Source organism: Burkholderia sp. Bp8991 (genome assembly GCF_003853795.1).
GTDB lineage: Bacteria > Pseudomonadota > Gammaproteobacteria > Burkholderiales > Burkholderiaceae > Burkholderia.
Window position 1 is genome coordinate 1 of record NZ_QTQJ01000024.1, and the last position, 109091, is coordinate 109091.

The following is a 109091-nucleotide window of genomic DNA, read 5'->3' on the forward strand; positions in this document are numbered from 1 at the left end:
GACAGGAATATGAATCACTTCATAAACCTGACTTACTTTAGTGTGAGACTCTTGATACTTTCGCTTTTCTGATCCGAAGATCAGCTCGCTGCCATCAAGCGCCCACACTTATCGGCTGTTAATTTTTAAAGAGCACTTCTGCGAGGACCCGGAGGCTTTCTCAGCAGCGCTGCGTTTTCAGCAGCAGAGAAGAGAGATTATGAACCGCTTTTTTCAGTTCGTCAACAACTTTTTAACTACTTCGTTGCGACGGCTGGGGTTCAACTTCCTGCACCGCCGAGGCCGCTACGACCCGCCCGACAGCACCGCTTCCCTTTTTCCCCCGCGCCGCGTTTCCGTTAGCGCGAAAGAGGCGTGATTCTAAGCACCTGCCGGCACTCGCGCAAGGGGTTCGATGGATTTTTCTTTCATCCCCGCCGATTCGGCCTTCCGGCCATGCCGGAGCACGAGACCGCTTATGGCGCAAAGAACGGACTAGAATGTGAGGTTCTTCGCCTCTTTCTATACGTATTTAATATGCGCCAGCGAATCGCCAAACGCCTCCCCCCCGACGCCGACAAACTGGTCGGCCTGTCGCTTGCGCTCTTCGCCTCGGGCAGTCGCATCGAGGATCGCTTCTGGGAAGCGAAGCTCGATGCGCTGCTTGCCAAGATTGTTCGCAACGGCAACCAGACCACGCTCGACGCAGCACTCGACCATCTGCAGCAGAACCACCCCGACGCCTATGGCGCGCTCGCCGACATGGCCGAGACGCATAGCGAATCGATGGTGATCGAACACGACGGCCAGCCGTACGATGCGCTGCTGGTCGCCGTTCCCGTTCTCGCCTGGACGCGCTACATGATTCCGTCGGGCCCGCTGAAAGGCGACGTCGCCGACGCACTGCGCACGCACCTGCAGGCGCACGTGCTCGCCACCGGCACGCTCGTCGGGCTGGCCCCGTTCCTGTACAGCATCGACCAGTTGCCGCGTCACCACGTCGAGACCTATCGGCTCGCCCAGCAGCTCGCACACGCGGCGCTCGGCCAGCACGCAGCCAAGCTCAGCTTCGGCGACCTGCCCGAAACCTCACCGATCCTGGCCGACCCACGCTTCCTGCTCGCCGTCGTCGCCGCGCCGGCCGGCGCACCGCTGTTTCGCTGGCAGGAGGAAGAACACGGCAACCGGATCGAACGCGGCCAGTGTCTCGAGCAATGGACTGCCCAGGGCGGCCCGAACCTGTCGGCTGCCCTGCCCGGCTGCGAGTTCGAATGCCTGCTTCCGGACGCGTACTACTCGGCCTGCCGCGATGCGGACGAGCGCATCCGTCCGCACACGGTCCGAACGGCCATCCGTTATCTTTTCGACACACTTGGTGCGGCACCGCAAGAGCTGCGCGCGGTGGTCGCGGGCTTCGGCGAGCGCCGGATCGACGAGTATCGCGTCGGCTTCACGCGACGTGCCAGCAACGACGTGATCTATGGCGTCGTGTGGCCGCTGTACGGTCGCGAGAACGGCGACGTGTCGATCGACAGCGCGACGCTGGAAGGCGAAGCCCCGATCGAAGGGCCGCTCGAGGAGATCGTGAGTCTGTTGAAGGAATGCGGCGTAACCGACGTCCGCCGGCACGCAGGCCGCTTCGAGCCCGAGTACTGCGACGACTGCGGCGTGCCGCTCTATGCGGATCCGCTCGGCGAGATCGTCCACGCGGAAATGCCGGAAGACGCATCGCCCGCCCAGCCGCACTTTCACTGATCGTGCAAGGCAGGCCCGCTGAGCCTGCCCAACGAAGCCGCTCCCGGTTCCTGCCGGAGCGGCTTTTTTTCGTCCGCATTTCCCTCACGCGAAATTTCAGACTTTTCCTAATCCTTTCAGCCAAGCAGACATCGTGTAAGGTTTTTGTCATTATCGGAGCCACCCCATGCCGACGGCAGCTCAATGACTCACCTTACGGAGGTTGAATATGCGGTTCCTGGTGCTTAACTCAGACGCCGAACGGCGTGACGGACTGAAAGCCCTGCTGCGGCAGATCGACCGTCACGCCCGCATCAACGATGCACCCGATGGTTTCCAGGCGCGCCGGCTGCTGCGCACCCAGCGTTTCGACCTCGTTGCCATCGACTGGCTGGACGTCGGGCGGCACAGCGAACTCCAGGCGCTCTGCAGCGCCTGCTCGCCGACGCCCGCCGCGGTGCTGATCGACGAATCCACGCCGGAGGCCATCCAGCGCTTCTACAACTACGGCGTCGCGGGCGTGATCCCGCACTCCACACGGCCGCACCTGATCGTGCGGGCGCTCGAAATGGTTCTGCTGGGCGGCCATTACATCCCGCCGATCGCGCTCAGCCTGCTGCCTTCCGCCGCCGCGGCGCGTCACGATGCCCATTTCCAGACGCTCGCCGGATCGCTGCCGCGCCGCCCGCCAAGCAGCCTCCTGTCGCCTAGACAGGCGCAGATCATGCGCTTCGTCCATATGGGCAGCACCAACAAGATGATCGCCCGCACGCTCGGCATCAGCGAAGGCACCGTGAAGATCCACCTCGCCAGCATCTTCCAGCAGCTGGGCGCGGCAAACCGCGCTGCCGCAGTCGCGATCTACAACGGCTGGCTGTCGCCCCATCTCGAGGTGCTGCTGGCGAACCGCGATCGTGCAAGCAAGCCCGTCATCGGCGAACGCGGCCCGGTCCCCCTGCGCAAGCAACGGAACGACCGTCCATACCCGCTGCCTGCCGCGGACACCAGCACTCGCGACCTGCCGCTCGCGGCCGAACCGCGGGCGCGGTTTCGGCGCGACCGCTGATCGGACAGTCTCGATATTGCGACGGTCGACATGTGCGGATTCCCACCTTTGATGCTCAACGAGTAATATGGACCCATGGGTTTTCTTTTCACACCGCTTCCGCTCTGGGTTGGCATCGGTGGCTGGATCGCCGCCGTGGCGCTGCTCGTGCTCGCGCTCTGGAATCGTCCCTTCGTCCGGCTGCAGGACGCAACGCTCCAGCACGTGTGGCTCGCGCTCGTCACTGCGATCACGGTGCTGTGGGCCTCGAATGCGTGGCTCGAAGATGGCATCGTCATGCACCTGCTCGGCGCGACGCTGCTCGTCACGCTGTTCGACTGGACGCTTGCGCTGATCGCGATGGGTGCCGTCACGGCCGTCGCCGCGATCGTCTTCGATGCGCCGTGGCAAGGCATCGGTCTCACCTATCTGATCTACGGCGCGCTACCGGTCGCCGTGTCCGCGTTGCTGCAACGCGCCGCGATCGCGTGGCTCCCGCACAACCTCGCATCGTTCATCATCGGCCAGGGGTTCCTGTCACCGGCCATCGCGATCGTCTCGGTCGCCGCGGCCGCGGCCGGTGTCCAGCTCGCGCTCGCGGACGGCGTGCCCGTCGTGATTCCCGCCGGCTATCTGCTGAACACCGCGCTGCTCGCGCTCGGCGAAGCGTGGTTCACCGGCATGGCCACCGCGCTCATCGCTGTCTATCGTCCGGCGTGGGTCACGACGTTCGACGTTCGGCGCTATCGCCTCGGCGGCCCGCGCGCCTGAACGCGCCGGCCCCGATGCGAGCGGTGCGCGCGGCGATCCGTTTGCGCAGCGCGGGAGAGTGCAACGCCTACTGCCGCACAACTTTTTTACGCTAAGATTGAACTCCTGATCTTCATCGGGCATCTATACGTGCCCGATGCCTCATTTGCTCCTCACCAATAACCAGATGGACAGCTCACCTGCCTCGCTCCGGATTTTCCGGGCGCTCGGCAAGCTGGCGGCCTGTGTCGCGGGCCTGTCGCTTGCGCTTCCGGCACCGGTATTCGCCGACCTCCTCGACCAGCGCTCCGAACTGATCAACAAATTCGTCAACGAGATGCACGCCGATCCGATCGTCGCCGATTGTGCGGCGCACGGCAGCTTCATCGCCAGCACGTCGTCGGCCTTCGATCGCGTCGACTTCGCGCCGAACGCGTTCGAAAACGGCAAGGCGACGATCACGCCGTGGAACGATTCGTTCGATCAGGGCAAGCAGCGCGTGAAGGTCGACAACATCGTTACCGTGGATGGCCTTGGCGTCCACAGCGACGGCAGCGACCCGACACCGCTGAAATTCCGCTGCGGCTACGTCGGTCAGCAAATGCTTGCGTTCAGCTGGAACGATCCCGTGCCGCCGCTGAAGCCGCGCGTCGAGCGTCCGTCGTCGTCGACGAAGAAGTTCAACGGCAAGTCACACCGCGGCAAGGTGAAGGCCAAGGCATCCGGCCGCACCGGCAAGAAAGCCGTCGCAACGAAAAAATCCAGCGGCCAGAAGAATGCCGTGAAGAAGAAAACCGCGAAGAAGTCCTGATACGGCGGAGCGGCAACGACAGAAGCCAAAAAGCCGGCACATCATGCGATGCGCCGGCTTTTTCATATCGACGACGATGCGCTTACGCGAACGTCTCGACGTGCACCAGGATTGCCGCCAGCATTGCAGCGCCAAGCGCCGCGCTCCGTTCGCCATTCCAGCCGACCCGCTCGTCGGGCAAGTTCGCGTTGTCCTTGAACGGCATCTCGAGCGTCAGCGACAGGCAGCCGAACTGATGGCCGATGTACTTCGACGCGAGCTTGAGCGCGTCTTCCTTGTACTTGCTCGCCGCATAGCCGTGCTCGGTCTGGAAATCCGGGCTTGCGACCTTGAACGCTTCGATGAACGCGGTCTGCTCCCTGCCCTGCTGCTCGGTAAAGCTCGGCAGCATCTCCGAACCCGCAACGAACACGTACGGCAGATCTTCGTCGCCGTGAATGTCGAAGAACATGTCGCAGCCGATCGCATGGATCGCATCGCGCACGGCCAGCACTTCGGGGCTGCGCTCGGCATCGGGCTCCATCCACTCGCGATTCAGGTTCGCACCCGCCGCGTTGGTGCGCAAGTTGCCGTGCACGCTGCCGTCCGGATTCATGTTCGGGACGATGTAGAACGTCGCGCGGTCGTACAGCTTGCGCGCCACCGGATCGCCCGCCCAGTCGCCCCATCCGGCCAGCCGCTTGACGAGCCCTTCGACGAACCACTCGGCCATCGTCTCGCCCGGGTGCTGGCGCGCGATGATCCATACCTTCTTCTTCGGTGCCCCGTCGACTTCCGGCGTACCCAGCGTCAGCAGCGACATCGGACGGCCTTCGACCGTGCGGCCGAGTTCGACGACGCTCGCCTGCGGCAATTGCTGAACCGCGCCGAGGAACGCCGCATGGCGCTCTTCCGAGTACGGCTCGAAATACGCGTAGTAGATGCTGTCGAACTCGGGCGCATGGTCGATGGTCATCGTCTTGCCGTCGAATGTCGTCGGCACGCGGAACCAGTCGACCCGGTCGTAGCTCGCGACTGCACTGTAGTTGCGCCATCCCGACGGATACGCGCATTCGGCTGCATTCTCGAACGACATCACGCACCGCTCGCCGCGCGCGCCCGTCAGGCGAAAGTAGAACCATTGCGCGAATTCCGAGCGGTTGTCGCCACGTATGCGCAGCCGGATCGCGTCCGGGCTATCGCACGACACGACGTCGACGGCGCCTGCGTCGAAATTGCTGGTGATCGAAAGGGTCATCTGTCTCTCCAATTGCGACCGGAGCGGGCGGTCTGCCACGTGTCCGGCCTCATGCATGCACCGGCCGTCTCGTGAACGGCCGGCTCGGTCACTCGCCGATTCGCCGGCGATATACGTAAGTCGAATCGTTCGACGCAGCGGCATCGAACGCGTAGTCTTCCACCGCGAAATCCTTCAGCGCGGCCGGCTCGGAGATGCGGTTCTCGACGATATAGCGCGCCATCAGGCCACGGGCGCGTTTCGCATGGAAGCTGATGATCTTGTAGCGGCCGCCCTTCCAGTCCTCGAACACCGGCGTGACGATCGGCGCGGCCAGCAGTTTCGGCTTGACCGACTTGAAGTACTCGGTCGACGCGCAGTTGACCAGCACACGTGCCGCGCCGCTGCGCGTCTCGAGCTGCTCGTTCAGTGCCCGCGTGATGCGGTCGCCCCAGAACGCATACAGATCCTTGCCGCGCGCGTTCGCGAAACGCGTGCCCATCTCGAGCCGGTACGGCTGCAGCAGGTCGAGCGGGCGCAGCAGCCCGTACAGGCCCGACAGCACGCGCACATGCTGCTGCGCATAGTCGAGATCGGCGGCCGACAGCGATTTGGCATCGAACCCTTCGTACACGTCGCCGTTGAACGCGAGCACCGCCTGCTTCGCATTGGCCGTCGTGAAGGTCGGCGACCAGTCCGCGTAGCGCTGGAAGTTCAGCCGCGCGAGCGGATCGGAGATGTCCATCAGCGTCGAGATATCCTGCGGCGACAGCTTGCGCAGGCCGGCGATCAGTTCCGACGCATCGTCGACGAATGCAGGCTTCGTGTAAGACGGGACGTGGGCGGGCGTATCGTAGTCGAGGGATTTGGCTGGGGAGAGAACGATTATCATAGAGGCTCGCTGGCACGCCGTGCCTTGCGGTCAGACGAAAACCACCGATTGTAACGAATGACCCGCTCCCTCGCCCCGCATGCCGCACATCGCGTCGTGCTCGACTCGAACGTCTGGATCGACATACTCGTATTCGACGACCCGGCCACCCGCCCGATCCGGGCTGCGCTCGAACGCGGCACGCTGGCCGCCGTGATCGACGGCCGCTGCCTGAACGAACTCGAGCTCGTGCTCGACTATCCGCAGTTCCAGGCGCGCGCGATCGACAAGGCCGAAGCGCTCGCGACCGTCGCCCGCCTGACGCGCCTCGTCGAGCCGCCGCCCGTCGACGCCGACGCGCCGCCGCTGCCGAAGTGCAAGGACCGCGACGATCAGAAGTTTCTCGAGCTCGCGCGCGCCGCGCAGGCCGACTGGCTCGTGTCGAAGGACCGTGCGCTGCTCAAGCTCGCGAAGCGCACCGCACGCGACTTCGGCTTCCGGATCGCGCAGCCCGCGCCATTTACCGAAGCCTGCGCGCTCGATGCCGCGTCGGCCCCCACCACCACGCCAGCCTGACGAGCCCGGCGCCACCCGCTTGCGACCGTATCGATGAACGCTCCTACCGACATGCCTACGACTCCCGTTTTCCCCTCGCGCCTGCCGAACGTCGGCACGACGATCTTCACGGTGATGAGCGCGCTCGCCGCCGAGAAAGGCGCCGTGAACCTCGGCCAGGGCTTCCCGGATTTCGACTGCGACCCGCGCATCGTCGACGCGGTCGCGGCCGCGATGCGCAACGGTCACAACCAGTATCCGCCGATGGCCGGCGTCGCGCCGTTGCGCGATGCGATCGCCGACAAGATCGCGCAGGTCTACGGCCGCCGCTACGATCCGGCCACCGAGATCACAGTCACGGCCGGCGCGACGCAGGCCCTGCTGACGGCGATCCTGTGCGCGGTGCATCCCGGCGACGAAGTGATCGTCGTCGAACCGACCTACGACAGCTATCTGCCTTCGATCGAACTGGCCGGCGGCAAACCCGTGTTCGTCACGCTGGAAGCGCCCGACTATGCGATCCCGTTCGATCGCCTGGCCGCCGCGATCACGCCGAAGACGCGGATGATCATGATCAACACGCCGCACAACCCGACCGGCACCGTGTGGCGCGAGGCCGACATGCGCAGGCTCGAGGAGATCGTGCGCGGCACCAACGTGCTGATCCTGTCGGACGAAGTGTACGAACACATGGTCTACGACGGCGCGCGGCACGAGAGCGTCGCGCGCTACCCGGACCTGGCCGCGCGCAGCTTCATCGTGTCGAGCTTCGGGAAGACCTACCACGTGACGGGCTGGAAGGTCGGCTACGTCGCGGCGCCTGCCGCGCTGACCGCGGAGTTCCGCAAGGTCCATCAGTTCAACGTGTTCACGGTGAACACGCCGATGCAGATCGGGCTCGCCGACTACCTGCGCGATCCGGCGCCGTACCTGACGCTGGCCGGCTTCTACCAGAAGAAGCGCGACTTCTTCCGCGCCGGCCTCGAGCGCACGCGCTTCAAGCTGCTACCGTGCACCGGCACGTACTTCCAGTGCGTCGACTATTCGGCGATCAGCGATCTGCCCGAAGCGGAATTCTCGAAGTGGCTCACATCGGAAATCGGCGTGGCGGCGATTCCGGTGTCGGCGTTCTACCACGAGCCGCACGAGTCGGGCGTCGTGCGCTTCTGCTTTGCGAAGCAGGAAGGCACGCTCGCATCCGCACTCGAACGGCTCGCGCGCCTGTAAGGCTTGCCTCGGCGGCCGGGCGCGGTACGACACCGCGCCCGCACCGCGCTTACGAACGCGCGGCGCTCGCCGCCTCGACGTAGGCCTTGCGATCGGCCGCCACGCGCTGCGCGGCCGGCCGCTCGCCGACCAGCTTAGCGTGCGCCTTCCAGTCGATGCCGGCGTCGAGCAGGAAATCGCGGCCGAAGACGGCCTTCGTCGCCATCCCGATCACCGGCAGGTGGATCGCTGCGGCAATGTCCGCAAGACTGAACGTGTCACCGAGCACGTACGGCGAGAACTGCGTCATCCGCTTGAACGCATCGATCGCGCGCGGCAGGCGCTTCTCGACGTGCGCCTTCATCCCGTCGCTGACCTTGCCGCCGAAAAACGCTTCCGTATAGACCTCGCGCGCGGTCCATTCGAGATACAGCTCGAGCGTCTCGACGAGTTCGCGCACCTTCGCGGCCGCGAACGGCCCGGCCGGGAAAATGGCCTTGTCGGGAAAACGCGCGGCCAGATACTCGATGATCACCTGCGACTCGAACAGCGCGCCCTCTTCCGTCTTCAGGAACGGAATCTTGCCGAGCGGCGAATCGGCAAGCAGTGCCGGATCGTTGATCGGCAGACCGCATGCCGATTCCTCGAACGGGATGCCATGCTCGAGCAGGACGAACTTCACCTTGTTGTAATAGTTGGACAACGGAATACCGCACAGCTGTAGCATCGGAGTCTCCTTCGTTGCTGAGGCGCGGCCGCAGTGATGCCGGCCGCATCGGGATGCGTCGCGCTGAAAAGCACGTTCGTGCTAGTCTAAAGCAGTTTCGCGTCCGTCAAGACAACGATACATCCGCTGCGGCATCACCCTCACGGGTAGGCGCGCAAGCCCGCGCAACATGCGGCGCCGCAACCCCGCCATTCGATGGAGACACACTCGCATGAGTGCTGAACTGCTGGCCTCGCGTCCGCCCGAAAGCGAATCGACGCTCGTCCTCACGCTGTCCAATCCCGGCGCGCGCAATGCGCTGCATCCCGACATGTATGCGGCCGGCGTCGAAGCGCTCGCCACCGCCGAGCGCGATCCCGCGATTCGCGCGGTCGTGCTCACGGGGGCCGATCGCTTCTTTTGCGCGGGTGGCAACCTGAACCGGCTGCTCGACAACCGCTCGAAGGATCCGTCCTACCAGGCGGACAGCATCGATCAGCTCGGCGCGTGGATCACGGCGCTGCGCGCAACGACGAAGCCCGTGATCGCGGCCGTCGAAGGCGCCGCGGCCGGCGCGGGCTTCTCGCTCGCGCTCGCGTGCGACCTGATCGTTGCCGCGCACGATGCGAAGTTCGTGATGTCGTACGCACGCGTCGGCCTCACGCCCGACGGCGGCGGCTCGTGGTTCCTCGCACGTGCGCTGCCGCGTGCGCTCGCCGCCGAAATCCTGTTCGAGGGCAAGCCTGTCGCGGCCGAACGCCTGCATGCGCTCGGCGTCGTCAACCGGCTCGCCGCGCCCGGTGCCGCGCTGTCCGACGCGCTCGCGTGGGCCGACTCGCTTGCCGGCATCTCGCCGAACGCGCTGACACGCATCAAGTCATTGCTCGACGATGCGACCGCGCAGCCGCTCGATGCGCACCTCGGCACCGAGCGCGATCACTTCGTCGCGTCACTGCATCACGCGGACGCGTTCGAAGGCATTACCGCATTTCTCGAGAAACGCCAGCCGCGCTACAAGCGCTGATCCGGCGCGCGGCCACCGCTCGAACGCCGGTTCCGCCGCCTCGGCGACACGCGCGCGCAGGCGCGTGGCCGCACGTTGCCGTCGCCTGCAGCCCGCATCGATCCATGCTCTAATGACCGCCTGTCGCGGCGCCCTGTCGGCGCCGTTTTCGCGCATGCAATAAAGGAGTTGACGATGATCGACGTCTACAGCTGGGCGACCCCGAACGGCCACAAGGTACACATCATGCTCGAGGAAACAGGCCTCGCGTATCGTGCGCATCCGGTCGATATCGGTGCGGGCGACCAGTTCGAGCCCGAATTCCTGAAGATCAGCCCGAACAACAAGATCCCCGCGATCGTCGACGCGGACGGCCCCGGCGGCAAGCCGATCTCGCTGTTCGAATCCGGCGCGATCCTCATTTACCTGGCGGAAAAGACCGGCAAGTTCCTGCCGACCGAGCCAGCCGCACGCTACGCGACGCTCGAATGGCTGATGTTCCAGATGGGCGGCGTCGGCCCGATGCTCGGCCAGGCGCATCACTTCCGGCTGTATGCGCCGGAGAAGATCGCGTACGCGGTCAATCGCTACACGAACGAAGCGAAGCGCCTGTACAACGTGATGGAAAAGCGCCTCGGCGAATCCGACTATCTCGCGGGCGACACGTACACGATCGCGGACATTGCGACGTTCCCGTGGACGCGTTCGTGGCAAAACCAGGGCATCGTGCTCGACGAACTGCCGAACGTGAAGCGCTGGCATGAAGCCATTGCCGCGCGTGCCGCCGTGCAGCGCGGCGTCGAAGTACTCGCGTCGCTGCGCAAGCCGCTGCAGGACGACAAGGCACGCGAGATGCTGTTCGGCGCGACGCAATACGCGAAGCACTGAAGCACCGCGCGCTGCGACGCAGCGGCATCCGTCGCTGCCGCCGCGCGCATCAGAAGTAGTGCAGCGTAATGAATTCCGCCGAACAAACGAGCAACGGCGCATCCGGACGCTCGACCTGCATCGACACCGACCACGTCACCTGCACGCCGCCCCGCGCGGCCTGCGCGGCCTCCTTCACCGCGAACAGCGCGCGCACGCGCGCGCCGACCGGCACCGGCTTCAGGAACCGCACGCGGTTCAGTCCGTAGTTCACGCCCATCTTCTGCTCGAAGCGCATCGCATCGGTCATCAGCGCGGGAATCAGCGACAGCGTCAGGAAGCCGTGCGCGATCGGGCCGCCGAACGGCGACTCGCGCCGCGCACGCTCGGGATCGACGTGAATCCACTGGTGATCGCCGGTCGCGTCGGCGAACCCGTCGACCCGGCGCTGGTCGATCTCGACCCAGCCGCTCGCGAGCGGTTCCGCGCCGACCCGCTCGAGCAGCGCTTGCGTCGACGCGATCAGCGGCAATGTCACGTCCGTCATGCACCCGCTCCTTGCGGATGGCGCAGCCCGAAGATCACCTTGGTATGCACGGTGATCACCGTGTCGCCGGCACCGTTGAGGCCGACCCACTCCGTCGACACGATGCCGCGATCGGGCTTGCTCGCCGACACGCGCTTGTCGTGGACCTTCTGGTACATCGTGATCGTGTCGCCGGCACGCACGGGCTTGAGCCAGCGGATCGAATCGATGCCGGGCGAGCCCATGCTGGTCGAATCCGGCCCGAGCTTCTTGATGAGCAGGCTCATGAACACCGAACACGTATGCCAGCCGCTCGCGACCAGTCCACCGAACGGCGAGGCCTTGCCGGCTTCCTCGTCGAGGTGGAACGGCTGCGGATCGTAGCGTTGCGCGAACGCCTTGATGTCGTCCGGTTCGAACGTATAGCGGCCGATTTCGGTCGTACTGCCGACTTCCAGATCTTCGTAACTGATACCCACTGTCTATCTCCTGTAGCGCGCTCGCGCGTCGCCGTCATGCCGCGTCGGTCTGCGCGAAATCCGGCAGGGCCGCGATGCGCGCAAGGTGATGATCGGTGTCGCCGAGGGTCGTCTCGATGATCGACAGCCGCTTGAACAGGTGTGCGGCGGCGACCTCGTTGGTCACGCCCATGCCGCCGTGCAGTTGCACGGCCTGCTGGCCGACGAAGCGCGCGGCCGCGCCGACCCGCGCCTTCGCGGCCGACACCGCCTTGCGCCGCGCGTCGGCGTCGCCACCCGCGTAACGCACGGCGGCCAGGTAAGTCAGCGAGCGCGCCTGCTCCGCGTGAATCAGCATGTCGACCATCCGGTGCTGCAGCGCCTGGAAGCGCGCGATCGGCACGCCGAACTGTTCGCGCGTCTTCGTGTATTCGACCGTCGCGCGGTTCAGTTCGTCGAGTGCGCCGACCGCTTCCGCGCAGAGCAGGAAGATCGCGTAATCGGCAATCTGCTCGAGTGCGGCCGCATCGCGTGCGCCGCCCGTCAACTGCCGCGCGGGCGTTTCCTTGAACTCGATCGTCGCGGCTCGCTGGCCGTCGATCGTCCGGTAGTCGACGAGCTGCACGCCCGCGGCATCGCGATCGACGACGAACAGGCCGATGCCGCCGCCGTCGACGCGCGCGGGCACGATCCACACATGTGCCTGTGCGCCGTGCTGAACGATCGACTTGATGCCGGTCAGCCGGTACGTGCCGCCCTGCTCGCGCGCATGCGTTTCGAGTTCGTACAGGTCGTAGCGCGCCCGCGGTTCGTGGAATGCAACGGCAACGCGCTTCTGCCCTTGTGCGACCGCTTCCAGCAGCGCGGCATCGTCGCCCGTGCCGGACCCGGCGATGCGCAGCGCCTCGATACCGACCGCGGTCGCCCAGTACGGCTCGACCACGAGTGCTCGGCCGAGCTCCTGCATCGCGACGAGCATGTCGACCGGGCCGCCGCCGAATCCGCCATGTGCGTCCGGCACGGGCAGCGCGGTCAGGCCCAGCTCCGCGAATGCGCTCCATTGTGCATCCGACACGCCCGCCTCGCTGCGCACGATGGCCTGGCGCACGTCGAAACCGTATTGCTCGCCGAGATAACGGCGCAGCGCGTCGGCGAACTGTTGCTGCTCGTCGGTAAAGCTGAAATCCATGGTTGTCTCCGTTCCCTGATCACAGCCCCAGGATCATCTGCGCGATGATGTTCTTCTGAATCTCGTTCGAACCACCGTAGATCGAAGTCTTCCGGTAATTGAAGTAGTACGCGGCGAGCGGCGCCGCATCGTCGTCGCCCGCGCTGCTGTGTTCGCGCTCGCCCTCGAGGAACGGGACATCGAATGGCGCGGCGAGCGGCCCGATCGCCTCGAACATCAGCTCGGTGAGCGCCTGCTGCACCTCGGTGCCCTTGATCTTCAGCATCGATGCCTCGGGGCCCGGCCCCTTGCCGCTCGTCTCGCGGCTCACGACGCGCAGCACCGTCACCTCGAGCGCCATCAGCTCGACCTCGAGCGCCGCGATCTTCGCGGCAAACACGGGATCGGCGAGCAACGGCTTGCCGTTCTTGCGCTGGTTCGACGCCACGCGCTTCAGGAATGCGAGCTCGCGCTTCGACGCGCCGACGCGTGCAATGCCGGTGCGCTCGTGGCCCAACAGGTATTTCGCGTAGGTCCAGCCGCGGTTTTCATCGCCGACGAGATTCTCGACGGGCACCTTCACGTCCTCGAAGAACACCTCGTTGACTTCGTGATCCTCGTCGAGCGTGATGATCGGACGCACGGTGATGCCGGGTGTCTTCATGTCGATCAGCAGGAACGAGATGCCCTCCTGCTTCTTCGCCGCCGGATCGGTGCGCACGAGACAGAACATCATGTCCGCGTACTGGCCGAGTGTCGTCCAGGTCTTCTGGCCGTTGACGACGTAGTGATCGCCGTGGCGTTCGGCGCGCGTGCGCAGCGATGCGAGATCCGATCCGGAGCCCGGCTCCGAGTAGCCCTGGCACCACCAGTCGGTGCCGTCGAGAATGCGCGGCAGATAATGGCGCTTCTGCGCTTCGCTGCCGTATTTCATCAGCACCGGCGCGACCATCGACACGCCGAACGGCAGCACGGTCGGCGCGCCGATGCGCGCGCACTCCTCATCCCAGATGTGCCGCTGCGTCGCGTTCCAGTCCGGGCCACCGTATTCGGCCGGCCACGCGGGCGCGGACCAGCCGCGCTGGCCGAGAATCCGGTGCCAGCTCGCGAAATCCTCGCGGTCGAGTCGTTTGTGATCGAGTACCTTGGCGCGCAGTGCGTGAGGCAGATTGGCCTCGAGCCAGGCGCGGACGTCGGCGCGGAACGCGTCGTCGGCGGGGGAATAATCCAGATCCATGCGCAGTGTCTCCTGACCGCGGCCGTCCCCGGCCAAGGACACACACTGCATACGTCATTGCAGCGGTTCTTTCAGCGCGGCAGGAATCGGCAGCGGCATCACGTCGATGCCTTCTTCGGCCAAGGATTGCGCATCCTCCGGCGTCGTGACGCCACGAATGCTGCGTGCCGGCGCCTCGTTGTAATGGATGCGCCGCGCTTCCTCGGCGAAGCGCTCGCCCACGTTCTCGGTCTTCTCCAGCACCTCGCGCAGCGCGCGCATCACCTGCGCCTGCAGCGCACGCGGATCGGCCGGCTGTGCCTGCGTCGCGCCCGACAGGTTCAGGCGAGGCGCCGACGGCATCCGGTTGATCTCGGTCGTCCCGCATACCGGACATTCGACCAGCTTGCGGGACAACTGCGCTTCGAACTCATCGGCGGAAGCGAACCAGCCTTCGAACCGATGGCCGTGCGGGCACTGTAAATCGAGGACCTTCATGCTGAATCAGGGCGTGTGACGAGTGTAGCGCAAAACGCGCTTTTGTGAACGATCGTGCTAAACCAGGATCGCGCGGCCGGCCAGCAACCGCGTCACCCAATTGTAACGCGGCGCCCCACCCGCCGCTGACGCGTCGTCAGGGCTGCTCGACCGGACCCAGCGGCCAGGCGCCGGACAGCACCTTGTCGAGCCACATCGTGCCGATGATCGTCTTCACGTCGGTGATCTGGCCCGTGCGCACCCACTCCTGCAGGTCGGGCAGCGTCGCCGTGAAGGTTTCGAGGAATTCGCCTTCGTCGAGCTTGCGCTCGCCGGCAGTCAGGCCGCGCGCGAGATACAGGTCGATGAATTCGGTCGAATAGGAAATGATCGGGTGAATACGGGCCAGGAACACGTATTCGCGTGCCGTGTAGCCGGTTTCCTCGCGCAGTTCGCGCACCGCGCAGGCGAGCGCGCCTTCGTTCGGATCCAGCTTGCCGGCCGGGAATTCGGCCATGACCTTGCCGATCGGATAGCGGTACTGGCTTTCCATCAGCACGCGGCCGTCGTCGAACAGCGGGATCACCATCACCGCGCCCGGGTGCTGGACGTATTCGCGCGTGGCCTGCTTGCCGTCCGGCAGACGGACGGTATCGCGCTTCAGCTTGAGGAACGAGCCTTCGAAAATCGCCTCGCTCTCGAGGCAGGTTTCGGTCAGTGCGGCGTCGTGATTGGGTAGTTCGGCCATCGGCGGCTCCAAGAATGAGCGCGACGGCCGAAGCCGTCAGCGTCGTTTGACGAGATACTGGAACGTGAAGCCGGGGAACGCGAACACGACAAAGAGACTGAACGTGATCGCGTAAAACTGCCAGCCCTGTTCGAAGCGGTTGCCGGCGCGCGACTCGAGCCAGAAGCCGAGCGCGCCGACGACGAAATACAGCACGATCAGCTCGCCGATCCGAACCCACGCGTTCTTCTTCGTCGCACCGATCGGCACGACGGCGAAGAGGCGTTGGTTCAGGAACGGCAGGTTGGCGCAGACGAGCGCCAACAGCACGATGAACCAGCCGGCTGCCGACATTACAGCGGCAGCGTGTGACGAATCGCCTGCAGGCAGGCCGTCAGCAGCGGGCTCGGGATCAGGCCGAGCACGACGACCGCGAGGCCGTTCAGCACGAGGATCGTGCGCTTGCAGAAATCGCCGGTGACCGGAGTCGTATCCTGCGGTGCATCGAAGTACATCAGCTTGACGATGCGCAGGTAGTAGAACGCGCCGAACAGCGACGTGATCACGGCCAGCACGGCCAGCCACGTGAGCCCCGCATTGACGGTCGCCTCGAGCACCGCGAGCTTCGCGTAGAAGCCGACGGTCGGCGGGATACCTGCCAGCGAGAACATCATGACCATCATCACGAACGCGAACACCGGGCTGCGCTTGTTGAGGCCCTTGAAGTCGTCGATCGTTTCCGCTTCGAAATCGCGGCGTGCGAGCAGCATCACCACGCCGAACGAGCCGAGCGTCGTGATCAGGTAGACGATCGCGTAGAACATCGCCGAGCTGTATGCGTTCGCCGGTGCGGCCGCGTCGCCCTTCACGATGCCGGCGAGCAGGCCGAGCAGCACGAAGCCCATGTTCGAGATCGCCGAATACGCGAGCATCCGCTTGATGTTGCGCTGGACGATACCGGTGATGTTACCGACGATCAGCGACAGCGCGGCGAGGATCACGAGCGCGGTCTGCCAGTTCTGTGCGAGCGGCAGCAGGCCCATCACCAGGAAACGCAGGCCCCACGCGAACGCGGCAACCTTCGGGCCGCCGCCGACGAACAGCGTCATCGCGGTCGGTGCGCCCTGGTAGACGTCCGGCACCCACATGTGGAACGGCACGGCGCCGAGCTTGAACGCGATACCGGCGACGATGAAGATCACGCCGAACATCAGCACGGCTGCGTCGGTGTTGCCGCCGACCGCCTTGTACACCTCGCCCAGCTCGAGCGAGCCGGTCGCGCCGTAGAGCATCGAGATGCCGTACAGCACGAAGCCCGACGCGAGCGCGCCCAGCACGTAGTACTTCATCGCGGCTTCGCTCGACTGCGCGGCATCGCGGCGCAGCGCGATGACCGCGTACAGCGACAGCGACATCAGTTCGAGGCCGAGGTACAGCGTCAGGAAGTTGTTGCCCGACACCATCACCAGCTGACCGAGCAGCGAGAACATGCCCAGCAGGAACACGTCGCCGCGGAACATGTCGCGGTCTTCGAGGTACTTGCGCGAATAGACGAGCGAGACCGCGAAGCCGATCGACACGACGGCCTTCATCATGCTCGCGAACGAGTCGACGACGACCATCCGCGAGAAGAAGTAGTACGGCTGCGGGTCGAGCGCCTGCACCGCGAACCACACGCCGGCGACGACCGACGAAACCACCGCGATCAGATAGGTCAGGCGGCGGCCAGCGGCACCGGTAAAGGTGTCGTTCAGCCATGCGACGACGATGGCGACCATCACCAGCGCGTCAGGCAACAGGACATTCATAGGAGCGTTCATGATCTTGAGTTCCTCCGCTCGCGATTACTGGGCCAGCGGCAGCTTCGACTGCGCGACTTGGGAGAGGAGGTTTTCCACGGAAACGTGCATCACGTCGGTGAAAGGCTTCGGATACAGGCCCATCAGCATCGTGAACGCGGCGAGCACCGCCAGCATCACGAATTCGCGACGGCCGATGTCCTTCAGCTTGGCAACGTGATCGTTCGCGACCGCGCCGAAGTACACGCGCTTGTACATCCACAGCGTGTAGGCCGCGCCGAGGATCAGCGTGAATGCCGCGCCGAATGCGATCCAGAAGTTGTACTGGACGGCCGCGAGAATCACCATGAACTCGCCGACGAAACCCGAGGTGCCCGGCAGGCCGCAGTTGGCCATCGAGAACAGCATCGCGAATGCCGCGAACTTCGGCATCACGTTCACGACGCCGCCGTAATCGGCGATCTGACGCGAGTGCACGCGGTCGTACAGCACGCCGATGCACAGGAACATCGCGCCCGACACGAAGCCGTGCGAGATCATCTGGACGATCGCGCCTTCGACGCCAAGCTGGTTGAAGATGAAGAAGCCGAGCGTGACGAAGCCCATGTGCGCGATCGACGAATACGCGACCAGCTTCTTCATGTCGGCCTGCACCATCGCGACGAGACCGATGTAGATCACCGCGATCAGCGACAGCGTGATCACGACCGGTGCCAGGAAGTGGCTTGCGTCAGGCGTGATCGGCAGCGAGAAGCGCAGGAAACCGTATGCGCCGAGCTTCAGCATGATCGCCGCCAGCACGACCGAGCCGCCCGTCGGCGCTTCCACGTGCGCGTCCGGCAGCCAGGTGTGCACCGGCCACATTGGCACCTTCACCGCGAACGCGAGGAAGAAGGCGATGAACAGCAGGATCTGCGGCGTCATCGCGATCTTGGCGCCCTGCCACGTCGCGAGGTCGAACGAATGCGTCTGCGTGTACAGGTAGATCAGCGCGACCAGCATCAGCAGCGAGCCGGCCAGCGTGTACAGGAAGAACTTGAACGCCGCGTACACGCGGTTCGGGCCGCCCCACACGCCGATGATGATGTACATCGGGATCAGGGTCGCCTCGAAGAACACGTAGAACAGCAGGCCGTCAGCCGCCGAGAACACGCCGATCATGATCCCGGACAGGATCAGGAAGGCCGCGAGGTACTGCGCGACGTTCTCGGTGATCACTTCCCACGCGGCGATCACGACGATCACCGTGATCAGCGCGGTCAGCACGACGAACCACATCGAGATGCCGTCGACGCCGAGGTGGTACGAGATCTTGAAGCGTTCGATCCAGGTCGACTGCTCGACGAACTGCAGCGCAGCCGTGCTCGAGTCGAAGCCCGTGATCAGCGGGACCGTGACCGCGAGACCGAGCAGCGAGCCGATCAGCGCGACCCAGCGGGCCGTCCCCGGATTTTTGTCGTTACCTACCGCGAGTACCAGGAGGCCGAAAACGATCGGCAACCAGATCGCGGTACTGAGAATCGGAAAAGCGTGCATTGTTCTTGTCCCCTCGCCTTATTTGCCGCCGAGCGTTACAAACAGGGTCAGGAGCCCCAGCATGCCGATGATCATGGCGAACGCGTAGTGATAGATGTAACCGGATTGGAGGAAGCGGATCACGCCGGCGAACCAGCCGATGAACTTGGCGCTGCCGTTGACGAGGCCGTCGATCACGACGACGTCGCCTTCCTTCCACAGGCCGCGGCCGATCGCCACCGAACCACGGGCGAACACCACTTCGTTGATCTTGTCCATGTAGTACTTGTTGTCGAGCAGCGTGTAGATCGGGCCGAACGCGCGGCGGATCACGGCAGGCAGCTCAGGACGCTTCAGGTACAGGAACCACGCGACCACGACGCCGGCAATCGCGAGCCACAACGGCAGCGTCGTCAGCGAGTGCAGGCCCATCGCGGCCCAGCCGTGGAATTCCTTGCCCAGCTCTTCGAGGCCCGGGTGGTTTTCGCCGATGAAGATCACCTTGTCGAATGCCACGCCATGTTCGAAGAAGCTGCCGTACAGCATCGGGCCGATCGCGATCGCACCGATGATGACCGACGGAATCGCGAGCAGCACGAGCGGCAGCCACACGACCCACGGGGTCTCGTGCGGTTCGTGCGCGTGGTCGTCGTGACCGTGGCCGTGGCCGTGATCGTCGTGGCCGTGCGCGGCCGCCATGCCCATCGGCGATTCAGGATGCTTCGGGTTGCGGAAGCGCTCTTCGCCGTGGAACACGAGGAAGTACATGCGGAACGAGTACAGCGCCGTCACGAACACGCTTGCGACCACTGCGAAGTACGCAAAGCCCGAACCCGCGAGATGCGATTCCTTCACGGCCTCGATGATCGAATCCTTCGAGTAGAAGCCGGAGAAGAACGGCGTGCCGATCAGTGCGAGCGAGCCGATCAACGACGTGATCCACGTGATCGGCATGTACTTGCGCAGGCCGCCCATGTTGCGGATGTCCTGGTCGTGGTGCATGCCGATGATCACCGAGCCCGCACCGAGGAACAGCAGCGCCTTGAAGAACGCGTGCGTCATCAGGTGGAACAGCGCGACCGGGTACGCGGATACGCCGAGCGCGACGGTCATGTAGCCGAGCTGCGACAGCGTCGAATACGCGACCACGCGCTTGATGTCGTTCTGGATGATGCCGAGGAAACCCATGAACAGCGCCGTGATCGCGCCGATCACCGTGATGAACGACAGCGCGGTATCCGACAGTTCGAACAGCGGCGACATGCGCGACACCATGAAGATGCCGGCGGTCACCATCGTCGCCGCGTGAATCAGCGCGGAGATCGGAGTCGGGCCTTCCATCGAGTCGGGCAGCCACACATGCAGCGGGAACTGTGCCGATTTACCCATCGCGCCGATGAACAGGCAGATACAGGCGACGGTCAGCAGGCCCCAGTCGGTGCCCGGGAAGTGCAGGCTGGCGAGCTCGGCACGCTTCGCGAACACTTCGCCGTAGTTCATCGAACCCGCGAACGCGAGCAGCAGGCCGATGCCGAGCAGGAAGCCGAAGTCGCCCACGCGGTTCACGAGGAACGCCTTCATGTTCGCGTAGATCGCGCTCTCACGCGTGAAGTAGAAGCCGATCAGCAGGTACGACACCAGACCCACCGCTTCCCAGCCGAAGAACAGCTGCAGGAAGTTGTTGCTCATCACGAGCATCAGCATCGAGAACGTGAACAGCGAGATGTACGAGAAGAAGCGCTGGTAGCCGTCCTCTTCCTGCATGTAGCCGATCGTGTAGACGTGCACCATCAGCGACACGAAGGTCACGACGACCATCATCATCGCCGTCATCGAATCGACGAGGAAGCCGACTTCGAGTTTCAGCGAGCCGACCCGCATCCATTCGTAGACGGTCGCGTTGAAGCTCGCGCCGCCCATCACGACGTCGGCGAAGACTTTCGCCGACAGGAGGAACGCGATCATCACGCCGAGGATCGTGATCCGGTGTGCGCCCTTGCGCCCGACTGCGTTCCCGAACAGCCCCGCAATCAGCGAGCCGGCCAGCGGAGCGAGCGGAATCGCCAGCAGCAGGTTTTCATTGAGTGTCGTTGACATAACAGCGTTGCCTGAAATTAACCTTTGAGCTGATCGAGATCCTCGACATTGATCGTGTCGAGCTTACGGAACAGGGTCACCAGAATCGCGAGACCGATCGCGGCTTCCGCTGCGGCGACGGTCAGCACGAAGAACACGAAGATCTGGCCGTGCACGTCGCCGAGGTAGTGCGAGAACGCGACGAAGTTGGTGTTCACCGCCAGCAGCATCAGCTCGATCGCCATCAGGATGATGATGATGTTGCGGCGGTTCAGGAAGATCCCGACGATCGCGATCGCAAAGAGGATCGCGCCGAGCACGAGGTAATGAGCAAGAGTCAGCATGGTTTTCCTTTCCTCCGCTTAGCCGTTGGTGCTCGTACCGGCTTCGCTCTGCGCCGTTTCCGGCTGCGGCTTGTCCGCTTCCATCTTCACGAGGCGCACGCGGTCGTCGCGGCGCACCTTGACCTGATCCGACACACGCTGGCGCTTGCTGTCCTTGCCCTTGCGCTCGGTCAGCCCGATCGCGGCAATGATCGCGACCAGCAGCACCAGGCCGGCGATTTCAAACGCGAAGATGTAGTCGGTGTAGATCACCTTGCCGATCAGACGCGTGTTCGACCAGTCGGCCATCGCGCCCGTCGCCATCGCGTGCACGGTGTGCGTGTCGCCGTAGCCGCGCCACAGGATCAGCGCGGTCTCGACCACGATGATCGCGCCGACGACGGTCGCCATCGGCACGAAGCGCTTGAAGTCGCGGCGCAGGTAATCGATGTTGATGTCCAGCATCATCACGACGAACAGGAACAGCACCATCACGGCGCCCACGTACACCAGCACCAGCAGGATCGCGAGGAACTCCGCTTCCAGCAGCATCCAGATCGCGGCGGCGTTGAAGAACGCCAGCACAAGGAAAAGCGCAGACGCCACCGGGTTGCGCGAAGTGATCACCTTCAGCCCTGATACCACCAGGAGCAGCGCGAAGATGTAGAACAGTACGGTCGTGAATTCCATGATTACCGGTTCATCGTTAGGCCATAGTCAGGCGCGGCTTGCGGGACGCTCTCGCGTGCCGCACCCGTCGCGGCGGCTCGGCCCGTTCATGCCGGGCCGGCACTGCAAACACAATCAACGATACGGCGCGTCGGCAGCCTTCGCCGCAGCGATGTCCTTCTCGTAGCGATCGCCCACCGCGAGCAGCATTTCCTTCGTGAAATACAGGTCGCCGCGCTTTTCGCCGTGGTATTCGAGAATCTGCGTCTCGACGATCGAATCGACCGGGCAGCTTTCTTCGCAGAAACCGCAGAAGATGCACTTCGTCAGGTCGATGTCGTAGCGCGTCGTGCGGCGCGTGTTGTCCGCGCGCGTTTCCGATTCGATCGTGATCGCCATCGCGGGGCACACGGCCTCGCAGAGCTTGCACGCGATGCAGCGCTCTTCGCCGTTTTCGTAGCGGCGCAGCGCATGCAGCCCGCGGAAACGCGGCGAAATCGGGGTCTTCTCTTCCGGGAACTGCACGGTGAACTTGCGCCGGAACGTGTAACGACCGGTCAGCGCGAGCCCCTTCAGCAGCTCCGTCAGGAAGAAGGTCTTAAAGAAGTGTTGGATTGCCGTCATGATTTCGTCCGATCTTTACTTCACCCAGATGTTGAGCGGCGACATCATCCAGAAGCCGACCACGACCACCCAGATCACCGTGACGGGCAGGAACACCTTCCAGCCCAGACGCATGATCTGGTCGTAACGGTACCGCGGGAACGTCGCGCGCACCCAGATGAACACCGACAGCAGCGCGAATACCTTCAGCACCAGCCAGAAGATGCCCGGAATGAACGACAGGAATTCGAACGGTGCGTCCCAGCCGCCGAGGAACAGCGTCGAGGCCAGTGCCGAGATCACGATCATGTTGATGTACTCGGCGAGGAAGAACAGCGCGAACGCCATGCCCGAGTAATCGATCATGTGACCCGCGACGATCTCCGACTCCCCTTCCACCACGTCGAACGGGTGACGGTTCGTTTCGGCGATGCCGGACACGAAGTAGACGACGAACGCCGGCAGCAGCGGCAGCCAGTTCCACGACAGGAAGTTCACGCCGTGGCCGGCGAAGAAGCCGTGCTGCTGCGAGCCGACGATTTCCGACAGGTTCAGGCTGCCGGCCGTCATCAGCACGAGCACCAGCGCGAAGCCCATCGAGATTTCGTACGAGACCATCTGCGCCGCGGCGCGCATCGCGCCGAGGAACGCGTACTTCGAGTTCGATGCCCAGCCGGCGAGAATCACCGCGTACACGCCGATCGACGAGATCGCCATCGCGTACAGCAGGCCCGCGTTCACGTTCGCGAGCACGGCTTCGGCCTGGAACGGGATCACCGCCCACACGGCGAACGCCGGCACGACGGTCATGACCGGTGCGATCAGGTACAGCCAGCGGCTGGCGGCGCTCGGCTGAATCACTTCCTTCAGCAGCAGCTTCAGCACGTCGGCGATCGGCTGCAACAGGCCGGCGGGGCCGACGCGGTTCGGGCCGAGACGCACGTGCATCCAGCCGATCAGCTTGCGTTCCCACAGAATCAGGTACGCGACGCACAGCAGGATGACGACGGAGACGACGAGGATGCGCACGATTGCCCACACCGTCGGCCACGCGACGCCGAGAACCTGGGCGCCGCCCGCGTTGATCGTATCGAACAAGCTCATTTACGCCTTCTCCACCACCAGTTCACCGGACAGGCTGCCGAGCGCTGCGCCGGCAGGCGTTGCCGCCGACACGCGAACGACCGTCTCCGCAAGATTCGCGTCGCGCACGGCCGGCAACTGCACCGCACGCTCGCCCTGGCGCACGCGCACCGCGTCGCCTTCCTTCAAGCCCAGCTTGTCGAACAGCGCGGCCGGCAGGGCTGCGGCGTTCGCTACCTTCGCGGCGGCCGTCAGGTGCAGCGCACCTGCGCGGCGCACGAGTGCGTCGGCATGATAGATCGGCACGTCGGCGAGGCGCTCGAAGCCGCCGTTCGCGGCAGTTGCCGCGACGCGGGCCGGTGCGGCCGACGCCTGATTCGACAGACGGTTCGCGACGCCTGCGTCGCCGAGCGCCGCGAGACGCACTTCTTCGGCCGTTTCGTATTCGAAGTTCGGCAGGCCGAGCAGGCTGCCGAGCACGCGCAGCACCTTCCACGCCGGACGCGTGTCGCCGAGCGGGCGTACGACGCCGTTGAAGCTCTGCACCGAGCCTTCCGCGTTCACGTACGTACCGGCCGTTTCCGTGAACGGCGCGATCGGCAGCAGCACGTCGGCGTAATCGAGGCCGTGCTTGAACGGCGACATCACGACGACCATCTCGGCCTGGTTCAGCGCGGCAAGCGCCTGCGCCGGATCGACCGTGTCGAATTCCGGTTCGACGTTCAGCAGCACGTAACCCTTGCGCGGCTGCGCGAACGCTTCGCGTGCGTTCAGGCCGCCTTCGCCCGGCAGTGCGCCGACGACGTGCGCGCCGACCGTGTTCGCCGCTTCCGTCAGGAAGCCGAACGTGGCGCCGGTGTTGTCGGCGATCCACTGTGCGACGGCGTGCAGCTTCGCGAATTGCGGATGACGCACGGCTGCGTTGCCGAGCAGCACCGCGCGGCGCTCGCCGTTCGCGAGCGACTGGGCGACCGCTTGCGCAGCCGGCGATGCGGCGACGCCCGCGAGCGCGTCCGGCAGCGCGATGCCGCGCAGTTGCGCGACGGCTGCGGCCACGCCGGCCAGTTCGTCGAGCCATGCCGACGGCGCGGCGACGATGCGCTTCGCGGTCGGGATCAGCGAGTCGTCGGCGGTCGCGTGCAGGAAGTGCAGCTTCGCGCCGTTCTTCGCGGCCTGGCGCAGGCGTGCGGCGAACAGCGGGTGGTCACGGCGCAGGAACGAACCGACGACGAACGCGGCATCCACGTTCGACAGGTCGGCGATCGGCATGCCGAGCCACGGTGCGCCCTCGACCGGCGCCGAGAAATCCTGCTGACGCAGACGGAAGTCGACGTTCGGCGTCTTCAGTTCGTTGGCGAGCTGCTTCACGAGGAACAGCTCTTCAGCGGTGCTGTGCGCGCTCGCGAGCATCGCCAGCGCAGTCGCGCCGTGATCCGCGGCGATGCCCTTCAGGCCCTTCGCGACGTATTCGAGCGCGGTCTGCCAGTCGGTTTCGATCCACTGGCCGCCCTGCTTCAGCATCGGCTTCGTCAGGCGCTCTTCGCTGTTCAGGCCTTCATACGAGAAACGATCCTTGTCCGAAATCCAGCATTCGTTGATCGCTTCGTTCTCGAACGGCAGCACGCGCATCACGCGGTTGTTCTTCACCTGCACGACGAGGTTTGCGCCGACGGAATCGTGCGGGCTCACCGACTTGCGGCGCGACAGTTCCCACGTACGGGCGCTGTAGCGGAACGGCTTGCTGGTCAGCGCGCCGACCGGGCACAGGTCGATCATGTTGCCCGACAGTTCGGAGTCGACCGTCTTGCCGACGAACGTCGTGATTTCCGAGTGCTCGCCGCGGCCCAGCATGCCGAGCTCCATCACGCCGGCGATTTCCTGGCCGAAGCGGACGCAGCGCGTGCAGTGGATGCAGCGCGACATTTCTTCCATCGAGATCAGCGGGCCCACGTTCTTGTGGAACACCACGCGCTTCTCTTCCGAGTAGCGCGACGACGACTTGCCGTAGCCGACCGCCAGATCCTGCAGCTGGCATTCGCCGCCCTGATCGCAGATCGGGCAGTCGAGCGGATGGTTGATGAGGAGGAATTCCATCACCGACTGCTGCGCCTTCACGGCCTTGTCGGACTGCGTGTGCACGATCATGCCGGCCGACACGGGCGTCGCGCAGGCAGGCACGGCCTTCGGCATCTTCTCGACTTCGACGAGACACATCCGGCAGTTGGCCGCGACCGACAGTTTCTTGTGATAGCAGAAGTGAGGAATGTACGTATCCGCCTTGTGCGCAGCCTGGATCACCATGCTGCCTTCGGGCACCTCGACCTTCTTGCCGTCTATTTCAAGTTCAACCATGATGGTGAATGGTCCTTAACCTATTTCCGCCCGTTCGCGCCTTCGCCCGACCGTGCGCTCAAATTCCGCAACCGGTGCTTCGCTTCAGGCTGCCGCCGCGTGCGCGTGGCCGCCGACCATGCAGTGCTTGTGCTCGACGTGGTACGCGAATTCGTCCCAGTAATGCTTGAGCATCCCGCGAACCGGCATCGCCGCCGCATCGCCGAGCGCGCAGATCGTGCGGCCCATGATGTTCTCGGCAACCGAGTTCAGCAGGTCCAGATCTTCCTGGCGGCCTTCGCCGTGCTCGATACGATTCACGACGCGATACAGCCAGCCGGTGCCTTCACGGCACGGCGTGCACTGGCCGCACGATTCCTCGTAGTAGAAGTACGACAGGCGCAGCAGCGAACGCACCATGCAGCGCGTCTCGTCCATCACGATCACCGCGCCGGAGCCGAGCATCGAGCCCGCCTTCGCGATCGAGTCGTAATCGAGATCGGTCTGCATCATGATGTCGCCCGGGATCACCGGCGCCGACGAGCCGCCCGGAATCACGGCCTTGATCTTGCGGCCGCCGCGCATCCCGCCGGCGAGTTCCATCAGCGTCGCGAACGGTGTGCCGAGCGGCACTTCATAGTTGCCCGGACGCTCGACGTCGCCCGACACCGAGAAAATCTTCGTGCCGCCGTTGTTCGGCTTGCCGATCTCGAGGTAATTCTGCGGCCCGATGGACAGCAGGAACGGCACCGCGGCGAACGTCTCGGTGTTGTTGATCGTGGTCGGCTTGCCGTACACGCCGAAGCTCGCCGGGAACGGCGGCTTGAAGCGCGGCTGGCCCTTCTTGCCTTCGAGCGACTCGAGCAGCGCCGTTTCCTCGCCGCAGATGTACGCGCCGTAACCGTGGTGCGCGTGCAGCTGGAACGAGAATTCCGAGCCCATGATGTTGTCGCCGAGGAAACCCGCGGCGCGCGCCTCATCGAGCGCGGCCTCGAAGCGTCGATACACTTCGAAGATTTCGCCGTGAATGTAGTTGTAGCCGACGGTGATGCCCATCGCGTACGCGCCGATGGCCATGCCTTCGATCAGCGCATGCGGGTTCCAGCGCAGGATGTCGCGATCCTTGAACGTGCCCGGCTCGCCTTCGTCCGAGTTGCAGACGAGGTACTTCTGCCCCGGGAACTGGCGCGGCATGAAGCTCCACTTCAGGCCGGTCGGGAAGCCCGCACCGCCACGGCCACGCAGGCCCGACGCCTTCACGTCGGCAATCACCTGCTCCGGCGGAATCTTTTCTTCGAGAATGCGGCGCAGCTGCTTGTAGCCGCCGCGCGCAACGTAGTCTTCGAGATGCCAGTTCTCGCCGTTCAGACCAGCGAGGATCAGCGGTTTGATGTGACGGTCGTGGAGGGACGTCATTTCGAGAGCTCCTCAAGCAGCTGGTCGATCTTCTCGCGGCTCATGAAGCTGCACATTCTGTGATTGTTCACCAGCAGCACCGGCGCATCGCCGCACGAGCCCATGCATTCGCCTTCCTTCAGCGTGAACTTGCCGTCGGGCGTGGTCTCGCCGAAGCCGATGCCCAGCTTCTGTTTCAGGTAGTCGGCCGTCGCTTCCGCGCCGCCGTGCGGGCCAAGCTGGCACGGCAGGTTCGTGCAGAGCGTGATCTTGTGCTTGCCGACCGGTTTGAGCTCGTACATCGTGTAGAACGTCGCGACTTCCTGCACGGCGACGGCCGGCATGCCGAGATAGTCCGCGACGAACTGCATCAGTTCGGGCGACAGCCAGCCGTGCTCTTCCTGAGCGACGGCCAACGCCGACATCACGGCGGACTGTTTCTGATCGGCGGGATACTTCGTCAACGCTCGATCGATTTCCTTCAGGCCTTCAGCTGAGATCATTTTCAGACACGACTCTTTCAATTCCTACCGAACGAACAACCTGCCGCACTGCTGTGCATGGACGGCAGACCTGGCGCTCACTGTTGACAGCTTGCGAAGCCGCGCCGGCTCGGCGCATACCGCATGTGACTTCGCGTGTGACTGACTGCTCGCCGCCCGCTCGCGCAGGCGGCGCAACCATTAGCGATCGATTTCGCCGAACACGATGTCCTGCGTACCGATGATCGTGACGGCGTCGGCAATCATGTGACCGCGCGCCATTTCGTCGAGCGACGCGAGGTGCGCGAAGCCCGGTGCGCGGATCTTGAGGCGATACGGCTTGTTGGCACCGTCCGACACGAGGTAGATGCCGAACTCGCCCTTCGGATGCTCGACTGCCGCGTACGCCTCGCCTTCCGGCACGTGAAAACCTTCGGTGAAGAGCTTGAAGTGGTGAATCAAGTCTTCCATGTTGGTCTTCATGCCGACGCGCGACGGCGGCGCAACCTTGTGATTGTCGGTCATCACCGGGCCCGGATTCTTGCGGAGCCACTCAATACACTGTTTCGCGATACGGACCGACTGGCGCATTTCTTCCACGCGCACCAGATAGCGGTCGTAGCAATCGCCGTTCACGCCGACCGGCACGTCGAAATCCATGCGGTCGTACACTTCGTACGGCTGCTTCTTGCGCAGGTCCCAGGCGATGCCCGAGCCGCGCAGCATCGGGCCCGTCAGGCCCATCTGCAGCGCACGCTCCGGGCTGACGACGCCGATCCCGACCAGACGCTGCTTCCAGATCCGGTTGTCGGTCAGCAGCGTTTCGTATTCGTCGACGCACTTTGGGAAGCGCGTGAAGAAGTCGTCGATGAAGTCGAGCACCGAGCCGCTGCGCGCTTCGTTCATCTTCGCGAGCGCCTTCTCGTTGCGAATCTTCGACGCCTTGTATTGCGGCATTGCGTCAGGCAGGTCGCGATAGACGCCGCCCGGACGGTAGTACGCCGCGTGCATCCGTGCACCGGACACCGCTTCGTACACGTCCATCAGGTCTTCGCGCTCGCGGAATGCGTACAGGAACACGGCCATCGCGCCGACGTCGAGTGCGTGCGCGCCGATCCACATCAGGTGGTTCAGCACGCGGGTGATCTCGTCGAACAGCACGCGGATGTACTGCGCGCGCTCCGGCACGTCGATGCCGAGCAGGCGCTCGATCGCGAGCACGTAGCCGTGCTCGTTGACCATCATCGACACGTAGTCGAGACGGTCCATGTACGGCACGGACTGGATGAAGGTCTTGCTTTCCGCGAGCTTTTCGGTCGCGCGGTGCAGCAGGCCGATGTGCGGATCGGCACGCTGGATGACTTCGCCGTCGAGCTCGAGCACCAGGCGCAGCACGCCGTGCGCTGCCGGGTGCTGCGGGCCGAAGTTGAGGGTGTAGTTCTTGATTTCTGCCATGACGCCCCCTTAATGTTTCAGACCGCCATAGCGATCCTCGCGGATCACGCGCGGCGTGATTTCGCGCGGCTCGATCGTCACCGGCTGGTAGACGACCCGCTTCTCTTCCGGGTCGTAACGCATTTCGACATAGCCCGACACCGGGAAGTCCTTGCGGAACGGATGGCCGATGAAGCCGTAGTCGGTGAGGATGCGGCGCAGGTCGGGGTGACCCTCGAACACGAGGCCGTACAGGTCGAACGCTTCGCGCTCGTACCAGTTTGCGGAGGTCCAGATGTCGACGAGCGACGCCACGATCGGCAGATCGTCGTCCGGCGCGAACACGCGCAGGCGCAGGCGCCAGTTGTTCGTGACCGACAGCAGCTGCGACACGGCCGCGAAACGCGGGCCGTCGTAGGCGCCGTCGCCGTACGTTTGATAGTCGATGCCGCACAGGTCGATCAGCTGCTCGAAACGGAGCTTCGGATCGTCGCGCAGCGTCTTTGCGACTTCGAGGTAATCGCTCGCCTTCACGACGAGCGTCAGTTCACCGATCGCTTCGGTGAGGCTCACCACGCGCGCGCCGAGCGCGGCTTCGAGGTTGGCCTTGAGGGTCTCGATTTTGCTTGCCATATTGAGGGGACGCTCGGGGCTTTATTGACGGGCGATGGTGTTGGTGCGGCGGATCTTCGCCTGAAGCTGGATCACGCCGTAGACCAGCGCCTCGGCCGTGGGCGGACAGCCCGGCACGTAGACGTCGACCGGCACGATCCGGTCGCAACCGCGGACCACCGAGTACGAGTAGTGGTAGTAGCCACCACCGTTCGCGCACGACCCCATCGAGATCACCCAGCGCGGCTCGGCCATCTGGTCGTACACGCGGCGCAGCGCGGGCGCCATCTTGTTGCACAGCGTGCCGGCGACGATCATCACGTCCGACTGACGCGGGCTCGGACGGAACACGACCCCGAACCGGTCCAGGTCGTAACGGGCCGCGCCCGCATGCATCATCTCGACGGCGCAACACGCGAGCCCGAACGTCATCGGCCACAGCGAGCCGGTACGCGTCCAGTTGATCAGCTTGTCAGCCGTCGTGGTGACAAACCCTTCCTTCAAGACCCCTTCGATACTCATTTGCTTTCCACTCCAGACGAGCGGCCCAGCGTGGCCGCCCATGCAAACCGGCGATTAACCCATCACTCCCAGTCGAGGCCGCCTTTCTTCCAGATATAGGCAAAGCCCAGCAGGAATTCGAGCAGAAAAATCATCATTGCGATGAAACCCGGCCAGCCGATGTCCCGGAGCGCGACGCCCCACGGAAACAGGAATGCGGTTTCGAGATCGAAGATGATGAACAGGATGGCGACGAGGTAGTACCGGACGTCGAATTTCATCCGGGCGTCTTCAAAGGCTTCGAAGCCGCACTCGTACGGTGCGTTCTTCTCGACGTCCGGCTTGTTGGGACCAAGGAGCTTGCCGATGCTGACCAGCGCTATACCTAAACCAGTGCCCACGAGGAGGAACAACAAGACGGGGTAATAGGCTGCGAGGTTCAAGGCAATCCTCTATCGGTTGGTTCTGAGCGTCCGGAGAATACCACTTCCGGCGGAAGGAATCATTTCGGAGTGCGTGCAATCACAAGACAATCGCAAGGCACACCCCACAAATGAAAAATGCCAGCCACTAGAAGCGGCTGGCATTGAGTAACTTTGGTGCCGACGGCGAGACTCGAACTCGCACAGCTTTCGCCACTACCCCCTCAAGATAGCGTGTCTACCAATTTCACCACGTCGGCACTGCATGCAACTCGGGTTGTACTGCTCGTTTCCCGCGAATCGCTTCAAGAATTAAATTCTAACCCGAGTTCCAGATTTGTTCAACGCACAACCGCAAAAAATTTAACTTTTTATTTCGGGACGTCCTGGCCCGGCGCGCTTGCGGCCGACCCCGCCACCGCGGCGGACGCCGCGACTGCCGGTGCCGATGCTGCAGGTGCCGATGCCGGCGCGGTCGCTGCCGTGCCGAGCACGCCGGCCGACGGCGTCGACTTGTACGAACCGAGATACGTCAGTGCGAGCGTCGCGACGAAAAAGATCGTCGCGAGAATGCCCGTCGTGCGCGACAGAAAGTTCGCGGAGCCCGTCGCACCGAACAGGCTGCCCGACGCGCCGCTGCCGAATGCAGCGCCCATGTCGGCACCCTTGCCGTGCTGCAGCAGCACCAGCCCGATCACACCCAGTGCAGACAGTACCTGCACGACAATAATCAGCGTCTTGAATAACAGCATCACACCCACCCGATTGGATCAGGCGACCGGACCGACCGGCCGCCATCATGGTTCAATTCGACCCCGGACCGCTCAACGCGCGGCCCGGCAGATCGCCAGGAAATCTTCCGCCTTCAGCGACGCGCCGCCGATCAGGCCGCCGTCGATGTCCGGCTGCGCGAACAGCTCTTCCGCGTTGTCCGGCTTCACGCTGCCGCCGTACAGCACCGATACGTCCGCCGCCCCCTTTGCCGCGAGACGCGCACGCAGGAATGCGTGTACGTCCTGCGCCTGCGCCGACGTCGCGCTCTTGCCCGTGCCGATCGCCCAGACCGGCTCGTACGCGACGACGATGCGCGCCGCCTCGTCGGCCGTCAGCACGGCCAGCACGGCGTCGAGCTGCGCACCGACCACCCGCTCGGTCGCACCCGCTTCGCGCTCGTCGAGCGTTTCACCGACGCACACGACGGGCGTGAGGCCTGCCGCGAGCGCGCGCTGCGTCTTCGCAGCGACGGTTTCGCTGCGCTCGCCGTGATACGCGCGGCGCTCCGAGTGACCGACGATCGCATACTGCGCGCCGAACTCCGCCACCATCGCGGCCGCCACTTCACCGGTGAACGCGCCCTGCTCGTGCGCGGACACGTCCTGCGCGCCGAACGCGACACGGCCGCCGGCGAGCTGCGCCTGAACCTGCGCGAGATACGGGAACGGCACGCACACGCCGATCGACGTCTCGGCCGCCACCGCGCCTGCGCCCTGCACCACTTCGTTCAGCAATGCCTGGTTGCCGGCCAGCCGGCCGTGCATCTTCCAGTTGCCGATCACTCGCTTCGTTCGTTGTTTCGACATCGTGTCTGTCTCGTCACTATCTTGTCATTAACGCACCGGAAACCGGCCGTCAGGTTGGATCTGGCGAAGCAAACCGGCGATTTTACTGCGCGCGGCTTGAACCGGTCAAACCGCACATGTCAAGTCCGGCCGCACGGCCGTCAGGTGGTCGTACCCCAATCGAGCACGATCTTGCCGATGTGCTCGCCGCTTTCCATCAGCGCATGCGCCTGCGCGGCCTCGCCGGCCGGCAGCACGCGGTAGATCACGGGCTTGATGCGGCCGTCCTCGAGCAGCGGCCAGACGCGCGCCTTCAGCTGTGCGGCGATGCGCGCCTTGAATTCGACCGGACGCGGACGCAGTGTCGAGCCCGTCACCGTCAGCCGGCGGCGCAGGATCTCGTTCAGGTTGACCTCGGCCTTCGCCCCGCCGAGCAGCGCGATCAGCACGAGGCGGCCGCCATCCGCGAGCGCGGACAGTTCGCGCGGCACGTACGAGCCTGCGACCATGTCGAGGATCACGTCGACGCCACGATCGTGCGTCAGCGACTTGACGACCTCGACGAAGTCCTCGGTCTTGTAGTTGATTGCACGTTCGGCGCCGAGCGCCTCGCATGCCCGGCATTTGTCGGCATTCCCGGCCGTCGCGAACACGCGATAGCCGAGCGCGTGCGCGATCTGGATCGCCGTCACGCCGATCCCGCTCGAGCCGCCCTGCACGAGCAGCGTTTCCTGCTCGCCGCCCTCGCCCGCGCCGAGCAGCGCGCGGTCGAACACGTTGCTCCACACCGTGAAGAACGTTTCAGGCAGCGATGCGGCTTCGATGTCGGTCAGCCCATCGGGAACCGGCAGGCATTGCGGCAGCGGCGCGACCGCGTACTCGGCGTAGCCGCCGCCCGCGAGCAGCGCGCAGACGCGATCGCCCAGCTTCAGGCCGAACGGGTTCAGCGCCGCATCAGACAGGTCGCCGCCGACGATCTCGCCCGCGACCTCGAGGCCCGGCAGATCCGATGCCCCCGGCGGCGGCGCATAGGCGCCCTTGCGCTGGAATACGTCGGGCCGGTTCACGCCGGAAGCCGCCACCTTGATCAGCACTTCGCCGCGCTTCGGTTCGGGGCGCGGACGCTCCGCGAGCTTCAGCACGTCGGGGGCGCCGAATTCGGTGATTTCGATGGCTTGCATGGTGGTCGCTCCAGGATCGGAATCGGGTGGCGCACCCGTGCGCGGCACGGGCGCCTCGCCGGCGCTGCTGCGCCGCACAACGATGCTACAGAAAAAACGGCCGGCACGCTTTCGCACTGCCGGCCGTTCTCACGCCTGTCCGCTTACTGCTGCGGCGGCGTATCCGAATGCGACGCCGCCGCTGCTTCGTTCAGCAGCGCCTTCGCCGACAGACGCACGCGACCCTTCTCGTCCGTCTGGATCACCTTGACCTTCACCTGCTGGCCTTCCTTCAGGTAGTCGTTGATGTCCTTCACGCGCTCGTTGACGATTTCCGAGATGTGCAGCAGGCCGTCCTTGCCCGGCAGCAGGTTCACGATCGCGCCGAAATCGAGCAGCTTGAGCACCGTGCCTTCGTACACCTGGCCGACTTCGATTTCAGCCGTGATCTGCTCGATGCGCTTCTTCGCTTCGGCCATGCCTTCGCTGTTCGTGCTCGCGATCGTCACGACGCCGTCATCGGAGATGTCGATGGTCGTGCCGGTTTCTTCGGTCAGCGCGCGGATCACCGAACCGCCCTTGCCGATCACGTCGCGGATCTTTTCCGGGTTGATCTTGATCGTGATCATGCGCGGCGCGAATTCCGACAGTTGCGTGTTCGCACCCGAGACCGCCGAGGTCATCTTGCCGAGGATGTGCATGCGGCCTTCCTTCGCCTGCGCGAGCGCGACCTGCATGATTTCCTTCGTGATGCCCTGGATCTTGATGTCCATCTGCAGTGCCGTCACGCCTTGCTCCGTGCCGGCCACCTTGAAGTCCATGTCGCCAAGGTGATCTTCGTCGCCGAGGATGTCGGTCAGCACCGCGAACTTGTTGCCCTCGAGGATCAGGCCCATCGCGATGCCCGCGACGTGCGCCTTCATCGGCACGCCGGCGTCCATCAGCGCGAGGCAGCCGCCGCACACCGACGCCATCGACGACGAACCGTTCGATTCGGTGATTTCCGACACGACGCGGATCGAGTAGCCGAATTCGTCGGCGCTCGGCAGGCACTTGACCAGCGCGCGCTTCGCGAGACGGCCGTGGCCGATTTCACGACGCTTCGGCGAGCCGACGCGGCCCGTTTCGCCGGTCGCGAACGGGGGCATGTTGTAGTGGAGCATGAAGCGCTCGCGGTATTCGCCTTCGAGCGCGTCGATGATCTGCTCGTCACCCTTCGTGCCGAGCGTCGCGACGACGAGCGCCTGCGTTTCGCCACGCGTGAACAGCGCCGAACCGTGGGTGCGCGGCAGCACGCCGGTGCGGATCTCGATCGGACGCACGGTGCGCGTGTCGCGACCGTCGATGCGCGGCTCGCCGTTCAGGATCTGCGAACGGACGATCTTCGCTTCGATGTCGAACAGGATGTTGCCGACGGTCGCCTTGTCGGCCGCGACCGTGCCGGCCGCCAGCGCGTCTTCCTCGAGCTTCGCCGAGGTTGCCGCGTAGACTTCCTTCAGCTTCGTCGAACGCGCTTGCTTGTCGCGCAACTGGTAAGCGGCGAGCAGGTCGCCGTGCGCCAGTTCCGTCACGCGCGCGATCAGCGCTTCATTCTTCGGTGCCGGCTGCCAGTCCCACTCGGGCTTGCCGCCTTCGCGCACGAGTTCGTGGATCGCGTCGATCGCCGTCTGCATCTGCTCGTGGCCGAACACGACCGCGCCCAGCATCACGTCTTCCGGCAGCTGGTCGGCTTCCGATTCGACCATCAGCACCGCACGCTCCGTACCGGCGACGACGAGGTCGAGGCTCGATGCCTTGATCTGGTCACGCGTCGGGTTCAGTACGTAGGCGTTGTCGATGTACGCGACGCGCGCGGCACCGACCGGACCGTTGAACGGCAGGCCCGACACGGCGAGCGCGGCCGATGCGCCGATCAGCGCGGGGATGTCCGCCGGGATTTCCGGGTTCACGGACAGCACGTGGATCACGACCTGGACTTCGTTGTAGAAGCCTTCCGGGAACAGCGGGCGCAGCGGACGGTCGATCAGGCGCGACGTCAGCGTCTCGTGTTCCGACGGACGGCCTTCGCGACGGAAGAAGCCGCCCGGGATCTTGCCGGCCGAGTAGGTCTTCTCGAGGTAGTCGACGGTCAGCGGGAAGAAGTCCTGACCCGGCTTCGCCGACTTCGCGCCGACAACGGTGGCCAGCACGACGGTGTCTTCCACGTCGACGATCACGGCACCGCTCGCCTGGCGGGCGACTTCACCGGTTTCGAGGCGCACCTTGTGCTGGCCCCACTGGAATTCCTTCACGACCTTGTTGAACATGGACATGGTTGCTCCTTTGAATTCATTCATTTCATTCGCCGTGCGGGCCATCCCGCGCGGCGGCGTCCCGACCGAATCACCCGGAGCAAGGTGTGTTTTTTATGCCATTCCAGCACGCCGCTCGACGAGCGGCGCGCTGGAATGACACAAATCCCGACCCCGGTATCAGCCGTTCCGGCAGCCCGGCACCCACGTGCCGGACGACCTGCGGTGCGCGTGACGCTACGCACCGCGCAAAAACAAAATGCCTGCATCAGCGGACTGACACAGGCATCTTGCTGGCGGCAATCGCCTCGATTACTTACGCAGACCCAGCTTCTCGATCAGCGCGCGGTAACGGTCGGCATCCTTGCCCTTGAGGTAGTCGAGCAGCTTGCGGCGGCGGCTCACCATGCGCAGCAGGCCGCGGCGGCTGTGGTGATCCTTCGCGTGGGTCTTGAAGTGACCCGTCAGTTCGACGATACGTGCGGTCAGCAGTGCGACCTGGACTTCGGGCGAACCCGTGTCGTTGGTACCGCGGGCGAACTGAGCAACGACTTCCGACTTCTTGATATCTGCAACAGACATGAGATTTCCTTTGTTTCCTACTGGCTAACTAACAGGCGGACACGGAAGAATGGCCGTGCCGTGACTTACAACCGGCGGGCATTGTAGCACAACTGCACGCCGTTCCATCGCCTCCTGTCACGGGCGCGTCATCGAGCAGGTCGACGGCATCTGCGTGCGCTGCGCGGGCACCGCGAGGACGGTCCGGAAACCGTATCCCGAGCCCTCGTTGTCGAAGCGCACGCCCGGCGTGCCGGCCTTGTCCATTTCCATCACATAAAGGGGCTGGATCAACTGGTGATCCTGCGCCCGCATCGACGACGCGTGGAAGCCGTCGTCGAGCGACAGCCCTTCGAGCGCGCGCGCCACTGCGACGGGGTCGGACGAGCCGGCGCGATTCATCGCCGCCGCGAGCATCTCGATCATCAGGCTCATGCGTCGCACCGGATAGTCGTCCGGGGCAGCGGGAAAACGGGTCCGGTACGCGCGGTAGAACCCGTCCGATTGCGCGCCGCCCGCGTTCGGATGCCAGTCCGCGACGGCGACCACCCGGCCGACGCCCGCATCGCCGAGCGCGGCCGGCGCGCCGAGGCTGTTGCCATAGAACGTATAGAACTTCGCGTTCAGCCCCTGCTCGCGCGCCGCCTTCACGAGCAGCGTGAGGTCGTTGCCCCAGTTGCCGGTCACGACGGCGTCCGCGCCGCTTGCGCGGATCTTCGCGATGTACGGCGAGAAATCCTTGATGCGGCCGATCGGGTGGAATTCGTCGCCGGCGATCGTCACGTCGGGGCGCCGCTCGGCCAGCGCCTGCCGCGCCAGCGCGCTGACGTCGTGGCCGAAGCTGTAGTCCTGGTTCAGCAGGTAGACCTTGCGCAGCGGGCGGTCGCGCGCCATCACGTCCGCCAGCGCGGCCATCCGCATCCCCGCGTGCGCGTCGAAGCGGAAATGCCAGAAGCTGCAGCGCGCACCGGTCAGCGCCGGATCGTCGGCCGAATAGTTGAGGAACAGCATCCGGCTGTCCGGATTGCGCGCGTTCAGCTTGTCGAGCGCCGCGACGAGCGCGGCCGCGACCGCCGAACTGTTGCCCTGCGCGACGAAACCGATGTGCCGGTCCGCCGCCGCGCGCAACTGCACCAGCGCCTCCTCCGGGCTGCCCTTGCTGTCGAGCACGACGAGTTCGAGCGGGTGCGCGCCGTCACGCAGCTTCACGCCGCCCGCCGCGTTGACCCGCTCGACGCCGAAGCGCAGGTTGCGCTCGACGGCCGCGCCCGCGTTCGCGAACGGGCCCGACATCCCTTCGATCAGCGCGATCCGCACCGGCTCGCCTGCCGCGAACGCGGACGACGCCAGCATCCACCCGGCGCTCCATGCGAGCGCGTACCGTTTCCACAGCTGCATCGGCTCCCTGCCCTTCAACCCGTCCGAGAAGCGCGGATCATAGGACGCGGACGGCGCCGGCCGCAAGCCCGGCGCGCAACGATAGCCCGACGACACCCGGCCGGCGATCCGCACCGATTTTTTCGGCACGATGCGCCGGCGCGCGCCGTCCGTGATACAACTGAACGGTTAGAGCGTTCTGGAGGATCCCATGCGCATTCGCATTCCCGCGCGCCTGCCGGTGCTGGTCGCCTGTGCGGCGGCGCTGCTCGCCGGCTGTGCGCAACCGTGGCAGCAATACCAGGCCGGCCAGGACGAGTCGGCGATCGTCGCGCGCATGGGCCCGCCGCGCGAGATCTACGACCTGCCCGGCGGCGGCAAGCGCCTGATGTGGCCGACCCAGCCGATGGGCGAGATCACCATCGCGGCCGACGTCGACGCGGCCCACCGGATCGTCAACGTGCGCCAGGTGCTGCAGCCGAGCGAGTTCTATCGCGCGGATATCGGCAAGTGGACCAAGACCGACGTGCTCGTCAATTTCGGCCGCCCGGTCGAGACGTCCTACTTCCCGCTGATGAAGCGCGAGGTATGGACCTACCGCTATCTCGAAGACAACGTCTGGTACATGATGTACAGCTTCTACTTCGACCCGCAGGGCATCCTGCGCACCACGCAGAAAACACCGGACCCGCTGCACGATCCCGACCGCCGCAATCTGTTCTGATCGGATCGATTGCGCATTTACGCGAAATTTTCACAATGGCCATTCACGAATTGCTGCGTGAATGGCCATTTCATTTTTTCCGTCATATTCGATTAATTTCGAATTGAAGCAGCAATCCTTTCCGATCGAATATGCGCCCAAAGCATCGCGATGAGCCCCGCGCCACGCGGCCGCCAGGAGGAAACAGGCATGTACGATACATGTCATGCGTTGCATTGGTGCATTCGGTGCACCTCGCCAGATCGAGTTGAAACAATTTGTATCATTGGCACCGGATGTTAGGGCATACCCCTAATATCGGATGAAATTGAACCTTTCAATTTAGAAAGCATCCTATTGCTCCACTTCGTCCGGTATTTGTTTGTCCTTATCAGAAAGGAGTCCTCATGAATCGCCCCAAGAGCATGCTGGTTGCCAACATCGCCTGGGCCCGCGAGACGCACGAGCACACGCCCGGTTTCTTCGACGCACTCGCGCGCGGCCAGAATCCGCGCGTGCTGTGGATCGGCTGCGCCGACAGCCGGGTGCCAGCCGAAACCATCACGCACTGCGTGCCCGGCGAGCTGTTCGTCCATCGCAACATCGCGAACCTGTTCCATCCCGACGACGACAATTCCGCGAGCGTGCTCGAGTACGCTGTGCGCGTGCTCGAAGTCGACCACGTGATCGTGTGCGGCCACTACGGATGCGGCGGGGTGCGCGCGTCGCTGCTGCCGCCGCCGGCCGACCTGCCGCACGTCGCGCGCCGCATCGCGCCGCTGTGCGCGCTTGCACGGCGCCATCGCGACACGCTCGACGGACTCGACGACACGGCCGCCGCCGACCGCCTCGCGGAACTCAACGTGCTCGAACAGGTGCGGCTGCTGCGCGCTTCGCCGATCGTGCATGGCCGGCAGCGGCCGCCGCTCGTGCACGGCTGGATCTTTTCGCTTGCCGACGGCCGCCTGAAGGAACTCGATTCCGGCTACACGACAGCGCCGGCCGAAGCCGAACCGGAGCATGCCGCCATGGCCGTCGCTCTCGGCTGATCCGCCCCTCCCTACGCCAATGAAATCACCCCAACCATGAAACTGAACGACCGCCTGTCCACCCTGCCGCGCGACATCGTCGCCGGCATCGTCGTGTTCCTCGTCGCGCTGCCGTTATGTCTCGGCATCGCCAATGCGTCCGGCGTCGAGCCGTTCGCCGGGCTCGTGTCCGGCATCGTCGGCGGGATCATCGTCGCGCTGTTGAGCGGCTCGTCACTGTCGGTCAGCGGGCCGGCCGCCGGCCTCGTCGTGATCGTCGTCGAAGGGATCGCGCAACTCGGCAGCTTTTCCGCGTTCCTGCTCGCTGTGCTGCTGTCCGGCGTGCTGCAGTTCGGCTTCGGCATGCTGCGCGCCGGCCGCTTCGCCGCGTACGTACCGTCGCCCGTCATCAAGGGCATGCTCGCGGCGATCGGCCTGCTGCTGGTCGTGAAGCAGATTCCGTTCGCATTCGGCATCGGCGGGCCGGCCGCGCAATCGTTTGCATCGTGGCCCGGCCTGCCGACCGCCTGGGCCGCAACGGCCATCGCGCTCATCTCGCTCGCGCTGCTGGTCGCGTGGGACACGCCCGCGCTCAAGCGCTTCGGCTGGGTACGCGCGGTGCCTGCGCCGCTCGCGGTCGTCGTGTTCGGCATCGGCGCGACGCTGGTGCTCGGCGTCGTTGCACCGTCGGTCGCGCCGGGCGCCGCGCATCGCGTCACGCTGCCGGAGCTCGAATCGTTCGCGGCGCTCGCGGCATCGCTGAAGCATGCCGAGCTCGGCCCGAACTTCGCGCAACTCGTCAATCCGGACGTGTGGCGCGTCGCGATCACGCTCGCGGTCGTCGCGAGCCTCGAGACGCTGCTGAGCCTGGAGGCGGTAGAACAGATCGATCCGAAGCGCCGGCCGACCCAGCCGGACCGCGAACTCAAGGCCCAGGGCGTCGGCAATCTCGTCGCGGGCGCGGTCGGCGGGCTGCCGATCACGTCGGTGATCGTGCGCAGTTCGGTCAACGTGAACGCGGGTGCCCAAAGCCGGATGTCGGCGATCGTGCACGGGATCCTGCTGCTCGCCAGCGTGTTCGCGCTCACCGGGCTGATCAACCTGATCCCGCTCGCGAGCCTCGCGGCGATACTGATCCACACCGGCCTCAAGCTCGCCAAACCGGCGCTGTTCCGCTCGGTGCTGAAGCAGGGCCCGGCCGCGTTCGTGCCGTTCGCCGCGACGATCGCGGGCGTGCTGGCGGTCGACCTGCTGTTCGGCATCGCGCTCGGCCTCGCCTGCAGCGTGCTGGCGGTCGCGGTAGCGAACCTGAAGAGCCCCGTCACGCTCGCGCAGCACGACGACCACTTCCTGCTGTCGTTCCGCAAGGACGTGTCGTTCCTCGGCAAGGTGCAGGTCAAGCATCACCTGCGGCACATTCCGGACCGCGCGGCCGTGATCATCGACGCGACGCGCGCCGACTACATCGACCACGACGTGCTCGAACTGCTCGACGCGTTCATCGCCGATGCGCCGCGGCGCGGGATCGCGGTCGAATTCCGCCGCCGCAGCCCGGCGCCCCGCCCGGCCGCGCGCCGCTGGTCGTTCCGCGCGCCGGCCGCCGAATGAGCGGCGCATGAAAAACGCCCCGCGCGGCGCGAGGCCGCTCGGGGCGTTTCGTGTGCTTCGGGCGCTCGACGCGCAGCGCTTACGCGCGCTGCGGGTTGACCTTGTCGTCCTTCGAATGCAGCTTGTTCAGCGCCGAGATGTACGCCTTCGCGGACGCGGCGACGATGTCCGGATCGGTGCCGACACCGTTGACGATCCGCCCGCTCTTCGACAGCCGGACCGTCACTTCGCCCTGCGCCTGCGTGCCGGTCGTGATCGCGTTCACCGAGTACAGCAGCAGTTCGGAACCGCTGCCGACTTCACCCTCGATCGCATTGAACGTCGCGTCGACCGGCCCGTTGCCGCGTGCCTCGCCGGTCACTTCCTTGCCTTCGACCGCGAACACGATCTTCGCCTGCGGCTGCTCGCCCGTCTCCGAACGCTGCGACAGCGACACGAACTTGAAGTGCTCCTGCTCGTGCGCGAGCGCCGATTCTTCCGAGACGATCGCGATGATGTCTTCGTCGAAGATCTCGGCCTTGCGGTCGGCGAGGTCCTTGAAGCGCATGAACGCGGCGTTCAGTTCGGCTTCGCTGTCGAGCGACACGCCGAGCTCCTGCAGGCGCTGCTTGAACGCGTTGCGGCCCGACAGCTTGCCGAGCACGATCTTGTTCGCGGTCCAGCCCACGTCTTCCGCGCGCATGATTTCGTAGGTGTCGCGCGCCTTCAGCACGCCGTCCTGGTGGATGCCCGACGCGTGCGCGAACGCGTTGGCGCCGACCACCGCCTTGTTCGGCTGCACGACGAAACCGGTGATCTGCGACACGAGCTTCGAGGTCGGCACGATCTGCGTCGTGTCGATGCCGACGTCGAGGCCGAAGTAGTCCTTGCGGGTCTTCACGGCCATCACGATTTCCTCGAGCGACGTGTTGCCCGCGCGCTCGCCGAGACCGTTGATCGTGCACTCGACCTGGCGCGCGCCGCCGATCTTCACGCCGGCGAGCGAGTTGGCCACCGCCATCCCGAGATCGTTGTGGCAATGCACGGAGAAGATCGCCTTGTCCGAGTTCGGAATGCGTTCGCGCAGCGTCTTCACGAGGTTGCCGTAGAGTTCCGGCACGCCGTAGCCGACCGTGTCGGCGATGTTGATCGTCGTCGCCCCTTCGGCGATCACCGCTTCCAGCACGCGGCACAGGAAGTCGAGATCCGAACGGCTGCCGTCTTCCGGCGAGAATTCGACGTTGTCGGTGAACTTGCGCGCGAAGCGCACCGCGAGGCGCGCCTGCTCGAACACCTGGTCCGGCGTCATGCGCAGCTTCTTTTCCATGTGCAGCGGCGACGTCGCGATGAACGTGTGGATCCGCGAACTGTTGGCCGGCTTCAGCGCGTCGGCCGCACGCTGGATGTCCTTGTCGTTGGCGCGCGCCAGCGAGCAGATCGTGCTGTCTTTCACGAGACCGGCGATCGTGTGGATCGCGTCGAAGTCGCCGTTCGAGCTGGCCGCGAAACCGGCCTCGATCACGTCGACCTTCATCCGCTCGAGATGCTTCGCGATGCGGATTTTCTCTTCCTTCGTCATCGACGCGCCGGGCGATTGTTCACCGTCACGCAACGTCGTATCGAAAATGATCAGCTTGTCTGTCATGGGGGGCTCCAGGGCTCTTTATACGGGAATCGAACGTAATGAGATCGCGCCACCGCTGGCGACGCTCAACAACAGACGAGGCTTGACGGAGGGCGAGAACGGTCAGCGCGGCAGGCGCGCCAAAGCTAGCGCGCGTAGCGGCGCACCGGCTAGAAGGAGGGAGAGGCGGGGAAATGCAGTCATGCCGAAGACTATAGCGACATTCCGCCGGGTGCGCAATCGGACGGCACCCGGGATACCGGGCTCCGACGCACGAAAAAGGGGCAAATGAAAACGGCGGCCCGGAATCACCTCCGAGGCCGCCGCTTCCGGACAGGTTGCGCGTCAGTGGTCGCGTTGCGACGAGCGCGCGGGATTCGCCCGCCCGCGCACGGCCATGTAGGCCCAGAACACGTAGCCGGACAGCCCGTACAGCACGAACAGGCAGAACAGCATCAGCGGCGGATCGGACGACACGAGCACGAACGCGACGACGACCAGCAGGATCGCCGCGAACGGCACGCGGTGCCGCACGTCGAGCGCCTTGCCGCTGTAGAACGGCGCGTTCGACACCATCGTCACGCCCGCATAGATCGTCAGTGCAAACGCGACCCAGGGCAGCCAGCCGAGCTTCATCGGCACGCGATTGTCGGTCGCGAGCCAGACGAAGCCGGCGATCAGCGCGGCGGCGGCCGGGCTCGGCAGCCCCTGGAAGAAGCGCTTGTCGACGCTGCCGATGTTCGTGTTGAAGCGCGCGAGACGCAGCGCGGCGCCCGAGCAATAGACGAACGCGGCGAGCCAGCCCCAGCGGCCGAGATCCTTCAGCACCCACTCGTACATCACGAGCGCGGGCGCGACGCCGAACGACACCATGTCCGACAGGCTGTCGAACTGTTCGCCGAACGCGCTTTGCGTATGCGTCATCCGCGCGACGCGCCCGTCCATCCCGTCGAGCACCATCGCGACGAAGATCGCGATCGCGGCGATCTCGAAGCGCACGTTCATCGCCTGCACGACCGCGAAGAAGCCGCAGAACAGCGCGGCGGTCGTGAATGCGTTCGGCAGCAGGTAGATGCCACGCGTCTTCAGGAACCGCTGGCGCGCGGCGCGGCGGCTCTCGAGCGGCGCGGGATCGGGCGCCATTCCCTTGTTGCGGCGGAACGGACGTGGCGTCTGGCCGGAGCCGTTACGCGGCCGACGCGGTTTGAATGCGGCCATCGTGCGCCCCGCCGCTTACTGTTCGAGCTCGGCGAGGATCGTCGACGACGCGTAGACCTTCTCGCCGATCGACACCTTCGCGCGGCTGCCGAGCGGCAGATACACGTCGACGCGCGAACCGAAGCGGATGAACCCGTAGCGCTGGCCGCGCGACAGCGGCTCGCCGGCGCGCACGTAGCAGAGGATCCGGCGGGCGACGAGGCCGGCGATCTGCACGGCGGTGACGGTCTTGCCGCTCGCCGTCTGGATCACGACCGCATTGCGCTCGTTCTCGGTCGACGCCTTGTCGATCGCCGCGTTCAGGAACGCGCCCGGGAAGTACTCGACCTTGGAGATCGCGCCGTCGACCGGCGAACGCTGCGAGTGAACGTTGAAGACATTCATGAACACGCTGATCTTCAGCGCTTCGCGGTTCGCGTACGGATCCTGCGTGGTCTCGACCGCGACGATGCGGCCGTCGGCCGGGCACAGCACCGCATTCGGCTGCGCCGGGATCGGGCGCTGCGGATCGCGGAAGAACTGGACGACGAAGACGAGCAGCAGCCAGAACGGCCATGCGAAGCCGAAGCCCCCGACGGCGTGGATCAACAACGCGATGACGGCTGCAATCGCGATGAACGGCCAGCCTTCGCGCGCGATGATCGGATGAGGATAGTTCATGGGTTCGTTCGGTGTTCGGTGAATTGCAAAGCCCGTAGGATAGCAAAAGCCGCCCGGGGCACTGCTGCCTTCGGACGGCTTTTTGAAACCGACCCTCCACTCGAAGGGCCGGAGCAGCACGCGGTGCTTAGTTCTTCGTCTGGTCGACGAGCTTGTTCTTCGCGATCCACGGCATCATCGCGCGCAGCTTCGCACCGACCTGCTCGATCTGGTGCTCGGCCGTCAGGCGGCGGCGCGACTGCAGCGTCGGGGCGCCTGCCTTGTTCTCGAGGATGAAGCTCTTGGCGTACTCGCCCGTCTGGATGTCGGTCAGGCACTGCTTCATCGCCTTCTTCGTCTCTTCCGTGACGACGCGCGGGCCCGTCACGTACTCGCCGTACTCGGCGTTGTTCGAGATCGAGTAGTTCATGTTCGCGATGCCGCCTTCGTAGATCAGGTCGACGATCAGCTTCAGTTCGTGCAGGCACTCGAAGTACGCCATTTCCGGCGCGTAGCCGGCTTCGACCAGCGTCTCGAAACCTGCCTTGATCAGCTCGACGGTACCGCCGCACAGCACGGCCTGCTCGCCGAACAGGTCGGTTTCGGTCTCTTCACGGAAGTTCGTCTCGATGATGCCGGCACGGCCGCCGCCGTTCGCTGCCGCGTACGACAGCGCGATGTCGCGTGCCGCGCCCGACTTGTTCTGCGCAACCGCGATCAGGTGCGGCACGCCGCCACCTTGCGAGTACGTGCCGCGCACGGTGTGGCCCGGGGCCTTCGGCGCGATCATGATCACGTCGAGGTCGGCGCGCGGGATCACCTGGCCGTAGTGGACGTTGAAGCCGTGCGCGAATGCCAGTGCGGCGCCCTGCTTGATGTTCGCGTGCACTTCCTTCGCGTACACGTCGGCGATCTGCTCGTCCGGCAGCAGCATCATGACGACGTCCGCGCCCTTCACCGCTTCCGCGACTTCCTTGACCGCGAGGCCTGCGTTTTCAGCCTTGCTCCACGACGCGCCGTCCTTGCGAAGGCCGACCGTCACGTTCACGCCGCTGTCCTTCAGGTTCAGTGCGTGTGCATGGCCTTGCGAGCCGTAGCCGATGATCGTGACTTGCTTGCCCTTGATGAGGGAGAGGTCAGCGTCTTTGTCGTAGAAAACGTTCATGATGGTTCCTTCGCTAATTCAAAAATTCAACAATTCGTTCAGATGGAGTACTGCGGGCCGGGACATGACGGCGCACCCGGCGTGCCTCTTTGGCAATTTCGGCATCACACCTTCAGGATGCGCTCGCCGCGTCCGATGCCGGAGCTGCCGGTACGCACGGTCTCTAGGATCGCGGTGGCGTCCAGCCCCTGGATGAATGCGTCGAGCTTGTCGCTCGCGCCCGTCAATTCGATCGTGTAGGTCTTTTCGGTCACGTCGATGATGCGGCCGCGGAAAATGTCCGACATCCGCTTCATTTCTTCGCGCTCCTTGCCCACTGCACGTACCTTGATCAGCATCAGCTCGCGTTCGATGTGTGCACCGTCGGTCAGGTCCACCACTTTCACCACCTCGATCAGGCGGTTCAGATGCTTCGTGATCTGTTCGATCACGTCGTCGGAGCCAATGGAAACGATGGTGAGCCGCGACAGCGATTGGTCTTCGGTCGGCGCCACCGTCAAGGTTTCGATGTTGTAGCCGCGTGCGGAAAACAGACCGACCACGCGCGACAGCGCGCCCGGTTCGTTTTCCAGCAGGACGGAAATGATGTGTCTCATGTTCGCTTCTTCCAGAATGTGTCCGTGTCGATTCACTCGCGCCGCGCGCCGCCCGGTGCCGCACCGCCCTTCGTGAAGGCGGCCGCTCCCGGCCTGGACGCGCGTCGCGCCGTTACAGATCTTCCGATCCGAGCAGCATCTCGGTGATGCCCTTGCCGGCCTGTACCATCGGCCAGACGTTTTCGGTCGGATCGGTCTGGAAGTCGAGAAACACGGTGCGGTCCTTCAGGCGCAGCGCTTCCTTCAGCGCCGGCTCCACATCCGAGGTCTTTTCGATCCGCATGCCGACATGGCCGTACGCTTCGGCGAGCTTCACGAAATCGGGCAGCGCATCCATGTACGAATGCGAATAGCGCTTGCTGTATTCGATCTGCTGCCACTGGCGGACCATGCCCAGATAGCGGTTGTTCAGCGAAATGATCTTCACGGGCGTGTCGTACTGCAGGCAGGTCGACAGTTCCTGGATGCACATCTGGATCGAGCCTTCGCCCGTGATGCACAGCACGTCGTCGTCCGGGTGCGCCATCTTGACGCCCATCGCTGCCGGCAGGCCGAAGCCCATCGTGCCGAGGCCGCCGGAGTTGATCCAGCGACGCGGCTTGTTGAAACGGTAGAACTGCGCGGCCCACATCTGGTGCTGGCCGACGTCCGAGCACACGAACGCGTTGCCGTCCGTCAGCTCCCACGCCTTCTCGACCACGTACTGCGGCTTGATGATCTCGCTGTCGCGGTCGAACTTCAGGCAGTCTTTCGCGCGCCAGCTTTCGATGTCCTTCCACCATTGCGCGAGCGCGTCGGTGTCGGGGCCGTGCTCGGCCGTCTGCAACTGCTCGATCAGTTCCTTCAGCACTTCCTTCACGTCGCCGACGATCGGGATGTCGACCTTCACGCGCTTCGAGATCGACGACGGGTCGATGTCGATGTGGATGATCTTGCGCGGACGCGACGCGAAGTGCGCCGGGTCGCCGATCACGCGGTCGTCGAAGCGCGCGCCGATCGCGATCAGCACGTCACAGTGCTGCATCGCCATGTTCGCTTCGTAGGTGCCGTGCATGCCGAGCATGCCGAGGAATTTCTTGTCCGACGCGCGATAGCCGCCGAGGCCCATCAGCGTGTTCGTGACCGGGTAGCCGAGCAGGTCGGCGAACTGGTTCAGTTCGCGTGCCGCATCGGCGAGGATGATGCCGCCGCCCGTGTAGATATAGGGACGCTTCGCCGACAGCAGCAGCGACACGGCCTTGCGGATCTGGCCCGAATGGCCCTTCGTGACGGGGTTGTACGAGCGCAGCGACACGCTCTTGACCGGCTCGTACTGGCACGGCGTCTTCGAGATGTCCTTCGGGATGTCGATCAGCACCGGGCCCGGACGGCCGGTGCGGGCGATGTAGAACGCCTTCTTGACGGTTTCCGCGAGGTCGCGCACGTCCTTCACGAGAAAGTTGTGCTTCACGCACGGACGCGTGATGCCGACCGTATCGCATTCCTGGAACGCGTCCTGGCCGATCGCGGCAGTCGGCACCTGGCCGCTGATCACGACCATCGGGATCGAATCCATGTAGGCCGTCGCGATGCCGGTCACCGCATTGGTGACACCAGGGCCGGACGTCACGAGACAGACGCCGACATTGCCGGTGGAACGCGCATACGCATCGGCTGCGTGCACGGCCGCCTGTTCGTGGCGCACCAGCACGTGCTGAATCTTGTCCTGCTTGTAAAGCTCGTCGTAGATGTAGAGTACCGAGCCGCCGGGGTAGCCCCAGATGAATTCGACGTTTTCGTCGGCCAGTGCCTTCATGAGCACGGTGGCGCCGATGGAGTCGCTATCGGGAGGGGAAAGGGGTTCCGACGTGGAGAATTCCGCGCTGGGCATGTTCATTTTGACCTTTCGAATTTTCGGCAAAAAATTGATCGGGTGCTCTCTGCCGGGCTTGTGGCTCGGGTTCAAGCGGCGCGTCCAGTTTGAAGGGCGGGCTTCTTGGGCCAGCCTCAAATGAGACCATCACTTCATGTTGCGAATCGCTGACGATAGCGGGTCATGATTGGGTCGTCAAGCAAAATATCCCGCAGCGCATCATGCGCCCCGCCCGGCGGGCCGCGGACGCGGCTCGCAAGCAACGGGGCGAACCGCAACCGGTGCCAAGTCGCGCGAAAATTTGTTAGCATCCGCGGGTTTTACGAAATTTTTCGACCTTTCACACGCCGCAGTCCGCAGCGCATACCTTTACGGAATGGCATCAGACAAGGAACTCGCCGACTTTCTGGCGGGCGTCGAAAGGCGCGCGTTCAAGCAGGCTGCGTACGCCGTGCGTGACGACGATGCGTCGCTCGACATCGTGCAGGACGCGATGATCAAGCTGGCGGAGAAATACGGCGACCGGCCGGCGGCCGAACTGCCGCTGCTGTTCCAGCGGATCCTGCAGAACGCGATCCACGACTGGTTCCGCCGGCAGAAGGTCCGCAATACCTGGGTCACGCTGTTCTCGTCGCTCAACAATACGGACGACGAGGACTTCGATCCACTGGAAACGCTCGAGTCAGCGGACGACAATGCAGGTGTCGAGAGCACCGAGCACCGCCTCGAGCGGGAGCAGGTTCTGGCCCTGATCGACGAAGAAATCCAGAAACTTCCGACGCGTCAACGGGAAGCGTTCCTGATGCGTTATTGGGAAGATATGGATGTCGCCGAGACTGCCGCCGCAATGGGGTGCTCCGAAGGCAGCGTCAAGACGCACTGCTCGCGAGCCACCCATGCCCTGGCGCAAGCGCTCAAGGCCAAAGGAATCACGCTATGAGCTCCGCTCCCGTAAATCGAGAACACGAATTCGCGCTGAAGGTCCGCCGCGCACTGGACGAACGTGCCGCGGCGCTGCCTGCCGCGACCACCGATCGTCTGGCCGTCGCGCGCCGGGCCGCGCTCGCGCGCAAGAAGCCGGAAGCCGCCACCGCGCCGGTGTTCGTGCCCGCCTTCGCCGGTGCCGCCGCCGCATACGGCACGCCGCCCGCGAGCCGTCCGCAGACGTCGTTCGCGCGCCGCCTGCTGCGCGCGTGGCCGCTCGCGCTGCTGCTCGCGGGGCTCGTCGGCATCGCGTACTGGGAAGACATGCAGCGCACCGCCGAACTCGCCGACATCGACGCGGCGATGCTCAGCGACGACCTGCCGCTCAACGCGTATCTCGATCACGGGTTCAACGCGTATCTTTCGCACACACGCTAACAAACAGACAATAACGAGGGGATCGCACGGGTGAGTCAGAAACGCGGCCTGGCCGTATTTTTCGGATGCGTGATCGCGATCGCCATTTCCTACGTCGCCACCTATTCCCGATTCAACCCGCCCCCCGCGACGGTCTCCGCCGCGGCCAGCAGCGCGCCCGCGCCGACCTCGGCCGCGGCCGGCCTGACCACCGAACTCGCCCCGCTGCCCCTGCCGCTGCCGGCCGCCAACGGCCCGCTCTCGTGGGCGCGCCTGACGCCCGCGCAACGCGCGGCACTCGCGCCGTTCGCCGATCAGTGGGATGGCTTCAGCGATGCGCGCAAGCGCAAATGGCTGAAGATCGCGTCCCGTTTCGCGAAATTGACGCCCGATGAGCAGAAGCACCTGCAGGACAGGATGTCCGAGTGGGCGCGGATGACGCCCGAGCAGCGCCGCGTCGCGCGCGAGAATTACCAGAGCGCGAAGGAGCTTTCCGCGCAGGCGCGCGAGCGCGCATGGAAGGCCTACCAGCAACTGCCCGAAGAACAGAAGCAGCGCCTCGCCGCGACCGAGCGCCGGCGCCGGCCGAGCGTCGTCAGCGCGCCGCCGACCGTCGCCGACCGCGACGTGCGCCGCCTCGTCAATTCGCACGAACATCCGGCGAGCAACCCTGTTGCGGCACCGGCGCCCGCATCGGTCGGCGCCGGCGCGCCGCCGGTGACCGCATCGGCCACGTCCGGCACCGCCCCCGCACCCGCGACCGTCACGCCCGTGTCGCCGGCCGACGCGCCGTCGATGTTCAAGGGTTCCTGACCCGCCGTGGCAAGCGCCCCCGCAACCGAGGCCCCGGCCGTCGCCGCCGCGCCGTCCGTGCGGCGGCGCCTCGCGGCGATGCTGTACGAAGCCGTGCTGCTGTTCGGCGTCGTATTCTTCGCCGCCCTCGCCTTCAGCCTCGCGACGCAGCAGCGCAACGGCCTCGTCCATCACAACCTGCTCGCCGCGTGGATCGCACTCGTCGTCGGCGCGTACTTCGTCTGGTTCTGGACCCATGGCGGCCAGACGCTGCCGATGAAGACCTGGCGGCTGCGGCTCGAATCGTCGAGCGGCCGGCCGCTGAACGCCGGCCACGCGCTCGTCCGCTACGCGCTCGGCTGGCTGTGGTTCCTGCCGCCGCTCGCACTGCATCCGCTCCTCGGCCTGTCGGTGCCCGTCACGCTCGCGCTCGCCGCCGCGTGGATCGTCGTCTGGGCCGGCGCCGCCCGCCTGCATAGCGATCGCCAGTTTCCGCACGACCGCATCGCCCGCACGCGCGTCGTCGCGATTCCGCGCTGACCGCGCGGTTCGCGTGATCGCGGGACGGCTCCGCGCATCCGCGCATTCATCAGACAAAACCACTCGAAACCGCCCACACGCCCGCCCCGCGAGGCATGCACGGTAACCGCAGGCCAGTCGGTTCGGCAGATTACGCAACACCGCCACATTCACTGCTAAACACGCCGCGACGACAGTAATAAGAACGTCTCGTGACTGTCACGGCATGGTCACGCCCGCATGGCGCAATGCCGGTAATGTCAACCGGCGCGAGTCATGCATGGGCCAGAAAACGTCCGCGACCTCCCTGTTCCGTCAACCGCTCGGCGCCCGCGCCGTCACCGCCTTCCTGTCCGGCTCGGCCGCAACCGATGCCCTTTCGCCGCACGAACCGGCGGCCGCACACGTCACGCAGCGCGACGACCCCGAGCCGTCCACGCATCGCTACCGCACGATCTGGCTGTCCGACATCCATCTCGGCTCGAGCGGCTGCCAGGCGCCGTACCTGCTCGATTTCCTGCGCCACAACGATTCGGAATACCTGTACCTCGTCGGCGACATCATCGACGGCTGGCAGCTGAAGAAGGGCTGGTACTGGCCGCAGGCGCACAACGACGTCGTGCAGAAGGTACTGCGCAAGGCGCGCAAGGGCACGCAGGTCGTCTACATCCCGGGCAACCACGACGAAGGCGCGCGGCAGTTCTGCGACCTCGCATTCGGCGACATCCAGGTGCGCGGCGAGGCGTTCCACACGACGCTCGCCGGCAAACGTTTGTGGATCGTGCACGGCGACCTGTTCGACGGCGTGATCCAGCACGCGAAATGGCTCGCGTATCTCGGCGACACGCTCTACACGCTGATCCTCGTGCTGAACCGCTGGTTCAACCGGATCCGCAGCCGGCTCGGGTTCCAGTACTGGTCGCTGTCACAGTACCTGAAGCACCAGGTGAAGAACGCGGTGAACTTCATCTCGCAGTTCGAGACCGTGATGACCGACGAGGCGCGCCGCCGCGGCTGCGACGGCGTCGTGTGCGGGCACATCCACAAGGCGGAGATCCGCGACATCGACGGCGTGCTGTACTGCAACGACGGCGACTGGGTCGAGAGCCTGTCCGCGCTCGTCGAGACGATGGAAGGCGAACTGAAGGTCGTCTACTGGACGGCGATGCGCACCGCGCCGTCCGTTGCCCCGTCGCGCAAGGCCAAGGCCACTGCCTGACACAACTCCACTTACAGGACACATGCCGCGATGAAGATCATGATCGTCACCGACGCGTGGGAACCGCAGGTCAACGGCGTCGTGCGCACGCTGAAGAGCACCACCCGCGAACTCACCGCGCTCGGCCACCGGGTCGAAATGCTGACGCCGCTGGAATTCCGCACGGTGCCCTGCCCGACCTATCCCGAGATCCGCCTGTCGATCCTGCCGTACCGCAAGCTGCGCGCGCGGATCGATGCGTTCGCACCCGACGCGCTGCACATCGCGACCGAAGGCCCGCTCGGCCTCGCCGCGCGACGCTATGCACGCGCGCGCAAGCTGCCGTACACGACCGCGTATCACACGCGCTTTCCGGAATACGTGCAGGCGCGCTTCGGGATTCCGCTGTCGGCGACCTACAAGTTCCTGCACTGGTTCCACGGGCCGTCGCTCGCGGTGATGGCGCCGACCCCGGTCGTGAAGCAGGACCTCGAGAAGTTCGGCTTCACGAACGTCGTGCTGTGGACGCGCGGCGTCGATCTCGACATCTTCCGGCCGATGGAGTCGAAGGTGCTCAACACCGCCCGGCCGATCTTCCTGTACGTGGGCCGCGTCGCGATCGAGAAGAACGTCGAGGCGTTCCTGCGCCTCGACCTGCCCGGCTCGAAGTGGGTCGCGGGCGAAGGTCCGGCGCTCGCCGAGCTGAAGTCGCGCTACCCGGAAGCGAACTATCTTGGCGTACTGTCGCAAGCCGAGCTCGCCAAGGTGTATGCTGCGGCCGACGTGTTCGTGTTCCCGAGTCGCACCGACACGTTCGGCCTCGTGCTGCTGGAGGCGCTCGCGTGCGGCACGCCGGTCGCCGCCTACCCCGTCACGGGCCCGATCGACGTGCTGGGCGGGGGCGCTGCCGGCGCGATGCACGAAGACCTGCAGGAAGCCTGCCTGGAGGCGCTGAAGATCGAACGCGAGACGGCCCGCGCGTGGGCCGAACGCTTCTCGTGGCGCGCGGCGTCCGAGCAGTTCGCGTCGCATCTGAAGCCGCTGCCGAAGACTGCGTACTCGCCCGCCGAAGGTGCCGCCGTTTGAAACGAGACCTGAACGACAAGACCCCGTCCCCTGCCATCACGGCGCCACTGCATCGTCCGTTCGACGAAGAAGAGCCGCACGCCGACGCGGACGTGCACCCGCACGAACCGCTCGGCCCCGACGATCGCCTGGCGCCGCTGCCGCCGAACCCGTACAAGCGCCACCGCGGCATCACGCGCGCGTGGTACGCGCTCAAGCATTCGCTGAACGGGTTTCGCGTCGCGATCCGCGAGGAGAGCGCGTTTCGCCAGGAGCTCACGCTCGCCGCGCTGATGCTGCCGATCGGTGCGTTCTCACCGGTCCCCGCCGCATCGCGCGCGCTGCTGATCGCGTCGGTGCTGCTCGTGCTGATCGTCGAGCTGCTGAACTCGAGCGTCGAGGCCGCGATCGACCGCATCTCGCTCGAGCGCCACGAATTGTCGAAGCGCGCGAAGGATCTCGGCAGCGCGGCGGTCACGGTCGCGCTGTTCGCGTGCGTGACGACGTGGGGCTTCGTGCTCGGGCCGGTGATCGCCCGCTGGCTCGGCTTCTAGCAACCCCCGCGACGCCGCCCGCGTGCGGCGGCGCACCATGCGCGGAACGCATCGCGATCACGAAATGCGCCCGATGCAAGGAAACCGCGGTTTATAATCGTCCGCCAGACTTAGAACAGCAACCCGCGCCGGACGAATCCCGCAGCATCGATTGCAGCGCCCGCCAGTCCGGCACACACAGGGCCGGACGACATGGAAGCGAAACCTCCCCGCCGCACCCGCGAACGGATTCTCGAGTTGTCGTTGAAACTCTTCAACGAGATCGGCGAGCCGAACGTCACGACCACGACGATCGCCGAGGAAATGGAAATCAGTCCAGGCAACCTGTACTACCATTTCCGCAACAAGGACGACATCATCAACAGCATCTTCGCGCAGTTCGAGCAGCAGATCGAACGGCGGCTACGCTTCCCCGAAGATCACCGTCCGACGATCGACGAGACCTGGTCGTACCTGCAGTACATGGCCGATTTCATGTGGACCTACCGGTTCCTGTATCGCGACCTCAACGACCTGCTCGCGCGCAACCGCACGCTCGAGACGCACTTCAAGCAGATCATCAGCCACAAGGTGCGCTTCGCGCACGAGATGTGCGAACTGCTCGTGTCCGACGCCGAAATGGTCGCGACGCCCGCCGAGATCGAAGTCATCGCCACCAACATGGCGGTGATCTCGACGTACTGGCTGTCGTATCAGTACGTGATGCATCCGCGCAAGTACAACGACCAGGACGCGATCCGCGAAGAGCTGCACCAGGTGAGCATGCACGTGATCTCGATCATGGCCCCGTACCTGCGCGGCCGTTCGCGCCAGCTGTTCGACGATCTCGTCTCCGGCAAGCTGCCCAAGCGCCAGTTCACCGACTACCTGCCGCCGCGCGACGGTTCGCCGCGCCCCGCGGGCAGCCCGGTCGCCGCCAAGCCCGCCGCGAAGGATACGAAACAATGAAGGCAGTCTGTGTTTACTGCGGCTCGTCGTCCGGCGTGCGGCCCGTCTATGCGGACGCCGCGCGCGCATTCGGCCGCGCGCTCGTCGATGCGGGCCTCACGCTCGTCTACGGCGGCGGCCGCGTCGGTTTGATGGGCGTGATCGCCGATGAAGTGATGGCGGCCGGCGGCCGTGCGGTCGGCGTGATCCCCGAGTTGCTCGTCGACAAGGAAGTCGGCCATACCGGGCTGTCCGAACTGCACGTCGTACCCGACATGCACCACCGCAAGAAGATGATGGCCGACCTGTCCGACGCGTTCGTCGCGATGCCCGGCGGCGCCGGCACGCTCGAGGAATTCTTCGAGGTCTATACGTGGGCGCAGCTCGGTTATCACCGCAAGCCCGTCGCGCTGTACAACATCGATTCGTTCTACGATCCGTTGATCGCGCTGCTGCGCCATACGGTCGACGAAGGCTTCATGCGCCCGGCCTACTTCGACGCACTGTGCATCGACGCCGAACCGGTCGCGCTGATCGAACAGCTGCGCCGCTACCAGCCGCTCGCCCAGGACAAGTGGGCAACCGACGCGGCCAAGTAACGTTCATCAGGAGCCGCACGCGATGCCCGCACCGTCCGAGCGCAAGGCCGTCCTCATCACCGGCGCGAGCCGCGGCATCGGCCGCGCGACCGCCGTGCTCGCGGCCGGGCGCGGCTGGGACGTCGGCATCAACTACGCGCGCGACGAGGCGGCAGCCGAACTGACCGCGCAAGCCGTTCGCGACGCCGGCGCCCGCGCGTGCGTCGTCGCCGGCGACGTCGCGAACGAAGCGGACGTCATCGCGATGTTCGATACGGTCGCGACCGCGTTCGGTCGCCTCGACGCGCTCGTCAACAATGCGGGGATCGTCGCGCCGTCGCTGCCGCTCGCCGACATGCCGGTCGAACGGCTGCGGCGGATGTTCGACACCAACGTGCTCGGCGCCTACCTGTGCGCGCGCGAAGCCGCGCGCCGGCTGTCCACCGATCGCGGCGGGCGCGGCGGCGCGATCGTCAACGTGTCGTCGATCGCGTCCCGGCTCGGCTCGCCGAACGAGTACGTCGACTACGCGGGCTCGAAGGGCGCGGTCGATTCGCTGACGATCGGCCTCGCGAAGGAACTCGGCCCGCACGGCGTACGCGTCAACGCGGTGCGCCCCGGCCTGATCGAGACGGAAATCCACGCGAGCGGCGGCCAGCCGGGCCGCGCGGCACGCCTCGGCGCGCAGACGCCGCTCGGCCGCGCCGGCGAAGCGCAGGAGATCGCGGAAGCGATCGTCTGGCTGCTCGGCGACGCGGCGTCTTACACGACGGGCGCCCTGCTCGACGTCGGCGGCGGCCGGTAATCCCGCCCCAAAAGGCGGAAAAACGGCCGACCGGGGCCGTCCGTGGTCACGACACCACAAATCTCCACAATATCGCGGCTGTTTCAGTAAACATCCGTAACGGTTCCGTGTTCTACTAGCGCCAAGCCAAAAACGGCCGGTCATCCGGCTGTCATTTCGCCTCGATGCGACCCTTATTGGTCCCGGCCCATGTCGCCGGACCGGCTTGACCCGACCGAGATCTTTTCCATGCCAGGAACCGCAGCGCCCGGCCGGCGACGCACGGCCGTGCCCGCTTCGGCCGCGCACGCACGCTCAGCCGCCGATCCCAACCTCAGCGCGACACTCGATGGCGCCGGCACGCCTGCCGTGGCCGGCGCCGCCGCACCGAACGCCACCCGCGATCGCGTCCTCCGGCTCGGCTGGCGCGTCTGGCTGCTGGTTGCCGCGCTGGTGTGCGCGTATACGCTGCCGGGCGTGCTCGGCCACGATCCGTGGAAGCAGGACGAAACCTATACGTTCGGCATCATCCAGCACATGCTCGAGACGGGCGACTTCGTCGTGCCGACCAGCGCCGGCCAGCCGTTCATGGAAAAGCCGCCGCTCTACGCATGGGTCGCGACGAGCCTCGCGTGGCTGCTGCAGCGGGTAATGCCGCTGCACGACGCGGCACGGCTCGCGAGCGCGCTGTTCGCGGCGCTCGCGTTCGGCTTCATCGCTCGCGCGGCCCGCAGTGCCGGCCGGGCCGACAGCTGGCTCGACCTGCGCGTGATCGGCCCCGTCGTGCTGAGCGCGGGCACGCTCGTCGTGATCAAGCACGTGCACGACATGATGACGGACGTCGCGCTGTTCGCCGGCACCGCAATGGGCTTCTGCGGCCTGCTCGAGCTCGTGATGCGGCACGTCGCGCAGGCGCGGCAGATGCGGCACGGGCTGCCGGTGCGGCCGTCCGGCCGCTGGGCCGCGCCGCTCTTCGGCGCGGGCGTCGGCATCGCGCTGATGGCGAAGGGGCTGTTCGTGCCGCTCGTGTTCGCGGCCACGCTCACGGGCGCGCTGGTGCTCTACCCCGCCTGCCGTACGCGCGCGTTCGCACGCTCGCTCGGCGTCGCCGCGCTGGTGTTCGCACCGTTCGCGCTCATCTGGCCGACCGCGCTGTTCCTGCGTTCCGAGACGCTGTTCATGACGTGGTTCTGGGACAACAACGTCGGCCGCTTCTTCGGTTTCTCGGTGCCGGAACTCGGCGCGGAAAACGACAAGCCGTTCTTCATCCTGCGTGCGTTCCTGCTGCTCGGCTTCCCGGTCGCGCCGCTCGCGATCGCCGCGCTGGCGCGAGGCGCATGGCGCGACTGGCGCACGCCGCGCATCGCGCTGCCCGTGCTGTTCGCCGGGATCGGCCTCGCGGTGCTGCAAGTGTCCGCGACCTCGCGCCAGCTCTACATCCTGCCGTTCTTCGCGCCGCTCGCGCTGGTCGCCGCGCAGGCGATCGACCGCCTGCCGCGCGGGCTGCATCTCGCATGGGACTACCTGAGCCGCCTGCTGTTCGGCACCGTCGTCGCGCTCGCGTGGATGATCTGGGCGGTCATGGCCGATCCCGGTGCATCGCGTGCGAACCTCGCGGTGCTCGGCCGCTGGCTGCCGCTCGACTGGACCATGCCGATCGTGCCCGGGCTCGTGATCGGTGCGCTCGCGCTGACGGTCGGCTGGCTGTCGCTGCTGCCGAAGCTGCGCACGACCGGCCTGTGGCGCGGCGCGCTGTCGTGGGGCGCAGGCGCGCTGGTCGCGTGGGGTCTCGTTTATACGCTGCTGCTGCCATGGCTCGACGTCGCGAAGAGCTACCGGTCGGTGTTCGACGACCTGAACGCGCATCTCGCGCTCGAGTGGAGCGACGGCGACTGCATGGCGAGCCTGCACGGGCTCGGCGAATCGGAAGCGCCGATGATGTACTACTTCTCCGGTATCCAGCACACGCCGATCGACGACGCGAAGACGACGCGCTGCACGTGGATGATCGTCCAGGGCGTGCGGGCCGTCGATCCGGCACCGGGCAGCGAATGGAAACTGTTCTGGACCGGCGCCCGCCCCGGCGACGACGAGGAGCTGCTGCGCGTCTACGTGCGCACGCCCGAGGCGCACGAAACGAAGTAATGCAAGGCGGCGCCGCAAAACGGCGCCGTCGTCATGTCCGGAAGACCAGCGCAAGCGGCGCGCGAGCGCGGCTTCATGCCCGCCATCCCGCCCCCCCGCCCGTCAAAACGACGAGCCGGGCTCGCGCAGGAATGCCGCCTCCGCATCGGTCGATGCACGGCCGAGAATCGCGTTCCGGTGCGGAAAACGGCCGAAACGCCCGATCACGGCCGCATGACGCAACGCGAAGTCGTGATAGCTCGCACACCCGGCCTCGCCGCGAATGCCAGCGCACAGGCGCACGGCCTCGCGCTGGCTCGCGTCCGACTCGTCATGTTCGAACGGCAGGTACGCAAACGCGCGGTGATGGCCGCTCGGCAACTGCGCGTCCCACCCGGCCGCGACGACGCGCCGCGCGAGCGCCAGCGCTCTCGGATCGGCGGCGAACGCGCGCGGCGTGCCGCGGTGAATGTTGCGCGAGAACTGGTCGAGGACCACGATCAGCGCGAGCGCGCCGAGCGGCGTGTCGGCCCAGTGATCGCACGCGCCGTCGCACGCGGCGTCGAGCAACGCACCGTAGCGCGTACGAAGCACGTCGTCGAACGCCGCGCCGCCGTTGAACCACACCTTGCGCGCATGGCCGAACGCCGCCGAATCCGGTTCGCCGAACCAGAAATCGAGAATCTCGCGCGCTTGCGGATCGAGCGCCGCGGCGCTGTCCGTCAGGTTGTCGATCGTCATGCAAACTCCAGCACGAGGCGCCGTGTCCGCGCACTCTTCTTTTCAAGTCTGGCGACCCGCAGGTCGCCGATTTCCGACGTATTGCGCACATGCGTGCCGCCGCACGGCTGCAGATCGACACCTTCGATGCGCAGCAGCCGTACGCGGCCCAGCCCCAGCGGCGGCTTCACGCTCATCGTGCGCACGAGTTCGGGGCGCTCGGCCATCTCCGCGTCGGTGATCCATTCGGTCGTGACCGCATGCGCGCCGTGGACCAGTTCCGCGAGACGGCGCTCGACGTCGACGCGGTCGATCGTGTCCGACGTCGCGAAATCGAGCCGCACGTAGTCGGCCGTCACGCTGCAGCCGTCGACCGGGTAAGGCAGCACCGCGCACATCAGGTGGGCGGCCGTATGCAATCGCATGCGCCGGTAGCGGCGCAGCCAGTCGATGTCCGCGACCACGCGCGCGCCGGGTGCGAGCGCCGCGACGCGCGCTTCCTGGCCCGCCTCGGGCACGTGCACGGCATCGTCGGGCGTTGCGCCTTCGAACTTCGCCTTGCGCGTGTCGACGATCGCGATCGTGCTGCCGTCGGGCAGCGTCAGCGTGCCGCTGTCGCCGGCCTGCCCGCCGCCGAGCGGATAGAACACGGTGCGGTCGAGCCGGATGCCGTCTTCGCCGACGGCCGCGACGACGGCCTCGCACTGCGTCAGATAGGCATCGTCGCGAAACAGGGCCTGGGTCATCATCGGGCGAACCTCGTATCGATGGGGAAACGACCAGTGTCGCGCCGCACCGCGCCGGCCGCCCAGACGCAGTTCGCCCGGCGTCCGGACAGCGGCGTACCGGTCGATCAACCGGGCCGGTTGCGCATCCAGTCGGCCGTGTCGTAGAACGAATGCATGAGCCGTTCGCGCAGCGGCTCGGGCAACCCGACGTCCTCCATCGCCCACGCCATGCAGCGCAGCCACTGATCGCGCTCGACCGACGCGATCGGGAACGGCAGGTGCCGGGCGCGCAGCCGCGGATGGCCGAACCGGCTGATGTAGTGATCGGGGCCGCCGAGCCAGCCGCACAGGAACCAGAACAGCTTGTCGCGCGAGCCGTCGAGCGACGCCGGATGCAGCGCGCGAATCTCCGCGAACTCGGGCTCGAGGTCCATCAGGTCGTAAAAACGGTCCACCATCTCGCGCACGCGGGCTTCGCCGCCCACGAGCTCGAACGCCGTCGGCTGCGACGGCGCTTCATCATTCACATCGGTCATACGGATAATCGGAAACGGGATAGTCGGGGCCGCCGGCGACGCTCAAGCGTCGCGCAGCGACTGCAGCGCCGGGCGCCGCAACACATTATGCAGGCTCAGCCAGCCGGCCGCACCGGCGCACGCGACGCCGGCCGCGATGCCGGCCGGCACGAGCCACGGATCGACGGCGAGCCGGAACTCGAACACGCGCGACGCGAGCACCCAGCCGACCGCGATCGCCCCCGCCGCAGCCAGTGCGCCGGCCAGCGCGCCGACGACGATGAATTCCGCGCGCTGCACCGCATTGACCTGCGCGCGCGACGCGCCGAGCGCGCGCAGCAGCGCGGCCTCGCGCACGCGCTCGTCGCGCGAGCCGGCCAGCGCCGTGTACAGCACCAGCACGCCCGCCGCGAGCGTGAACGCAAACAGGAACTGCACCGCGCCGACCACCTGCAGCATCATCCGTTGCAGCTGCGCGAGGATCGGCGCGATGTCGATCGCGGTCAGGTTCGGGTAGCGCGCGATCAGCGGATCGAGCAGCGCCGCCTGCTCGGCCGGCAGGTGGAAGCTCGTCAGGTAGACGGCCGGGAAATCCTTCAGCACCGGTGGCGGCATCAGCACGAAGAAGTTGACGCGGAACGTGCCCCAGTCGAGCTTGCGCACGCTGGTGATCGGCGCATCGACCGTCAGCCCCGTCACGTCGAAGCGCAGCGTGTCGCCCGGCTTCACGTTCAGCGTCTGCGCCAGCCCGGCCTCGATCGAGATCTGCGGGCTGGCCGAATTGCCGAACCAGTCGCCTGCGACGATCCGGTTGTCGGGCGGCAGCTCGGTCGTATACGACAGGTTGAACTCGCGATCGACGAGCCGGCGCGCCTCGTCGGACGGATACGCTTGCGGGTTCACCGGCTTGCCGTTGATCGCGACGAGCCGGCCGCGCACCGTCGGCGCGGGCACCGCATCGCGCACGCCGTGCGCGGCGAGCCACGCCGCGACGTCGTCGCGCTGGTCGGGCTGGATGTCGATCAGGAACTGGTTCGGTGCATCGGGCGGCATCGACTGCCGCCAGCCGGCGACGAGATCGTTGCGCGTGATCGCGATCAGCAGCAGGCACATCAGGCCCAGCGCGAGCGCGGTGATCTGCAGCGCGCTCGCCGTGCCGCGCCGGTGCAGCGACGCGAGCGCATAGCGCCAGCCGATGCCCGCCGCCACGCGCGCATCGCGCACCGCGCGCGCCGCCGCGTACAGCACGAGCCGCGCGATCAGCGAGAAACCGACCAGGGCGCCGGCGAACCCGCCCGTGACGATCAGCCCGAGCTTCACGTTGCCCGCCGCGACGATCAGCAGCCCCGCGAACAGCATGACACCGAGCGCATACGCGGCCCACGCGGTGCGCGACGCGTCCCCCCAGTCGCGCCGCAACACGCGCACCGGCGGCACGCGCGTGAGCGGCGCGAGCGGCGGCAACGCGAAGCCGAGCAGCAGCACGAGCGCGGTGCCGATACCGACGAGCGCGGGCCAAAGCGTCGGCGGCGGCAGCGCGACGTCGATCAGGCCGCCGAGCGCCGCCAGGAGCGCCCAGTGGCCGCCGTAGCCGAGCACCGCGCCGGCGACGCCCGAGACGATGCCGAGGCCGGCGAATTCGAGCGCGAACAGCGCGCCGAGCGTGCGCCGGCTCACGCCGAGGCAGCGCATCGTCGCGCAGCCGTCCAGATGGCGCCGCATGTAGCGCTGCGCGGCCATCGCGATCGCGACCGCCGCGAGCAATGCGGTCAGGAGCGCGACGAGCGTCAGGAAATGGCGCGCGCGATCGAGCGTCTGGCGCACCTGCGGCTGGCCTTCCTGCAGCGATTCGAGACCGACGCCGCGCAGCTTGCCGCCGTCGACGCGCCCGTGCGCATAGGCCTCGAAGCGCGCGACGGCCGGCGTGTCGCCGGCGACCAGCAGCCGGTACGTGACGCGGCTGCCGTAGCCGGTGAGCCCGGTCGCGGCAAGCTCGTCCGCGCGCATCATCAGCCGCGGCGAGAAATTGACGAACGAGAAGCCGCGATCGAGTTCGCGGGAGATCGACGCGGCGACCGTGAACGTGCGCAACCCGACACGCACGGTATCCCCCGCCTTCAGATGCAAAGTATCGAGCAGCGCGGGATCGGCCCACACGGTGCCGGGCGCGGGAATCGCGGCCGCCTTGTGCGCGGCGGCGGTGCCGGCCGGCACGATCTCGACCGCGCCGCGCAGCGGATAGCCGGGCGACACGGCCTTCACGGCCGCGAGGCGCGCGGGCGCCGCGTCGCTCGCCTGCCGGCCGGCGGCCGACGCGATCATGCTCGGGAAGATCGCGGTCGTCGCGGTGCGCAGGCCGAGTGCGCGCGCCTCGCGATCGAACGACGGATCGACGGGATGGTCGGCACGCACGACGAAATCGGCGCCGAGCATCTGGCGCGCGTCGCGCTCAAGCCCCTGGCGCAACCGGTCGGCGAGGAAACCGACGCTCGTCAGCGCGGCGACCGCGAGCACCAGCGCGAGCACCAGCAGCGTCAGTTCGCCGGCACGCCAGTCGCGTGCGGTCATCCGTGCGGCCTGGCGGATCAGGTCGTGCCAGCCGAAGCGGCCGGCATGGCCGGGCCGCCCGGCCGGCGAAAGGTCAGGACGCTGCCGCTCGGCGGTTGACGGCGCCTTCAATCGCGCTTGCCCCCGATCGAGTTGAGCCGCGACACCATGTGGTTCGCCATCCCGCGGAAGCCGCCCGACACGCCGCGCCACAGACGCGGCAGCGCCCAGGCCGATGCCGCGATGAACGCCGCGAGGAGCACGAGGAACGCAAGCGGAACGAAGAACGCGAGTGCGAGGCCGCCGAACACGAGGCCGTCTTCGGTGGACGATGCGACCCAGTTCGAGATCGGCTCGGGAGACAGGTTGATCAGCGCGCGCGTGCCGGCCTTCGCGACGTGCGCGGCACCGGCGAGCGAGCCGCCGGCCAGCCCGGCGACCGCGAGCACGGTCGGGTCGGCATGGCCGAGCGCACCGGCGGCCAGCACCGCGCCGGCCGGAATGCGGATGAAGGTGTGGACCGCGTCCCACAGCGAATCGAACGCGGGAATCTTGTCGGCAAGGAATTCGGTGACGGCAAGCACGGCGGCGGCGCCGATGACCCACGGCGACGTCAGGACCGCCAGCGTGTCGGGCAGATGGAGCCAGCCGACCCGCGCGAGCACGCCGGCGATCAGCACCGTCAGGTAAAGGCGCAGCCCGCTCGCCCACGCGAGCCCCGCGCCGAGCGAAATGGCTTCGATCATGGCCCTCTCCTTGCACTTTCCGTGCGCTTTGCCGATTGATCGGATCGAGTCGGTATGACCGGCCGCGCGGCGCGTGGCAACCGGTGCCGCCTGCCGGGAACGGCGCAGCGGCATTCAGGCCCGAATGCGTTCCATTATAGACAGGCTGGCAGGCGGGCCGCCGCAATTCCGCAGTGCGTCACGGCCGGGCGCGGGCGCCGGTCGGCGCGGCGGCGTCACGCAGCCGACGACAGCTTCAGGCCGATCAGCCCGAGCACGATCAGCGACGCGCTCGCGACGCGGGCGGCGGTGAGCGCCTCGCCCATCATCACGATCCCGAACACGAACGCGCCGACCGCGCCGATGCCCGTCCATACCGCATACGCGGTGCCGAGCGGCAACTGGCGCATCGCGACCGCGAGCAGCCCGAAGCTGGCGAGCGCCGCCACGATCGTCACCACCGACGGTCCGAGCTTCGTGAAACCCTCGGACGATTTCATGCCGGCCGCCCAGGCCACTTCCAGCAAACCGGCGATCAACAACCATACCCACGCCATCTCGACGTACTCCGGATCGGATGGGGCCGTCCCCGTTGAAGCGAATGGCCCGGGGTCGTCCCCGGGCGGCGCCGAGTATAACAAGACGCTTACGGGCATGCCGGATGCGCCGGCCGGGGGCGAACGGGGGGATCGCTGCGACGCATGGCCCGCGCGCCGCCGCCCGGCCGCGCCCGGTCTCAGTTCGACACGCGTTTGGCGCCGCCGCCGCCCACGCAGCGGTCGTCGCGGTACAGCGCCCATTCGTCGCACACCCGGCCGTCCTTGAACACGCACATGCCGACCTGCCCGCTCGACAGGTTGCGGATCACGTGGCGGCCGCCGAGCTTCTCGCAGTTGACCGACGCGGGATTGGCGAGCGCCTGTTGCGGCGCCGAAGGCTGCTGCCCGGGCGGCAGCGGCTGGGCAAACGCGCCGGGCGCAGCGAGCGCCAGCGCACAGATGACGACCAGACGGACGGACATTGCACGCTCCTCGATTTTGTTCGCGGAACGGTCAGCATAGCGGGGAATCCGTGGCCGGTGTGCGCGGCCCGCGCATGCGGCGGCAATGTCGCGCCGAAGCAACTTCACCGGCGTGCGGCCTTGCATTCCGGCCGCATCGCGCGGCGCGCCGCGGACGTCACGCAGCGCCGACGAGCCGGTAGCCGACGCCCGTTTCGGTGACGATATGCTCGGGCTGCGCGGGATCGCGCTCGAGCTTCTGGCGCAGGTGCGCCATGTAGATGCGCAGATAGTGATGGCTCTCGACGTGCGACGGCCCCCACACGTCGCGCAGCAGCTGGCGATGCGTGAGCACGCGCCCCGCGTGCCGCACGAGCGTCGCGAGCAGCCGGTACTCGAGCGGCGTCAGGTGCACGATCTCGCCGTCGCGCCACACCTGGCGCAGCGCGAGATCGACGCTCACCGTGCCGAAGCTCACCTTCGGCGACTCGTTCGCGCCGCCCTGGTTGCGCCGGCGCAGTTGCGCGCGGATCCGCGCGCGCAGCTCGGACACGCCGAACGGCTTGGTCAGGTAGTCGTCGGCGCCGGCATCGAGCGCGGCGACCTTCTCCTCTTCCTGGGTGCGCGCGGACAGCACGATCACCGGCACCTCGGACCAGCCGCGCAGCTCGCGAATCACGTCGAGGCCGTCGGTGTCGGGCAGGCCGAGGTCGACGATCACGAGATCGGGCTTGCGGGTCGCCGCGTCGATCAATCCCTGCTTGCCCGTCTCCGCCTCGAACACGGCGATGTCCTCCTCTTCGAGCGCGGCGCGCACGAAGCGGCGGATCTGTTTTTCGTCCTCGATCAGGACGACGGTCAGGCTCGGTTCACTCATGGTCTGGCAATGGCTCGGAGGGAGACGACGCGCCGGGCACGTCGATTTCGTCGTCGGGTACGGCAGGCACGGCCGGCGGCGTGTCGACCGGCAGCGTGAACCAGAAGCGCGCGCCCGTCACGCGGCCGTCGGGCGCGGTACGGTTGAGCGCGCCGATTCTACCGCCATGCGCTTCGACGATCGCGCGGCAGATCGCGAGGCCGAGCCCGATGCCCGGCGTCGCCGATTCCTTCTCGCCGCGCGTGAACTTGTCGAAGATCCGCGTTTCCATCCCGGCCGGCAGGCCCGGGCCGTGATCGTCGACGTGCACGCGCACGAAGGGCTGGCCGTCGTCGGTCACGCGTTCGGCGCCGATGTCGATCGGCGCGTCGGCCGGTGTGTATTTCGCCGCGTTCTCGAACAGGTTGGTGAACAGCCGCTCCATCAGCACCGCGTCCATCTGCAGGAGCGGCAGGTCGGCCGGCAGCGACACGCGCGCCGGATGCCGCGCGAGCACGCGCTTGCACGCGGCGAGCGCGGCGCCGACGGTTTCCTCGAGCAGCGACCACTGGCGCTTGAGCTGCAGGCTGCCGGCCTGCAGCCGCGCCATGTCGAGCAGGTTGGTGACGATGCCCGTCATCCGCAGCGCCTCGTCGTGGATCGCGTCGACCAGCTCGCCCTCGCGCTGCGCGAAGCGTTCGGCCGCCGCGGCGTCGCCGTCCTGCGCGGCCGCGCGACCGTTCGCGAGCATCGACGAAAAGCCGACGATCGTCGTGAGCGGCGTGCGCAGGTCGTGCGAGATCGCCGACAGCAGCGAGTTGCGCAGCCGCTCGGATTCCATGTTGACGAGCGCGTCGCGCGCGATCTCGACGTAGTGCACGCGTTCGAGCGCAAGCGCGATCTGCGCGGCGAACGCGTCGAGCATCCGCTGCTGCTCGGGCACCTCGAGTTCGCGCGGCTCGCGCGACGCGACCGCGAGCACGCCGCGCGTGCGCATCGGCGCCTTCAGCGGCAGGTACAGCGCGGCGGCGGCGGGCAGCGTGTCGGTGCCGCGGCCGGCCGGCTTCTGCTGGTCGTACACCCACTGGCCGACGTCGCTGTCGAGATCCGCGCCCGTCAGCGTGACGGCCGCGTCGGGTTCCTCGATCTTCTGCCGCACCTGGTCCGCGCTGTCGGGCAGCAGGAACGCGACGCGCGCGCGGAACACCTCGCCCACGTGGCGGCTGCCGATCTCGACGATCTGCTCGGTCGTCAGCGCCGCGCCGAGCTCGCGCGCCATCGCGTAGATCGCGCCGGTGCGGCGCTCGCGGCGCTGCGCGATGCTCGCCTGGCGCGTCAGCGTCGACGTCAGGTGGCTGATCACGAGCGACGTCAGCAGCATCCCGAAGAAGGTCAGCAGGTACTGCGTGTCGCTGACCGAGAACGACATGCGCGGCGGCACGAAGAAGAAATCGAACGCGGCGACCGACAGGAACGACTGCAGCACGCCCGGGCCGCGCCCGAGCCGCACGGCCGAGAACACGACGCCGAGCAGGTACAGCATCACGAGGTTCGTGAGGTCGAGCCGCTCGGACACGACGCTCGCGACACCGGTGATCGCCGCGCAGATCGCGGCGGCGTACAGGTAGTGGCGCGGCGGCGAACGCCGCAACCCGAATTGCGCGAACGCGTCGCGCCAGTCGCGTGCGCGCGCGTCGAGCGGCGCCGCGCGCACCTCGTCGCTCGCCGACGCGCGGATCAGCATCAGGTCGACGTCGCCCGCGCGTTCGGCGAGCTGTTCGCCGAACGGCCGCGCGAAGCGGCGCGCGAGCCCGACCTTCGGCGAGCCGCCCGCGACGAGCTTCGACACGTTGCGCACCTTCGCATAGCCGATCAGCGCGGCAACCGCGTCGTCGCCCGCGAGCGTGGCCGTCTCCGCGCCAAGCTCGGCCGCGAGTTTCAACGCGTCGAGCGTGCGCTGCCGCCGCGCATCGGGCAGCCGCTGCAGCCGCGGCGTCTCGACGTACACGGCGATCCAGTCGGCCTTCAGGCTCGCCGCGAGCCGCGCGGCCGCGCGCACGAGCGTCGGCGCCTCGGGGCCCGGCCCGACGCACACGAGCAGCCGCTCGCGCGCCTGCCAGATGCGCTGGATCGAACGGTCGGCGCGGTACTCGCGCATCTGCGCGTCGACGCGATCGGCCGTGCGCCGCAGCGCCAGCTCGCGCAGCGCGATCAGGTTGCCCTTGCGGAAGAAGTTGCGCACCGCGCGCTCGGCCTGCTGCGCGAGATAGACCTTGCCGTCGCGCATCCGCTCGAGCAGCTCCTCGGCCGGCAGGTCGACCAGCGTGACTTCGTCGGCCGCGTCGAACACGCGGTCGGGCACGGTCTCCCACACGCGGATGCCGGTAATCGCGCCGACCACGTCGTTCAGGCTTTCGAGGTGCTGCACGTTGACGGTGGTGTACACGTCGATGCCCGCGTCGAGCAGTTCGTAGACGTCCTGCCAGCGCTTCAGGTGGCGCGCGCCCTGCACGTTCGAATGCGCGAGTTCGTCGACGAGGATCAGTTGCGGCGCGCGCGCGAGCGCGCCGTCGAGATCGAATTCGGCGAGCGTGCGGCCGCGATACTCGATGCGCGCGAGCGGCAGCACGTCGAGGCCGTCGAGCAGTGCGGCGGTTTCGCCGCGGCCGTGGGTCTCGACGATGCCGACGACGACGTCGACGCCGTCCTGCAGCCGCTGGCGCGCGGCCTGCAGCATCGCATAGGTCTTGCCGACGCCGGCGGACGCGCCGAAGAAGATCTTCAGCTGGCCGCGCCGCTGCTTTTCTTCGTCGCGCTGCAGCTTGTCGAGGAGTTGGTCGGGATCGGGGCGGTTCATGCGTCAGGAAGGCGAAACGCGGGATGGCGAACGAGTACTGTCATTGTGGTTCCAAATCGCCGCAAAAGGCAAAGACGGCGCATGCGCCGTCGGACAAGCGCGTGCGGCGCGGATCGGGCCGCGCCGCACGCCGGTTGCCGCGCCGGGAGCCCGGCCGCGCGTTCAGTGCGCGGCCTGCGCCGCGTCGAGCGCGAGGTTCAGCTTCAGCACGTTCACACGCGGCTCGCCGAGCACGCCGAACTGGCGGCCCGCCGTGTTCGCGGCGACGAGCTGCGCGACCGCGTCGGCGGTCAGGTTGCGCGCCTTCGCGACGCGCTCGACCTGGTACGCGGCGGCGGCCGGCGTGATCTCCGGATCGAGGCCGCTCGCCGACGCCGTCACGAGGTCGACCGGCACGGGCTTCGACATGTCGGTGCCGGCGTCGCGCAGCGCGGCGATGCGCGCCTTCACCTGGTCGGCGAGCGACGGGTTCAGCGGGCCGAGGTTCGAGCCGCCGGAGCCGGTCGCGTTGTACGGCATCGGCGACGTGGCCGACAGGCGGCCCCAGAAATACTTCGGCGCGTCGAACTGCTGGCCGATCAGCGCGGAGCCGACCGCGCGGCCGCCCTGCTCGATCAGGCTGCCGTTCGCCTGCGACGGCAACACGGCCTGGCCGAACACGGTCATCACGGCCGGATAGGCGAGCCCCGTCACGGCGGTCAGGACGACAAAGATCACGACGAGCGGGCGAATCAACGTTTTCATGAGGGTTCCTTCAAATGCGGCGCATCAGGCCCAGCCGAGCGCGGCGAGCGTCATGTCGATCAGCTTGATGAACGGGAACGGCAGCAGCACGCCGCCGAGACCGTACACCAGCAGGTTGCGGCGCAGCAGCGACGCGGCGCCGAGCGGCCGGTAGGTGACGCCCTTCAGCGCGAGCGGGATCAGCGCGACGATGATCAGCGCGTTGAAGATCACCGCGGACAGGATCGCGGAGGCCGGCGACGTCAAATGCATGATGTCGAGCACGCGCAGTTGCGGGTACGTCGTCACGAACGCGGCCGGGATGATCGCGAAGTACTTCGCGATGTCGTTCGCGATCGAGAACGTCGTCAGCGACCCGCGCGTCATCAGCATCTGCTTGCCGATCTCGACGATCTCGATCAGCTTCGTCGGGTTCGAATCGAGGTCGACCATGTTGCCGGCTTCCTTCGCCGCCTGCGTGCCGGTGTTCATCGCCACCGCCACGTCTGCCTGCGCGAGCGCCGGCGCGTCGTTGGTGCCGTCGCCCGTCATCGCGACGAGGCGCCCCGCCGCCTGGTGCTCGCGGATCGTCGCGAGCTTGGTTTCCGGCGTCGCTTCCGCGAGGAAGTCGTCGACGCCCGCTTCCGCCGCGATCGCCGCGGCCGTCAGCCGGTTGTCGCCCGTCACCATCACGGTCTTGATGCCCATCTTGCGCAGTTCCGCGAAGCGCTCCTTGATGCCGCCCTTCACGATGTCCTTCAGCTCGATCACGCCGAGCACGCGCGCCACGCCGTCGTGCAGGTCGGCCACGACGAGCGGCGTGCTGCCGCGGCGCGCGACGTCGTCGACCGCGCGGCGCACTTCATCCGGGAAGCGGCTGCCGTGCGTCTCGACGTAGCGGCGGATCGCATCGGCCGCACCCTTGCGGATCTCGCGACCCGGGAGATCGACGCCGCTCATCCGCGTCTGCGCGGAGAAGCCGAGGAAGGTCGCATGCAGCTGCGCCATGTCGCGCTGGCGGATGTTGAAGCGTTCCTTCGCGAGCACGACGATGCTGCGGCCTTCCGGCGTCTCGTCGGCGAGCGACGACAGCTGCGCCGCATCGGCCAGCGCCTCCTCGCTCACGCCCGGCGCGGGCACGAACATCGACGCCTGGCGGTTGCCGAGCGTGATCGTGCCGGTCTTGTCGAGCAGCAGCACGTCGACGTCGCCGGCCGCTTCCACCGCGCGGCCCGACGTCGCGATCACGTTCGCCTGCATCATCCGGCTCATCCCGGCCACGCCGATCGCCGACAGCAGCCCGCCGATCGTCGTCGGGATCAGGCACACCAGCAGCGCGACGAGCGCGGTGATCGTCACCACGTGGCCGGCCTTCATCGCGTCGACCGAGAACATCGAGAACGGCAGCAGCGTCGCGGTCGCGAGCAGCATCACGATCGTCAGCGCGACGAGCAGGATCGTCAGCGCGACCTCGTTCGGCGTCTTCTTGCGCTTCGCGCCCTCGACCATCGCGATCATCCGGTCGAGGAACGCCTCGCCGGGGTTCGCGGTGACCGTCACGACGATCCAGTCGGACAGCACGCGCGTGCCGCCGGTCACCGACGAGAAGTCGCCGCCCGATTCGCGGATCACCGGCGCGGATTCGCCGGTGATCGCCGATTCGTCGACCGACGCGACGCCGTCGACGACTTCGCCGTCGGCCGGGATCACGTCGCCGGCCTCGACCAGCACGACGTCGCCTTTACGCAAGTCCGACGCGGTCGTGATGCGGATCGGCGACTTCGGATGCGGCTCGTTGAGCTTCTTCGCCATCACGTCCTTCTTCGCGCTGCGCAGCGACGCGGCCTGCGCCTTCGAGCGCCCTTCGGCGAGCGCTTCGGCGAAGTTCGCGAACAGCACGGTGAACCACAGCCACAGCGCGATCGCGAGGATGAAGCCCGCCGGCGCCTCGGCCTGGCCGACGAGCGCCGCGATCCACAGGATCGTGGTCAGGATGCTGCCGACGTACACGCAGAACATCACCGGGTTGCGGAACTGCGTGCGCGGCGTGAGTTTCTTGAACGAATCCACGATCGCCGGGCGCAGCAGCGCCGGATCGAACATGGACCGTGTTGCGGAATGTTGAGTCATTGCGATCTCTTCAATCTCTTCAGTCTTTGCAAGGTGTCGCCATGCGCTCGTGCGTCATGCGCCCAGCCACATCATCAGATGCTCGACGCCCGGGCCGAGCGCGAGCGCCGGCACGTAGGTCAGCGCGCCCACCAGCATCACGGTGCCGAGCAGCAGCACGACGAACAGCGGGCCGTGGGTCGGCAGCGTGCCGCTCGTCACCGCGATGCGCTTCTTCGCGGCGAGCGAGCCGGCGATCGCCAGCACCGGCACGATCGTGCCGAAGCGGCCGAACCACATCGCGATCGCGGTCATCCAGTTGTAGAACGGCGTGCCGACCGTCAGGCCCGCGAACGCGCTGCCGTTGTTGTTCGCGGCCGAGCTGAACGCGTACAGGATTTCCGAGAAGCCGTGCGGGCCCGGGTTCGCGATGCCGGCACGGCCCGCGTCGGCCAGCACCGCGATCGACGTGCCGACCAAGACGAGCAGCGGCGTGAGCAGCACGACGATCGACACCATCTTCATCTCGTACGATTCGATCTTCTTGCCGACGTATTCCGGCGTGCGGCCGATCATCAGGCCCGCGACGAACACCGCGAGCAGCGCGAACACCAGCATCCCGTAGAGACCGGACCCGACACCGCCGTAGATCACCTCGCCGAGCTGCATCAGCAGCATCGGCACGAGACCGCCGAGCGGCGTCAGCGAATCGTGCATCGTGTCGACCGCGCCGCACGACGCGGCCGTCGTCGCGACCGTGAAGATGCCGGTCTGCGCGATGCCGAAGCGCGTTTCCTTGCCTTCCATGTTGCCGCCCGGCTGCAGCGCGCTCGTCGACTGGTCGACGTGCAGCGCGGCGAGCGCCGGGTTGCCGGCCTGCTCGGCGCTCACCTCGACGCCGATCGCGACCGCGAACGCGACCGTCATCGCCGCGAGCACCGCGATGCCCTGCCGGCGGTCGCCGATCATCCGGCCGAACACGAGGCACAGCGCGGCCGGAATGATCAGGATCGCGAAGATCTGGATGAAGTTCGCGAACGGCGTCGGATTCTCGTACGGATGCGCGGAGTTCGCGTTGAAGAAGCCGCCACCGTTGGTGCCGAGCATCTTGATCGCTTCCTGCGACGCGACCGGGCCCATCGCGAGTGTCTGCTTCGTCAGCTGCGTCGGCACCGTGACTGCGTTACCCTTGTCGTCCTTCACCGGGTTGCCCTGCGCGTCGAGCTTCGGCGCAGCATAAGTGCTCGTCTGCAGCACCGGCACGTCCTGGTAGGACTTCATGTTCTGGATCACGCCCTGGCTCATCAACAGCGCGGCGACGAGCGCCGCCATCGGCACGAGCACGTACAGCGTCACGCGCGTGAGGTCGACCCAGAAGTTGCCGATCGTCTGCGCGGTGTGGCGCGCAAAGCCGCGGATCAGCGCGATCACGACGACGATGCCGGTCGCGGCCGACAGGAAGTTCTGCACCGTCAGGCCGAGCATCTGCGTCAGGTAGCTGACGGTCTGCTCGGGCGTGTAGTCCTGCCAGTTCGTGTTGGTGACGAAGCTGACGGCCGTGTTGAATGCGCCGTCAGTCGTCATCGCGCCGAACTGCTGCGGATTGCCGGGAAGGAAACCCTGCAGGCGCAGCAGGCCGTAGAGAAACAGCGCGCCGAGCGCGTTGAATGCGATCGTCGCGACCGCGTAGCGCTTCCAGTTCATCTCGGTGCCGGCGTCGACGCCGGCGATGCGGTACAGCACGCGCTCGAGCGGTCCGAACACGCGCACGACGCGCGAGCTGCCGTCCATCACGGCCGTCAGGTAGCGCGCGACCGGCACGGCCGCCGCAAGCAGCACGACGATGAACAGCAGCGTCTGCAACAGGTTGTTCGCGTTCATTCGATGTCCTCCGCGCGCAGCAGCGCAAAGACGAGATACGCGAACAGCAGGGCCGTCGAGGCACCCGCCAGCCAAAGCATCCAGGTCATGCGCGCCCCCCGCGGCCGTATTGCGCGAGCGTCTCGCAACCGGCAAGCAAACCGAGGATCAGCGCTGTGAACAGCACCAGTGCGCCGATGAAAACCCCATCCATTTTTGTGTTCTCCGTCGTCGAAATCGGACGACTAGAACCTTATGGGAACGCGCGTAAAGGACGGGTCAAAGGTCATCGGGCCGGTATAAAAAACGCGTAAACGCGTGCGGCGGCGGACGGCGGGGGACGGCGGGCGGAACAGCGGACCGAACTTCGGTCGAGACTAAGACTGGACGGACGGCGACCGTCGCCGCCCGCCAGGGTGCGCGCCGGCGTGGTGCCGGCGCGAAGGGATGCGTCAGGGAATTAGGATCGTCGAGCCGGTCGTCTTGCGCGACTCGAGGTCGGCATGCGCGCGGCCGACTTCCGCGAGCGGATAGCGCTGGTTGATGCTCGTCTTCACCTTGCCCGACAGGATCACGTCGAACAGCTCGGCGGCCGCGGCTTCGAGATCGGCGCGCTTCGCGATGTACGAGAACAGCGTCGGCCGCGTGAAGAACAGCGAACCGCGCGACGAGAGCTCCTTCGAGTCGATCGGCGGCAGCGGGCCCGACGCATTGCCGAAGCTGACGAACAGCCCGAGCGGCGCGAGGCAGTCGAGCGAACCGATGTAGGTGTCCTTGCCGATCGAATCGTAGACGACCGGCACGAGCGCATCGTTCGTGATCGCCCTCACGCGCTGCGTGAAATTCTCGCGCGTGTAGACGATCGGGTGGTCGCAGCCGTGCGCTTTCGCGAGTTCGGCCTTCTCGTCGGAGCCGACCGTGCCGATCACCGTTGCGCCGAGCGCCTTCGCCCACTGGCAGACCAGCAGGCCGACGCCGCCCGCCGCGGCATGGATCAGGATCGTGTCGCCGGCCTTGACCGGATACGTGCGGCGCAGCAGGTAGTGTGCGGTCAGGCCCTGCAGCATCACCGACGCCGCTGCGTCGTAGCTGATGCCGTCCGGCAGCTTGACGAGGCGGTCGGCGGGCAGCACGCGCTCCTGCGCGTACGCGCCGGGCGACGACCACACATAGGCGACGCGGTCGCCGGGCTTGAACGCGGTCACGTCATCGCCGACCGCCGTCACCTCGCCGGCCGCCTCCATCCCGAGCCCGGCGGGCAACGGCTGCGGATAGAGGCCGGTGCGGAAATACACGTCGATATAGTTGAGCCCGACCGCATGCTGCTTGACGCGGACCTGGCCCGCCTGCGGCTCGCTGACCTCGACGTCGACCCACTTCATCACGTCCGGGCCGCCTGCCTGGTCGTATCGGATTGCTTTCGGCATCGTTTCGCTCCTCGCTTGTCTGGAAATTCGGTTCGGCAAATACGTCGCTGCCCCCGAACGGCGAGGCGGGCAGACGCGGGACACTGCGCGTGATTTTCGCGCGTCGCGCGCGCTCGTGCTGCACGCCGCGGCAATCCCTTCACGACCGTAGGGTCTTCGCGAAAGACGATCGGCACGTGACGTGCATTCCGGCGGATGGTGCGCCATCCGATCCGTCGCGACCTTGCGCTCGTCTCGGTGCGGCGCGTGCCCCACGTGTAACATTTCGCCACGTTCAAGGAATCATCTTCGGGTCGGACGAATGGCTGTCCATTCAGCGATGGCAAAGCGTCGCCACCCATTGCACCGTGCGGTCCCCCGCGAAATCATGCGGTCCATGGAGATTCCCGGGACGGTGAGCGTGCTATTTTGCTTTGCGCCGAATTCACGAACCCCATGCCATGAACGCCCTTTTCATCCGCCATGCATTTGTTTTCGCATCGTTGTCGGCAGGTATCGGCATCGTGAACGGAGCCGCGCTCCCACGCGTCGACGGTGCGCGGCTGCTCAACGGCATCAGCCGTACGGACAACAATCCGTACGCCGACGCCGAGCGCCACGTCATGACCGGTTATCTGGCCGGCGTGGCCGACATGACCGAAGGCAAGGACTGGTGCGACAACGGGCGCCTCAAATCCGGAGAGATCGATTCGGAAGTGATCGGCGGTCTTCGAAAACTGCCGAACGATGCGCTGCGCACAAACGCAGCAGGCCTGATCACCCGCATCCTGCAGCAGAAATATCCGTGCCGTTGATCGGGGACGATCTGCTTGAAACCACACTTCTCATTACTGAACAGCCACTATCCGGACAACAGGACGGTATCCAGGGAAGCGCTATACGAGGAGCTCGGCTGGCAAGACCTGGTCGCCAATCCGGCGTATGCAAATACGTGCGCCATTCGGATCAGCCTGGCACTCGACAAGAGCGGAATGACATTGCGCGGCGGCCTCGTCATTCAGAAGGGGCCGCACCGTGGACGGCGAACTGAAGCCGGCCAGGCGAGGCTGGCCAACATGCTGGCGGAGCCGGCCTATTTCGGCAAGGCTGAAGTGTTCCGGCGAGACGATGCGACGACCGGCATTGCCGCCAGAAAGGGCGTCGTGGCCTTCTGGAACATCCCCGGATACATGAACGGCCGCGGCGGACACATCGACCTGATCGATGGCGCCCGCGCCCTCTGCAGTTCGGATTGCTACTGGGCTGCATCAACCGTGTGGTTCTGGTCGTTACGATGAGCGACCGGCCGCGATCTCGGGCATCGCAATCCGCGCCTGTTTCGCCGCTATCAACGCTCACCGCCATCCGTCACATGTCATCCACACGACAGATGGCGGCAAGCACGCACACTCACGCGTGCCGAACGCCTAGCAAACGTCCTGCATGTTGCGCGCCAGATCGTCGAGCAACATCCGCGCGGTCGCGACATTCGTCGCGACCGGCACGTCGTGCACATCGCATGCGCGCACCAGCGCGGTGATGTCCGGGTCGTGCGGCTGCGCGGTCATCGGGTCGCGCAGGAACACGACGATGTCGACGCGGCCTTCGGCCAGCTCAGCACCGATCTGCAGGTCGCCGCCTTGCGGCCCCGACAGCTTGCGCTCGACCTCGAGCCCGTGCGCGGCGGCGATGCGGCCGCCCGTCGTGCCGGTCGCGACCAGCCGGCATTGCGCGAGCGTCGCGCGGTACTGGCCCGCGAGCGCGACGATCTCGTCCTTCTTCGCGTCGTGCGCAATCAGTGCGATGCGGGGTTTGCTCATCTCCGTTTCCTTCGTGGGTCGATTGTTGTCGTATGTGTGAACGGCGGTGCGCGTCAGAACGTGCCCGGATACGCGCCGCCGTCGAGCAGCCAGTTCTGCCCGGTGATATAGCCGGCATGCACGCTGCAGAGGAACGCACACGCCGCGCCGAATTCGGCGCGCGTGCCGAGGCGCCCGGCCGGGATTTCCTTCGCGCGCCGCGCGCGCATCTCGTCGACGCTCACGCCCTGCGCCTTCGCCGACGCGGCGAGCGTCGTCGCGATCCGGTCGGTGTCGAACAGCCCGGGCAGCAGGTTGTTGATCGTCACGCCCTGCCCCGCGACCTTGCGCGACAGCCCCGCGACGAAGCCGGTCAACCCCGAGCGCGCGCCGTTCGACAGCGCGAGCACGTCGATCGGCGCCTTCACGGCCGAACTCGTGATGTTGACGATCCGGCCGAAGCCGCGGCCGATCATCCCGTCGACGGTCGCGCGGATCAGCTCGATCGGCGTCAGCATGTTCGACTCGAGCGCGCGGATCCAGTCGTCGTGCGAGAAATCGCGGAAATCGCCGGGCGGCGGCCCGCCGGCATTCGTCACGAGAATGTCCGGCTGCGGGCACGCGGCGAGCGCGGCCGCGCGGCCGTCGGGCGTCGTGATGTCGCAGGCGACGGCGGTGATCGACACGTTCGACCCGGCGCGGATCTCCTCCGCGGTTTCCTCCAGCGTGTCGCGCGTGCGCGCGACGATCACGAGGTTCACGCCCTCGGCGGCCAGCGCTTCCGCGCAGCCGCGCCCGAGCCCCTTGCTCGCCGCGCACACGAGCGCGGTCTTTCCTGCGATGCCGAGATCCATCGTCGATTCCTTTATGGCGACGCGCGCCGGCCGGGCCGGGTCGCCGACGGGTCGCAGGCCGGTTCGCCGGGCGGGCGAACGGTCGCGAACGCAGGCGAGCGGGCGAACACGGCGCGCGGATTGTCGTGAGACGTCGATAATATCCGGATCACGTGGCGCGCCTTGGTAAAATTGCGGCCATGAGCGGCGGCCGGCCTGGCGCCGGCGCCGCCCCCGATCCCCTTTTGCCGCCAAGGCACCCCGTCATGAAACAGGACAGCCGTTTCCCGAATCTCTTCATCACCGATCACCCGCTGATCCAGCACAAGCTGACCCACATGCGCGACAAGGACACGTCGACGCGCACGTTCCGCGAACTGCTGCGCGAGATCACGCTGCTGATGGGCTACGAGATCACCCGCAACCTGCCGATCACGACCAAGCGGGTCGAAACCCCGCTGGTGGCGGTCGACGCGCCGGTGATCGCGGGCAAGAAGCTCGCGATCGTGCCCGTCCTGCGCGCCGGCATCGGGATGTCGGACGGCCTGCTCGACCTGGTGCCGTCCGCGCGCGTCGGCCACATCGGCGTGTACCGCGCCGAAGATCACCGCCCGGTCGAATACCTGGTGCGCCTGCCCGATCTCGAGGATCGCATCTTCATCCTGTGCGACCCGATGGTCGCGACCGGCTATTCGGCCGTGCACGCGGTCGACGTGCTCAAGCGCCGCAACGTGCCGGCCGCGAACATCATGTTCGTCGCGCTGGTCGCCGCGCCCGAGGGCGTACAGGTGTTCCAGGACGCGCACCCGGACGTGAAGCTGTTCGTCGCGTCGCTCGACTCGCACCTGAACGAGCATGCGTACATCGTGCCGGGCCTGGGCGACGCGGGCGACCGCCTGTTCGGCACCAAGAACTGACATACGACGCCGCCGGGCCGCGCGGCCCGGCACGCCGCAACGGCCCGCCCGGCCGTTCGGCCATGCGCGGCGGCCCCGAAGCGACGGTCGCCGCGTGATAAAATCACGTTCCACTCGACACGCGCGGCCCCGCGGCTTCATGCCCGCCCAGACGGCCGCCGATTCAACGACACATTGGCACAATCGCCCGCGCAGCGCGCCCGGGCACGGAGAAAGGTATGGCTGGTCATTCGAAATGGGCCAACATCAAGCATAAGAAGGCAGCAGCCGACGCGAAGCGCGGCAAGATCTGGACCCGACTGATCAAGGAAATCCAGGTCGCGGCCCGCCTCGGCGGCGGCGACGCGAGTTCGAACCCGCGCCTGCGTCTCGCGGTCGACAAGGCGGCCGACGCGAACATGCCGAAGGACAACGTCAAGCGCGCGATCGACCGCGGCGTCGGCGGCGCGGACGGCGCGAACTACGAAGAAATCCGTTATGAAGGCTACGGCATCAGCGGCGCGGCGATCATCGTCGACACGCTGACCGACAACCGCACCCGCACGGTCGCGGAAGTCCGTCACGCATTCTCGAAGTTCGGCGGCAACATGGGCACCGACGGTTCGGTCGCGTTCATGTTCGATCACGTCGGCCAGTTCCTGTTCGCGCCCGGCACGTCGGAAGACGCGCTGATGGAAGCGGCGCTCGAAGCCGGCGCGGACGACGTCAGCACGAACGACGACGGCTCGATCGAAGTGCTGTGCGACTGGCAGGCGTTCTCGGCAGTAAAGGACGCGCTCGAAGCCGCGGGCTTCAAGGCCGAACTCGCCGAAGTGACGATGAAGCCGCAGAACGAAGTCGAATTTACCGGCGACGATGCGGCGAAGATGCAGAAGCTCCTGGACGCGCTCGAGAACCTCGACGACGTGCAGGAGGTGTATACGAACGCCGTCATCGTCGAGGAATGAGATGCCGGCCGCCGTGCGCAGCGTTGCGACGGCGGCCCGACCGATTTCGCGGCCGGCGCGCCTGAGCGTGCCGGCCGCCCTGTTTTCTAGTCTGCGGGGAATCCCATGAAACTACTCGTCGTCGGTTCCGGCGGTCGCGAACATGCACTGGCGTGGAAGCTCGCGCAGTCGCCGCGCGTCCAGATGGTCTACGTCGCGCCCGGCAATGGCGGCACGGCGCAGGACGAGCGTCTGAAGAACGTCGACATCACGTCGCTCGACGCGCTGGCCGATTTCGCGGAAAGCGAAGGCGTCGCGTTCACGCTCGTCGGGCCGGAAGCGCCGCTCGCGGCCGGCATCGTCAACCTGTTCCGCGCGCGCGGCCTCAAGGTATTCGGCCCGACCCGCGAAGCCGCGCAACTCGAAAGCTCGAAGGATTTCGCGAAGGCGTTCATGAAGCGCCACGGCATCCCGACCGCCGACTACGAAACCTTCTCCGACGCGGCCGCCGCGCACGCGTACCTCGACGCGAAAGGCGCGCCGATCGTCGTGAAGGCCGACGGCCTCGCGGCCGGCAAGGGCGTCGTCGTCGCGATGACGCTGGAAGAAGCGCATGCCGCGGTCGACATGATGCTGTCGGGCAACAAGCTGGGCGACGCCGGCGCGCGCGTCGTGATCGAGGAATTCCTCGATGGCGAGGAAGCGAGCTTCATCGTGATGGTCGACGGCAAGCACGCGCTGGCGCTGGCTTCGAGCCAGGACCACAAACGCCTGCTCGACGAGGACCGCGGCCCGAACACGGGCGGCATGGGCGCCTACTCGCCCGCGCCGATCGTCACGCCGCAGATGCACGCACGCGTGATGCGCGAAATCATCATGCCGACGGTGCGCGGGATGGAGAAGGACGGCATCCGCTTCACGGGCTTCCTGTATGCGGGCCTGATGATCGACAAGGAAGGCAATCCGCGCACGCTGGAATTCAACTGCCGGATGGGCGACCCCGAGACGCAGCCGATCATGGCCCGCCTGAAGAGCGATTTCTCGAAGGTCGTCGAACAGGCGATCGCGGGCACGCTCGACACGGTCGAGCTCGACTGGGACCGCCGCACCGCGCTCGGCGTCGTGCTGGCCGCGCACGGCTATCCGGACGCGCCGCGCAAGGGCGACCGCATCAACGGGATCCCGGCCGAGACCGAGCAGGCCGTGACGTTCCATGCGGGCACGACGCTCGACGGCGACAAGCTGACGACGTCCGGCGGCCGTGTGCTGTGCGTGGTCGGCCTCGCCGATTCGGTGCGCGAAGCGCAGCAGCATGCGTACGACACGATCAACCAGATCAATTTCGAAGGCATGCAGTACCGCCGCGACATCGGCTTCCGCGCGCTGAATCGCAAGAGCACGTAACACCCTGACCGCCGCTTTGCCGTCGCAAACGGCGGCCTCCTCTGCCGGGGTTCGATAGAATGCCCGGCAGATGCCTTTTTTACGGCCCCCGCTTCGCGCGGGGGCAGCCAGTCCAGACATGACCGATTCGACCTACGACGTGGCGCGCGTGCGCACGTATCTCCAAGGCCTGCAGACACGCATCGCCGACGCGCTCGGCGCGCTCGACGGCACGCCGCTCGCGACCGACGCGTGGCAGCGCGGGCCCGAGGAACGCCTGCGCGGCGGCGGCTGCACGCGGATTCTCGAAGGCGGCCGCGTGTTCGAGCGCGCGGGGATCGGTTTTTCCGACGTCGCCGGCGATGCGCTGCCGCCGTCGGCGAGTGCCGCGCGCCCGCAGCTGGCCGGCCGCGGCTTCGAGGCGCTCGGCGTGTCGCTCGTGCTGCATCCGCGCAACCCGTACTGCCCGACCGTGCACATGAACGTGCGGATGCTGATCGCGACGAAGCCCGGCGAGGCGCCGATCTTCTGGTTCGGCGGCGGCATGGATCTGACACCGGTTTATCCGTTCGAGGACGACGCGCGGCATTTCCACCAGACCTGCAAGGACGCGCTCGATCCGTTCGGCGCCGAGCTCTACCCGCGCTTCAAGACGTGGTGCGACGAGTATTTCTTCCTGAAGCACCGCAACGAGACGCGCGGCATCGGCGGGATCTTCTTCGACGATTTCTCCGAGCCCGGATTCGAACGCTCGTTTGAGATGATGCAAAGCGTCGGCGACGCGTTCCTGAACGCGTACCTGCCGATCGTCGAATGCCGTGTCGCGCTGCCGTACGGCGAGCGCGAACGCGACTTCCAGGCTTACCGGCGCGGCCGCTACGTCGAATTCAACCTCGTGTTCGACCGCGGCACGCTGTTCGGGCTGCAAAGCGGCGGCCGGACCGAGTCGATCCTGATGTCGATGCCGCCGGTCGCGCACTGGCGTTACGACTGGCAGCCCGAGCCGGGCTCGCCGGAAGCGCGCCTGAGCGAGTTCCTCGTGCCGCGCGACTGGGTCTGAGCCCGCCGCGCCCCGCCGCCTCAAGAACAGGACACGTTTTTCTGGACACCACCACCCGCCCCGCCCCGCAGCCGCTGTCACGTCGTATCGGCCTGCTGGGCGGCACGTTCGACCCGATCCACGACGGCCACCTCGCGCTCGCGCGCCGGTTCGCCGACGTGCTCGGCCTGACCGAACTCGCGCTGCTGCCCGCCGGGCAGCCGTACCAGAAGCGCGACGTGTCGGCCGCCGAACATCGGCTCGCGATGACGCGCGCCGCTGCCGGCTCGCTGTCGCTGCCCGGCGTGACGGTCACCGTCGCGACCGACGAGATCGAGCACGCGGGGCCGACCTATACGGTCGAGACGCTCGCACGCTGGCGCGAGCGGATCGGCCCCGATGCGTCGCTGGCGCTGCTGATCGGCGCCGACCAGCTGGTGCGGCTCGACACGTGGCGCGACTGGCGCAAGCTGTTCGACTACGCGCACGTGTGCGCGTCGACGCGCCCGGGCTTCGACCTCGGCGCGGCGCCGCCGGACGTCGCGCAGGAAATCGCGCGGCGGCAGGCCGGTGCCGACGTGCTGAAAGCGACGCCGGCCGGCCACCTGCTGATCGACACGACGCTGGCGTTCGATATCGCCGCAACCGACATCCGCGCACACCTGCGCGAATGCATCGCGCGTCACGCGCAAATGCCCGATGCGTCGGCCGAGCATGTGCCGGCCGCCGTCTGGGCCTATATTCTTCAACATCGTCTCTACCATTCCTGATTCCATGGATATCCGCAAACTGCAGCGCGTGATCGTCGACGCTCTCGAAGACATCAAGGCGCAAGACATCAAGGTGTTCAACACCAGCCACCTGACCGAACTGTTCGACCGCGTGATCGTCGCGTCGGGCACGTCGAACCGCCAGACCAAGGCGCTCGCGTCGAGCGTGCGCGACAAGGTCAAGGAAGCCGGCGGCGACATCGTCAGCTCCGAGGGCGAAGACACCGGCGAATGGGTGCTGGTCGACTGCGGCGACGCGATCGTGCACATCCTGCAACCGGCGCTGCGCCAGTACTACAACCTCGAGGAAATCTGGGGCGACAAGCCCGTGCGGATGAAGCTCGGCGGCGGCAAGGGTCCGAACGGTCTCGCTACCGCCAGCGAAGAAGAGGACGACGAGGAAGAAGCGCCCGCACGCCCGGCGCGCAAGACGGCTGCCCGCCGCCGCTGAGCCGCAGCGAGTCGTCCCGATGAAGCTTTTCATCCTCGCGGTCGGCCACAAGATGCCCGGCTGGATCGCGTCCGGCTTCGACGAATACACGAAGCGGATGCCGCCCGAGCTGCGCATCGAACTGCGCGAGATCAAGCCCGAACTGCGTTCGGGCGGCCGCAGCGCGGAAAGCGTGATGGCGGCCGAGCGGCAGAAGATCGAGGCCGCGCTGCCGAAGGGCGCGCGCATCGTCGCGCTCGACGAGCGCGGCCGCGACTGGACCACCATGCAGCTCGCGCAGGCGCTGCCCGGCTGGCAGCAGGACGGCCGTGACGTCGCGTTCGTGATCGGCGGTGCCGACGGGCTCGATCCGGAACTCAAGGCGCGCGCCGACCTGTTGCTACGCATCTCGAGCATGACGCTGCCGCACGGGATGGTGCGCGTGCTGCTTGCCGAACAGCTTTACCGCGCGTGGAGCATCACGCAGAATCACCCCTACCATCGCGCATGACGTGCCGTCCTCGGGACGCGCGCCGCGCGCGCTCAACGAGATAACGACACCATGCCGTCCAGCACGCCCCCTGCCCTTTTCCCGACCCTTTACCTCGCTTCGCAAAGCCCACGCCGCCAGGAGCTGCTGCAGCAGATCGGCGTGCGCTTCGAATTGCTGCTGCCGCGCCCCGACGAGGACGCGGAGGCGCTCGAAGCCGAGCTGCCCGGCGAAGCCGCCGATGCGTACGTGCAGCGCGTGACCGTCGCGAAGGCGGAGGCCGCGCGGGCGCGTCTCGTCGCGAGCGGCAAGCCGGCCGCGCCGGTGCTGGTTGCGGACACCACGGTGACCATCGACGGCGCGATCCTCGGCAAGCCGGCCGATGCCGACGACGCGCTCGCGATGCTGACCCGCCTCGCAGGCCGCGAACACGAGGTGCTGACCGCCGTCGCGGTGGTCGGCGCCGACGGCGAACTGCTGCCGCCCGCGCTGTCGCGCTCGTCGGTGCGCTTTTCGGCCGCGCCGCGCGACGCGTTCGAGCGCTACGTCGACACCCGCGAACCGTTCGGCAAGGCGGGCGCCTACGCGATCCAGGGACGCGCGGCCGAATTCATCGAGCGAATCGACGGTTCCCATTCGGGTATCATGGGTCTGCCCCTTTTTGAGACTGCCGCGTTGCTGCGCACCGCGCGCGTCGCCTTCTGAATCGCACCATGAACGAAGAAATCCTGATCAACCTCACGCCGCAGGAAACGCGGGTCGCACTCGTCCAGCAAGGCGCGGTGCAGGAGCTTCACGTCGAGCGCACGCTGTCGCGCGGGCGGGTCGGCAACATCTACCTCGGCAAGGTCGTGCGCGTGCTGCCCGGCATGCAGTCGGCGTTCATCGACATCGGTCTCGAGCGCGCGGCGTTCCTGCACGTCGCCGACATCTGGCATCCGCGCCTCGCGGGCGAGCCGCAGTCGGGCGCGCCGCACCAGCCGATCGAGAAGACCGTGTTCGAAGGCCAGACGCTGATGGTCCAGGTGATCAAGGATCCGATCGGCACGAAGGGCGCCCGACTGTCGACGCAGGTCAGCATCGCGGGCCGCACGCTCGTCTACCTGCCGCAGGAGCCGCACATCGGCATCTCGCAGAAGATCGAGAGCGAGGCCGAGCGCGAGGCCGTGCGTGCGCGGCTGACCGCCGTGATCCCGTCGGACGAGAAAGGCGGCTACATCGTGCGCACGATCGCCGAGGACGCGACCTCCGACGAACTGGCCGGCGACGTCGCCTACCTGCGCAAGACCTGGACGACCATCGTGGCCCAGGCGCAGCGGCTGCCGGCGACGAGCCTGCTGTACCAGGATCTCGATCTCGCGCAGCGCGTGCTGCGCGATTTCGCGAACGACGACACGACGCGCATCCAGGTCGATTCGCGCGAGACGTACCAGCGCCTCGCGGAATTCGCGAACGAATTCACGCCGGCGGTGAGCCCGAAGCTGCATCACTACACCGGCGAGCGGCCGCTGTTCGACCTGTACAACATCGAGACGGAGATCCAGCGCGCGCTGTCGCGCCGCGTCGACCTGAAGTCGGGCGGCTACCTGATGATCGACCAGACCGAGGCGATGACGACGATCGACGTGAACACCGGCGGCTACGTCGGCGCGCGCAACTTCGACGACACGATCTTCAAGACCAACCTCGAGGCCGCGCATACGATCGCGCGGCAGCTGCGGCTGCGCAACCTCGGCGGGATCATCATCATCGACTTCATCGACATGGAGAACGCCGAGCATCGCGACGCGGTGCTGTCCGAGTTGAAGAAGGCGCTGTCGCGCGACCGCACGCGCGTGACGGTCAACGGCTTCTCGCAGCTCGGGCTCGTCGAGATGACGCGCAAGCGCACGCGCGAATCGCTCGCGCACGTGCTGTGCGAGCCGTGCCCGACCTGCCAGGGCAAGGGCCAGGTGAAGACGTCGCGCACGGTGTGCTACGACATCCTGCGCGAGATCCTGCGCGAGTCGCGCCAGTTCAATCCGCGCGAATTCCGCGTGATCGCCGCGCAACAGGTGATCGACCTGTTCCTCGACGAGGAGTCGCAGCATCTCGCGATGCTGATCGACTTCATCGGCAAGCCGGTGTCGCTGCAGGTCGAGTCGAACCTGAGCCAGGAACAGTACGATATCGTGCTGATGTAAGGTCATGCGCGGCGATCTCCGAATCGGGAGATCGCCCCCCTTGCCGCGGGCATCGAGCAAAAATATCAGTTGGCACGCCGAGCTTCGAGGGCTCGGGCAACGTAAGCGCCCGCTGGCGAGCGAAGCACGGCCGCTTGATATCAACTTTGGTCACTGAGCATTTGACGCACCGCAGCAGTGTCACTATAATTCGCGCCGCGGGGTGGAGCAGTCTGGCAGCTCGTCGGGCTCATAACCCGAAGGTCATAGGTTCAAATCCTATCCCCGCAACCAAACATCGAAGCCCGCTTTGCGACAGCAAGCGGGCTTTTTGCATTTCGCCGATTCGCTGGTTCGTATCGCTCGACTCGAAGCCGCCGGCCCTGGCAAAGCCGAAGACGCTCGCCATCCCTGTATCATTCGGTCACGCGTGCAATCAGCCGCCGGCCGAGCCGCACCGCGAAAGCTAAGTCGATCGATTGTTCAACGATGGTTTTCTGATCGGCCGCGCGACAGCACGATATCGCGACGACGCAACGCTCGCCCCTTTCGCGACCGGCCGGACCGCGCGGCACGTCGGGACAGTGCCCGCAGCGGCCGCCGCGCTATCCTTTCCCACCTCACATTCACTCACCACACACCATGAGCCAACGCCACAACCGCCGCCAGCGCAAGAAACTCCACATCGCCGAGTTCCAGGAACTCGCGTTCAACGCGGCCGCGCAATACCGCAACGAGCTGTCCGACCTCGAACGTGGCCAGCTGATCGATGCATTCATCGATTTCGTCGAAGCGAACGGGCTGCTGACCGTCGCCTCCGCTGACGAAGGGATCGGCGCCTACGTGATCTCCGGCGCGCCGCGCGGCACGACCACCGACGCCGACCGCGAGAACGTGCGGGCGTGGCTGGCCGCACGTCCGGAGCTGACCGACGTCCGGGTCAGCGAATTCACCGACGCGTGGTATCCGGACGCCTGACGCTCCGTTTTCTCCCTGCTTCATGCAGCGCCCGCGCCTGCCCGCCATGACGGCGGCGGGCCGGGGCGGCACCCGTGTGAGCCGCCCCTCATCCGCCGGCCTTCCCCGTCGCCCGACTGCGACGCGACGGCCGCCGATCCCTACCTTTCCCCGACAGTCCGCCTCCAGCAAGCCATCGAAATCGGCCCTGAAAGGAAGACACGTTAAACTCTCACCTCGCGTGGTGCGCCGCCCGCACCCGCCATCCATCGCCAGCCGCGCGCCTCCGGGCCCGGCCCCCGACCCATGGAGTGAGTGTCAATGAGCGGCGGATTTCCGTTTCCCGCATCCCGCATGTCGTTCCCGTCCTCGACGGTCTTCCTCGTTCTCGCCGCCGCGCTGCTGTCCGGCTGCGGGCTGCTGCCGACGCAGAATCCGCCCGCGCCGATCAGCGAAGCGCTCGTCGAGCCCGTCGAGGAAACCGCCGGCGAACCGCTGACGATGCCGCCCGTGCCGGCGCCGACGCAGCCGGAAGCGCCGGAAGCACCGAAGAAACCGCACCGCGAAGTGACGCGGCCGAAACCCGTGCAGCGCCCCGAAACACCGACGCCTCCGCCACCACCGCCCGCCCCGATCGTCGCGACGCGCCCGCTCGACCGCACGCAGATCCATGCGCTGCTCGACAGCGAGGTCGCGCGCCGCAACGGCAAGGTGATCGGCCGCGCGGTCGACATGGTGGCCGACGCGAGCGGCAAGCCGCGCGAGATGATCGTCAACCTGCAGGGCTTCATGGGTGTCGGCGACCGCAAGGTCATCTTCCCGTGGAACGTGTTCCGCTTCACGCCGGGCGGCAAACAGGAGCCGATCGTGCTCGACGTGCCGTCGGGCGACCTGCCTCCGGCCGCGCGGCCGAAGGCCGTGCCGCTGTCGGGTTCGGCCGCGGCGTCGCCCGCGACGCGACTGCCGATGCTCGACAGCGATGTCGAGCGCCCGAACGGCACGAAGATCGGCCGCATCGTCGACGTGCTGATCGACCGCGCCGCGCAGCCGCAGGCGGTCGTGCTCGACCTCGGCGGGCTCGTCAACACCGACCGCCGCTCGATCGCCGCGAGCTGGGGCGCGCTGCGCTTCGTCACGCGCGACAAGGCGCTGCATCCGCAGCTCGACCTGAACGATGCGCAGATCAAGGCGTCGCCGCCCTACGCGGCCGACAAGCCGATCATCGCGGTCTTCCCGCCCGTTGCCCCGGCACCGGTGCCGGCTTCGTCTGCGAGTGCCACCCGATGACGATCAAGCATTCCGTCAGCGTGCGCAGTCTGCGGTCCCTCGACTGGCTCAACTTTTTCGTTGCAAACGTTCAAACCGGGTTCGGTCCGTTCATCGCGTCCTACCTCGCGTCGCACAAGTGGACGCAGGGCGAGATCGGCATGGTGCTGTCGATCGGCACGATCAGCGCGATGGTCAGCCAGGTGCCGGGCGGCGCGGCCGTCGATGCGCTGAAGAACAAGAAAGGCGCGGCCGCGTGGGCGATCGCGGCCATCATCCTGTCCGCGGTGCTGCTCGCGTCGAGCCCGACGATCGTGCCGGTGATCGCGGCCGAGGTGTTCCACGGCTTCGCGAGCTGCATGCTCGTGCCGGCGATGGCCGCGATCTCGTTCTCGCTGGTCGGCCGTGCCGATCTCGGCGACCGGCTCGGCCGCAACGCACGCTGGGCGTCGATCGGCAGCGCGGTCGCGGCGGGCCTGATGGGGCTCACCGGCGAGTATTTCTCCGCGCGCGCGGTGTTCTGGCTGACCGCCGTGCTGGCGTTGCCCGCGCTGTTCGCGCTCGCGATGATCCAGCCGACCCACGAAGTGATCCCGCAATCGTCGAAACCCGACGATCACGACGAAGGCGAGCACCGCGAGACGCTGCTCGAACTGCTGCGCGATCGCCGGATGCTGATCTTCGCGGCGTGCGTCGTGCTGTTCCACCTGTCGAACGCGGCGATGCTCAACCTCGCGGCCGGCGAAGTGACGGCCGGGATGGGCGAGAACGTGCAGCTCGTGATCGCCGCGTGCATCATCGTGCCGCAGGCGATCGTCGCGATGCTGTCGCCGTGGGTCGGCCGTTCCTCGCAACGCTGGGGACGCCGGCCGATCCTGCTGCTCGGCTTCTCCGCGCTGCCGGTGCGAGCGCTGCTGTTCGCCGGCGTGAGCAGCCCGTACCTGCTCGTGCCGGTGCAGATGCTCGACGGCATCAGCGCGGCCGTGTTCGGCGTGATGCTGCCGCTGATCGCGGCCGACGTCGCGGGCGGCAAGGGCCGCTACAACCTGTGCATCGGGCTGTTCGGGCTCGCGGCCGGGATCGGCGCGACGCTCAGCACGGCCGTGGCCGGCTATGTCGCCGATCACTTCGGCAATGCGATCAGCTTCTTCGGGCTCGCCGCTGCCGGCGCGCTCGCGGTGCTGCTCGTCTGGCTCGCGATGCCCGAAACGCGCGTCGAGAACGGCGACGCACCCGAGGGCACGCCGGCCGCCGCCTCGTCCGAACAGGCGCACTGACACACGCACCGCCGCCCCGCTTCTTGGCCGACACGATGGATACGATCAGGACCCTCAACGAAGCCCGCCAACAGATCCAGCAGTCGATCTTCGATCTGTTCAAGGGGCTGACTTTCGGCGAACGCCTCACGCAAGGCGCGCTGATGGCGCTGCAGGCCGTGTGCGGCGCGTGCCTCGCATACGCGATCGGCCGCGCGTTGCACACCGAGCAGGCCGTGTGGGCGGCGATCACCGCGATCGCCGTCACGCAGCACAACTATTCGGACACGATGTCGCTGTCGCGCGACCAGTTCATCGGCGCGATGATCGGCGGCGTGGTCGGCTTCGCGGGGGCCGCGCTCGGCGGCGATCGCCTCGTCGCCTATGCGATCGCGGTCGCGATCACGATCGTCGGCTGCTGGTGCCTGAACGTCGGCAGCGCGGCGCGTCTCGGCGGCGTCACCGCGACGATCGTGCTGCTGTTTCCGGGTAACGGCCCGCTGTGGGACATTCCGCTGATGCGGCTCGGGGAAGTCGCGCTCGGCACCGTCTGCGCGCTGGCGGTGTGCTGGGCAATGTCGCGGATCGAGCGACGCTGGTTCCGCCGGGCGGCGAAGTCGGACCAGGACAAGTGACGCGGTTGCCGGGACGCACGCCCCGGCAACCGGATGAAGCGACGAGCAGCGGCAGGTGTGGCCGGTGTTACGGACCGACCCGCAGCACGATGCCCGAGCCGATCTGCACGAGCAGATAGTCGCCGCCGACGCCGACCCAGTGATAGCCGCGCGGCGGCGGGCTCAGCCGATAGCCGCGCCAGTCGTCGACCACGTACTGGCGATCGCGGAATTCGTCCGGGAGCCGGTCGCCCTTGTGCCAGTCGCGGCGCGGCTGGTCGGCCCAGCGCGGCGGTACGTCGTCGTCGCGATGCATCGCCTGGCCGGGCGGCATGTGCTTCGGGCCGTGGCCGCGGTGCATGCCGTGATTGCCGTGGTCACCGTGGTTGTCGTCGTTGCCGTGCCCCTGCGCCATCGCGACCGGCGCGGCGAAACTCGCCGCAACCAGCGCGGCCAGCATCATCCCGTGCATCTTCCTCATCGTCCTTCCCTCCGTGTTGTCACGTCGAACCGGAAACAACTGGACTTGCCCGATCAAGACTAGCACACGGGTGCGACCCGACTTTGTGTCACGCCGCCTGCTGCTGGTACTGGATCCGGTGCAGGTGCGCGTACAGCCCGCCGTGGCGCAGAAGTTCTTCGTGGCTGCCCTCTTCGACGATCTTGCCGGCTTCGAGCACGAGGATCCGGTCCGCGCGCTCGATCGTCGACAGCCGGTGCGCGATCACGAGCGTCGTGCGCCCTTCCATCAACCGCTCGAGCGCGGCCTGCACGTGACGCTCGGATTCCGAATCGAGCGCGGAAGTCGCCTCGTCGAGGATCAGGATCGGCGCGTCCTTGTAGATCGCGCGCGCGATCGCGAGCCGCTGCCGCTGACCGCCCGACAGTCGCATCCCGTTGCCGCCGACCAGCGTGTCGAGCCCGTCGGGCATCGCGGCGACCGCGTCGGCGAGGTTCGCGGCCTCGAGCGCCGCCTGCACGCGTGCGCGGTCGGGCGTCTGCCCGTACGCGACGTTCGCGGCGATCGTGTCGTTGAACAGCACGACGTCCTGGCTGACCATCGCCATCTGGCCGCGCAGCGCGTGGATGTCGTAGTCGGCCACCGGCACGCCGTCGACCAGGATCGCGCCGCCCGTCGGGTCGAAGAAGCGCGGCAGCAGGTTCACGAGGGTCGTCTTGCCGCTGCCGGACGGCCCCGCGAGCGCGATCATCTCGCCCGGCGCGACCTTGAACGAAATGCGGTCGAGCGTCGGCCGCTCGGAGGCGCCGTAGTCGAACGACACGTCGCGGAATTCGATCTCGCCGCGCGCGTGCGCGAGCGCCCGGCCGCCGCCCTGCGGCTCGGCGGGCTCGTCGATCAGCCCGAAGATCAGCTCGGCGGCCGTCATCCCACGCTGCAGCGGCTGGTTGACGTCGATCAGGTGCTTGAGCGGCGAAATCACCAGCAGCATCGACGTGACGAACGCGACGAAACCGCCGACCGTCGTCTGGTCGTTGGTCGACTGCACGACCGCGATCGTGATCACGACCGCAAGCGCGATCGACGCGAGGAACTGCGTCAGCGGCTGCGCGAGCCCGCCCGAGATCGTCATGCGCATCGCGTACCCGCGCAGGCGCTTGCTCATCGTCGTGAAGCGGTCCATCTCGTACGCTTCGCCGTTGTGCACCTTGACGACCTTGTAGCCGCCGACCGTCTCCTCGACGATGTACGACAGCTCGTTGGTCAGCGTCTGGTGCTCGCGGTTCAGGCGGCGCAGGCGGCGGTTGATCTTGCTGACGAGCCAGCCGATGCCCGGCAGGATCACCGCGACGATCAGCGTGAGCCGCCAGTTCAGGTAGAACAGGTAGCCGAGCAGGAACACCACGGTCAGCGAGTCGCGCACGAGCGTGACCATCACGCCAGTCAGCACCGACAGGATCTGGTTGACCTCGAACACGATCGCGTTGATCACCGTGCTCGCGGTCTCGCGCTGGAAGAACGACGCGCCGGTGTGGAGCATCCGCTGGAACATCTCGAGCCGCAGCTGCAGCAGGATGCGGTTCGATACGTAGTTGAGCAGGTAATTCGACGTGTACTGCGACACGCCGCGCACGAGCGCGAGGCCGATCACCGCGATCGGCACGTACCATTTCGCGCTGTCGCTGCCGTGCGAGCCGAAGCCGTGGTCGAGCAGCGGCTTGAGCAGCGCCGGGATCCCGGCTTCCGTGGCCGCGACGACGCCCATCGTCATCACGGCGAGCAGCACGATGCCGATGAGCGGCCGGATGTACGGCCACAGGCGCTTGAGGACCGTGAGCGGCGAGGTACCGGTGCCGTCCATCGGTTTGCGAAGAGTGTTCTGGGTTTCCAAGGCAATCCTTCTTGAGCCGCGACGCGGCGCCCGGGGCGTGACTGCCCGGGATTCGCCCCGTCCGGCGGGTGCCGAAAAAGGCCCAACATTATAGCTGGACCGCCCCCGCCGGCATGGCCGTCGCCGAAGCGGCCGGCTGCCTGCGCGCGGGTATACTGCCGCTCACCGTTTTCTCCGCCTTTTCGACGATTTCATGGCAGAACCCACCCTCGGCGTCGCCCTCATCGCCCTCAACGCGGCCGCGCGGCTCGCGCAGTGCCTCGACGCGCTGACCTTCGCCGACGACGTCGTCGTGATCGACGGCGGCAGCACCGACGATACGGTCGAGATCGCCCGCGCGCACGGCGCGCGCGTGATCGTCGAGCGCGACTGGCCGGGCTTCGGCCCGCAGAAGAACCGCGCGCTCGACGCGCTCGACACCGACTGGATCCTGTCGCTCGACACCGACGAGGTAGTCAGCCCGGAACTCGCGCAGTCGATCCGCGCGGCCATCCGCACGCCGGCCGCGCAGGTCTACGCGCTCGACCGGCTGTCGAGCTTCTGCGGCCAGTGGATCCGCCATAGCGGCTGGTATCCGGACTGGGTGCCGCGCCTGTTCCGGCGCGGCACCGCCCGCTTCTCCGACGACCTGGTGCACGAGCGGCTCGTCTTCGACACCCCTGCGCAGCGGCTGCCGGGCAAGCTGATGCACTATTCATACGAGGATTTCGAAACCGTCGTGCGCAAGCTCGATGCGTATTCGACGGCCGGCGCGCGCCAGCGCCGCGCGGCCGGCCAGCGCGGCGGCTTCGGCAAGGCGCTCGCGCGCGGCGCATGGGCGTTCGTGCGGACCTACGTGCTGCGGCGCGGGTTTCTCGACGGCCGCGCGGGCTTCATGATCGCCGTGTTCAACGCGGAAACCGTCTACTACCGGTTCCTGAAGCTCGGCCACGAAGCGGCCCGCTGACCGCGCCCGCCCTGCCGCCACCCTGACGCCGCCGGCATGCGGCCGGCCCGGCGTTACAATGCCGGGCTGCCCGCGCGCCATGCGCGCCCGAGCACACGGCGCAGCGCTGCGCGCCGCCGATACGACGACCACCGAATCCGACCGCCATGTTCTCCATCATCATCCCGACCTGGAACAACCTGCCGTACCTCAAGCTCGTCGTCGACAGCCTGCGCCGTCATTCGGCGTACGACCACCAGATCATCGTGCACGTGAACGACGGCGCGGACGGCACGCTCGACTGGGTGCGCAGCGAAGGCATCGAGCACACCGCGTCGCCGGCCAACATCGGCATCTGCCACGCGGTGAACCTGGCCGCCGCCCGCGCGACGCGCGACTACGTCGTCTACATGAACGACGACATGTACTGCTGCCCGGGCTGGGACGCGGCGCTCGTGCGGCGCATCGAGCAGATGCCGACCGACCTGTTCATGCTGTCCGGCACGATGGTCGAGCCGGTCGACACGCGCAACCCGTGCGTCGTCGTCAGCAACTTCGGCCGCGACGCCGAACAGTTCGACGCGGCCGGCCTCGTCGCGGCCACGCCGCGGCTCGCGCGCGCGGACTGGCTCGGCTCGACCTGGCCGCCGACGCTCGTGCACCGCGACTGGTGGAACCGCATCGGCGGCTACAGCAGCGAGCTGTCGCCGGGGATGAGCAGCGACAACGACTTCTCGATGAAATTCTGGGACGCCGGCTGCCGGATCTTCCTCGGCGTGGGCGACAGCCTCGTCTATCACTTCCAGCAGAAGAGCACCGGCAAGATCGTCAAGAACGACGGCCGCCGCCAGTTCCTCAACAAATGGGGCATGACGCAGGCCACGTTCGACCGCTATTACCTGCATCGCGGCGAGCCGGCCGGCGCGCGTGTCGCGCTCGACACGCCGGCCGTCGAAGGGCGCCTCAAGCGTGCGCTGCTGCGCTCGCGGATCAAGCGCGCGTTCAGCTGACCCGACCCCGGAAACGGCACGGAAACGCCCGCGGCTTCGCGTATACTGCGCGCTTCGTCCCGCGCGGTGCCGCCGGGACGCGCGGCGCGCAGCACGGTGCCCGCATGCCGCATTCGTCCATTCGACAGGTTCCGATGCTTTCGTTTTCCGCTCCCGCCTCGCGGCGCCTGACCGCCGCCCGCGCCTTCGCCGTCGTCGCGCTCTGCATGGTGCCCGTCTCGACCGCGCTGACCAACGTGTTCTGCGGGCTGTTCGCGGCCGCGCTCGTCATCTCCCCCGAATTCTGGCGCGACCTGCGCACGTTCGTCGCCGAACCGGCGTCGCTCGCGGCGCTCCTGATCCTCGCGGCACTGGCCGCGAGCGTCACCTATACGGTCGCGCCGCACCCGAAGGCGTGGAACTGGGTCGCCAAGTACGACAAGCTGTTGCTGCTGCCGTTTGCCGTGCTGGCCTTCCGCCATTCGAACTGGGCGCCGATCGTGCGGCGCGCCTGGTTCGGCACGCTGTGCGTGATCCTGCTGCTGTCGACCACCAACTATCTCGGGCTGACCGCGATCGGGCCCGCGCATTCGAGCGAGCTGCCGCTGTCGCGCGCCTGGGTGTTCAAGAACCACATCGCGGCCGGCATGTTCGGCGCGCTGCTGTTCTACCAGGCGGCCGACCTCGCGCTGTCGGCCCGCACCGCGCTGTCGCGTGCCGCGTATGCCGCCGTGGCCGCATGGTCGCTGATCAACGTGTTCGTGATGCTGCAGGGACGCACCGGGCAGGTCATCGCGCTGCTGCTGATCCTCGTCGTCGCGGTGCGCTTCGTGCTGCTGCTGCGCCGCCAGTCGGCGCTGCGCGCGGGGCTCGCCGCCGGGGCGCTGGTCCTGGCCGGCGTCGCGCTCGTCGTCGCCGCGTGCACGGTGCACAACGGCCGGCTCGTGAAGGTCGTGTCGGAAGTGCAGCAGTATCGGCAGACCGATGCGGTCACGTCGACCGGGCTGCGTCTCGAGTGGTACAAGAAGGGGCTCGAGCTGTATCGCCAGCGCCCGGTGATCGGCTACGGCGCCGGCGGCCTCGAGTTCGAGTTCGAGAAGCTCACGGCCGGCAAGACGGCTGCCGAAGGCCAGCTCACGTCGAATCCGCATAACGAATACCTGCTGATGGCCGTGCAGCTCGGCACGCTCGGCGTATTGCTGTTCGTGAACCTGATCGTGCAGATCGCGCGCGGCAGCCGCGCGCTCGACCCGCGCTCGCGGCATGTGCTGCTCGGGTGGCTCGCGATCTTCGCGATCGGCAGCCTTGCGAATTCGCTGCTGCTCGATTTCGCCGAAGGTCACCTGCTGGTGCTGCTCGCCGGGATCCTGCTCGGCTGCGGCACGCGCACGGAAGCGCTGCCGCGCGAAACGTCGGCGATCCGGCGCAGCGCGTAACGCATCATGTGACGCTCTGGCGGGCAGCGCGGGTTGCCGCCTGCCGCCTGCCGCCGGTTCGGCTGCTACGGCTGCTACGGCTGCTACGGCTTCTACGGCTTCAGTGGCTTCAGTGGCGGCGCATGCGTGCCGCTTGTCGGAAGCACGGCCGCGCGGCGGCGCCGCGTCGCCACTCCCCACTTTTCGACTCAGGAAACGTACGGCTTTCGCGCGTCAGTCCGGGCGCGCGCGGTGCAGTCGCGACGTGTCGACGACCGCGTCGGCGGCGCCCGGCGGATTCAGTCCGAGCATCTCGGCGGCCGCCGCCTTCACGCGCTGCGTGCCGAGATTGACGAGACAGTCGCTGTGGCTGTCGACATGGCGCTCGCAGCCTTCGTGCCGGCACGGCACGCAATCGCCCTCGCCCTGCAGCAGCCATACGTTGCCGTGCCGCGCGGAGCCGCGCAGCGCCCACGGGTTCTCGGTCGCCGGCCAGTGCTGCGGCCACGGCCCCCAGCGCACCGGATCGGACGGACCGAACAGCGCGATCGTGTCGGTGCCCGTCGCGGCCGCAACGTGCGTCGCGCCCGTATCGGGCCCGATGAACAGCCGCGCGCGCCGCACCAGCTCCGCGCTTTCGCCGAACGTGAGGCGGCCGACCAGGTTCAGCACGTCGCCGCCCGCCTCGGCCGCGACCTGCTCCGCGTACTCGCGCTCGCGATCGGCCGGGCCGCCCGACAGCGCGATCGCAAACCCCTGCGCGCGCAGCCATTCGATCATCTCGACCCAGCCTTCGAGCCGCCATTGCTTGTAGCGGAACATCGGATACGGATGCAGCACGACGAGCGGCTTGCCGTCGCGGATCGCCGGCGATTCGGCGAGCCACGCGTCGAAACGCGCGCGCCGCGCGGGATCGTCGCCGATGCCCGGCGCGACCACCTCGGATACGGGCTCGATGCCGATCACCGGCGCGAGCGCAAGCGTGCTGACGACCGTATGCGCGGACTCGTGATGATTGATCGCGATGCCGTTCAGCATCATTCGAGTCAGCCACGTGACGCGGTTCGGATCGACGAGACCGACGCGCTTGCGGCCGGCGAACCAGCTGTAGAAGCGCGGCCGGTCGGAGCTCAGTGCCGCGCATGCGAGATCGTAGCGGCGCCACATCGACAGCGCATCGCGCAGCCGCTCGCGGAACCCCGCGCGCTGCGCGACGACGATCACGCGCCGCACGTCGGGGTTGTGCTCCAGCACGCCCTCGGTGCCGCGAAACACCAGCATGTCGATCTGCGCATCGGGCCAGCGCGCCTTCAGCGAACGCACGAGCGGCGTCGTCAGCAGCACGTCGCCGATACGGCGCGGGGCTGCGACGAGGATGGTTCGGGGCGGGCGGGCGGAAGAAAACAGGGCCACGGCGATCGTTCCGTCTAGCTGGCTGGACAAGGCTCGCAATGTACAGGATTTTGCGGCCGGTGGCGTGGCGTCGGGTGCGGGCGTCGGCGAAGTGCCGCGGTTGGCGGTTGGCGGTTGGCGGTTGGCGGTGAGCGGTGAGCGGTGAGCGGTGAGCGGTGAGCAGTGAGCAGTGGGCAGTGGGCGGTGAGCGGCAGCCGGTGGCAGGCGGTTGGCAACACCGCAGGCCACGACGCACGGCGGGGCCTGCCGCCGCCGCGCCGCCTGGCCCCGTTTGCGCGTCCGATGACGGTGCCGGCAATGCAGGCGCCGCCGGCCTTCCGGGGGCTACGAAACGATCGCGCCGACCGCGGGTGCCGCGAGCGTCGCGGCCGGGAGCGGCATCGCACCCCCCATCGCGTCGTCGAGCTGTCCGGCCTGCGTCAACAGATGAAGCACCGCGCGCTCGAGCGCGTCGATGCCGATCGCGTCGACCGTCGCGCCGGCCCGCAGGATCATGTGCGGCACGCCGAGCGGATGCCAGCGCCGGTATTTCTCGGGGCGGTCCTCGAACAGCGCGGCGACCGGCACGCCGAGCGCCGACGCGAGATGCACGGGGGCGCTGTCGGCCGACACGATCGCGTCGAGCAGGCTCGCGGCGGCCACCAGTTCGACGACCGACGACGGCGCGACATGCCGGGCGTTGACGTCCCGCCACGCGTCGCGGTCGGCGGCGGCCTCGGCCGACACGGCGGAATCGCGGAACACGATCACGTCGGCGAACGGTGCGAGCCGCCGGCCGAGGTCGCGCCATCGCTCGGCCGGCCAGCGCCGCTCGGCCGCCTTGTTCGACACGAACAGCCCGACGCGCGGTTTCGTGCGAGGCCCGAGCAGCCGATACCACGTGTCCTGCAGCGCACGGTCCGGGTGGACGGACAGCACGAGACCGTCGAGATCGGCGCGGCCGAGTTCGGGCACGAGCCGGAATCCCGACAGCGCTTCATGGCAAATCGGCCGCGACGCGACATGGTCGGGCTTGCGGTCGTCGAATTCGGAATCGGCATCGTGCCAGCGGCAATCCTTCACGCCGAGCTGCCGCGCGAACCGGATGCTGCTGCGATGCATGCCGCCGTTCGGCACGACCACGAGGTCGAACCGCAGGCGGCGCAGCCGGCGCACGAGCCGCAGCCGGTCGAAGAACGCGCGCATCCGTCCGGGGCGGTCGTTGCGCTCGCACTGACGGCTGTACACGTAGGTATGGACCGTGTGCACGTCCGGGTTGCCGGCCAGCGCGGCCGCGTTGTAGCGGTTCGCGACCACGTGCAGCTCCTTGCCCGGCCAGCGCTGTTTCAGCGCGCCGAGAAAAGCGGTCGTGCACAGCATGTCGCCCAGAAAATCAATCCGGATCACGAGGATCCGCCCCGTCGGTTTCCCGTTGGCCATCGTTGTTGTGATGCTGTCGATTTTTTATCGTCGCGCACCAGCCGGCATCCTGGCGTTCTTTACCGTGCCGGCTTCGTCGCGTGGTCGCTCGCGGCACCGCGACGCATCGCGTGCCGCGCGGAACCGTCCCCGTCTGATTCGCGCGCGCGATGTCGCCGCCGGCCGGCGGACAGACCGCAACCGGCGCCGTATCGGCGTCGCGCGACGGATTGTATAGCGTCCGGATGACGGCCCCAAGCATCCGCCGACATGAAAACGGCCCGCCGCACCGCACGATGGCGATGCGACGGGCCGCGCAGGCAACGACCGTCCGGCGGGGACCGTCAGTAAGTGATTTCGACGATGCTGCCGTCGAACGTCGCGCGCAACTCCGCGAGCAGCGTGTCGCTCGGCTTCACGCGCCACGCGTCACCGAGACGCATTTCCCCTTGCGCGCGCGCGTTGCTGTAGTGAACCTGAACCGCGAGCCCGTTCGGCAGCGGCGCCTGCGGGCGACGCCCGCCGTCGCGCCCGCCGCCGCGCGGCGCGGGTACCTCGACCGCGGGCGCGGCCGAATCGTCCTTCGACACGTGCGGCTCGAGCACGCGGCGCAGCGCCGCCGCATCCGCATTGCCGTTCATCGTGAGCCGCACCGCCTGCGCGTAGCGGCTACGCGCGCGTTCGAGATCCATCACCGTGTCGGCCGTGAAGCGGATGCCGCCGGTGAACGCATCGTTGCGCGCCTGCCCCTGCACGATCAGCAGTTCGTCTTCCTTGAACAGCGCCTTGTTCGCCTCGAACTGCTCGTTGAAGATCGTGATCTCGCACTGGCCCGAGCCGTCGTCGAGCAGCGCGATCAGCATCTTGCCGCGCTGGGTCATCTGCGTGCGCAGCGATGCGATGATGCCCGCGACGAGCTTGTCGCGCCCTTCCTTCAGGTCGCCGACCTTCTGCCGCACGAACCGGCGCACTTCGTCGCGATACGCGTCGAACAGGTGGCCGGACAGGTAGAAGCCGAGTGCGCCCTTCTCTTCCTGCAGGCGGCGCTTGTCGTCCCACGCGGGTTCGTCGACGAGCGCATGCGCGTGCGGCGACTCGGCGCCCATGTCGAACAGCCCGGCCTGCATCGCGTTCGCTTCGGCCTGGTCGGCCGCTTCCATCGCGAGCGGCACCGACGCGATCAGCTGCGCGCGGTTCGCGTTCAGCGAATCGAACGCGCCGGCGCGGATCAGCGCCTCGACCGTGCGGCGGTTGACGACGCGCCGGTCGATCCGCTCGCAGAAGTCGAACAGGTCGGTGAACGGCTTTTCGTCGCGGGCGCGCAGGATCTCCTCGATCGCGTTCTGGCCGCTGCCCTTCACCGCGCCGAGACCGTAGCGGATCGTGCGCGAGCGCTTGCCGTCGGCTTCGGCGACCGGCTCGAACCGGTAATGCGACGCGTTGATGTCCGGCGGCAGCACGGCGAGGTTGTTCACGACGCAGTCGTCGTACAGGATCTTCACCTTGTCGGTGTCGTCCATCGCGAGCGTCATGTTGGCCGCCATGAATTCGGCCGGATGGTGCGCCTTCAGCCACGCGGTGTAATACGCGAGCAGCGCATAGGCGGCCGCGTGCGACTTGTTGAAGCCGTAGCCCGCGAACTTCTCCATCAAGTCGAAGATCTCGTCGGACTTCTCGCGCGTAAGGCCGTTCTTCGCCGCACCCTCGGCGAAGATCTCGCGGTGCTTGGCCATTTCCTCGGGCTTCTTCTTGCCCATCGCGCGACGCAGCAGGTCGGCGCCGCCGAGCGAATAGCCGCCGATGATCTGCGCCATCTGCATCACCTGCTCCTGATAGACCATGATGCCGTAGGTCTCTTTCAGGACGGGTTCGACGCGCGGATCCGGATAGTCGACCTTCTCGCGGCCGTGCTTCCGTGCGCAGAAGCTCGGGATCAGGTCCATCGGGCCCGGACGGTACAACGACACGAGCGCGATGATGTCCTCGAAGCGGTCGGGCTGCGCATCCTTCAGCATGCCCTGCATCCCGCGGCTTTCCAGCTGGAACACGGCGACCGTGTTGGCCTTCTTCAGGATCTGGAACGACGCCGGATCGTCGAGCGGCACCTGCGCGAGCGACCAGTCGGCCTTCGACGCATCGAGGCGGCGAATGTAGCGCTCGGCCCAGTCGAGGATCGTCAGCGTCGTGAGACCCAGAAAGTCGAACTTCACGAGGCCGACGGCTTCGACGTCGTCCTTGTCGTACTGGCTGACGACGCCGCCGTCGTCGCCCTGCGTGTACAGCGGGCAGAAATCGGTCAGCTTGCCGGGCGCGATCAGCACGCCGCCCGCGTGCATCCCGACGTTACGCGTCAGGCCCTCGACGCGCTGCGCGAGGTCGAGCAGCTGGTGCACTTCGTCCTCGTGGTCGTAGCGCTCCTGCAGCTGCGGCTCTTCCTTCATCGCGTCGGCGATGGTCACGTGCTTGCCCGGCTTGAACGGGATCAGCTTCGCGACGCCGTCGGTGAACATGTAGCCGAGATCGAGCACGCGGCCGATGTCGCGCACGGCCGCCTTCGCGGCCATCGTGCCGAAGGTGGCGATCTGCGACACGGCATCCGCGCCGTATTTTTCCTTCACGTACTGGATCACGCGATCGCGGCCGTGCTGGCAGAAGTCGATGTCGAAGTCGGGCATCGACACGCGTTCCGGATTCAGGAATCGCTCGAACAGCAGGTTGTAGCGCAGCGGGTCCAGATCGGTAATGCCGAGCGCGTACGCGACCAGCGAACCGGCACCCGAGCCGCGGCCCGGACCGACCGGCACGCCGTTGTTCTTCGCCCAGTTGATGAAGTCGGCCACGATCAGGAAGTAGCCCGGGAAGCCCATCTTCGTGATGGTCCCGCACTCGAATTCGAGCCGCTTGTAGTACGTGTCGCGCTGCGCGTCGCGCTCCGTCGCATCCGGATACAGCTGTTCGAGGCGCTTCTCGAGCCCCTCCTTCGACAGCTGGACGAGGTAGTCGTCGAGCGACATGCCGTCCGGCGTCGGGAACAGCGGCAGCTTCGGCTTGCCGAGTTCGAGCTTCAGGTTGCAGCGCTTCGCGATCTCGACCGTGTTCGCGACCGCCGACGGCAGGTCGGCGAACAGCGCGACCATCTCGTCCTGCGTGCGGAAGTACTGATCGGTCGTGAAGCGCTTCTGGCGCCGCGGATTCGCGAGCATGTCGCCTTCCGAGATGCACACGCGCGCTTCGTGCGCGGTGAAATCGTCGTCGGTCATGAACTGCGTCGGATGCGTCGCGACGACCGGCAGCTTCAGCGACGCGGCGAGCGTCGCGGCCTGCTGGATGTACGCCTCGGCGCCCGGCTGGCCGTAACGCTGCAGCTCGATGTAGAAGCCGCCCGGGAACACTTTCGCCCAGCGCTCGGCGTGCCGGCGCGCGGCCTCCTCGTTACCGGCCGCGAACGCGAGCCCGATATCGCCCTGCTGCGCGCCCGAAAGCGCGAGCAGCCCTTGCGACAGCTCGCCGTCGAGCCAGCTCGCGTCGAGCTCCGCGCGGCCGCGGTACTGGTTCGTGAGCCACGCCTTCGACAGCAGTTCGCACAGGTTCAGGTAGCCGGTCTTGTCCTTCACCAGCAGCAGCAGGCGCGACGGTTTGTCGCGATCGTCCGGATTGGTGATCCAGACGTCGCAGCCGGCGATCGGCTTGATGCCCTTGCCGCGGGCTTCCTGGTAGAAACGGACGAGGCCGAACGCGTTGCCGAGATCGGTGAGGGCGAGCGCGCCCTGGCCGTCTGCGGCCGCCGCCTTGACGATGTCGTCGAGACGCACGATGCCGTCGGCAATCGAGAATTCGGAGTGAACGCGAAGATGGACGAAGCGGGGATCTGACATGGGCGTTATTGTAGCCGCGTCGCCGCGCAGGCTGCCCAAAAAATCCCCGCGCCCGGCCGTTCGGCCGATGCGCGCGACGCCGGCCGAACGGCCGGGTGCCGGCAGACGTGCAGTTTGCGGGATAATACGGGTTTTCGAATCACCGCCCCGGCTTCGCACCCTTTTTTGCGGGGCCGCCGTGCGCCCGCCGCACGGCCGCGGCCGTTTTCCCGTCGGACCACCATGACCATCGTCAACCTCGCCGCCTACCACTTCGTGTCGCTCGACGCGACCGAGCAATGGCGCCCGCTCGTCACCGCCCGCTGCAACGAACTCGGCCTGCGCGGCACGATCCTGCTCGCGCCGGAAGGCATCAACCTGTTCATCGCCGGCCCGCGCGACGCGACCGACGCTTTCATCGACTACCTCCGCCACGATCCGCTGTTCGAAGGCAAGTTCGCGACGCTGCAGTTCAAGGAGAGCCTGTCCGACTCGCAGCCGTTCCGCCGGATGCTCGTGCGCCTGAAGCGCGAGATCATCACGATGAAGAAGCCCGCGATCAAGCCGGAGCTCGGCCGCGCTCCGTCGGTCGACGCGCACACGCTGAAGGCGTGGCTCGACCGCGGCCACGACGACGCCGGCCGCCCGGTCGTGATGCTCGACACGCGCAACGCGTTCGAAGTGGACGTCGGCACGTTCGACGACGCGCTCGACTACCGGATCGACAAGTTCAGCGAGTTCCCGGAAGTGATCGACGCGAACCGCGCCGATCTCGAGGGCAAGACGGTCGTGTCGTTCTGCACCGGCGGCATCCGCTGCGAGAAGGCGGCGATCCACATGAAGGAAATCGGCATCGAGAACGTGTACCAGCTCGAGGGCGGGATCCTGAAGTATTTCGAGGAAGTCGGCGGCGCGCACTATCACGGCGACTGCTTCGTGTTCGACTACCGCACCGCGCTGAACCCGCAACTGCAGCCGACCGAGAACGTCACGTGCTTCGCGTGCCGCGCGGTCGTCACGCCGGAAGCCCAGCAAGCGCCGAGCTACGTGCCCGGCAAGTCGTGCCCGGCCTGCGCGCAGGCAGCCAGCGCCGCGTAAGCGCCCGTCGCACCGCGTCCCGATGAACGGCTACCGCGGCCGCTTCGCGCCGTCGCCCACCGGCCCGCTGCATTTCGGCTCGCTGGTCGGCGCGCTCGCGAGCTGGCTCGACGCGCGCGCGCACGGTGGCGCATGGCTCGTGCGCATCGAGGACATCGACGGCCCACGCACGGTGCCCGGCGCCGCCGACGACATCCTCGCGACGCTCGCGCATTTCGGCATGACGCCCGACGAGCCGCCCGTGTGGCAAAGCACGCGCGAGGCCGACTATGCGGCCGCGCTCGAACGGCTCGTCGCCGCGGGGCTCGTCTATCCGTGCGGCTGCACGCGCAAGGAAATCGCCGATTCGCTGCGTGCCGCGCACGAGCGCCACACGACGCTCGCCTACCCGGGCACCTGCCGCACCGGCCTGCACGGCAAGCCCGCCCGCGCGTGGCGGCTGCGCGTGCCGGACGGCGACGCGGCGCTCGTCACGTTCGACGACCGCTGGCAGCACACGCAAGCGCAGAACCTCGCGACCGAGGTCGGCGATTTCGTGCTGAAGCGCGCCGACGGCCAATGGGCGTATCAGCTCGCGGTCGTGGTCGACGATGCCGACGCGGGCATCACGCACGTCGTGCGCGGCGCCGACCTGCTCGACTCGACCGCGCGCCAGATCTACCTGCAGCGCTGTCTCGGCGTGCCGACGCCGGCGTACCTGCACGTGCCCGTCGTCGTCGACGCGAACGGCGAAAAGCTCAGCAAGCAGACGGGCGCGATCGCGCTCGAGCGCGACGATCCGCTGCCGGCGCTGCGCGCCGCCGCCGCGCATCTCGGCCTGTGGGCCGACGGCGATCCGTCGATCGATACGCTCGATGCGTTCTACGCGGCCGCGACCGACGCGTGGGCGCGTCGCTTCGGGCCACGCGCCGGTTGAGGCGCTCGCGGGACACCCGTTCGTGTCGACCGTGTTCCTGCGTCCGTCAGCGGTGAGTCCGGTCGCATGCAAGCGTGATGGCAGCCTGAACGGAGCGCCCGCCGGCGACACGGCATCGGAGTAGTCCCGCAGGCTGCCCCCGCCCCACGCGACAAGTCGCCGCCCATCCCGCCCGCTCCTTCACGAATCGTCTCGCCCAATGAAAAACGGGCACATGCTCATCGCATGCACCCGTTTCCGCGGCAGCGCTCGCGCGCCGCACCGACCGCCTGAACCGCCTGCTTACGCCGACGGCTTGCGCGGCATCCCGAAGCCGCCCAGCAGCGCGGCGACCTGACGCTTCGGCCCCTTCTTCTCGGGCTGCTGCGCGGACTTCGTATCTTCCGGCTGCTTCGCCGGCGCCGACGGTTCGTACGGCTTCAGGAAGAAGTCGTCGACCGGCGCCTCGTGACGACGGTGATGGCCGCGCTCGGACCCGCCCGAACGACGCCCCGACGCGCCGCGATGCTCGTCGCGATCGCGACGGCTGCCGCGATCACCGCGCTCACTACGGTCGCCCCCGCGCTCGCCGCCACGATCGTCGTGACGATGGCGCGCCGGCTTGTCGAGCGCGAGCGTCTGCACCTCGAGCGGACGCTTGATCAGTTTTTCGATATCGGCGAGCTGCTTGCGCTCGTTCGGGCTGCACAGCGACAGCGCATCGCCCGTCGCACCCGCGCGGCCCGTGCGGCCGATCCGGTGCACGTAGTCTTCCGCGTTGAACGGCAGGTCGAAGTTGATCACGGCCGGCAGTTCGGCGATGTCGAGGCCGCGCGCGGCCACGTCGGTCGCGACCAGCGCCTCGATCTCGCCGCGCTTGAACGCGTCGAGGGCCTGCATCCGCTCGATCTGCGTCTTGTCGCCGTGGATCGCCGACGCGACCACGCCGTCGCGCTCGAGGTTGCGGGCCAGCCGGCTCGCGCCGATCTTGCTGTTGCAGAACACGATCACCTGCTTGAGCCCGCGATCGCGCAGCAGCTGCACGACGGCGGCCTGCTTGTCGCCTTCGGCGACGTCGTAGACGATCTGCGTGACGTTCGCGTTGGTCGAGTTGCTGCGCGCGACCTCGATCGTCTGCGGGTTGCGCAGGTAGGTCGACGCGAGCTTCTTGATTTCCGGCGAGAAGGTGGCCGAGAACAGCAGCGTCTGGCGTTCCTTCGGCAGCAGGTTCAGGATGCGCTGCAGGTCCGGCAGGAAGCCCATGTCGAGCATCCGGTCGGCCTCGTCGAGCACGAGCATCTGCACCTGCCCGAGGTTCGCTGTCTTTTGCTGCACGTGGTCGAGCAGGCGGCCCGGCGTCGCGATCAGGATCTCGACGCCGCGGCGCAACTCGGCCATCTGCGGGTTCATGTCGACGCCGCCGAACACGACCGCGCTGCGCAACGGCGTGTGCTTGCCGTATGCATGCACGTTCGCGGCGACCTGATCGGCGAGCTCGCGGGTCGGCGTGAGGATCAGCGCGCGCACCGGGTGGCGCGCGGGTGATGCGCTCGTGTTGGCCTGCGGCAGCAGGCGCTGGAGGATCGGCAGCGAGAAACTCGCGGTCTTGCCGGTGCCCGTTTGCGCGGCGCCCATGACGTCGCGGCCGGCGAGCACGACCGGAATGGCCTGCGCCTGGATCGGCGTCGGCGTCGTATAGCCCTGCTCCGCAATGGCTTTCAGGATATCGGCGGCAAGGCCGAATTGATCGAAGGTTGCGTCGACTGGCTTGGCGACAGAATCGGACATGGTGGCGTTTCGCTCAAAAGGCGCGGCGGGGACTTCGTGCGTCAGGCCGGCCGGGCCTGCGCTCATCACATTTCGGAAGTAGACGGAGCCGCGGCGCGCCGCGCGGCGCCGCTCTGGCGCTCGGGACCGGTTCAATTCGAACATCGGGCGCCACAGGCCGTGCGGACTCCGTTCGGCGCGAATGCCGGCGGAAAGGGCCGTATTGTAGCACTGCGCAGCAATCTGTCCGTGACAACGCCGCGAACGGCCCCGGCGGCGGCTCGCGGCGTGCGCCGGCAGGCCGGCGCGGGGCGGATGCGTCGTGCGATCGGGCTATCTCGATCGGCTGATGGTGGAAATACGGGGTCGAATCTCGGGCATCTGCCGCGGGGCATCTGCCGCGGGGCATCTGCCGCGGGGCATCTGCCGCGAGGAATCAGCCGGCGGCCAGCGAGCCCGGGCGCCGCCGGCGCCACGTTCCGGTCCGAGGTCGAACCCGGCTGCCCGCATCGATCGCGGCAACCGGCACGCCCGCGCGGCGTAGCCGATCGCGCGCCGCGTTCAACCCTTCTTCTTTTTCTTCTTCTCGACCTGCACGCAGTCGCCCAGCAGCGGTGCCGCGTTCTGGTCGGCGATCTCGTCGCGCAGCGTCCCTTCCTTGCCCTTCGTCCACCAGGTATAGCGTCCGGCCTGGTAACGCGCGCCCGACGCCGAAACGGTATCGACGAACAGCAGCTGCTGCCCGTTGACCGGCACCAGCGCGAAGCTCTGGCCGTTGCCCGCGCGCCAGTACGACACGCGTACGGGCTGCTTCTGGTTCGCGCACTGATAGAGGGTCTGCACGCGCGCATCGGCGTCGATCTCCTCGACGGTCAGTTGCGCGGCCTGCGCGACGGAAACGGCGGTGCCGGCCAGCGCGAGCGCGGCAAGGGTGTGGCGAATCATGCAGTTCCTCTCACGAGACGGGTGGAAGCGCGCCCTCGCGGGACGCGCGATTGTCGTTGGTTAGGGATCGAGGGTTCGCCCGTCAGGGATCGATGACGTCGGCGCACGCGTCGGTCGGCGCGGCCGCGACGTGGCCGACGAGCGGCACGATCTTCAGCCCGGCCGATGCGACCCGGCACGGCGCGGCCGCGAGGCCGCACCCCGCGAGACTCGCGACCAGCGCCAGCGCGGCGCCCAGCTTGCCGAGCCGTCCGATCCGCTGCCATGTCGACGTCATCGCGCTCTCCTGGTCCGGTCAGCGTGCCGACACGGGCCGCACGGCCGCCGCGGCGCGCTTCGCGCGTTCGCGGGCTTCGTCGACGGTCGCGCCGGTCGCGAGCGCGACGCCCATGCGCCGCTTCGCGAAGCTTTCCGGTTTGCCGAACAGGCGCAGGTCGGCGCCCGGCACGGCCAGCGCGTCGCGCACGCCCTCGAACGCGATACCGCGCTCGTCGAGCCCGCCGTAGATCACCGCGGACGCGGCCGGCGAGCCGAGCGCCGGATCGACCGGCAGCCCGAGAATCGCGCGCGCGTGCAGTTCGAACTCCGACTGGCGCTGCGACGCGAGCGTGACGAGGCCGGTGTCGTGCGGCCGCGGGCTCACCTCGGAGAACCAGACTTCGTCGCCGCGCACGAACAGCTCGACGCCGAACAGCCCGCGCCCGCCGAGCGCCTCGGTCACCTTGTGCGCGATCTCGCGCGACTTTTCCAGCGCGACGGCGCTCATCGGCTGCGGCTGCCACGATTCGACGTAGTCGCCCGCCACCTGCACGTGCCCGACCGGCTCGCAGAAGTAGGTGCGCGTCTCGAGCGTCGCGGGGTCGATCGCGCGCACGGTCAGCTGCGTGATCTCGTAGTCGAAATCGACGAAGCCCTCGACGATCACGCGGCCGTGGTTCACGCGGCCGCCCGCCATCGCGTAGTCCCAGGCGGGCTTCACGTCGGCCTCGGTCCGCACGACCGACTGTCCCTTGCCCGACGACGACATCACCGGCTTCACGACGCACGGCATGCCGATCTTCGCGACGGCCGCGCTGAACGCGTCGAACGAATCGGCGAACGCGTACGGCGAAGTTGCCAGCCCGAGTTCCTCGGCCGCGAGACGGCGGATGCCTTCGCGGTTCATCGTGAGCTGCGTCGCGCGTGCGGTCGGGATCACCTCGGCCAGGCCGGCCGCCTCGATCGCCGCGAGCGCATCGGTTGCGATCGCCTCGATCTCCGGCACGATCAGGTGCGGACGCTCGGCCTCGACGACCGCGCGCAGCGCGGCGGCGTCGGTCATGTCGATCACGTGCGCGCGATGCGCGACCTGGTGGCCCGGTGCGTCCGGATAGCGGTCGACCGCGACGACTTCGACGCCGAGCCGCTGCAACGCGATGATGACTTCCTTGCCGAGTTCGCCCGCGCCGAGCAGCATGACGCGCGTGGCCGAGGGTGAGAGCGGCGTACCGAGCCGCTGACCGATCTGCATGTGATTTCCCGCTGGTTCTGTTGGAGGACGAAAACGGCTTCGATGTTAACACGCACACCCGACGCACACCTCACGCGCACCCGCGCCGGTCCGGCCGGTTTCGTCGCATCGCCCCCCGCAGCGCGAGGCTCGCGGGCGGATTGCGAACGTTTTCACGCGCGAAGTGTCGGCTCGCCTCGCGCGGGGCGGGTGCGTTACTCTTACGCCTTGATCAGAATCCGATGAGGAACGAGGCTCATGTCCCACCTGTCCGCCGCCGCACGCGCACGCACCGGCCTGCTTCGCCCGCTGCGCGCGCCGCTCTGCGCGTTGACGCTTGCCACGCTTCTCGCCGCCTGCGCGATGCCGACCCACCCCGATTCCGCCGCCCCCGCACCCGACCCGTACAACCCCGCCGCCGTCCAGCTGCTCGACGACACGAGCTGGGAGCTCACGAGCTGGGTGAACGCCGACGGCACGCCGCGCACGATTCCGCACGGCGACAACGGCGAGCCGATCAAGCTCGCGCTGTCCACCGAAGCGGGCGTCCGGCGCGCCAGCGGCTTTTCGGGCTGCAACCGCTATACGGGAACCTATGCGCTGAAGAACGGCCTGCTGAGCTTCGGGCCGCTCGCCGGCACGCGCATGGCATGCACGAACACGCTCGGCGGCCAGCTCGAGCACGCGTACCTCGATGCGCTCGCGCACATCGGGAAGACCGGCGTGCAGATGCGCGAGCCGCAGCAGTTGCAGATCGTGACCGAAGCCGGCGCGACGCTGACCTTCACGCGCCGGAGCCCCTGATGCAGCGCGCGGGCGAAGGCCGATCGGCCGCCTTCGCCGCGCGCGGATCCCGGACGCATGCGTCCCGCGGCCTGGAAGCGCATCGACGCCTTCAAACTGCCTTAGAGTCCTGCTCGTCGGCCGGTTAAACTCGGCGGGTCGCGCACTGCGCTCCCCGCCCTCTTCCTGTTTCATCAAAGCATGCACACGGTTGTCTTCGGCTGGTTCGGCATCTCCGCCGTCTGGTTCCTCCTTCTCATCTGGCGTCTCGTTCAGGCGATGCTGCCCGGCGGCGGCGGACTCGCCGGCCGCGGCTCGATTCGCCTGTGGCTCGGCTTCGCGGCCGTGTTCGTCGCGAGCTGCGCGCTGACGAGCCCGCTGTCGGGCCCCGACTCGAATGCGCTCGGCCACGCGTTCTCGAACGGCTTCGCGCATGTGCTCGGCCCGATCGGCACGCCGGTCGCGATGGTCGTGCTGTTCTTCGCGGGCCTGCCGTGGCTGACCGGCATCGGCTGGCGGCAGTTCGCCGCGTGGGTCGACACGTCGTTCGGCGTCAAGCTCGCGCGCGACGTCGACGACGACGACGTGCGCGGCGTTGCCGACCTGCCGCGCAGCGCGCTGCATCGCGACGACGACATCGTGCAGCCGACCACCGCCCATACCGTCAACTCGATGGCGCCGCGGCAAAACGGCCGGTATTCGCGCCCGACGTTGTGGAAGCCCGATCCGCAGGCGCGGCCGAAGCCGCGCAGCAAGCCCGCGCCGCGTCCGCTCGCCGAGCCGGTCGCGCCGACGGGCTGGCTGAAGCCGACGTCGGCCAATCGCATGCCGCCGCCGCCCGCACCGGGCGCGACGAGCGCCATGCCGCCCCCGACGACCGGCAGCACCGCCAGCCTCGCGCGCGCCGCCGCGAACAGCCAGGTGCCGCGCCCGAGTCCGGCCCCGCTGCCGGCCGGGTTCGAGCCCGTGCGGCCGCAACCGACCGCCGCGCGACCGGCCGCAGCCGCGGGCGACCATCATCGCGTCGTGGAACGACGCGTAACGCGTGACGCCGATCGTGCCGTCCTCGCTGGAGGCGG

At 67.1% G+C, this 109091-nt stretch carries 105 protein-coding genes, 2 tRNA genes and 1 pseudogene; 46 read left to right on the top strand and 62 right to left on the bottom strand.

All coding sequences use genetic code 11. The features are described 5' to 3' along the window. Nucleotides 1-199 precede the first annotated feature (199 nt). From DIE02_RS35640 to DIE02_RS24515, 5 genes are all read left to right on the top strand, one after another. Nucleotides 200-358, top strand: a complete 159-nt coding sequence (locus DIE02_RS35640) for a hypothetical protein (RefSeq protein WP_185702652.1) — start codon at nt 200-202, stop codon at nt 356-358. Between the two features lie 158 nt (nt 359-516). After that, nucleotides 517-1734 (top strand): DUF2863 family protein, encoded by a 1218-nt coding sequence (locus tag DIE02_RS24500; protein WP_044844642.1) that lies wholly within the window; start codon nt 517-519, stop codon nt 1732-1734. 208 nt (nt 1735-1942) lie between these two features. Then, the gene (locus tag DIE02_RS24505) at nt 1943-2779 is read left to right on the top strand and encodes a response regulator transcription factor (protein WP_044844643.1); all 837 of its coding nucleotides are present in this window, start codon (nt 1943-1945) and stop codon (nt 2777-2779) included. A 75-nt stretch (nt 2780-2854) separates the two neighbouring features. Next, nucleotides 2855-3529, top strand: a complete 675-nt coding sequence (locus DIE02_RS24510; protein WP_044844644.1) for an energy-coupling factor ABC transporter permease — start codon at nt 2855-2857, stop codon at nt 3527-3529. Between the two features lie 136 nt (nt 3530-3665). Next, nucleotides 3666-4319, top strand: a complete 654-nt coding sequence (locus DIE02_RS24515; protein ID WP_044844645.1) for a BspC domain-containing protein — start codon at nt 3666-3668, stop codon at nt 4317-4319. A gap of 82 nt (nt 4320-4401) precedes the next feature. Here the strand turns inward: DIE02_RS24515 and DIE02_RS24520 are convergent, their stop codons facing one another. Beyond that, on the bottom strand, nt 4402-5556 hold the full coding sequence (locus tag DIE02_RS24520) for a M14-type cytosolic carboxypeptidase (RefSeq protein ID WP_124487242.1): 1155 nt from the start codon (nt 5554-5556) through the stop codon (nt 4402-4404). 88 nt (nt 5557-5644) lie between these two features. Then, entirely contained in the window at nt 5645-6427 is a 783-nt protein-coding gene (yaaA, locus tag DIE02_RS24525; protein WP_124487241.1) for a peroxide stress protein YaaA, read from the bottom strand. 57 nt (nt 6428-6484) lie between these two features. Here yaaA and DIE02_RS24530 point away from each other — a divergent pair, with 57 nt between their 5' ends. Beyond that, nucleotides 6485-6982 carry a putative toxin-antitoxin system toxin component, PIN family gene (locus DIE02_RS24530; protein WP_124487240.1) on the top strand — a complete coding sequence of 166 codons (498 nt, stop codon included), beginning with the start codon at nt 6485-6487 and terminating at the stop codon, nt 6980-6982. Nucleotides 6983-7015: 33 nt separating this feature from the next. Then, nucleotides 7016-8188 carry a pyridoxal phosphate-dependent aminotransferase gene (locus DIE02_RS24535; RefSeq protein WP_124487239.1) on the top strand — a complete coding sequence of 391 codons (1173 nt, stop codon included), beginning with the start codon at nt 7016-7018 and terminating at the stop codon, nt 8186-8188. A 49-nt stretch (nt 8189-8237) separates the two neighbouring features. On the opposite strand, the gene DIE02_RS24540 is transcribed toward DIE02_RS24535, so the two are convergent. Continuing rightward, nucleotides 8238-8894, bottom strand: a complete 657-nt coding sequence (locus tag DIE02_RS24540; RefSeq protein ID WP_124487238.1) for a glutathione S-transferase — start codon at nt 8892-8894, stop codon at nt 8238-8240. Nucleotides 8895-9105: 211 nt separating this feature from the next. Between DIE02_RS24540 and DIE02_RS24545 the strand changes: the two genes are divergently transcribed. Together DIE02_RS24545 and DIE02_RS24550 are read left to right on the top strand one after the other, a co-directional pair. Then, nucleotides 9106-9897 carry an oxepin-CoA hydrolase, alternative type gene (locus tag DIE02_RS24545; RefSeq protein WP_124522500.1) on the top strand — a complete coding sequence of 264 codons (792 nt, stop codon included), beginning with the start codon at nt 9106-9108 and terminating at the stop codon, nt 9895-9897. 174 nt (nt 9898-10071) lie between these two features. Continuing rightward, nucleotides 10072-10764, top strand: coding sequence for a glutathione binding-like protein (locus tag DIE02_RS24550; RefSeq protein ID WP_124487236.1), 693 nt, complete (start codon nt 10072-10074; stop codon nt 10762-10764). A gap of 49 nt (nt 10765-10813) precedes the next feature. On the opposite strand, the gene DIE02_RS24555 is transcribed toward DIE02_RS24550, so the two are convergent. The 28 genes from DIE02_RS24555 to DIE02_RS24695 form a co-directional block, all read right to left on the bottom strand. Then, on the bottom strand, nt 10814-11290 hold the full coding sequence (locus tag DIE02_RS24555) for a MaoC family dehydratase (protein WP_124487235.1): 477 nt from the start codon (nt 11288-11290) through the stop codon (nt 10814-10816). Next, on the bottom strand, nt 11287-11748 hold the full coding sequence (locus DIE02_RS24560; protein WP_124487234.1) for a MaoC family dehydratase: 462 nt from the start codon (nt 11746-11748) through the stop codon (nt 11287-11289). The genes DIE02_RS24555 and DIE02_RS24560 overlap by 4 nt, the downstream gene beginning before the upstream one ends. A gap of 34 nt (nt 11749-11782) precedes the next feature. After that, a complete protein-coding gene (locus DIE02_RS24565; RefSeq protein WP_124487233.1) occupies nt 11783-12916 on the bottom strand; it encodes an acyl-CoA dehydrogenase family protein in 1134 nt (377 codons plus the stop codon). A gap of 19 nt (nt 12917-12935) precedes the next feature. After that, nucleotides 12936-14132 carry an acyl-CoA dehydrogenase family protein gene (locus tag DIE02_RS24570; protein WP_124487232.1) on the bottom strand — a complete coding sequence of 399 codons (1197 nt, stop codon included), beginning with the start codon at nt 14130-14132 and terminating at the stop codon, nt 12936-12938. A gap of 54 nt (nt 14133-14186) precedes the next feature. Beyond that, nucleotides 14187-14609, bottom strand: a complete 423-nt coding sequence (locus DIE02_RS24575) for a DUF1178 family protein (protein ID WP_006756910.1) — start codon at nt 14607-14609, stop codon at nt 14187-14189. Nucleotides 14610-14745: 136 nt separating this feature from the next. Next, complete coding sequence (locus DIE02_RS24580; RefSeq protein ID WP_044844655.1) at nt 14746-15336, bottom strand: NUDIX domain-containing protein; 591 nt, start codon at nt 15334-15336, stop codon at nt 14746-14748. Between the two features lie 36 nt (nt 15337-15372). Next, the gene (locus DIE02_RS24585) at nt 15373-15669 is read right to left on the bottom strand and encodes a DUF2818 family protein (RefSeq protein WP_044844656.1); all 297 of its coding nucleotides are present in this window, start codon (nt 15667-15669) and stop codon (nt 15373-15375) included. Then, nucleotides 15669-17123 carry an NADH-quinone oxidoreductase subunit NuoN gene (nuoN, locus tag DIE02_RS24590; RefSeq protein WP_185500423.1) on the bottom strand — a complete coding sequence of 485 codons (1455 nt, stop codon included), beginning with the start codon at nt 17121-17123 and terminating at the stop codon, nt 15669-15671. The genes DIE02_RS24585 and nuoN overlap by 1 nt, the downstream gene beginning before the upstream one ends. Before the next feature lie 36 nt (nt 17124-17159). Next, nucleotides 17160-18650, bottom strand: a complete 1491-nt coding sequence (locus DIE02_RS24595) for an NADH-quinone oxidoreductase subunit M (RefSeq protein WP_044844658.1) — start codon at nt 18648-18650, stop codon at nt 17160-17162. Nucleotides 18651-18668: 18 nt separating this feature from the next. Continuing rightward, nucleotides 18669-20726 (bottom strand): NADH-quinone oxidoreductase subunit L, encoded by a 2058-nt coding sequence (gene nuoL / locus DIE02_RS24600; protein ID WP_124487230.1) that lies wholly within the window; start codon nt 20724-20726, stop codon nt 18669-18671. Nucleotides 20727-20743: 17 nt separating this feature from the next. Next, entirely contained in the window at nt 20744-21049 is a 306-nt protein-coding gene (gene nuoK / locus DIE02_RS24605) for an NADH-quinone oxidoreductase subunit NuoK (protein WP_004185739.1), read from the bottom strand. Nucleotides 21050-21067: 18 nt separating this feature from the next. Next, nucleotides 21068-21718: an NADH-quinone oxidoreductase subunit J gene (locus DIE02_RS24610; protein WP_044844660.1), complete on the bottom strand. Its 651-nt coding sequence runs from the start codon at nt 21716-21718 to the stop codon at nt 21068-21070. A gap of 114 nt (nt 21719-21832) precedes the next feature. After that, entirely contained in the window at nt 21833-22321 is a 489-nt protein-coding gene (gene nuoI, locus DIE02_RS24615; protein ID WP_011885529.1) for an NADH-quinone oxidoreductase subunit NuoI, read from the bottom strand. Nucleotides 22322-22336: 15 nt separating this feature from the next. Beyond that, nucleotides 22337-23404, bottom strand: a complete 1068-nt coding sequence (gene nuoH, locus DIE02_RS24620; RefSeq protein WP_044844661.1) for an NADH-quinone oxidoreductase subunit NuoH — start codon at nt 23402-23404, stop codon at nt 22337-22339. Next, nucleotides 23405-25735, bottom strand: a complete 2331-nt coding sequence (nuoG, locus tag DIE02_RS24625; RefSeq protein WP_124487229.1) for an NADH-quinone oxidoreductase subunit NuoG — start codon at nt 25733-25735, stop codon at nt 23405-23407. It abuts the gene before it with no gap. Between the two features lie 84 nt (nt 25736-25819). After that, nucleotides 25820-27130: an NADH-quinone oxidoreductase subunit NuoF gene (gene nuoF, locus DIE02_RS24630; protein ID WP_006756904.1), complete on the bottom strand. Its 1311-nt coding sequence runs from the start codon at nt 27128-27130 to the stop codon at nt 25820-25822. Beyond that, nucleotides 27127-27612, bottom strand: a complete 486-nt coding sequence (gene nuoE, locus DIE02_RS24635) for an NADH-quinone oxidoreductase subunit NuoE (protein ID WP_006478266.1) — start codon at nt 27610-27612, stop codon at nt 27127-27129. The genes nuoF and nuoE overlap by 4 nt, the downstream gene beginning before the upstream one ends. 180 nt (nt 27613-27792) lie before the next feature. Next, a complete protein-coding gene (locus DIE02_RS24640) occupies nt 27793-29046 on the bottom strand; it encodes an NADH-quinone oxidoreductase subunit D (RefSeq protein WP_044844663.1) in 1254 nt (417 codons plus the stop codon). A 9-nt stretch (nt 29047-29055) separates the two neighbouring features. Further along, on the bottom strand, nt 29056-29658 hold the full coding sequence (locus DIE02_RS24645) for an NADH-quinone oxidoreductase subunit C (RefSeq protein WP_044844664.1): 603 nt from the start codon (nt 29656-29658) through the stop codon (nt 29056-29058). A gap of 21 nt (nt 29659-29679) precedes the next feature. Beyond that, nucleotides 29680-30159, bottom strand: a complete 480-nt coding sequence (locus DIE02_RS24650) for an NADH-quinone oxidoreductase subunit B family protein (RefSeq protein ID WP_006398799.1) — start codon at nt 30157-30159, stop codon at nt 29680-29682. 62 nt (nt 30160-30221) lie between these two features. Further along, nucleotides 30222-30581, bottom strand: coding sequence for an NADH-quinone oxidoreductase subunit A (locus tag DIE02_RS24655; protein WP_006398798.1), 360 nt, complete (start codon nt 30579-30581; stop codon nt 30222-30224). A 154-nt stretch (nt 30582-30735) separates the two neighbouring features. Further along, nucleotides 30736-30820, bottom strand: a tRNA-Leu gene (locus DIE02_RS24660). Nucleotides 30821-30931: 111 nt separating this feature from the next. Next, entirely contained in the window at nt 30932-31312 is a 381-nt protein-coding gene (gene secG / locus DIE02_RS24665; protein ID WP_042977371.1) for a preprotein translocase subunit SecG, read from the bottom strand. Nucleotides 31313-31384: 72 nt separating this feature from the next. Then, nucleotides 31385-32140 (bottom strand): triose-phosphate isomerase, encoded by a 756-nt coding sequence (tpiA, locus tag DIE02_RS24670; RefSeq protein WP_124487228.1) that lies wholly within the window; start codon nt 32138-32140, stop codon nt 31385-31387. A 140-nt stretch (nt 32141-32280) separates the two neighbouring features. After that, nucleotides 32281-33300: an NAD(P)H-quinone oxidoreductase gene (locus tag DIE02_RS24675; RefSeq protein ID WP_124487227.1), complete on the bottom strand. Its 1020-nt coding sequence runs from the start codon at nt 33298-33300 to the stop codon at nt 32281-32283. 143 nt (nt 33301-33443) lie between these two features. Then, nucleotides 33444-35591 (bottom strand): polyribonucleotide nucleotidyltransferase, encoded by a 2148-nt coding sequence (gene pnp, locus DIE02_RS24680; RefSeq protein ID WP_044844667.1) that lies wholly within the window; start codon nt 35589-35591, stop codon nt 33444-33446. A gap of 291 nt (nt 35592-35882) precedes the next feature. Then, nucleotides 35883-36152: a 30S ribosomal protein S15 gene (gene rpsO / locus DIE02_RS24690; RefSeq protein ID WP_006398792.1), complete on the bottom strand. Its 270-nt coding sequence runs from the start codon at nt 36150-36152 to the stop codon at nt 35883-35885. 117 nt (nt 36153-36269) lie between these two features. Further along, entirely contained in the window at nt 36270-37529 is a 1260-nt protein-coding gene (locus tag DIE02_RS24695) for a branched-chain amino acid ABC transporter substrate-binding protein (RefSeq protein WP_124487248.1), read from the bottom strand. A 190-nt stretch (nt 37530-37719) separates the two neighbouring features. Here DIE02_RS24695 and DIE02_RS24700 point away from each other — a divergent pair, with 190 nt between their 5' ends. The 3 genes from DIE02_RS24700 (at nt 37720) to DIE02_RS24710 (ending at nt 40847) form a co-directional block, all read left to right on the top strand. After that, nucleotides 37720-38232: a hypothetical protein gene (locus tag DIE02_RS24700; RefSeq protein ID WP_124487226.1), complete on the top strand. Its 513-nt coding sequence runs from the start codon at nt 37720-37722 to the stop codon at nt 38230-38232. A gap of 386 nt (nt 38233-38618) precedes the next feature. Then, nucleotides 38619-39260: a carbonic anhydrase gene (locus tag DIE02_RS24705; RefSeq protein WP_044844669.1), complete on the top strand. Its 642-nt coding sequence runs from the start codon at nt 38619-38621 to the stop codon at nt 39258-39260. A 36-nt stretch (nt 39261-39296) separates the two neighbouring features. After that, nucleotides 39297-40847 (top strand): SulP family inorganic anion transporter, encoded by a 1551-nt coding sequence (locus tag DIE02_RS24710; protein WP_124487225.1) that lies wholly within the window; start codon nt 39297-39299, stop codon nt 40845-40847. A 79-nt stretch (nt 40848-40926) separates the two neighbouring features. On the opposite strand, the gene DIE02_RS24715 is transcribed toward DIE02_RS24710, so the two are convergent. The 6 genes from DIE02_RS24715 to DIE02_RS24745 form a co-directional block, all read right to left on the bottom strand. Beyond that, nucleotides 40927-42471: a 2-isopropylmalate synthase gene (locus DIE02_RS24715; RefSeq protein ID WP_044844671.1), complete on the bottom strand. Its 1545-nt coding sequence runs from the start codon at nt 42469-42471 to the stop codon at nt 40927-40929. Nucleotides 42472-42795: 324 nt separating this feature from the next. After that, on the bottom strand, nt 42796-43668 hold the full coding sequence (pssA, locus tag DIE02_RS24725) for a CDP-diacylglycerol--serine O-phosphatidyltransferase (protein WP_044844672.1): 873 nt from the start codon (nt 43666-43668) through the stop codon (nt 42796-42798). A gap of 15 nt (nt 43669-43683) precedes the next feature. Next, nucleotides 43684-44328, bottom strand: coding sequence for a phosphatidylserine decarboxylase (locus tag DIE02_RS24730; RefSeq protein ID WP_039370565.1), 645 nt, complete (start codon nt 44326-44328; stop codon nt 43684-43686). A gap of 127 nt (nt 44329-44455) precedes the next feature. Then, nucleotides 44456-45472 carry a ketol-acid reductoisomerase gene (ilvC, locus tag DIE02_RS24735; protein ID WP_044844673.1) on the bottom strand — a complete coding sequence of 339 codons (1017 nt, stop codon included), beginning with the start codon at nt 45470-45472 and terminating at the stop codon, nt 44456-44458. A 104-nt stretch (nt 45473-45576) separates the two neighbouring features. Continuing rightward, entirely contained in the window at nt 45577-46068 is a 492-nt protein-coding gene (gene ilvN, locus DIE02_RS24740; protein WP_034207977.1) for an acetolactate synthase small subunit, read from the bottom strand. 112 nt (nt 46069-46180) lie between these two features. Continuing rightward, nucleotides 46181-47944, bottom strand: a complete 1764-nt coding sequence (locus tag DIE02_RS24745) for an acetolactate synthase 3 catalytic subunit (RefSeq protein WP_044844674.1) — start codon at nt 47942-47944, stop codon at nt 46181-46183. Nucleotides 47945-48296: 352 nt separating this feature from the next. Here DIE02_RS24745 and DIE02_RS24750 point away from each other — a divergent pair, with 352 nt between their 5' ends. The 11 genes from DIE02_RS24750 (at nt 48297) to DIE02_RS24800 (ending at nt 57823) form a co-directional block, all read left to right on the top strand. Beyond that, complete coding sequence (locus DIE02_RS24750) at nt 48297-48860, top strand: RNA polymerase sigma factor (RefSeq protein ID WP_040144687.1); 564 nt, start codon at nt 48297-48299, stop codon at nt 48858-48860. Next, entirely contained in the window at nt 48857-49282 is a 426-nt protein-coding gene (locus tag DIE02_RS24755) for a DUF3619 family protein (RefSeq protein ID WP_044844675.1), read from the top strand. The genes DIE02_RS24750 and DIE02_RS24755 overlap by 4 nt, the downstream gene beginning before the upstream one ends. A 30-nt stretch (nt 49283-49312) precedes the next feature. Then, on the top strand, nt 49313-50074 hold the full coding sequence (locus DIE02_RS24760) for a DUF3106 domain-containing protein (protein ID WP_124487224.1): 762 nt from the start codon (nt 49313-49315) through the stop codon (nt 50072-50074). A 6-nt stretch (nt 50075-50080) separates the two neighbouring features. Beyond that, on the top strand, nt 50081-50593 hold the full coding sequence (locus DIE02_RS24765) for an RDD family protein (RefSeq protein WP_124487223.1): 513 nt from the start codon (nt 50081-50083) through the stop codon (nt 50591-50593). A gap of 259 nt (nt 50594-50852) precedes the next feature. Further along, nucleotides 50853-51791 carry a UDP-2,3-diacylglucosamine diphosphatase gene (locus DIE02_RS24770; RefSeq protein WP_124487222.1) on the top strand — a complete coding sequence of 313 codons (939 nt, stop codon included), beginning with the start codon at nt 50853-50855 and terminating at the stop codon, nt 51789-51791. Nucleotides 51792-51821: 30 nt separating this feature from the next. Beyond that, entirely contained in the window at nt 51822-52856 is a 1035-nt protein-coding gene (locus tag DIE02_RS24775) for a glycosyltransferase family 1 protein (protein ID WP_044844679.1), read from the top strand. Continuing rightward, on the top strand, nt 52853-53389 hold the full coding sequence (locus DIE02_RS24780) for a diacylglycerol kinase (RefSeq protein ID WP_044844680.1): 537 nt from the start codon (nt 52853-52855) through the stop codon (nt 53387-53389). Before DIE02_RS24775 ends, DIE02_RS24780 begins: the two co-directional genes overlap by 4 nt. A 192-nt stretch (nt 53390-53581) precedes the next feature. Continuing rightward, nucleotides 53582-54337, top strand: coding sequence for a TetR/AcrR family transcriptional regulator (locus DIE02_RS24785; RefSeq protein WP_044844681.1), 756 nt, complete (start codon nt 53582-53584; stop codon nt 54335-54337). Then, nucleotides 54334-54915 (top strand): TIGR00730 family Rossman fold protein, encoded by a 582-nt coding sequence (locus DIE02_RS24790; protein ID WP_044844682.1) that lies wholly within the window; start codon nt 54334-54336, stop codon nt 54913-54915. The genes DIE02_RS24785 and DIE02_RS24790 overlap by 4 nt, the downstream gene beginning before the upstream one ends. A gap of 22 nt (nt 54916-54937) precedes the next feature. Beyond that, entirely contained in the window at nt 54938-55699 is a 762-nt protein-coding gene (locus DIE02_RS24795; RefSeq protein WP_124487221.1) for an SDR family oxidoreductase, read from the top strand. Nucleotides 55700-55927: 228 nt separating this feature from the next. Beyond that, the gene (locus DIE02_RS24800; RefSeq protein WP_124487220.1) at nt 55928-57823 is read left to right on the top strand and encodes a glycosyl transferase; all 1896 of its coding nucleotides are present in this window, start codon (nt 55928-55930) and stop codon (nt 57821-57823) included. A gap of 102 nt (nt 57824-57925) precedes the next feature. Here the strand turns inward: DIE02_RS24800 and DIE02_RS24805 are convergent, their stop codons facing one another. The 14 genes from DIE02_RS24805 to DIE02_RS24870 form a co-directional block, all read right to left on the bottom strand. Further along, nucleotides 57926-58543, bottom strand: coding sequence for a DUF924 family protein (locus DIE02_RS24805; RefSeq protein ID WP_044844684.1), 618 nt, complete (start codon nt 58541-58543; stop codon nt 57926-57928). Beyond that, nucleotides 58540-59271 (bottom strand): alanyl-tRNA editing protein, encoded by a 732-nt coding sequence (locus tag DIE02_RS24810; RefSeq protein ID WP_124487219.1) that lies wholly within the window; start codon nt 59269-59271, stop codon nt 58540-58542. Before DIE02_RS24810 ends, DIE02_RS24805 begins: the two co-directional genes overlap by 4 nt. Nucleotides 59272-59375: 104 nt before the next feature. After that, nucleotides 59376-59786 (bottom strand): group II truncated hemoglobin, encoded by a 411-nt coding sequence (locus tag DIE02_RS24815; RefSeq protein ID WP_044844686.1) that lies wholly within the window; start codon nt 59784-59786, stop codon nt 59376-59378. Nucleotides 59787-59828: 42 nt separating this feature from the next. Next, on the bottom strand, nt 59829-62444 hold the full coding sequence (locus DIE02_RS24820) for an FtsX-like permease family protein (protein ID WP_185702653.1): 2616 nt from the start codon (nt 62442-62444) through the stop codon (nt 59829-59831). Further along, a complete protein-coding gene (locus DIE02_RS24825) occupies nt 62441-63058 on the bottom strand; it encodes a DUF4126 domain-containing protein (protein WP_040144699.1) in 618 nt (205 codons plus the stop codon). The genes DIE02_RS24820 and DIE02_RS24825 overlap by 4 nt, the downstream gene beginning before the upstream one ends. 215 nt (nt 63059-63273) lie before the next feature. Then, entirely contained in the window at nt 63274-63594 is a 321-nt protein-coding gene (sugE, locus tag DIE02_RS24830; protein ID WP_044844689.1) for a quaternary ammonium compound efflux SMR transporter SugE, read from the bottom strand. 179 nt (nt 63595-63773) lie between these two features. Beyond that, complete coding sequence (locus DIE02_RS24835; RefSeq protein WP_044844690.1) at nt 63774-64058, bottom strand: DUF333 domain-containing protein; 285 nt, start codon at nt 64056-64058, stop codon at nt 63774-63776. Between the two features lie 157 nt (nt 64059-64215). Continuing rightward, nucleotides 64216-64914 (bottom strand): two-component system response regulator KdpE, encoded by a 699-nt coding sequence (gene kdpE, locus DIE02_RS24840; RefSeq protein ID WP_040127870.1) that lies wholly within the window; start codon nt 64912-64914, stop codon nt 64216-64218. Next, nucleotides 64907-67750, bottom strand: coding sequence for a sensor histidine kinase KdpD (locus tag DIE02_RS24845; protein WP_044844691.1), 2844 nt, complete (start codon nt 67748-67750; stop codon nt 64907-64909). Before DIE02_RS24845 ends, kdpE begins: the two co-directional genes overlap by 8 nt. Before the next feature lie 162 nt (nt 67751-67912). Further along, complete coding sequence (gene kdpC / locus DIE02_RS24850) at nt 67913-68494, bottom strand: potassium-transporting ATPase subunit KdpC (RefSeq protein WP_124487218.1); 582 nt, start codon at nt 68492-68494, stop codon at nt 67913-67915. Nucleotides 68495-68518: 24 nt separating this feature from the next. After that, nucleotides 68519-70603: a potassium-transporting ATPase subunit KdpB gene (kdpB, locus tag DIE02_RS24855; RefSeq protein WP_124487217.1), complete on the bottom strand. Its 2085-nt coding sequence runs from the start codon at nt 70601-70603 to the stop codon at nt 68519-68521. Between the two features lie 54 nt (nt 70604-70657). After that, nucleotides 70658-72463, bottom strand: coding sequence for a potassium-transporting ATPase subunit KdpA (gene kdpA / locus DIE02_RS24860; protein WP_124487216.1), 1806 nt, complete (start codon nt 72461-72463; stop codon nt 70658-70660). Next, nucleotides 72460-72552, bottom strand: coding sequence for a K(+)-transporting ATPase subunit F (kdpF, locus tag DIE02_RS24865; RefSeq protein ID WP_006752209.1), 93 nt, complete (start codon nt 72550-72552; stop codon nt 72460-72462). The genes kdpA and kdpF overlap by 4 nt, the downstream gene beginning before the upstream one ends. A gap of 342 nt (nt 72553-72894) precedes the next feature. Next, entirely contained in the window at nt 72895-73869 is a 975-nt protein-coding gene (locus tag DIE02_RS24870; protein ID WP_124487215.1) for a quinone oxidoreductase, read from the bottom strand. Nucleotides 73870-74309: 440 nt separating this feature from the next. Here DIE02_RS24870 and DIE02_RS24875 point away from each other — a divergent pair, with 440 nt between their 5' ends. Beyond that, nucleotides 74310-74663 (top strand): Rap1a/Tai family immunity protein, encoded by a 354-nt coding sequence (locus tag DIE02_RS24875; RefSeq protein WP_124487214.1) that lies wholly within the window; start codon nt 74310-74312, stop codon nt 74661-74663. Nucleotides 74664-74678: 15 nt separating this feature from the next. Beyond that, the gene (locus tag DIE02_RS24880) at nt 74679-75146 is read left to right on the top strand and encodes a T6SS effector amidase Tae4 family protein (protein WP_185702654.1); all 468 of its coding nucleotides are present in this window, start codon (nt 74679-74681) and stop codon (nt 75144-75146) included. 129 nt (nt 75147-75275) lie between these two features. On the opposite strand, the gene DIE02_RS24885 is transcribed toward DIE02_RS24880, so the two are convergent. After that, nucleotides 75276-75668 (bottom strand): methylglyoxal synthase, encoded by a 393-nt coding sequence (locus DIE02_RS24885; protein ID WP_044844698.1) that lies wholly within the window; start codon nt 75666-75668, stop codon nt 75276-75278. Nucleotides 75669-75721: 53 nt separating this feature from the next. Further along, nucleotides 75722-76501 carry an SDR family oxidoreductase gene (locus tag DIE02_RS24890; RefSeq protein WP_044844699.1) on the bottom strand — a complete coding sequence of 260 codons (780 nt, stop codon included), beginning with the start codon at nt 76499-76501 and terminating at the stop codon, nt 75722-75724. Between the two features lie 245 nt (nt 76502-76746). Between DIE02_RS24890 and upp the strand changes: the two genes are divergently transcribed. From upp to DIE02_RS24960, 14 genes are all read left to right on the top strand, one after another. Further along, entirely contained in the window at nt 76747-77397 is a 651-nt protein-coding gene (upp, locus tag DIE02_RS24895; protein ID WP_006478229.1) for a uracil phosphoribosyltransferase, read from the top strand. A 218-nt stretch (nt 77398-77615) separates the two neighbouring features. Beyond that, the gene (locus DIE02_RS24900; protein ID WP_044844700.1) at nt 77616-78344 is read left to right on the top strand and encodes a YebC/PmpR family DNA-binding transcriptional regulator; all 729 of its coding nucleotides are present in this window, start codon (nt 77616-77618) and stop codon (nt 78342-78344) included. A gap of 105 nt (nt 78345-78449) precedes the next feature. Next, nucleotides 78450-79727, top strand: a complete 1278-nt coding sequence (gene purD / locus DIE02_RS24905; protein WP_124487212.1) for a phosphoribosylamine--glycine ligase — start codon at nt 78450-78452, stop codon at nt 79725-79727. Nucleotides 79728-79845: 118 nt separating this feature from the next. After that, nucleotides 79846-80766, top strand: coding sequence for an oxygen-dependent coproporphyrinogen oxidase (hemF, locus tag DIE02_RS24910; RefSeq protein WP_124487211.1), 921 nt, complete (start codon nt 79846-79848; stop codon nt 80764-80766). A 41-nt stretch (nt 80767-80807) separates the two neighbouring features. Then, nucleotides 80808-81515, top strand: a complete 708-nt coding sequence (locus DIE02_RS24915) for a nicotinate-nucleotide adenylyltransferase (protein ID WP_082088490.1) — start codon at nt 80808-80810, stop codon at nt 81513-81515. 4 nt (nt 81516-81519) lie between these two features. After that, nucleotides 81520-81966, top strand: coding sequence for a ribosome silencing factor (rsfS, locus tag DIE02_RS24920; RefSeq protein WP_044844704.1), 447 nt, complete (start codon nt 81520-81522; stop codon nt 81964-81966). Between the two features lie 19 nt (nt 81967-81985). Beyond that, entirely contained in the window at nt 81986-82456 is a 471-nt protein-coding gene (gene rlmH, locus DIE02_RS24925; protein WP_044844705.1) for a 23S rRNA (pseudouridine(1915)-N(3))-methyltransferase RlmH, read from the top strand. Nucleotides 82457-82507: 51 nt separating this feature from the next. Beyond that, nucleotides 82508-83140: a nucleoside triphosphate pyrophosphatase gene (locus DIE02_RS24930; RefSeq protein ID WP_124487210.1), complete on the top strand. Its 633-nt coding sequence runs from the start codon at nt 82508-82510 to the stop codon at nt 83138-83140. Nucleotides 83141-83148: 8 nt separating this feature from the next. Continuing rightward, nucleotides 83149-84618, top strand: coding sequence for a ribonuclease G (gene rng, locus DIE02_RS24935; RefSeq protein ID WP_124487209.1), 1470 nt, complete (start codon nt 83149-83151; stop codon nt 84616-84618). Between the two features lie 196 nt (nt 84619-84814). Continuing rightward, nucleotides 84815-84891: transfer RNA gene (locus tag DIE02_RS24940), tRNA-Met, on the top strand. A 348-nt stretch (nt 84892-85239) separates the two neighbouring features. Beyond that, nucleotides 85240-85575 (top strand): YggL family protein, encoded by a 336-nt coding sequence (locus DIE02_RS24945; protein WP_044844709.1) that lies wholly within the window; start codon nt 85240-85242, stop codon nt 85573-85575. A 300-nt stretch (nt 85576-85875) separates the two neighbouring features. Next, nucleotides 85876-86841, top strand: a complete 966-nt coding sequence (locus DIE02_RS24950) for a PRC-barrel domain-containing protein (protein WP_124487208.1) — start codon at nt 85876-85878, stop codon at nt 86839-86841. Next, entirely contained in the window at nt 86838-88097 is a 1260-nt protein-coding gene (locus tag DIE02_RS24955; protein ID WP_124487207.1) for an MFS transporter, read from the top strand. The genes DIE02_RS24950 and DIE02_RS24955 overlap by 4 nt, the downstream gene beginning before the upstream one ends. A 35-nt stretch (nt 88098-88132) precedes the next feature. Next, nucleotides 88133-88711: an aromatic acid exporter family protein gene (locus DIE02_RS24960; protein WP_044844713.1), complete on the top strand. Its 579-nt coding sequence runs from the start codon at nt 88133-88135 to the stop codon at nt 88709-88711. 67 nt (nt 88712-88778) lie between these two features. On the opposite strand, the gene DIE02_RS24965 is transcribed toward DIE02_RS24960, so the two are convergent. Together DIE02_RS24965 and msbA are read right to left on the bottom strand one after the other, a co-directional pair. Then, entirely contained in the window at nt 88779-89171 is a 393-nt protein-coding gene (locus DIE02_RS24965) for an RcnB family protein (protein ID WP_124487206.1), read from the bottom strand. Between the two features lie 88 nt (nt 89172-89259). Beyond that, nucleotides 89260-91011 carry a lipid A export permease/ATP-binding protein MsbA gene (gene msbA, locus DIE02_RS24970; RefSeq protein WP_260426288.1) on the bottom strand — a complete coding sequence of 584 codons (1752 nt, stop codon included), beginning with the start codon at nt 91009-91011 and terminating at the stop codon, nt 89260-89262. A 223-nt stretch (nt 91012-91234) separates the two neighbouring features. Here msbA and DIE02_RS24975 point away from each other — a divergent pair, with 223 nt between their 5' ends. The 3 genes from DIE02_RS24975 (at nt 91235) to DIE02_RS24985 (ending at nt 94391) form a co-directional block, all read left to right on the top strand. Beyond that, nucleotides 91235-91987 carry a glycosyltransferase family 2 protein gene (locus tag DIE02_RS24975; RefSeq protein ID WP_124487204.1) on the top strand — a complete coding sequence of 251 codons (753 nt, stop codon included), beginning with the start codon at nt 91235-91237 and terminating at the stop codon, nt 91985-91987. 146 nt (nt 91988-92133) lie between these two features. Beyond that, entirely contained in the window at nt 92134-92976 is an 843-nt protein-coding gene (locus tag DIE02_RS24980) for a glycosyltransferase family 2 protein (protein WP_044844717.1), read from the top strand. A 134-nt stretch (nt 92977-93110) separates the two neighbouring features. Then, nucleotides 93111-94391 (top strand): O-antigen ligase, encoded by a 1281-nt coding sequence (locus DIE02_RS24985; RefSeq protein WP_124487203.1) that lies wholly within the window; start codon nt 93111-93113, stop codon nt 94389-94391. Between the two features lie 213 nt (nt 94392-94604). Here the strand turns inward: DIE02_RS24985 and DIE02_RS24990 are convergent, their stop codons facing one another. The 3 genes from DIE02_RS24990 to dnaE all read right to left on the bottom strand — a co-directional run bounded on the left by DIE02_RS24990 (nt 94605) and on the right by dnaE (nt 101056). Next, a complete protein-coding gene (locus DIE02_RS24990) occupies nt 94605-95783 on the bottom strand; it encodes a glycosyltransferase family 9 protein (RefSeq protein WP_124487202.1) in 1179 nt (392 codons plus the stop codon). Nucleotides 95784-96107: 324 nt separating this feature from the next. After that, nucleotides 96108-97202, bottom strand: a complete 1095-nt coding sequence (locus DIE02_RS25000) for a glycosyltransferase family 9 protein (protein WP_124487201.1) — start codon at nt 97200-97202, stop codon at nt 96108-96110. 323 nt (nt 97203-97525) lie between these two features. Then, entirely contained in the window at nt 97526-101056 is a 3531-nt protein-coding gene (dnaE, locus tag DIE02_RS25005; protein ID WP_124487200.1) for a DNA polymerase III subunit alpha, read from the bottom strand. A gap of 222 nt (nt 101057-101278) precedes the next feature. Here dnaE and DIE02_RS25010 point away from each other — a divergent pair, with 222 nt between their 5' ends. Continuing rightward, on the top strand, nt 101279-102133 hold the full coding sequence (locus DIE02_RS25010; protein ID WP_044844723.1) for a sulfurtransferase: 855 nt from the start codon (nt 101279-101281) through the stop codon (nt 102131-102133). Between the two features lie 22 nt (nt 102134-102155). Next, entirely contained in the window at nt 102156-103049 is an 894-nt protein-coding gene (gluQRS, locus tag DIE02_RS25015; protein WP_124487199.1) for a tRNA glutamyl-Q(34) synthetase GluQRS, read from the top strand. A gap of 282 nt (nt 103050-103331) precedes the next feature. On the opposite strand, the gene DIE02_RS25020 is transcribed toward gluQRS, so the two are convergent. The 4 genes from DIE02_RS25020 to purT form a co-directional block, all read right to left on the bottom strand. Beyond that, nucleotides 103332-104882: a DEAD/DEAH box helicase gene (locus DIE02_RS25020; RefSeq protein WP_124487198.1), complete on the bottom strand. Its 1551-nt coding sequence runs from the start codon at nt 104880-104882 to the stop codon at nt 103332-103334. Between the two features lie 474 nt (nt 104883-105356). Beyond that, complete coding sequence (locus DIE02_RS25030; RefSeq protein ID WP_124487197.1) at nt 105357-105740, bottom strand: MliC family protein; 384 nt, start codon at nt 105738-105740, stop codon at nt 105357-105359. Between the two features lie 82 nt (nt 105741-105822). Beyond that, nucleotides 105823-106017, bottom strand: a complete 195-nt coding sequence (locus DIE02_RS25035; RefSeq protein WP_124487196.1) for a DUF6726 family protein — start codon at nt 106015-106017, stop codon at nt 105823-105825. 18 nt (nt 106018-106035) lie between these two features. Further along, nucleotides 106036-107250 carry a formate-dependent phosphoribosylglycinamide formyltransferase gene (gene purT, locus DIE02_RS25040; RefSeq protein WP_044844728.1) on the bottom strand — a complete coding sequence of 405 codons (1215 nt, stop codon included), beginning with the start codon at nt 107248-107250 and terminating at the stop codon, nt 106036-106038. 237 nt (nt 107251-107487) lie between these two features. Here purT and DIE02_RS25045 point away from each other — a divergent pair, with 237 nt between their 5' ends. Beyond that, on the top strand, nt 107488-108033 hold the full coding sequence (locus DIE02_RS25045; protein WP_124487195.1) for an META domain-containing protein: 546 nt from the start codon (nt 107488-107490) through the stop codon (nt 108031-108033). 180 nt (nt 108034-108213) lie between these two features. Continuing rightward, nucleotides 108214-109091 (top strand): annotated as a pseudogene (locus tag DIE02_RS25050) (DNA translocase FtsK); the annotation flags it as partial.

What these genes read in the sequence shown, in the direction of transcription:
- DIE02_RS25020 (WP_124487198.1), bottom strand. Translation starts at nt 104,882, where the DNA reads ATGAGCGCAGGCCCGGCCGGCCTGACGCACGAAGTCCCCGCCGCGCCT.
- DIE02_RS24745 (WP_044844674.1), bottom strand. Translation starts at nt 47,944, where the DNA reads ATGAACATGCCCAGCGCGGAATTCTCCACGTCGGAACCCCTTTCCCCT.
- DIE02_RS24705 (WP_044844669.1), top strand. Translation starts at nt 38,619, where the DNA reads ATGAATCGCCCCAAGAGCATGCTGGTTGCCAACATCGCCTGGGCCCGC.
- DIE02_RS24875 (WP_124487214.1), top strand. Translation starts at nt 74,310, where the DNA reads ATGAACGCCCTTTTCATCCGCCATGCATTTGTTTTCGCATCGTTGTCG.
- DIE02_RS24885 (WP_044844698.1), bottom strand. Translation starts at nt 75,668, where the DNA reads ATGAGCAAACCCCGCATCGCACTGATTGCGCACGACGCGAAGAAGGAC.
- rpsO (WP_006398792.1), bottom strand. Translation starts at nt 36,152, where the DNA reads ATGTCTGTTGCAGATATCAAGAAGTCGGAAGTCGTTGCTCAGTTCGCC.
- kdpF (WP_006752209.1), bottom strand. Translation starts at nt 72,552, where the DNA reads ATGACCTGGATGCTTTGGCTGGCGGGTGCCTCGACGGCCCTGCTGTTC.
- DIE02_RS24710 (WP_124487225.1), top strand. Translation starts at nt 39,297, where the DNA reads ATGAAACTGAACGACCGCCTGTCCACCCTGCCGCGCGACATCGTCGCC.
- DIE02_RS24585 (WP_044844656.1), bottom strand. Translation starts at nt 15,669, where the DNA reads ATGTCGGCAGCCGGCTGGTTCATCGTGCTGTTGGCGCTCGTCTGCGCC.
- secG (WP_042977371.1), bottom strand. Translation starts at nt 31,312, where the DNA reads ATGCTGTTATTCAAGACGCTGATTATTGTCGTGCAGGTACTGTCTGCA.
- nuoN (WP_185500423.1), bottom strand. Translation starts at nt 17,123, where the DNA reads ATGAATGTCCTGTTGCCTGACGCGCTGGTGATGGTCGCCATCGTCGTC.
- DIE02_RS24930 (WP_124487210.1), top strand. Translation starts at nt 82,508, where the DNA reads ATGCCGTCCAGCACGCCCCCTGCCCTTTTCCCGACCCTTTACCTCGCT.
- DIE02_RS24835 (WP_044844690.1), bottom strand. Translation starts at nt 64,058, where the DNA reads ATGTCCGTCCGTCTGGTCGTCATCTGTGCGCTGGCGCTCGCTGCGCCC.
- DIE02_RS24505 (WP_044844643.1), top strand. Translation starts at nt 1,943, where the DNA reads ATGCGGTTCCTGGTGCTTAACTCAGACGCCGAACGGCGTGACGGACTG.
- DIE02_RS24965 (WP_124487206.1), bottom strand. Translation starts at nt 89,171, where the DNA reads ATGAGGAAGATGCACGGGATGATGCTGGCCGCGCTGGTTGCGGCGAGT.
- DIE02_RS24950 (WP_124487208.1), top strand. Translation starts at nt 85,876, where the DNA reads ATGAGCGGCGGATTTCCGTTTCCCGCATCCCGCATGTCGTTCCCGTCC.
- DIE02_RS25010 (WP_044844723.1), top strand. Translation starts at nt 101,279, where the DNA reads ATGACCATCGTCAACCTCGCCGCCTACCACTTCGTGTCGCTCGACGCG.
- DIE02_RS24785 (WP_044844681.1), top strand. Translation starts at nt 53,582, where the DNA reads ATGGAAGCGAAACCTCCCCGCCGCACCCGCGAACGGATTCTCGAGTTG.
- DIE02_RS24800 (WP_124487220.1), top strand. Translation starts at nt 55,928, where the DNA reads ATGCCAGGAACCGCAGCGCCCGGCCGGCGACGCACGGCCGTGCCCGCT.
- DIE02_RS25000 (WP_124487201.1), bottom strand. Translation starts at nt 97,202, where the DNA reads ATGGCCAACGGGAAACCGACGGGGCGGATCCTCGTGATCCGGATTGAT.
- nuoH (WP_044844661.1), bottom strand. Translation starts at nt 23,404, where the DNA reads ATGAGCTTGTTCGATACGATCAACGCGGGCGGCGCCCAGGTTCTCGGC.
- nuoG (WP_124487229.1), bottom strand. Translation starts at nt 25,735, where the DNA reads ATGGTTGAACTTGAAATAGACGGCAAGAAGGTCGAGGTGCCCGAAGGC.
- DIE02_RS24975 (WP_124487204.1), top strand. Translation starts at nt 91,235, where the DNA reads ATGGCAGAACCCACCCTCGGCGTCGCCCTCATCGCCCTCAACGCGGCC.
- DIE02_RS24870 (WP_124487215.1), bottom strand. Translation starts at nt 73,869, where the DNA reads ATGCCGAAAGCAATCCGATACGACCAGGCAGGCGGCCCGGACGTGATG.
- tpiA (WP_124487228.1), bottom strand. Translation starts at nt 32,140, where the DNA reads ATGTCGAAACAACGAACGAAGCGAGTGATCGGCAACTGGAAGATGCAC.
- rlmH (WP_044844705.1), top strand. Translation starts at nt 81,986, where the DNA reads ATGAAGCTTTTCATCCTCGCGGTCGGCCACAAGATGCCCGGCTGGATC.
- DIE02_RS24640 (WP_044844663.1), bottom strand. Translation starts at nt 29,046, where the DNA reads ATGGCAGAAATCAAGAACTACACCCTCAACTTCGGCCCGCAGCACCCG.
- DIE02_RS24890 (WP_044844699.1), bottom strand. Translation starts at nt 76,501, where the DNA reads ATGGATCTCGGCATCGCAGGAAAGACCGCGCTCGTGTGCGCGGCGAGC.
- DIE02_RS24805 (WP_044844684.1), bottom strand. Translation starts at nt 58,543, where the DNA reads ATGACGATCGACAACCTGACGGACAGCGCCGCGGCGCTCGATCCGCAA.
- kdpE (WP_040127870.1), bottom strand. Translation starts at nt 64,914, where the DNA reads ATGAGTGAACCGAGCCTGACCGTCGTCCTGATCGAGGACGAAAAACAG.
- DIE02_RS24510 (WP_044844644.1), top strand. Translation starts at nt 2,855, where the DNA reads ATGGGTTTTCTTTTCACACCGCTTCCGCTCTGGGTTGGCATCGGTGGC.
- DIE02_RS24535 (WP_124487239.1), top strand. Translation starts at nt 7,016, where the DNA reads ATGAACGCTCCTACCGACATGCCTACGACTCCCGTTTTCCCCTCGCGC.
- DIE02_RS24530 (WP_124487240.1), top strand. Translation starts at nt 6,485, where the DNA reads ATGACCCGCTCCCTCGCCCCGCATGCCGCACATCGCGTCGTGCTCGAC.
- DIE02_RS24755 (WP_044844675.1), top strand. Translation starts at nt 48,857, where the DNA reads ATGAGCTCCGCTCCCGTAAATCGAGAACACGAATTCGCGCTGAAGGTC.
- DIE02_RS25035 (WP_124487196.1), bottom strand. Translation starts at nt 106,017, where the DNA reads ATGACGTCGACATGGCAGCGGATCGGACGGCTCGGCAAGCTGGGCGCC.
- purD (WP_124487212.1), top strand. Translation starts at nt 78,450, where the DNA reads ATGAAACTACTCGTCGTCGGTTCCGGCGGTCGCGAACATGCACTGGCG.
- pssA (WP_044844672.1), bottom strand. Translation starts at nt 43,668, where the DNA reads ATGGCCGCATTCAAACCGCGTCGGCCGCGTAACGGCTCCGGCCAGACG.
- pnp (WP_044844667.1), bottom strand. Translation starts at nt 35,591, where the DNA reads ATGTCCATGTTCAACAAGGTCGTGAAGGAATTCCAGTGGGGCCAGCAC.
- upp (WP_006478229.1), top strand. Translation starts at nt 76,747, where the DNA reads ATGAAACAGGACAGCCGTTTCCCGAATCTCTTCATCACCGATCACCCG.
- kdpA (WP_124487216.1), bottom strand. Translation starts at nt 72,463, where the DNA reads ATGAACGCGAACAACCTGTTGCAGACGCTGCTGTTCATCGTCGTGCTG.
- gluQRS (WP_124487199.1), top strand. Translation starts at nt 102,156, where the DNA reads ATGAACGGCTACCGCGGCCGCTTCGCGCCGTCGCCCACCGGCCCGCTG.
- DIE02_RS24900 (WP_044844700.1), top strand. Translation starts at nt 77,616, where the DNA reads ATGGCTGGTCATTCGAAATGGGCCAACATCAAGCATAAGAAGGCAGCA.
- rng (WP_124487209.1), top strand. Translation starts at nt 83,149, where the DNA reads ATGAACGAAGAAATCCTGATCAACCTCACGCCGCAGGAAACGCGGGTC.
- DIE02_RS24500 (WP_044844642.1), top strand. Translation starts at nt 517, where the DNA reads ATGCGCCAGCGAATCGCCAAACGCCTCCCCCCCGACGCCGACAAACTG.
- DIE02_RS24610 (WP_044844660.1), bottom strand. Translation starts at nt 21,718, where the DNA reads ATGGAATTCACGACCGTACTGTTCTACATCTTCGCGCTGCTCCTGGTG.
- DIE02_RS24815 (WP_044844686.1), bottom strand. Translation starts at nt 59,786, where the DNA reads ATGACCGATGTGAATGATGAAGCGCCGTCGCAGCCGACGGCGTTCGAG.
- ilvC (WP_044844673.1), bottom strand. Translation starts at nt 45,472, where the DNA reads ATGAACGTTTTCTACGACAAAGACGCTGACCTCTCCCTCATCAAGGGC.
- DIE02_RS25030 (WP_124487197.1), bottom strand. Translation starts at nt 105,740, where the DNA reads ATGATTCGCCACACCCTTGCCGCGCTCGCGCTGGCCGGCACCGCCGTT.
- DIE02_RS24960 (WP_044844713.1), top strand. Translation starts at nt 88,133, where the DNA reads ATGGATACGATCAGGACCCTCAACGAAGCCCGCCAACAGATCCAGCAG.
- DIE02_RS24645 (WP_044844664.1), bottom strand. Translation starts at nt 29,658, where the DNA reads ATGGCAAGCAAAATCGAGACCCTCAAGGCCAACCTCGAAGCCGCGCTC.
- DIE02_RS24955 (WP_124487207.1), top strand. Translation starts at nt 86,838, where the DNA reads ATGACGATCAAGCATTCCGTCAGCGTGCGCAGTCTGCGGTCCCTCGAC.
- nuoK (WP_004185739.1), bottom strand. Translation starts at nt 21,049, where the DNA reads ATGCTGACTCTTGCTCATTACCTCGTGCTCGGCGCGATCCTCTTTGCG.
- DIE02_RS24570 (WP_124487232.1), bottom strand. Translation starts at nt 14,132, where the DNA reads ATGGATCTGGATTATTCCCCCGCCGACGACGCGTTCCGCGCCGACGTC.
- DIE02_RS24580 (WP_044844655.1), bottom strand. Translation starts at nt 15,336, where the DNA reads ATGGCCGAACTACCCAATCACGACGCCGCACTGACCGAAACCTGCCTC.
- DIE02_RS24575 (WP_006756910.1), bottom strand. Translation starts at nt 14,609, where the DNA reads ATGAAGGTCCTCGATTTACAGTGCCCGCACGGCCATCGGTTCGAAGGC.
- DIE02_RS24520 (WP_124487242.1), bottom strand. Translation starts at nt 5,556, where the DNA reads ATGACCCTTTCGATCACCAGCAATTTCGACGCAGGCGCCGTCGACGTC.
- DIE02_RS24810 (WP_124487219.1), bottom strand. Translation starts at nt 59,271, where the DNA reads ATGATGACCCAGGCCCTGTTTCGCGACGATGCCTATCTGACGCAGTGC.
- DIE02_RS24825 (WP_040144699.1), bottom strand. Translation starts at nt 63,058, where the DNA reads ATGATCGAAGCCATTTCGCTCGGCGCGGGGCTCGCGTGGGCGAGCGGG.
- DIE02_RS24770 (WP_124487222.1), top strand. Translation starts at nt 50,853, where the DNA reads ATGGGCCAGAAAACGTCCGCGACCTCCCTGTTCCGTCAACCGCTCGGC.
- purT (WP_044844728.1), bottom strand. Translation starts at nt 107,250, where the DNA reads ATGCAGATCGGTCAGCGGCTCGGTACGCCGCTCTCACCCTCGGCCACG.
- DIE02_RS24845 (WP_044844691.1), bottom strand. Translation starts at nt 67,750, where the DNA reads ATGAACCGCCCCGATCCCGACCAACTCCTCGACAAGCTGCAGCGCGAC.
- hemF (WP_124487211.1), top strand. Translation starts at nt 79,846, where the DNA reads ATGACCGATTCGACCTACGACGTGGCGCGCGTGCGCACGTATCTCCAA.
- DIE02_RS24980 (WP_044844717.1), top strand. Translation starts at nt 92,134, where the DNA reads ATGTTCTCCATCATCATCCCGACCTGGAACAACCTGCCGTACCTCAAG.
- nuoL (WP_124487230.1), bottom strand. Translation starts at nt 20,726, where the DNA reads ATGTCAACGACACTCAATGAAAACCTGCTGCTGGCGATTCCGCTCGCT.
- DIE02_RS24545 (WP_124522500.1), top strand. Translation starts at nt 9,106, where the DNA reads ATGAGTGCTGAACTGCTGGCCTCGCGTCCGCCCGAAAGCGAATCGACG.
- DIE02_RS24675 (WP_124487227.1), bottom strand. Translation starts at nt 33,300, where the DNA reads ATGCAAGCCATCGAAATCACCGAATTCGGCGCCCCCGACGTGCTGAAG.
- ilvN (WP_034207977.1), bottom strand. Translation starts at nt 46,068, where the DNA reads ATGAGACACATCATTTCCGTCCTGCTGGAAAACGAACCGGGCGCGCTG.
- DIE02_RS24515 (WP_044844645.1), top strand. Translation starts at nt 3,666, where the DNA reads ATGCCTCATTTGCTCCTCACCAATAACCAGATGGACAGCTCACCTGCC.
- DIE02_RS24650 (WP_006398799.1), bottom strand. Translation starts at nt 30,159, where the DNA reads ATGAGTATCGAAGGGGTCTTGAAGGAAGGGTTTGTCACCACGACGGCT.
- DIE02_RS24775 (WP_044844679.1), top strand. Translation starts at nt 51,822, where the DNA reads ATGAAGATCATGATCGTCACCGACGCGTGGGAACCGCAGGTCAACGGC.
- yaaA (WP_124487241.1), bottom strand. Translation starts at nt 6,427, where the DNA reads ATGATAATCGTTCTCTCCCCAGCCAAATCCCTCGACTACGATACGCCC.
- nuoI (WP_011885529.1), bottom strand. Translation starts at nt 22,321, where the DNA reads ATGACGGCAATCCAACACTTCTTTAAGACCTTCTTCCTGACGGAGCTG.
- dnaE (WP_124487200.1), bottom strand. Translation starts at nt 101,056, where the DNA reads ATGTCAGATCCCCGCTTCGTCCATCTTCGCGTTCACTCCGAATTCTCG.
- DIE02_RS24945 (WP_044844709.1), top strand. Translation starts at nt 85,240, where the DNA reads ATGAGCCAACGCCACAACCGCCGCCAGCGCAAGAAACTCCACATCGCC.
- DIE02_RS24555 (WP_124487235.1), bottom strand. Translation starts at nt 11,290, where the DNA reads ATGACGGACGTGACATTGCCGCTGATCGCGTCGACGCAAGCGCTGCTC.
- msbA (WP_260426288.1), bottom strand. Translation starts at nt 91,011, where the DNA reads ATGGACGGCACCGGTACCTCGCCGCTCACGGTCCTCAAGCGCCTGTGG.
- nuoF (WP_006756904.1), bottom strand. Translation starts at nt 27,130, where the DNA reads ATGACGTCCCTCCACGACCGTCACATCAAACCGCTGATCCTCGCTGGT.
- DIE02_RS24695 (WP_124487248.1), bottom strand. Translation starts at nt 37,529, where the DNA reads ATGCAGCTGTGGAAACGGTACGCGCTCGCATGGAGCGCCGGGTGGATG.
- DIE02_RS24750 (WP_040144687.1), top strand. Translation starts at nt 48,297, where the DNA reads ATGGCATCAGACAAGGAACTCGCCGACTTTCTGGCGGGCGTCGAAAGG.
- DIE02_RS24540 (WP_124487238.1), bottom strand. Translation starts at nt 8,894, where the DNA reads ATGCTACAGCTGTGCGGTATTCCGTTGTCCAACTATTACAACAAGGTG.
- DIE02_RS24700 (WP_124487226.1), top strand. Translation starts at nt 37,720, where the DNA reads ATGCGCATTCGCATTCCCGCGCGCCTGCCGGTGCTGGTCGCCTGTGCG.
- DIE02_RS35640 (WP_185702652.1), top strand. Translation starts at nt 200, where the DNA reads ATGAACCGCTTTTTTCAGTTCGTCAACAACTTTTTAACTACTTCGTTG.
- DIE02_RS25045 (WP_124487195.1), top strand. Translation starts at nt 107,488, where the DNA reads ATGTCCCACCTGTCCGCCGCCGCACGCGCACGCACCGGCCTGCTTCGC.
- DIE02_RS24790 (WP_044844682.1), top strand. Translation starts at nt 54,334, where the DNA reads ATGAAGGCAGTCTGTGTTTACTGCGGCTCGTCGTCCGGCGTGCGGCCC.
- kdpB (WP_124487217.1), bottom strand. Translation starts at nt 70,603, where the DNA reads ATGACTCAACATTCCGCAACACGGTCCATGTTCGATCCGGCGCTGCTG.
- DIE02_RS24730 (WP_039370565.1), bottom strand. Translation starts at nt 44,328, where the DNA reads ATGAACTATCCTCATCCGATCATCGCGCGCGAAGGCTGGCCGTTCATC.
- rsfS (WP_044844704.1), top strand. Translation starts at nt 81,520, where the DNA reads ATGGATATCCGCAAACTGCAGCGCGTGATCGTCGACGCTCTCGAAGAC.
- sugE (WP_044844689.1), bottom strand. Translation starts at nt 63,594, where the DNA reads ATGGCGTGGGTATGGTTGTTGATCGCCGGTTTGCTGGAAGTGGCCTGG.
- DIE02_RS24985 (WP_124487203.1), top strand. Translation starts at nt 93,111, where the DNA reads ATGCTTTCGTTTTCCGCTCCCGCCTCGCGGCGCCTGACCGCCGCCCGC.
- kdpC (WP_124487218.1), bottom strand. Translation starts at nt 68,494, where the DNA reads ATGAAAACGTTGATTCGCCCGCTCGTCGTGATCTTTGTCGTCCTGACC.
- DIE02_RS24565 (WP_124487233.1), bottom strand. Translation starts at nt 12,916, where the DNA reads ATGGATTTCAGCTTTACCGACGAGCAGCAACAGTTCGCCGACGCGCTG.
- DIE02_RS24795 (WP_124487221.1), top strand. Translation starts at nt 54,938, where the DNA reads ATGCCCGCACCGTCCGAGCGCAAGGCCGTCCTCATCACCGGCGCGAGC.
- DIE02_RS24550 (WP_124487236.1), top strand. Translation starts at nt 10,072, where the DNA reads ATGATCGACGTCTACAGCTGGGCGACCCCGAACGGCCACAAGGTACAC.
- nuoE (WP_006478266.1), bottom strand. Translation starts at nt 27,612, where the DNA reads ATGATCTCAGCTGAAGGCCTGAAGGAAATCGATCGAGCGTTGACGAAG.
- DIE02_RS24595 (WP_044844658.1), bottom strand. Translation starts at nt 18,650, where the DNA reads ATGCACGCTTTTCCGATTCTCAGTACCGCGATCTGGTTGCCGATCGTT.
- DIE02_RS24715 (WP_044844671.1), bottom strand. Translation starts at nt 42,471, where the DNA reads ATGACAGACAAGCTGATCATTTTCGATACGACGTTGCGTGACGGTGAA.